The organism is Streptomyces sp. NPDC052036, from assembly GCF_040680495.1.
GTDB lineage: Bacteria > Actinomycetota > Actinomycetes > Streptomycetales > Streptomycetaceae > Streptomyces.
In genome coordinates this window covers 1-114,933 of the sequence record NZ_JBFAWW010000019.1, presented here as the reverse complement: position 1 = coordinate 114,933, position 114,933 = coordinate 1, and the positions used below count along the sequence as shown (strand labels likewise).

Below are 114,933 nucleotides of genomic sequence, written 5' to 3'. Positions count from 1 at the left end.
CAGGCCGAACTCAAGGTCTGGATGGACGCGGTCGTCGCCCGCGCGACCGAGCTCATGCCCTCCTGGGAGAAGCGCCTGGGGGGCACCGACATCTTCCTCGCGGACAACCTCAACGCCACCGCGTGGAGCGTCTTCATCGACTGAGACAACGCCCTACGGATGAGGGGGCGAGCTACGGTCAATCCATTCGGCCGGTCATTCCCTTCGCGCCTGACCAGCACGCGGGCCATGGAAACCCGGCCCGTACCGGCCCGCAGGCCTCGGATCTGTATGTTCGACCCCTCGTAGCCCTGCCGTGAACGGAGACCTCGCCGAGGTTGATCGGGAGCGACCGCTCGACCTCGCCCGGCACTGGGTCCACCGCCAGCTGCATCCTCGCCCATCGCCGGAGCCCGCAGGCCTGGTCCGCCCGGGCGCGCATGACATGAAGCGGACGTCATCACAGTCCCCGCAGCCCCTTGACCAGGACGGAGAGTCCACCGGTCAGGGCCAAGGCGAGGATGAGCCGCCGCACCCACTGGTCCGGAACCCTCGGTGCCAGCGCCCTGCCGACGAGGGCGCCCGCCACCATCGCGGCCGCAGCCACCGACCAGGCTGCCCCGCTCAGCCGCGGCACACCGTTGGAGGCCACCGAGAAAACGTTCACAATGATTCCGTAAAATTGCGCATTCGGTACGAATTCGCTGACCTGCCATCCCGCATTCACCGCGTACAGCGAATAGGGCGGCCCGCCGACACCTGCGGCGGAATTCATGAATCCACCCACGGCACCCGCGGTCACGGCACCCCTGGCGCCGGTCAGAGCGGATATGCGCACGCCGCCCATCACGAAGACCACGGCCACCGTCACCAGAATCCCGACGCCGGCCAGCAGCACGGGCTCCGGAAGTAGGGCGGCTACCCATGAGCCCGCGGGCACGGTGCACGCGGAGGCGACGACCAACGGGACCATGGCGCCGATCCGTACCCGCCTCCAACCCGCGGTGAGCCCGGCGATGCTGACGACTCCGGCCGCGCAGTTCGCCAGCACCACCCCTGGGGCGGGCCCGAGTACCAGAACGAGCGCGGGCACCGCGATGAGCGCGAAGCCCATTCCGGTCAGCCACTGCACCGAAGCACCTAAGGCGACGATGCCGCCCAGCAGCAGCTCGGCCTCCCAAGCACTCGCCACAGCAAGCTCCTTCGTTACCCGGGGTGATTTTTGAGCCCAGTATCCTGCCGGAGTCCGGTCAGGCGACCAGAGTCTGTTCCTGCAGTTCCGTCAGTTTCACGGTGTACAGGCCGCTGCGTTCGGCTTTGACGTCTGTCACCTTCAGCTGGGTGCCCGGCGGGAGGATGAACTCCTCCTCGCCGGTGAACGCGGAGAAGTCGCGGATGCTGACGGCCCGTGCGGGGACGACCTCGAACAGTGTCCGTTTGCCGCGGCTGCCGAGGAACGCCTTGGCCACACTGAGCTCGGACGTGCACGAGGACACACCCCACCAGGTCACGGTCCGTCCGAGCGGGTACTGCGCGCGCAGGTCCAGTGCTACGCCGCGCCACAACGGCTTGGTCCGGGCGGGCAGTTGCGACACCGCCGAGAAGAGCAGTCGCAGATACGGCAGGTAGGGGAGGAGCCTGGTCCGGTCCGGGGAGCGCAGTGTGGCGTTGATCTCCCGGTAGAACGCGGACTCGCAGGTGTAGAGGTAGAGGGCGGCGATCGCGTCGGCGGGCAGGTCGGTCGGGGCTTCGTCCGCCCGCCGTTTGCCGAACTCGTGCGACCGGTCGACGTGCCGGTCCAGCCCGGACAACAGTGCGGCGACCGGGGCGACGGCGTCGCGGAAGTCCATGAGCGGGGTGTCGAACACCCCCGTGATCGCGTCTAGGACGAGACCCTCGTCCTTCACGCTGGAGAGCCGGTCCAGGTACAGCTGGTGCAGCTCCATGGTGGACGCGATGAACGCGCCCATGCGGTCGGCGACGTCTCCGTCGGCGCCGCCGGTCTCGGCCGTGAGCTTGTTCCAGCCGGTGCTCGGCAGCCAGTCGATCTCGTCGGCGCCCAGCGATGCCAGAGCCGCGTTCACCATGGTGAAGTGGTCACCGTCGCAGAAGATGTCGCCCTGCGCTGCGGGATTGGCGTGGTCGATGTGCCGGACCTCGACCTCGGGGTACTTCTTCTGGAGTTCGAGAACAACCTTCTTCAGGCTGCGCGCGTGCGCTCCCCACCATGCGAAGACGACCCCGCGGTCCTCCTCGTCGGCGTTCTGCTTGGCCTTGAGGATCTCCTCGACGATCCGCTCGGCCACCGGCCGCCAGAACCTGGTGTGCCGGTCGGTGCCGATCGCCCCGTCGCTGCTGGCCGTCAGCGCCGCGTTCAGGAGCAGCACGCCCTGTGTGAGCATCGCCTGGAACCACTCCGGCGGCTGGACGGTGTCCTGCTTCTTCAACAGCGCGCGGATGTCGGCTATCGGGGTCTTCTTGGCAATGCCGTACTTCCACATCGCCGCTGCCTTGATGATGCAGCGGACGCTGACGACCCTGCCGAACTGGCTGTCCTTCCAGTCGTGGAAGGTGTTGTCGAACATGGCGATGCCGGTGGCGCTCTCCGGCCGTGGGTACGGGTTCTGACCGAAGACGACGACCTTCCACTTGTGCGGCGCATTGGGTTTGAGTGCCTGGAAGGTCAGTTCGCGGGCGGGGACGACCTCCGGGGCCCGGCCCGGGCCGATGAACATGGCCGCGTCGGGCTGTGCCTCGACGACCGGCTTCAGCAGCGGAAGCCACGGTTCACCGCCGCCCTTGAACAGTTCCGTGAGGGCCAGCGGGTCGTTCGGGTCGGGTGTGGCGGGGATGTGGGCAGCGCTCATGACGGATGGACTCCGATGGTCGAACTGTGCTGGTGGAAAGCCTGATCGGCGAAGTGATCTGAGGATAGGTCAGCCCACTGACAGTCCCCTTGCGGTTCACGGGGGGCGCCGGGCGGGGTGGTCGCAGTGTCAGTGGCGCGCGGTAGCGTCCCGATCAGTTGCGTGACCGCTTCCGATCGGAGTGAACCATGACCGTAGACCGCGTGCCGTCGCCCCTCAGGGTCGTGCTGACCGACATCAACACCGCAGTGGTGCAGGCGTGGTGAGCGGCGTTCGCCGACATGCCCGAGATGGAGATCCGCAAGGGCTCGATCCTCGACGAGGACGTAGACGCCTGGGTCAGCCCCACCAACTCCCAGGGGCGCATGGACGGTGGGGTCGACGCGGCCATCAAGCGGTATCTCGGCGCGGGCATCCAGCTGCGGGTGCAGAGGGCGATCCGCAGCCAGTTCGAGGGAGCCCTGCCGGTGGGCAGCGCGGTGTGTGTTCCGTCGGGTGCGGTCAAGCCGAGGTTCTTGATTTCGACGCCTACGATGGAGACGTCCTCGCAGAACGTCAGCGATACCCTGAACGTGGCCCTGGCGTGCGCCGCCGCGTTCCAGGCGATCCACCAGCAGAACAAGAAGGCGCCAGGCAGCATTCGGTCGGTGGCGCTGGTCGGCATGGGCGCCCGGACCGGCCGGGTGCCGGCACGGGTGTGCGCCAACTTGATGTGGACGGGCTACACGCTCTTCAACGACTACTCCTTCGAGGACTACGACGACCTGCGCAGCACGATCGTCGCGCAGCTCGACGACATCGAGAGCGCGCCTGTGGACAAGCGGGTCCGTATAGCGCCGCCCAAGCGCGCCAACTCGCGCCGCTGACGAGGCTCTCGACCGCCCCGCCCGCGCCCTTTGACATGGGCGACCGCGCCGGAAGGCCGAGGGGTCCGCGCGGCCCGACGAGCAGGGCAGACGCAGCCGTCTCCGCCCGGGGCAGAGCCGAAGGTCATCGGCGGATCGCGAGGCTCTGTCCGCCGGTGCTCGGGCCGAGGCTGCCAGGCGGTGAAAGGCACCGACGATGTCACCCGGCTTCTGGCACGGACCCGCTCACTGGGCCCCAGCCAGGTCGCCTCCTGGCGGCTGCCGGTCGACCCGGCCGTCGTCAGCGGTGCCCGCGCCCTGGCCACCGCCCAACTGGACCAGTGGGGACTGGAGCACCTGGCCGGGTCCACGGAACTGATCGTCAGCGAACCGGTCACCAACGCCATGTGTCACGGCGACGGCACGATCGGCCTGCGCCTCATCCGGCACGAGGCGTTGACCTGCGAGGTCTCCGACGCCGGCCACAGCCACCCACGCCTGCGCCACCCCCGCACCACCGACGAGAACGGCCGCGGCCTGCTCCTCCTCTCGCAACTGTTTCTCCTCGGGCCGCGGCGTGGAAGCGCAGCGGCAACACAGCGGGCCTGGACGGCAGTACAGCGACGGTTCCGTACGCTCCGTGCGAGCAGGGGCGAGCCGTCCTACGCCATGGCGCGAAAAGCCAGATCGCGGCCGTGCTCACATGGCAGCTCATCGCCTTGTGGCTACCGGGACAGCGACAGTTCCTGGGCGTGGCCACCGCGTTGGTCATGGGCAACGCGTCCACGGTGTACAGCTCGGTGACCCATGCTGTGCGCCGGGTGGCGATCCAGGTGTCAGGAGTGTCCCTGGCTGTCGTCGGCGCCTGGCTGCTGGGGGCCACCGCGGGGGCCATCGTGGCTGTTCTGACGGAGGTGCTGCTCACCGGTGGACGCCGGGGCGGCGAGGACCGGCTCCAAGTCGCATCGACCGAGGTGATCACCCTGACAGCTGCCGCAGCGGCTCCGGTCGGACATGTGGTCTTCCCGGCGGTCTCCACTCTTACCGGCGCTGTGGTGGGAGTTGTGGTCAATGCCTTGGTCCTTCCACCGATGTACCTGAGCCAGTCCGACGCCGCCGTGCGCAGTCTGGCCCGCTGCATGGTCACGCTGCTGCAGGACATGGGCCGTGGCTTGAGGGAAGGACGGTCTCCGAGGCACGCCCACATCTGGCTGGAGAGGGGACGAGATCTGGAGCAGCAAGTCGCGGAAGCTCGCGACGAGGTGCAGAAGGCAGCTGAGAGTCTGCGCTGGAACGCCCCGGCAGCCGCGCGCCGACAACGCATGTCCCCGGTCTACGCATGTGCCTTGGAGGTTTTCCGTACGGCGTCGTTTCAAGTGCGAGGCATCGCCAGGACTCTGGCCGACACCATCGACCAGGACGCGAACCAAGGCTTGAGACAGGGCTTCGCGGTCCGATACGGGGAGGCACTCGGGTTGGCAGGACAGGACAGGCCTTCACCACGTATGCCGCTGTAGGGGTAGCGGGCGGATCAGCTCAAGCGGATGCGCGAAGGCAGTTGCGCACAGCGATTAGGCGCCTTACGAAGCAGGACAGGACGGAACGGTAAACGCTCCTGGCGCATTGAGTCGGTGATCCGATGAAGTCGCTGTCGACTCCAGGCCCGGTGCTGCCGTCCGGCGACCAACTTGACCGAATGAGGTACAGTGCGTGACTTGTCCGTGATCAACGAGTCGGATGAATCGACCGGGCTGCGGCAGGAGATGGCCGTCTGGCGCAATCGGTTCCTGCGGCTGCTCGACCGCTCACCGGCGCCCACCGCGATATGCCGGCCCGATGGTCTGCTGGTGATCGCCAATCCGGCATTTTCAGCCCTGTGGGGCCTGACGCCCGTCAGGAACACGCCGGGACGGTCGTGGCGGTTGCCCGCCCAGCGGGTGGGGCGACAAGGTGCCCGTGTAGGTCGGTGCACCGAAGACGATCGTGTCGGACTCCTTCAGCAGCTCCATCGTCGCCGTGCGCCGAGAGAGTCCGGTCGGCGGGCCGGGCATCCGCAGCAGTGGGGCCCGGCGCTCTCCGTGTTCGTCGGTGGCGTCAGCCGTGCGGGTTGGCCGTGTCGCGCAGGGACGCCAGGGCCGAGCCGTACATGCGCGCCTTGATGGTGCCGAGGGTGTCGCCGGCCTTGCTCACCAGTGCCTGGGCGATCTCCACGGCCGTGGCGCGCACGGCGTCCTCATCGACCGCCCGGTCGACGATGCCGACGGCCGCGGCATCCGACCCGCCGTAGCGGCGGGCGGTGACCATGGCCTCGTGCGCGGTCTGCGGCGCCAGCCGGGACTGGATCAGGGCGGACATGCCGGGTGTGAAAGGGATGTTGATGTCGGCCTCGGGCAGACACCAGAAGCCTCGGTCAGCGCGCATGACGCGGAAGTCGTGCGCAAGGGAGAACATCGCTCCGGCGGCGAAGGTGTGCCCCTGGAGTGCGGCCACGGTGATCATCGGGAGCGACAGCACGCGGGCGAAGAGCTGGTGGACGGAGAGGGTGTAGTCGTGGTGCTGGTCGGCGTGAGCGGACAGCCACTCCAGATCCAGGCCGTTGGAGTAGAACTTGCCCGTCGCGGCGGTTACCAGGGCCCGCGGCCCTTCCACATGCTCCACCTCGTCCAAGCCGGCGTTGACCGACGCGATCCAGTCGGGGTGGAAGCGGTTCTCACCGTCTCCGAGATTGAGCACGAAGACGTCGTTCTGGCGGTCAAGGGTGGGCATATGAGCTCCTGTGAAGTGGTGTGTGGTGTGAGGGAACGGTGAGTTGGGCGGTGCCTTGCTCGATCCGGCACATGATCAACGAATCCTTGACCTCTGCGACGACGAAGGCAGCGAGGCTTCGACTCTGCCACTCGGTCGGGCCGTGCTGAGGAAGCAGGGCCGCGAACGCCTCCTGGCTGGCGGGTGAAGTCGGCGGTGGAGCGGGCCGACTGGGGCTGGGGCGCGTCGTTGTCGGCCGCCACGGTGAGGGTGCGCCGCCCCGGCGCTGCTGGAGTGCCACGCTCGGGGGCTTCGGACGCCGTACTCATCAGGCCGCCTCCTCCGCCGCCTCTTCCTCCGGCGCGCCTGGGATCGCTCCCTGGGTGCGCAGCTGGGCGATCTCGGTGGGGCCGAATCCCATCTCGGCAAGGATCTCGTCGGTGTGCTCGCCCAGTTCCGGCGCTCGCTTCGCGGGCACCTTCGTTACGCCTCTCAGGTTGACCGGGCTGTTGACGGTTTCCTCCAGCCCAGCGACCCCTTCCAGCGGTACGACGATGTCGTTCGCGCGCAGCTGAGGGTCCTGCGCGGCCTCCTCCGGCGTCTGAATGAGGCTGTAGGTGATGCGTTCCCGGTGCAGGACGTCCTTCCAGTGGGCGAAGGGCCGTGAGCGGAACTCGGTGTCGAGCAGCTCGCTCACCACGGCGGCGTTCTTGACCAAGGCCTCGATGTCCGCGAAACGGGGATCCTCGAGCAGCTCGGGGTGTCCGATGGCCCGCGTGAGTCTGGGCCAGTGCACGGATGAGGTGGCCAGCATGAACCACCGGCCGTCCGCGGTCCGGTAGGGGTTGGTCAGCGCGTTCACGGGCGCGTTGCGGTCGTGCAGCTCGAACGGCGTGCCGCTGGCGAGCGCGCCGGCCATGAGCGTGCCCGTGGCCCAGACGCCCGTGGCGAGCAACGACGTCCCGACACTTGCCCCCTGTCCCGTCCGCTCACGGTGGTACAGGGCGGTCGCGATCGCGGCGTAGATCGCGATGGCCGATGTGTAGTCGCCGCTGCCCCAGACCGGTACCGTCGGCGGGGCTCCCGCGTCCCGGGTGGAGGCCAGCAGCCCGCTGCGCGACCAGTAGGCGGTCAGGTCGAAGCCGGGCTGCCCGGCGTCGGGACCGGCGTCTCCGAAGCCGGTGATGTCGGCGTAGACGACCCGCGGGTTCCAGCTCGCGACCTCTTCGTAGCCGAGGTGCAGCTTCTCGCGCGTGCCGTGGGGGAAGTTGGTGATCACCACGTCGGCCCACTCGACCAGGCGTTTGAGGATCTCGGTGGTCGCCGGGGACTTCAGGTCGATCACCATGCCGCGCTTGTTGCGGTTGGCGAGGTGCCAGCCGTAGTTGGCCTGTGCCTGGGGACTGGGCGGCACGAAGCTCAGCCGCCGCTGGGGGTCGCCCTGCCCCGGCGGTTCGATCTTGATGACGTCCGCGCCGAAGTCGGAGAGCACGGTGGCCGCGGCCGGTCCCGCGATGTAGGTCGACGCGTCGAGGACCTTCAGGCCGGTGAAGACGGATTCGGTGGTCATTGCGTTCACCCCACGAAGGCGCTGTGGCCGGTGATGGACTTGCCGACGATGAGTGTCTGCATCTGGTGGGTGCCCTCGTAGGAGTAGAGGGCTTCGGCGTCGGAGAAGAACCGGGCGACGTCGTAGTCGAGGAGGATGCCGTTGCCGCCGAAGAGTTCGCGGCACCAGGCGACGACCTCGCGCATGCGGGCCGCGACATACTCCTTGGCCAGTGCGGAGTGTTCATCGCGGAAAATGCCCTGGTCCTGGAGCCGGGCGAGTTGTATCAGCATGCCCCAGGAGGCGGTGATGTTGCCGAGGCTCTTGACCAGCAGGTCCTGCACCATCTGGAACTTGGCGATGGGGCGGCCGAAGGCGATGCGTTCCTTGGCGTAGTCGAGCGCGAGTTCGTAGGCGCCGATCATGACGCCCAGGGCCTGCCAGGCGACCCCGCTGCGCGTCTGGCGCAGGACCTCGGCGACGTCCCGGAAGCCCCTGATGTTCTGCAGCCGGTTGGCCTCCGGCACGCGGACGTCGGCCAGGGTGATCTCGGCGTTCTGCACGATCCGCAGTGCGATCTTGCCTTCGATCTTCTCGGGTTTGAAGCCGGGGGTGCCCTTTTCGACGACGAAGGCCTTCACCTTGTTGTCGTGGACGTCCCGGGCGAAGACCACGACGTAGTCGGCGAAGGTGGCGTTGCCGATCCACTTCTTGGCGCCGTTGATGACCCAGGTATCGCCCTCGCGCTGGGCGGTGGTGCGCATGCCGCCCGATACGTCGGAGCCGCCGAGCGGTTCGGTCAGGGCGAACGCGCCGATCTTCTCCATCGTGGCCATGGCGGGCAGCCACCTGTCGCGCTGCTCCTGGTCGCCGCCGTAGTAGATGGAGTAGAAACCGAGCCCGTTGTGGACGCCGAAGAACGTGGCGACCGAGGCGTCGACGCGGCCCAGCTCCGTGGCGAGCATGCCGCCGAGCAGATGACTGGCGGCCGCCGGGTGCTCGCCGTAGCCCTCGTAGGCCAGGGCGGCCAGCCCGCTGCCGCGGAACTTGTCGATCAGTTCGACGGGGAACTCGGCCTTGCCCCAGTACTCGTTGACCAGCGGCTTGACCTCCTCGCGCAGGAAGGTGCGGGCGTTGAGCAGGATCTTGCGCTCGTCGTCCGAGAGCAGCATCTGATAGCGGTAGAAGTCGGCGGTCAGCAGGTCGTCCAGCGGTGCGGTGGGGGTGGGGATGGTGGTGGTCATCTCAGTTCTCCTTGTGGTGCTGGTTGCGGCGGATGTCTTCCAGGGCGGACAGGACGGCGAGTTGCCTGCGGTCGCGGGCCTCGGCCAGGTCGGCGTAGGGGGTGGAGGCGTACGACTTCTCCACCGCTTGGATGACCCGCTCCTGGTCCTCGGGGGCCTGCGAGGGCTGCCCGAGGTGCATCTGCTGCAGGGACGAGCCGATGTGCTCGCTGATGTGGCGGTACCCGCCGGGCCCGCCGCCCAGGTGCGCGCCCAGGAACGGACCGACCGTCGCCCAGCGGATGCCGAGCGAGTGGGTCACGACGGTGTCCAGGTCCTCGGGAGTCACCACGCCCTGCTGGACGAGGTAGACGCCCTGGCGGCTGAGCGCGTTCTGGAGCCGGTTGCCCACGAACCCGGGAATCTCATGGCGTTCGACCACGGGCGTGCGGCCTACGGCGGTGTAGAAGTCGACGGCCGCCTGTACGGCTTCCTCGGTGGTGCGTTCGCCGGGCACGACCTCGATGAGTGGGAGCAGGTGGGGCGGGTTGAAGGGGTGCCCGATGAGGATGCGGCCCGCGTCTTCGAGCTCCGTCGTGAACGCGGTCGCCGGGATCGCCGACGACGAGCTCAGCAGCAGTGCGTGTCCGGGGGCCTCCCGGACCAGCTGGGCGAACAGCCCCTGCTTGAACGCGACGCGCTCGGGCCCGTTCTCCTGGACGACGTCCGCGTCCCGCACTGCCTCGGTGGTGCCTGCCGTGAGATGTACGCGGTCGGCGAGGCCGTCGGTGTCCAGGCCCTGTGCGGCCAGGTGCGGACCGAACGCAGCAAGCGCCTCGGCGACCGCCTCCGGCAGGTCGGGGCGGGGATCGCTGACATGGACGGTGAGGCCGTGTGCGGCGAACAGTGCCGTCCAGGACAGTCCGATGGTGCCCGCGCCGATCACGGCGGCGGTACGGAATGGGTGCGTCACTGCGCATCTCCCTTCAGGTAGTCGAAGACCGGTTCGACGGGGGCGAGGGTCAGGTCGGTGGAGCGGGGGACCGTCGGCGCATACGCCGGGGTGGTCAGGTGCCGTCGGACGTCTTCGATCCGCATGTCACCGCCCCGTCCACTGCGGGGTCCGGCGCTCGGCGAAGGCGGTCATGCCCTCCCGGACGTCGGCCGAGGCCATCAGCTCGCCTGTCACCGTGCGCTGCGCGGCGAAGGCGTCGGCCTCGGGCGCGCCGTCCGCGGCCCGTACGACCGTCTTCACGGCGGCCAGCGCGAGCGGAGCGTTCGCCGCGAGCTGCTCGGCGAGCAGGAGGGACTTGTTCACCGCCTCATCGGCGGGCACGACCCGGTTGGCCAGGCCCAGTTCACCGGCCCGGCGGCCGCTCACCGGCTCGCCGGTCAGCAGGAACTCCATCGCGAGGTGGTACGGGATGCGCCGGGGCAGCCGGATCGCTCCGCCGCCGGCGGCGATCAGTCCCCGCTTGACCTCCGGCAGGCCGAAGTGCGCGTCTTCCGCGGCCACGATCAGGTCACAGGCCAGGGCCAGCTCGAAACCGCCCCCCATGGCCCAGCCCTCGACGGCGGCGATCAGCGGCTTCGTCCGCTCGGCCTCGGTCACGCCGCCGAATCCGCGGCCCGGGACGTTCGGGGACTCGCCGCGCAGGGCGGCCTTGAGGTCCATGCCGGCGCTGAAGGTGCCGCCGGCGCCGGTCAGCACTCCGGCCCGGAGCCCCGGGTCGGCCTCCAGCTCGTCCAGTGCCCTGGCCAGGAGTGCGGCGACCTCGGCGTTGACGGAGTTGCGTGCCTGCGGGCGATCGATCGTGATCAGCAGGGTTGTGCCCGCCCGGTGGGTGCGCACGTCGGTGGTGCTCATGGGGTGCTTCTCTCAGTGGTGCGGGGAGTGGGGATTCAGTGGTCGGACAGCTCGGCGAGGACGTGGGCGGTGTCCTGGCCCGGTACCGGGGCCAGACGGCGGATCGAACCGGGTGTGGCGGAGAACCGCACCGGGATCCCGATCGTGCGGACCGGTCCCTCGGTCGGGTGGACGACCGTCTCCAGCAGATGGCCGTCGCGGACGTAGGGGTCCTCGTGGGCGTGCTCCGGCTTCAGCAGGGGAGCCATCGGAATGCTGTGCTTGGCGCACACCTCCGCCCACTCCTCAGTGGTCAGCGCCGGGGCACACTCGTCGACCAGCAGGGCCAGGGCGTCAAGGTCGGCCATGTCGATGGCCTGCCCGTTGACCCGGGGGTCCGCGGCGAGGTCCGGTCTCCCGGCGGCGACGAAGAAGTCGCGGAAGTTCTGCGGTGTGTAGGGGACGACGCAGGCCAGGCCGTCCTTGGTGCGCCGCGCCCGGAGCTCCTTCGACATCGACCTTGGATGACCCGTGGGCCCCACGGCCGGCTCGAACTCGTGCCCGGCCAGATGCTCGACCAGGTTGAACGCGAGCAGCGTGTCGGTCATCGGGATCTCGATGTGCTGGCCCTGCCCGGTGCGGCAGCGAGCACGCTGGGGACGATGGTCAGCGCGGAGACCTTGTCCGCGATGATCGTCGGCAGATACACCGGCATGCCCAGCGCGCGGCGGGTGATGTCGACCAGCCCGGAGGCGGCCTGCACGGTCTCGTCGTAGGCGGCGCATCCGGCGCGGTCGGAGTCGCTGCGGAAGCCTTGACCGTGGGCGTAGACCAGGCCCGGATTGCGTGCGGCGACGTCCGCGTAGGTCAGGCCCAGTCGATGCAGCGCGGCCGGTCGCATGTTGGTGATCAGCACGTCCGCCGTGTCGATCAGCTTCAGGGCCTGCTCGTGCTGCCGCGGGATCCTTGAGATCGAGGGTGACACTGCGCTTGTTGCGGTTGACGTTCAGGTTCAGCGCGGTCATGCCCGGCGTGCCGCGATACCGGCCCGCCCGTACGGTGTCGGAAGGCGACTCGATCTTGATCACGTCGGCACCGAGGTCGCCGAGGATCTGGGCCGCGTACGGCCCCATCACCACGGTCGACAGGTCGATCACCCGCACCGTTTCGAGCGGCCCGGCGACGAAGGATTCCGTCATTCTCTCTTCCTTCAGCGTCACGTTTTATTGCTTCTGACACACAACGCTAAATGAGGAGCGGTAGGAGGCGGAATTATCAAAAAGGAAACAGCGGTGTGACCGCAGCGGTCACGCCGCTGATCGAAACGCTTCCGGTGGCGATTTCCGGGGACTCAATCTATGATCACGGGCCCATCGAAAATCTCGCGCGCGGCGGCGACAAGGTCCTTGAGATCGCTGTCGGCGCGGTCGCGGCGCCACACCAGGGCGGTTTCGAGCCGGGGATGGAAGTCCGTGAACGGCAGTACCGTCACGTTCTCCAGCTGATATCCGTGTATCGGATTTTCCGGGGCGAGAATGGAAATGCAAAAGGCCAGGCCGCTGGAAATCACTTCGGATACTCCGTTGTAACCGGTGTCGGTGAGGCACAGTCGATGCCGGACACCGCCCTCTGCCAACGCGCGGTCGAGGACGTCGAAATACGCGACCCTCACCTCCTTGGGCGGGGAGACAAACGCGAGGTCCGCCAGATCGGCGAGGGCGACGGAGTCCCGCCCGGCGAACCGGTCGGCCGGCACCGCCGCCCCCATGCGCTCCGACATCACGCCCACCTGCTCCAGAGCCGGGTCGCTGAACGGCAGCCGGGCCAGCGCGAGCGCGAGTGTGCCTTCGCGGACGCCGGCCACCAGGGCCTGCGTGCTGCCGGGCCAGCGCTGGAGCTCGAAGTGCTCCCGGACGCGTTCGGTGAGCGTGCCGACCCGCGACCGGAGTTCGGGGTGCAGTCCCGGGGGCATGCCGATGAGCACGGTGTCGCGTTGTTCCTGTGTCGCCTCACGCAGCCGCCACGGGATGGAGCTGAACTGGTCGAGTACGTCGCGTGCGATCGGGAGGAGCGCCGAGCCGGTCGGGGTGAGCGTGACACTGCGCGTGTCGCGGTCGAACAGCTGCTGCCCGAGTTCGCGCTCAAGGTCCCTGATGCGCTGACTCAAAGGTGACGTCGCCATGTGGAGCCGCCGGGCTGCAGCCGAGAAGTTCAGCTCCTCGGCAACCGCGACGAAATAGCGCAAATGCAACATTTCCACGTATTCAACGGTAGTCCCGCTCTACCGGCGAAGCCGGGGCCGTTCACGAGAGTGACCAGCGGCCGCAGGGCCGCGCTGAGTGCCTGGCCGGTCGTCGGCGTAGGCGGTTGTCAGCGCCCGCTGGTACTTGACGATCAGCAGGACACAGTCGGCAGGCACCGGCCCCATCACCGAGGCGAGCGACCGCTCAGGGTGTTGCACCGGATCGGGAGAGTGAATGGACCGCCGAGTCCCCGTCCGTGACCGGGTCACAGCCACAGCCGGTGCTCAATCCGCTGACCAGTGCCGCGATTTTCCTGGTGGTCACCATCGCTCCAGTGGGTGAGGAGGAGACGCGGCAGCTGCTGGCCGATCTCGGCTCGTTGGAGCGAGCCTTCGGCTTCGGCGTGCCCGAAGCCGCCTTGAGCCGTGTGGCAGGGATCGGCTCCGATGCCTGGGACCGGCTCTTCGACTCCCCGCGCCCGATGGGACTGCATCCCTTCCGGCCCCTGAGGGGATCCCGGCACAGTGCGGTGTCCACCCCCGGAGACCTGCTCCTCCACCTGCGGGCGACCCGGCTCGACCTGTGCTTCGGGCTCGCCACCGAGATCATGAACCGTCTGCGCGGCGCGGTGACCCTCGAGGACGAGGTACAGGGCTTCAAGTACCTGGACGCGCGCGACCTGCTGGGCTTCGTCGACGGCACCGAGAACCCGGTCGGCACCGTCGCCCGCGAGGCTGTACTGATCGGCGAGGAGGACCCCGGCCACGCCGGCGGCAGCTACGTCATCGTGCAGAAGTACCTGTACGACCTGGACGCGTGGAACGCCCTTCCGGTCGAAGCACAGGAGCGGATCATCGGCCGTACCAAGGCGACCAACCTCGAACTGGACGAGGCCGCCTCTCACGCGAAGTTGAACACCGTCACCGGGCCGGACGGAGAAGAGCAGAAGATCCTGCGTGACAACATGCCCTTCGGCAGCCCCGGCCGTGGCGAGTTCGGCACCTACTTCATCGGCTACGCCCGCACACCTGAAGTGACCGAGCGGATGCTACGCAATATGTTCCTCGGCACACCGGACGCCGCCCACGACCGGAACTCGACTTCTCCACAGCGGTCACCGGCACGCTCTTCTACACACCGTCCGCGGACTTCCTCGACCACCTGCCCGCACCCCCCACGTCCGATGCGAAGCCGGTCGCCCTGGCCGCTGACTGAGAGATGCGCTTCGGTCGCTGCCTACGCAGACGTCAGGCGCGTGTTCGCGCTACCTCCGTCGTCCCGGGGCACTGCCGGCGGATCCTCCCAGAGGGCGTCGCGGATCTGGGCCCTGGCGTGGATGCCGAGCTTGGGGAAGATCTTGTGCAGGTGGTAGCCGACGGTCCGGGGCGAAAGATAGAGCCGGGCCGCGATGTCGCGGTTGGTCAGGCCCTGGGCGGCCAGTTCGGCGATCTGCCGTTCCTGTGCGGTGAGCTCGCTCGCCGCACTCGCGGTCGTCGCTGTTGCCGCCGTGACTCCCGCCGCCCGCAGTTCCGCCGCTGCGCGATCAGTCCAGGGCCGGGCATCGAGACGCTCGAAGCACTCCAGTGCCGCGCTGAGGTGCGGGCGTGCCTCGGCGCTGCGGCGCCGGCGGCGCAGCCACTCACCGAAGTCGAGCTGCGTGAGTGCCTTCTCGAAGGGCCAGCAGTCGACGGCGGAGTCGGCGAGGGCGGCGCGGAAGTGCCCCTCGGCGTCCCCGGCGTCACTCAGCAGGGCGGCGGACCGGTGCAGGACGGCGGCCAGCCGGGGGGACCTGTCGGATTCCAGCCCGTGCTCGACGGCGTCGACCACTGTGCGCGCGTCGTCCGTCCGCCCGGCACGGACCGCCGCGGCGGCCAGGTCGCCCAGGTAGTAGACGGAGGCGTGGTAGTGGACGGGAGCGGGGCGGAAGTCTCGGGTGAAGGTCGCGCGCAGCTGCTCGTAGGCCTCGGCGTGGTCTCCGGCGGCGAACGCGGCCATTCCCATGGCGTGCCGATGCCGGACCTGAAGGCTCAGGGATCTGCGCAGGTCGACGCCGTGTACGGCTTCCATCGCCTGTGTCCGCGCGGCAGCATGCTCACCCTGCAGCGCGCGCAGCGTGGCCTGGAGGATGCAGGCGCCCACGGTCACGTTGTCGGCTCCCGCTTCCGTCGCCATCCAGAACGCCTCGTCAGCCGTGGACTGGGCCGCCGTCCATGAGCCGCTCTCGAACAGGGCGAGGGCGAGCGCCTGCGTGACGGTCGCGTTCGTGCCCGCGCTTCCCGCGCGTCGTATGACGTCCATGGCCCGACGGAGAATGCGAACGGCCTCCTCGGTCTCGTCCAGGATCCAGGCGGCGCCGCCGACCGCAGTGAGATTCCCGAGCGAATCCTGCGACATGGCGGCCAGTCCGCTCTTCAAGAGCCCCATCATCCGGGCCCGCTGGTGAAGCGGGTCGATGACCGCCTGTGCCCAGGCGAGGGCGGCGGGATCGTCGGCTTCGCCGATCAGATCACTGATCCTTTGCAGTTCCGCCCGGTAGAACGGCGCCCCAGAGTTGTAGACGGACGTCGCGGCGGTGCTCAGGGTGCCCAGCGCCAGGTCCGGAGCCGAGGCGGTAGTGGCTTCGGCGACGCCGAGCAGCAGCGTCAGCGCCTCCTCATGGCGGAGCGTGACCCCGAGGGCCCACCCGCCCAGGAGGGAAGCTTCGGCGCGCAGCCGTGGGTTCTCGGTCAGGTCGTCGACGCGCCCGCTGATCTCCCCGACCCACTGGGGGTGGCCGGCGAACATGGCCGCCTGTGCCGCCATCAACAGGCGCCGGGCGCGCAGCTCCGGTGCCGGGGTCAGTTCCGCGGCACGTTCCAGCGCTGCTGCGGCCGTCGCGTACGCGCCCCGGGCACGGGCGCGCTCGGCGCTCTCCGCCAGGGCGTCGGCGACTTCCGCCTCCTGACCCGTCGCCGCGGCGGCCAGATGCCAGGCGCGGCGGTCCGGGTCCCCGGCGAGGGCCGAAGCCAGTGCGAGGTGGGCATGTCGGCGCTCGGAGAAGGAAGCTGCTTGGCAGACGGCCGAGCGGACCAGCGGATGGCGCAACAGCACCTGGCCGTCAGAGACCCGGACCAGCCCGACGCGCTCCGCGGGGGCCAGCGCCTGGACGACGTCCAACGACGGAGCGGCGCGCAGAAGATCGGCCAGTTGCGCCGTTCCCGCGGCGGCGACCAAGAGCAGTGCCTCACGTGTCGGCTCGGGCAGGCCGGGAAGGTCAGCGGCGAACAGGTTCTCCAGGCGCGCCGTGAGCGGGAGGGCGGCGCCGCCGTCCTGACCGGTGGCCGTCCAGCCCCGGGCGAGGGCTCGGGGCAACTCGATCAGGGCCAGCGGGTTGCCGGCAGCCTGCTGGAGGATCTGGGTGCGGGTCCTGCCACGGGGCGGGTTCGGCTGGGCGTCCAGGAGCAGCCCTGCCGCGGCCCGGCTCAGCGGGCCGACGGTCACCTGCGGGAAGTCCCGGTCGAAGCGGGCAGGCACGGCCTCCTCACGTGCGGCGAACAGCATCACCACAGGCTTGCCCTCCAGGCGTCGGGCGAGGAAGGCCAGGACATCCACCGAGCCGAGATCGAGCCACTGAGCGTCGTCCACCAGGAGGAGCAGCGGTTGGCGTGCGGCGGCGTCGCCGAGGAGCGCGAGCGCGCTGACGCACAGCGACAACTGGTCGAGTGTGACCTCACCCTGCGCCGCCGCCGTCCCGAAGGCGCGGTCGAGGGTCTCCCGCTGTTGGGCAGGCAGCCCGTCACCGGGAAGCAGCGGATGCAGGAGCTGGTGGACACCGGAGAGCCCCAGTCCGGCTTCGCCCTCGCTGCCGCGCACACGCAGAGTCCGCAGGCCACGGGCGCGGGCGTGCTCGGCCGTCCAGTCGACGAGGGTGGTCTTGCCGGCGCCCGGCTCCCCGATCAGCACCAGCACCTGCGGGCCGGTGCCGTCCACCGCCCCGAGCAGGGCCTCCAGGCGGGACAGCTCGGCAGCTCTGCCCAGGATGCTCGGGGCGGCGGGGTAGGCGGCGCCAGCGTGCGTCACGGATCTTCTCCTCAGCCGGTGATCATGACGCCGGTCATCCTGCCAGCCGCAACCGAGCGGACGCGCAGCAGTTGCCGCAGAGCCGGCCGCTCGCGGTCCCGAGGGAGGTCAGGACCGGGAGAGGAGGACGACTGGTCATGTGACAGAAGCGTCGCGAGCCCGTCGATCCGAGTATGGCCCTGGCCAGGGAACATGCCCACAGCCGTGGGCGACCGAGCAGGTCCGGAGTACGTGTATGAGGGTCCCCCCGTTCCGGTGGGCGGCCGGTGAGGGAGCCGTCGCCCGGCCCCGCCGTGCGGCGACGGCGCCTCCCCTCGGGCGAGACAGCGAGATCGAGCGGATCCTGCGGTGCGTGACGGGCAAGCCCGGGAGTCCCCAGGCGCTGCTGCTGCTCGGGGAGGAGGGGATCGGACGTACCACGTTGCTCCGCCATGCCCGGGAACTCGCCACCGGCGACGGCGTGCTCGTGCTGTGGGCACAGGGCTGGGCCGCGGACCGGCGGGGCGCTCGGGCCTGCCTGCAACAGCTGCTCGCGCCGGTCCTGGGCGAGCTGCCCACGCTGCCCACCGCGCACGGCGAGGTGCTGAGCGCCGCCGTAGACTCCGCCGCCGCGGACTCCGGGCCGAACGACGCACAGGTGCAGGCCGCCATGGTGGCCTTGCTGGACCGACTCGCCACGTCCCGTCCGGTACTGGTGTGCGTGGACGACGCTCATGTCTGCGACCGCGCCTTCCTCGACGCGCTCTACACCGGGACCCGGCTCCTGACCGGCCGCCCGGTCAGAAGCCTGCTCGCCGCACGCGGCGACACGCTCCTGCCCGGCATGCCTCCTGACATGGAATGCCTGTATCTGGGCCCACTGAGCGACCCGTCGGCCGCGACGCTGCTCGACCGACAGCCCGCAGCGCCCAGAGGCAGGCGCAGACTGGAGCTCCTGGCGGAGGCCGAGGGCAATCCCCTGGCTCTGGTAGAACTGAGCCGCCGTGTGCCGCCGCCCGCCCGAGCGGGACTGCCCCGCGTCGGACCGGCGCGGCGCCCGCCCACAGCGCACGTCTTCAGGACACGACTCGATGCGCTTCCCCCCGAAACAGCGCGGGCCCTGCTGTACGCAGCGGCCGCGGGGCCCCGCGAGACCATCGCCTCCGTCATGGCCGCCCTGGACACCGACGACTTGGCGGTGTGGGCCCCTGCGGAGGCGGCAGGCCTGGTCGTACTGGCCGAGGATCGCCTCGTCTTCCGGCATCCGCTCGCACGGTCGGCCGCGCTCTCACGGCATCCGGTAGGTGAGCGGCACCAGGCGCATCTGGACCTCGCCCGGGCGGCCGGGCACCCGGAAGTCAGGGCCCGTCATTGGGCCGCTGCCACTGTCGGGACCAGCGAATCCGTGGCCGCCGCACTCGAGGACTCCGCCTGGCGGCGCGGGGACGCCGTGGATGCCGCGTGCGCCCTGGAACAGGCGGCCCGACTCAGCCCTCAGCGGCAGGAGAGCACCCGCCGACTCGCCGAGGCCCTGGTGGCAGCGCATGCGGTGGGAGACCCTGGCTGGGTGCGGGATCTGCACCGTAGGTTCGTCGAGGACTCCACAGCTGCAGGACTCGCCTGTGTCGCGGCCGGTGCCCTGGCCTCGGCCCTGTCCCAGGAGGCCTCCCAAAGGGACGCCTTCGACGTCCTGGAGAACATCTCGGAGCAGTTCCCCGAGGTCGGCCGTTCCGCCGCACTCGCGCTCACGTCCCTGGCCGCGGGCATAGCCGCCCAGTCCGGTCTGCCGGAACACATCGCGGCTCTGTCCACGCTGCTCGACCGTGCCCGAGAGGCCGACCGCGCCGACCGGCGCCGCCCCCCGGTGACCAGGCCACTGGACCGCCTGGACACGCCGGACGCACAGAAGGCACTGGAGGCGCTGGTCACCACGGTCATCCGGCCTCAGGCCGCCGCCCATCTCCTGCCGAGTCTGGTCCGCCCGCACAGTGCGCTGCTGGACGCCCCGGACACGCTGGCCTGCCGGATGGCGGTCGCCTCGCTGGCCTACTACGCGGACGAGGCGGACATGTGCCTGGGGCAGCTTCGCAAGGCCGACACCCAGCTCCGGGTCTCTCGTGCTTTCGGTATCCGCGCCTGGTCGGTCCTGCCCCTCCTGGACACCCTCGTGGACACCGGGCGGTTCACCGAGGCCGAACCCTTGATCCGGGAAGCCGGGGCCGAGGCCGCGGTGCTGCGCCTGCCGCGCCTCCAGGCGGACCTGGAAGCGCAGGCCCTCACTCTGCTGGCGCTGCGCGGAACCGTACCGCCGGAGCCCTGGCTCACCCCTTCCGTCTGGTGTGCCGTCAGCCTGGACGAGAACCGGGCCACGCACGCACGCCTGCTGCGGGCCCGAGGATGTGCATCCATCGCGCTCGGGGACTGGGACGGGGCCTGGCGGCACCTGCGCGAGCTGTTCACCGCCGACGGCTCGCCACTGCACCCCTTCCTGTCGCCTCGCAGCATCGCCGAGCTCGCCGCCACAGCCCGACGGACCGGCCGGTCGAAGGAGATCGTGCCGATCCTGGAGAGAATCCGGGCCGAGCAGGGAGAACGCCCGAGCACCAGGATGACGTTGCTGCTGCACCATGCCACCGCCCTGGTCGACCCCGACGACGCCGAGAGGTATTTCCACCTCGCCCTGGTCAACCACGAGGCGGACCGATGGCCGTGGGAGCGTGCGCACGCCCGCCTCAACTACGGTGTGTGGCTACGCCGTTGCCGTCGGACACGTGAGGCGCGTCAGCAGCTGACCACGGCGCTGGAAACCGCCGAACGCCTCGGCGCCGGCGCCCTCGCGGCAGCCGCCGGGCGCGAACTGCGAGCCAGCGGAGCGGCACCCACCCCCGCAGCCGAAAGCCCGTTGGCGCAGTTGACGGCACAGCAGCGACAGATCGTCCGGATGGCCGCACGCGGCCTTTCGAATCGTGAGATCGGTGCACAGCTCTTTCTCTCGCCGCGCACCGTGGGCTCGCACCTGTACAACGTCTATCCCAAGCTCGGCGTCAGCCGCCGCCAACAACTGCGTGACCTGCTTGAAGACAGATGAGGCGGGAACCGGTCGGTTCGGTACGGACCCGCAGCCGAGCGGCGCGGCCCAGCCAGAGGAGAGTGCGCGATGCAGGGAGGCACCGGCGATCGGCCGGACGGTGAATCCCACACGGAGATCGACCTCGACCCCGTGGTGCGGCGTCTCGTCACCGCGTCCGCCACGCCACCGTCGCTCGACGACCTCGGCCCTGAGACGGGACGGCAGGCGCTGAGGGAGACCCAGGTGGACCGCTTTGAGGACTTCGGCGTGGACGCGGTGTTCCGTGTGGCGTCCGTCGGCCCCTCCGGGTTGCTGGGATTCTGGACCGTCCGCCCGGCTGGTGCGACCGGCCCGCTCCCCACCCTCCTGTACCTGCACGGCGGCCGGTGGACGCTCGGCGACGCGCAGACCCACGCCGGCCTCATCAGCGGACTCGTCACCGGCGCAGGCGTGTGCGCCGTGGTCCCCGAGTACAGTCGTACCCCCGAGGCGCGCTATCCGGTCGCGCTGGAGGAGTGCTACGCCCTGCTGGCCTGGGCGGTCTCCCAGGCCGACGAACTCGGACTGGACATACGCCGGCTGGCCGTGGCGGGTGACTGCGCCGGGGCCACCCTGGCCGCCGCCGTGACCATGTTGGCGAAGTCCCGGAGCGGGCCGCGGATCAGCGCACAGTTGCTCTACTACCCGCTCACCGACTCCCGCTGCGGCAGCCCTTCGCAACGGCAGTTCGCCACCGGATACCTGCTCACCCGTCGAGCGCTGCGCACATACTGGGCGCGGTACGTCGCCGACCCGGCCCTGTGGGCCGAGCCCACCGTGTCACCGCAGCGTGCACGGACGGAGGACCTGGTGGGACTGCCGCCGGCTCTGGTCGTCACCGCCGAGGCCGACGTGGCCCGTGACGAGGGAGAGCAGTACGCACGGAACCTGTGTGCGGCCGGTGTCGAGGCCTCCGCCGTACGATTCCTCGGCACGGTCCACGATTTCGTCGCGCTGCACGCGCTGCGGGACAGCGCGCCCACCCGAGCGGCGCTCGTGGCCGGTTGCGCCTTCCTACGTGCCCGTCTGTGCTGACGGGCGCCACATACGGCTGAGGACCAGTCGGCCGACTGATGCGTGCGCCGGCACCCTCACGCCACGCTGGCGGTATGCCAACCGTCATCGGCTCCTTCGAGGAGAGACGCTGGTGCCCGGCCGCCCCCGCGAGTCCGCGAGCCCGGATGCTGAGCACTCGCTCGGTTCCGCCGCGCGAGAGCCTGGACTTCTGGCACGACGCCGTACTCGCCACGCTCGTAGGGATGGACATCACCACCGAAGGCCGGACCTACGACGCGGCCATGCGCACCGACCACCTCGGAGATCTGCAGATCACCACGGTGGAGTGCGACCCGGGCCGCGTGCACCGGGCACCGCGCTTCATCGCTCGCGGCGACGGGCGGGACGTCTTCGTGGCCCTCCAGAGCACCGGTCGGGCACAGGTCGAACAGGACGGCCGCACGACCGAGTTGCGGGCCGGAGACATCGGGTTCTTCGAGACCGTCCGGCCCTTCCGCACCACATTCCCGGAACGCTTCCAACTGAAGATCTTCGCGGTCCCGCGAGTCCTGATCGAGCGGTCGGAGGCCGACCTGCGCCGCCTCACGGCGCGGGCCGTGCGCCCGAGCAGCGGTCTGCCCGCCCTGCTCGCGCCCCTGCTGGAGCGACTGGCGGACACCTCCGAGGTCTACGCGACACCGGTGGCCGAGCGAATGGCCGAGGGCGTCATCGACCTGATCGCTGCCGTCGCGGCGGACCAACTGGACGAGGATCCCGCCGAACTGCCGGGCGCCGACCGTGTCCTGCTGCTGCGGGTCAAGACCTTCATCCGATGGCACCTGTCGGACCCCGGACTGAACCCCCAGGTCATCGCCCGTGCACACAGCATCTCCGTCCGCCATCTGCACCGGATGTTCGAGGCCGAGGACACCACCTTGTGCCAGTGGATCCGCGAGCTGCGCCTGCACGAGTGCCGCAAGGAACTCGCCGCACAGGCACCGGGATCCGTCAGCCTGGGCCAGGTCGCGCGACGCTGGGGGTTCACCAGTCCCGCCCGGTTCAGCAAGGCCTTCCGCAGCTCCTTCGGTCAGTCCCCTACTGAATGGCTCGACCGAGAGCGCACAAGCCGGGCGGCGGGGGACGCGCTGTGCTGACGGGATCGCCGGCCACCCCCGGCCAGGGCATGTCCTTCTCCACCCGGAACCTCGCTCCCGGCGACCGGGTCGCTGCCTGGCAACGCGCGCTCTCGCAGGTTTTCGTGGACGTCGAGGTCACCGTGGAGCGCGGCCGCTCGTGGTCGGGCGAGCTGGCCGCCGAACGACTGGGGGCCCTCCAGATCGCCACCGAGGAGTTCGGCCCGGGAACGATCCTTCGCAGCGCCCGGTCGGTGGCTGCCGACCACCGTGCCCACATCCTGGTGCGTCAGCAACTGGACGGCACCGCAATCGTGTTGCAGGACGGCCGTACCGCGGAAGTCCTGCCGGGTCGCCTGACGTTCCACGATGCGCGGCGGCCGTTCAGGATCGTGCTGCCGCAGCGGCAGCGGGCCCGGATCCTCATGATGCCCCGGGCACTGCTGCGCCTGGAGGAAGGGCAGTTGTCCGCCCTCACCGCCACAGTGGTGGACGAAGCCGGGCAGGGAGCGGCGGCCCTGCTGCTGCCGGTGCTGCGCGGACTGGTCGAAGAGGTCACCAGGGCCACGACGGCCAGACGCGAACAGCTCGCCCGCGTCGCCGCGGAGCTCCTGGCCACCGTGGCAGTGGAACAGGTCGGCAGACGACCCGAGCCGACGCTGTGGGAGCGGATCACGATGTCCGTCCAGGCCCGGTTGGGAGAACCCGGACTCGGCCCGCAGGACATCGCCGACCAGCACGGCGTGTCCCTGCGCTATCTGCACCGGCTCTTCCAGTCGCACGGCACCACCGTCAACGCCTGGGTGCGGACGCGACGGCTGGCGGCGGCACGTGAGGAACTCGCCCGTCCCGGCGCGGCCCACAGCTCGATCGCGACGGTGGCGGCCCGCTGGGGGTTCACCAGTGCCTCCCACTTCAGCCGGGCTTTCCGCGACACGTTCGGCATGTCACCGGCGCAGTGGCGCAGTGCCGCCACGGGGACCGACCCGCTTCCGGCAGTGCGCTGGGGGACCGAACTCCCTGCATCGTCGGGCAATCCGGAACACCTGGGATTCCTAGGCTGAACAGTGAGAGAAACCGTACGGCACGACACAGGGAGACCGGCATGCCCGACGACCCCACGACCACGGGAACGGTGTTCGAGCCGGAGGCCCGGGCCTTCGCCGAGGCCACGGCGCTGCGCACCGCACTGCTGCAGGACCGACTCGTCCACAGCTGACGGGCGCGGTGCGGACATGAAACCTCCGAACGTGAAACCACACCTCAGCGAGTGGAGCTGGCAGAGCCGGGCAGCGTGCCGCGGCATGGACACCTCGGTCTTCTTCTCACCGGTGGGCGAGCGGGGAGCCGGCCGGCGCGACCGAGAACAGCGAGCCCAGTCGATCTGCGGCACCTGTCCGGTGCGCCGCGCCTGCGCCGCCTTCGCCCTGCGGACCGGCCAGACACACGGAGTGTGGGGAGGCCTCACAGAGTCCGAGCGTCAAACCGGCGCGCCGGGCCGGTGACGCCGGTCCCGCTCTGAGGTCAACACCTGGGACGCTGAGCGCAGGATCGCTTCCGGGTACGGCTGCTGAGACGGTCGGGAACTCGGCCCGGACCGTGCGGCCATCCGGTACGCCGTCGGACAAGAAGGCGTGCACTGTCGGCGCACCGGCGACGGTGACGCCCGGATACGTTGGCGTCGTAGCACCGCCCGGCAGAACCGAACGCCGCGCGGCAGGCCGCTGATGCCGGCAGCAGTCTCCTACGGAGGATCACCGCGTGAACACAGAAGAGCCGCCCTCGGACCACGGCCACCCTCACATCCGGCACATCATGGACCGGATGACCGAGCACCACCGCCGCGCTCAGTCCGAGCGTGAGGAGGCCGCGTTGGAGGACGCGATCGACGGAGCGGCATTCGACCTGGCGGCCGACATCGCACATCCCGCGGCCGGCCACGAGGCATCCGGGTACGACGTGGAGACGGACCTCGGCGTCCAGCCGCAGTAGCCTTGTCCTGGGCACGTCCTGGGCACGTCCTGGGACGCACGAGCAAGACGCTGACCACCAGGGGCCCGCGGCAGCGAAAAGCGCCCCCGGAGGACGGGAGCGCTTTTCCAGAGGAGCGACCGGTTCAGAGGGCGTTCGACCACGTCCGGTCCGCCCAGTCGGCGAAGCGAGTCCAGCGGATCTGCGGATGGGCGTCGTGGAGGGCGGGGATGTCGACGCGGTAGCCGGGGCCGTTCAGAAACGTCCACATCGCGTGCATGTCCGGATCGTCGATCGCCGTCAGCGGTACCCGCTCATGGCGGACCTCCCGCCCCAATGCCGCGCCCAGTGCGGCCGCCATCTGCGTGGGCGTGGGTGCGTCGCCGGCCAGCTCGATGCGCTGTCCTACGAAGAGAGCAGGGCTGAGCAGCACTTCCGCCGCGAACGCCCCGAGGTCGGGGCGGGCCAGCTGCTGCAACGGCCGATCGGGTGGCAGCGGCAGATCGAGAACTCCGCCGAGAATGCGCTCCGCTCCACCGATCGCGTTGTCGAAGAAATACGTCGGTCCCAGAATCGTGTACGGGATATCGCCTGCGGCCAGCTCCGCTTCGATGCGCGCTTTGCTGTCGAAATGCGGTACCCCGCTCTCCTGGTCGGCCCCGGCCACCGAGCTGAACACGAGATGCGGAACGCGCTCCTGCGTCGCGGCGGAGAGGATGGCCCGCCCCTGGCTCACCTCCGCCTCCACGCCGGCCTCGAAGGGAGTGGTGAAGGCGAAGACACCCGTCACCCCTCGCATCGCCGCAGCGAGCGACTCACGGTCGCTCAGGGATCCCGCCACCACATCGACACCCTGGTCGGCCAGTTCCCGCGCGGCTCCGCGGTGGGGGTCACGTACCAGCGCCCGGATCCGGGCCCCTCGGCCCAGCAACGTGTCGGTCACGGCCCTGCCCTGCCCGCCGGTCGCGGCAAGCACCAAGATGGGTTCGTCGGCCATCGAAGAACTCCCTTCCTCGCAGACGATCCGTAAGTGATCTTCTGCCGTTTCCACGGTAACCAGCCCTTCTGGACGACACGCCTACGGCGCCCAGAGGAGCGAGAAGAGGGCGCCGGCAGACTCGTCCTGGTGCACGCACAGTCATCACGACCGTGCGACTCCGCTCCCGTCCGCCGGACGGCATACCGCCGTTCGTCCGGCACGGCTCGGGCCGTTCGCCGGAGATCACCGACCAGGCGCCCTGTGACGGTGACAGCGGCGTCCGAGGACGGCCTCACCGCACTCGGACGGCAGCTCCCCGCTCTGCGCTGCGGCTGACGCCGACCCCGAGGAGCCCCGCTGAGGCACCGCCGGGACGGTCCGTGGCCCGGCCGAGGCGGACGACCGCGGTCGGCGCACGGTCAGGCAGGTCGAGGTCCTGCTCCTGCACGGCGATCACCAGCGAGGTCTCGGGCAGCAGCCGGGGCAGCGCGGCCAGCAGCGCCTCGGCGGTGGGGCGGTCCAGCCCGGCGGTGGGTTCGTCGAGCAGCAGCACCGGAGGGCGCCTCAGCACTGCGCGCGCGGTGGCAAGGCGCCTTCGCTGCCCCTGCGACAGCAGACGCCCGCCGGCGCCCACCGGGGCGTCGAGCGGCAGGGCCGCGAGGCCTGCTGCTTCCAGTACAACCCGTAGGGCGGCGACGTCGGCCGAGGGCGCCGCCTGACGCAGATTGGCCACCACCGTGTCATCGGCCAGCCAGTCGTCGGCCTCCACCAGGGTGACCGTCTCGGCGACGGTCCGGGCCGACAGCTCATTGATTGGCGTGCCGTCGAGGAGGACTGTGCCGGCGGGCACCGGTAGACGCCCGGCGAGCTGCCCGAGCAGTGTCGACTTCCCGCTGCCATTGGGGCCGGTGACCAGAACCAAGCCAGGGCCCTGCAAGGTCGTGGTGAGGGGCGCGGACGCCGCGAGGAGCGGGAGGCCGATCGTCTTCACGGAGTGGGTGGCCGGCCGCTGTCGGTCCGCGGGCTGCTCCTGGGCAGCAAACGGCGCAAGGCGTTCGGCTGCGTCGCCTGCCTGGGCCAGGTGTTGCAGCAGCCCGGGGAGTCTCTCCAGCAGTTCCCACCCGGCGGCCATCAGCAGCACCTCGCTCACCACGGCGGCGACAGGCTGGGCCGGAGCTGCGCACAGGCCGATCACCAGCACCGACGCCTGACCCAGCGCGGCGAGAAGACGCAGGCCCAGACGGCCCAGTCGTTCGGCTCGGGCGGCAGCCCACTCGGCGGATTCGACAGCCGTCATGGCAGTTGTCGCCGTCCGTTGTGCCTGTGGCACGGCGTCCAGGCACCGCAGTTCATTGAAGGCGGCCCGGCTGCCGAGCAGCGCAGTACGCAGTGCGGCCCTGGCCTCGGCGGCGGTGGCCAGATGGGCTCGCGCAAGGCGGTGCGCTCGCCGGGCGCACACGAGGCCCGCCCCCCAGACCACCAGTGCGGTCGCGCCCAGCAGCGGCATCGCCCACAGCAGTAGGGTTTCGACCAGGCACGCGGTGGTGACCGCCGCGACCAACGGTGCGAAGACATTCGCGGGCAGTCCCGCGACGGTCTCCACATCGACGGTGAGCCGGGCGAGCAGCGTCCCGTCGCGTTGTCCGCGCAGTTCACGGGGCGTAAGGCGGGCAGCACCACGGGCCAGCCGGGCGCGCAGCGCCACAGAGGAGGTCAGCAGCGTCTGGTGGTTGACCAGGCGTTCGAGGTAGCGCAGCCCGGTGCGGGCCAAGGCCAGTGTCCGGACGGCGCCCGAGGGATACATCCAGGACCAGGTGGTGATGCCCTGCAGGGTGACCACGGCACAGGTCGTCAGGAACCACCCCGACACGCCGAGAAGTGCGACGCCGCTGAGTTCGCCCGCGGTCGCCAGCAGCAGGCCGGTCAGCAGGGCGCGGCGCGGAGCCACCGCGCGCAGCAGGCGCCAGGCGCCGGTCCGGTTCATCGGGCTCTCCCGTGGTCCAGCGTGATGACCTGGTCCGCCAGCGGCAGCAACGCCGGACTGTGGGTGGCGAGCAGGACCGTACGGTTCCGGGCCAGTGTCCGCAGCGCCGACAGGACCCGCTGCTCCGCTTCCGGGTCGAGGTGCGCGGTCGGTTCGTCCAGGCACAGCAGGGGTGCGTCCCGCAGCAACGCCCGGACGAGAGCCAGTTGTTGGGACTGCCCGGAGGACAGGCCGGTGCCGCGTTCGCCGAGTACTGTGTCCAGCCCCTGGGGCAGCGTGGTCAGGAGGTCTTCGAAGCCGAGGGCGGCGGTGGCGCCCAGCAGGTCGTGGTCGTTCGCGGTGGGCCGGGCGAGGAGGAGGTTCTCGCGCAGGGTGCCGGGCAGCAGGTGGGCCGGCTGGCCCACCCAGGAGACTCGGCTCGGTTCGGCGGGGACGGCCTGTCCGTCGAGCAGGTGGAGTGCGTGCCCGCCGTGCGGGGCGGACAGACCCGCCGCGACGGCCAACAGGCTGGACTTGCCCGCTCCGCTGGGTCCGGTGACGGCGAGGCACCGGCTCGGTGCGAGCCACACGCTGACGCGATCCAGGGCAGGTGTCTGACGTCCGGGGTGATGAACGGTGACGGCTTCCAGGCGCACCCCGGGGGACACCGCGGTCCGTCGTGCCGGCCGGGCCGGCTCGGCGGGTGGCAGGACGTTCTCACCGGGTGCGTCCAGGACCGGGGTCAGCAGCTCCGCGGCGGCGGCTGCCTGAGCGCGGGCGTGGTAGCCGGCGGCCAGGTCCCGGGCCGGGGCGAAGTAGGCGGGTACCAGGACGAGGACGAACAGCGCCGCGGACAGGCTCATGTGATCCGGTACGACGGGCAGATGCAGGTAGTCGAGCAGGACCAGACCGCAGTAGGTCGCCACCACGGCGAGGGTACCGGTGATGAGCAGTTCGACCCATGCGGTCGACAGGAAGGCGATCCGCAGCACCTTCTCGGTCCGCCCGGCGACCTCCCGGTCGTCCCGCTCCAGTGCCCGGGCCGCGTCGTCGTGCGCGCCGAGTCCGACCAGGGTGGGCAGTCCGCGCAGATGGTCCAGCAGCCGCGACTCATGGGTGCGGATCGCGGCCAGCTGGGCACGGACGGCGGTCTGCGTGCCCAGGCCGATGACCTTCAGGTTGGCCGGCAACAGTGGGGTGGCGGCCACCACGAGCAGGGCGACGAACCAGCTGCGGCAGGCGACAGCGGCCAGGACGATGCCACTGCCGAGCAGCATGGTGGTCCGCGCGGGCAGGTAACCGGTCAGCCAGTCGGTCAGTTGGTCGACCTCGCCGTCGACGGCCCGGGCCGGCGCCGCGTCGTCCAGATCGGTGCGGGCCGGCCCGCGGGCGGGCAATGCCCTCTCGATGATCCGGCGACGCAGGCCCTCGCGTACGGTGCGGCCACCGCGGGCGGCTGCCGCGTCCCCCGCGGCCAGCAGTCCGGCGCGGAGGGCCACTCCGGCCGCGGTCAGGAGGGCGGGCAGCAATACGGCCGCCGCGGGCAGGTCGCCCCGCAGTGCCGACAGGCCTCGTTGCGCGCCCTCGGAGAGCCCGCCCGCCCACAGGACGGTGCCCAACTGGGCCGCGCCGCGCAGGATTCCCGCGCGACGCAGCTCGGGCCGGCCGACGGCAGCCCAGGCCCTGAGCCTGGCGTGGACCAGGTTCTCGTCTCTCTCCGCGGCCAACTCGTCCAGGAGTACGGCGGTGTTGCTCACGAGGTGGTCTCCGCCTCTGCGTCCGCGTCGAAGTATCCAGCGCGGCGGTCACGGCGGTCGCCGATGACCCAGGCGGCCAGTGCCGTACAACCCAGCAGGGTGACGCCGATCGGGCCGATCAGGTCCGAGGCGCCGCCGAACACATCCTGGGAAAGGGCGGTGGCCAGGATACCGAGCACCACCAGCAGGACGCGCCGTACGATCGTCCACGGCGCGCTGCTGGGCACGGGTGTGGCCGGGAGGGGGCGGGCACGGGTGGACAGCGGCGGGACGGGGTTTTCCACCGGATCGGTGTACTTGCCGCGGAAACTGCGCCACGCGTAGATGTTGTACGCGAGGACGAACGGCATGCACAGGCCGACGCCGAGGACCAGGAAGAGCTGGGAGGAGTGCGGGCTCGCGGCCTGATGAACGGTCAGCCCGGGTGGGACGACGACCGGCATGGAGAGGGCCACCAGCCCCAGCAGCCCGCCGACTGTCATGGTGGCCACGGCCGCGAACGGCCGCCAGTCGGGGCCGCGGCCGAAGCCGTACCAGGCGACGGCGGCGGCCCCGACGACGACGGCGACGGCGAGCCAGAACAGCACGGTCCGCACCGGCTGGCCCAGGTGGAACTGCTGCGGATCGGCGCTCCGCAGCAACAGGCCGAGTACGAGCGCCATGAGCGCGGTGACCGTCAGCAGGGACCGTCCGGTGCGGCGGACTTCCGGCCGGGACCACCCTTCGGTCTTGTCCTGCAGCCAGGCAGCTCCTGCCAGCAGATAGACGACGACCAGACCGAGTGCACACAGCCCGCTGTAGAGGCTGAACCAGTCCAGGGCGCCGCCGTGGAAGGTTCCGTTCCGCTGCTGCGGTCCGGTGAGCAGGGCACCGAGGACAAGTCCTTGGCACACGGTGGCGGCGAGCGACGCCCAGCCGAACAGCAGCGCCCAGCCGCGACGGTAGGCGCCGGCCGCGCTCTGCATCTCAAGGCCCAGTCCGCGCAGAATGACGGAGACCAGCATGACGATCAGCGGCAGGTAGACGCTGGGCAGGACTACGGAGTAGGCGCCGGGCAGGCCTGCCCACAGCACGACGCCGACCAGGATGAGCCAGCTCTCATTGGCGTCCCAGGCTGTGGCGACGATCTCGCCGTACTCCCGTCGGCGCTCGGGCTTGGCCGCCAGACTGAGCATGCCCACCCCGAGGTCGTAACCGTCGAGGACGACGTACATGCCGAGCGAGAAAAGAACCAGGGCATAACCAACATACTCAAGCAACGAGGGCCTCCGATACGTCGGGCGAGGCGGGTCCGCCGGGCAACGCCTCGGGCCCGGCCTTGACCGTGCGGACGATGTAGCGAGCCCAGATGACCAGCAGGGTGGCGTAGAGCAGGATGAAGCCGGCCAGGCTGGCGGCGACTTCGGGTGTGGTGAGGTGGGAGACCGCGTCGGCGGTGCGCAGCCGGCCGTACACCACCCAGGGCTGGCGGCCCGTCTCGGCCACGATCCAGCCGCCTGTGATGGCGATGATCCCGGCCGGGGTCATCCACACCATCCACCGCAGGAATCGCGGCGAGTCGAACAGGCGCCGCCGCATGCGCAGGACCACGCCCGCGAAGGCCGTGCCGAACATGAGCAGCGCGGTGAAGTACATTGCGCGGAACCCGTAGAAGGTGGTCCACATGTTGGGGCGTTCGTCGGGTGGGGTCTGGAGCAGTCCGGGCGTCTTCGTCTTGCCGCTGAGGTCTTGGGCGATGACCGAGCCGAGGTAGGGAACCTCGACGCGCAGCCGGTTCTCGCCCTTGCCCGTGTCGGGGATGACGAGCAGGTTGTAGCCGTTGTTGTCGCTTTTCCAGTTCCCTTCGAACGCCTCCAGCTTGGGTAGTTGGTGCTGTCCCATGAAGGCCGCCGTGCCGTCTCCCACGTACAGCTGTATCGGCATCAGCACCCCGAGCACCCCGAGGGCGATGGACAGGCAGCGCCGGGCCATGGGCTGGGCGTGGACCCGGTTCTTGACCAGGTACCAGGCGGAGATGCCGCCGACGAACCAGGCGGCGCTGATCAGCACGGCCAGCAGCATGTGCGGGAAGCGGTGCGCGAAGGCGGGGTTGAACAGGATGCTGAACCAGTTGCCGGCGTGGAACTGGCCGTCGACCTTCCGGTAGCCGACCGGGTCCTGCATCCAGCTGTTGGCCGAGAGGATCCAGGTGGTGGACAGCAGGGTTCCGAAGGCGACCATCCAGCTGGCCAGGGCCATGGTGCGCGGGCGGATGCGCCCGTCCCCGTAGAGCATCAGACCGATGAAGCCCGCCTCCAGGAAGAAGGCAGTGATCACTTCCATGCCGATGGTGACCCCGATGACAGGGCCGACCGCATGGGCGTACGTACCCCAGTTGAGGCCGAATTCGAAGGTCATCACGGTGCCCGCGACGACGCCCAGTCCGAAGCCGACGGCGAAGATCTTCTTCCAGAACCGGAAGATCTGCAGGTACAGAGGATTCCCCGTGCGTGCGTAGACCGTGTACACCACGGCCAGGAGCACGGAGAGCCCGACGGTGAGCGCGGGGAAGGTCATATGGAAGATCGCGGTGATCGCGAACTGCCATCGGGACAGCTCGACGACGGTGGGCGAAGCCATGGGTACTCCCGGGGAGCAGCAGACTTGACAGGGCATCGGGCGCGGGCCGGGTCTCAGGGCCTCGCCGGAGGCAGGGACATGCACCGCATGGGGGATAGGGGCGGGCTCCTCAGCGGGGTGCAGCCGGGGCGCGCGGCGGTGGGTGCGCAGGCACACCCGGGCGGGATCGTCCGAGGCCGGCGGTCGAGTGCCACCGCACCCCCGGGTCGATCACGCCCCATGCCGACCGCCGCCTGGCCGCTTGGCCCAGCGTTCCGCTGTCGGCGGGTCCCGCCTTGCTCAGGCGCGGACCAGCAGCGTGTCCACCAGGTGCCCGGCCGGGAACCATGCCTGCCGTTCGCCGGTGCGGGCGACCGCGTCATGGGCCTTTGTCAGGATGGTCTCGTGGGCTTCGAGCAGCCGCGACAGCACCTTGTCCAGGCGCCGGAAGGAGTCCCTGCGCGCGTCGTAGGACAGCGCGACGGGAAGCTGCTTGACGATTCCGAATTCCTGGATCACCGAGCCCTCCGGACGCGGCCACGGCTGACTGCTCGTGGGCTGGGAGCTGGTGGTCATGACGTGCCTCCTGCGATGCGGTGCTGGAAATGCACGGTTGACGCTAGGGGCTGAAGCGGGGGACATGTTGCCCTCAAGTGCACGTGCAGCTGCCCGTCAGCGCACCGAGCGTCCCTCGGCTCGCCGGGCGTTCACTCTCGGGCCGACAGCCGTGCGCTGCCCCGCGTCACCTGCTGGTCGAGGACTCCGACCGGGGCGTCCAGGCGAACCGAATCGTCACAGCTCGGGGCCGGTGCGCTGCTGGAACCGATCTCGTGCACGGACAGTCAACTGTGGCTCAGGCCGCTCACTAACGTGATCCAGGCGTGAGGCTGCCCCGCTGTGCCCTCGCAGGGGGGCGTCCATCGTAAGGCCGGAATACGAAGAGTGCCATGGCCAAGCAGACCATCGCGGAACAATACGTCGACCTGATGGCCCGTGCGGGCGTGCGCCGTATCTACGGCGTGGTCGGGGACAGCCTGAACCCGGTGGTCGACGCGGTCAGACGGCACGACACGATGGAATGGGTCCAGGTACGGCACGAGGAGGTCGCGGCGTTCGCCGCCGGCGCGGAGGCCCAGCTCACCGGCCGACTGGCCGCCTGCGCGGGCTCCTGTGGCCCCGGCAACCTCCACCTGATCAACGGGCTCTACGACGCCCACCGCTCGATGGCACCGGTACTCGCGCTGGCCGCCCACATACCCAGCGGCGAGATCGGAACCGGGTACTTCCAGGAGACCCACCCCGACCGGCTGTTCGCCGAGTGCAGTCACTACTCCGAGCTGATCTCCTCGCCCCACCAGATGCCGCGCGTGGTGCAGACGGCGATCCAGCACGCCGTCGGCCGACGCGGTGTCTCGGTCGTGGCCCTGTCCGGCGACACCGCCGGCGAGGACTCCCCGGACACGGCACCCGAACTCGCCATGCCCCTGGACCTGCCCGCCATCCGGCCCAGCGACCAGGAAGTCACCCGGCTCACGGAGTTGGTGGACGGTGCCGAACGCGTCATGGTGTTCTGCGGGCGGGGCGTCGCCGGAGCACATGCCGAGGTGATGGCGTTCGCGGAGAAGATCAAGGCGCCGGTCGGGCACGCGCTGCGCGGCAAGGAGCATATCCAGTACGACAACCCGTTCGACGTCGGCATGTCCGGTCTGCTCGGCTACGGAGCCGCGCACGAGGCCATGCACGAGTGCGATCTGCTGCTGCTTCTCGGCACGGACTTCCCGTACACCGACTTCCTGCCCCGCCATGTGCGGACCGTACAGGTCGACGTGCAGCCCGAGCGGCTGGGGCGGCGCACCCAACTCGACCTCGCGGTCTGGGGTGATGTGCGCGAGACTCTGCGGTGCCTCACGCCCGCGGTGCGGGAGAAGCGGTCGCGCCGGTTCCTCGACCGCATGCTGGAGCGGCACGCCCACGCACTCGAGGGCGCCGTGAACGCCTACACCCGCAACGTCGACAAGCACACCCCGATCCACCCCGAGTTCGTGGCCTCCGTGCTGGACGAAGAGGCTGACGACAATGCCGTGTTCACCGTGGACACCGGCATGTGCTGCGTGTGGGCGGCGCGTTACCTCACGCCGAACGGCCGTCGGCGCATCCTCGGCTCCTTCGTCCATGGCTCGATGGCCAACGCGCTGCCCCAGGCCATCGGTGCGCAGTTCCTCGACCGCGATCGGCAGGTCGTCTCCCTCTCCGGCGATGGGGGCTTCTCCATGCTGATGGGCGACTTCCTCACGCTCGTCCAATACGGCCTCCCCGTGAAGGTGGTCGTCTTCAACAACTCCTCCCTCGGCATGGTCGACCTGGAGATGATGGTCGACGGCCTGCCCCCGCACGCCACGACCTACGCGCACACCGACTACGCCGCCATCGCCACGGCGGCCGGGGCACGCGGCATTCGGGTGGAGAAGCCCGCCGAGGTGCGCGAAGCGCTGCGCGAGGCCTTCGCCCATGACGGGCCCGCACTGGTCGACGTCGTCACCGACCCGGCCGCCCTGGCCGTTCCGCCGAAGATCACCACCGAGCAGATCAGCGGCTTCGCTCTGTCCGCGAGTCGGACGGTCCTGAGCGGAGGCGTCGGGCGAATGGTCCACCTGGCTCGGGCCAACTTGCGGAACATTCCCCGCCCTTGAGGCCGGTGCACGTGTGTGAGGGGCGCGGTTCCGCCCACGCCCTGGAACTCCTGGCGCATGGGGGATCAACGCCATCGGGCCGCTCCCCACACGCCGCCTGCGGACCGGATCACGAAGCGGCGGTGGGCGGCGGACCGTGGTGAGCGCCGTCCGAAACCTGCCCGGAATCCTGAGAGCCCGGCCCGGCGCCTTCGGACCATGGTGCACGAGGGCCGGCCTGATCCGGGACGGCCGGCCCCGACGCCGTGTCGAAGGCATGCGTCACCTCGGGCAGGGTCCCGGGGACGAGCAGCTCACGAGCCCGCTCCTCGTGGCTGCGGTCGGTGGCCGTCAGACGGACGTGGTGCTGGGCGCGGTGTTCCGCCCAGGAGGCGACCAGGTAGGTCTCGACGAAGCGTTGCGGGTCGTTGCCGTCCTGGTAGAGGCCCCAGGTGAGGGCCCCCGTACGACGCCTGGAACGGGCGACACGGTGCATGCGGTCCGTGAACTCGGCGCGCTTGTCCGCAGGGACGCGGTAGACCACGGAGACCAGGACCGGGCCGTCGGTCTCCCCCGGCTCGAACACCAGGGGCGGAGCGGGCCAGTGGTCGGACGGTGAGGGGTTGATGCCCTCGGCGTCGTGCAGCGGCCACCGGCGTACGCTGGCGGCGCTGAGCAGCATCGCGGCGCCGGCGATCAGCAGACAGGCGCTGAGGCCGACCCAGTCGGCCACCGCACCCCACAGGGGTGCGGTCAGCGCCTGACCGCCCTGGAAGACCAGGAGATAGACCGCGAGCCCCCGGGCCCTGACCCAGGCGGGGAGCCGGGACTGCACGGCCGCGTTGAGCGTGGACAGCACCCCGATCCAGGCAAGACCCGCAGGCAGCAGAGCGACCGTCACCAGCCACGGCACCCGGACCGTGGCCAGTACCGCCAGCACCCCGGCGAAGACCACAGCGCCGGCGGCGAGCGTGCCGTTGGCCCCCAGCACCCGGCGTATGCGAGGCAGTGCGAAGGCCCCCGCCACCGCTCCCACGCCCACCGCCGCCAGCAGCAGTCCGTATCCGCCCGAGCCGAGGCCGAGGGAGCGGCTCGCCGTCAGGGGCAGCAGGGCCCACAGGGCGGAGCCGCCCGGTATGAACAGGAGCGTACGCAGGAGGACTCGGCGTACGCCCGGCGCGTTCCATACGTAGCGTCGGCCGGCATACAGGGCCGCCAGCAGCCGTTCGTTCCCCGCGGCGGGGGCGGCCGTCTGGGGGCGCCGCCACACCACGAGAACGGCCGCGATGCCCAGGTAGGAGGCAGCGTTGAAGGCGAAGACCCATCCCGCGCCCGCCGCCGCGACCACCGCCCCGCCGAGGGCCGGGCCGACGGCACGGGCCAGGTTCATGTTCACCGCCCCCAGTGCCGCCGCCTGACCGAGCTGTCGGCGTTCCACCAACTCGGACTGGATCGCCTGCCAGGCCGGGCCCATCAGCGCGGTGCCGCACCCCAGCAGGAAGGTGAGGACGAGCAGTACGGTCGGCGTGAGGCCGCTCGTGAACGCCAGCACAGCCAGCACACTGGACACCGCGAGCATCGCGAACTGCGCGGCCAGCAGCACCGAGCGTCGGTCGAATCGGTCGGCGATCACCCCGGAAGGCAGGGCCAGCAGCACGACGGGAAGGCTGGAGGCGGTCTGGATGAGCGTCACCAGCGCGGCACTGTCTCCGACCAGCAGCCACTGGGCGCCCACCGTCTGCATCCAGCTGCCGATGTTCGAAACCAGCTGGGCGATCCACAGGGCCCGGAAGACGCGGGCCGCGAGCGGTGCCCACGGCGAGTCGGTCGGTGCGGGTGCCGGCTTTGACGGTGGGGTGCTCATGCGCGTCCAGACCGCGTGCGGGGGAGAGGCGACGGTCCGGGCGGGCCGGGGCGCCTGCCCTGTGGGTGTCATCGCTCGTGACCCTACGGGCCGCCGACTCCCGGCTCTTGACCGGGAGCGCACGGGATGTGGTCCGGCAGTGCATCGGCGCGGGTGGCCTCGGCCGCCAGGTCTTGGCCGAAGCTCGTCAGTACGGTCAGCTCGGCGATGATCTCGTCGATCAGCGCCAGAGAGAGCGCGGTGTGTGCGGCCGTGTCGTCGCCCGGCCGGGCGACGGGGTGATGACACGGTCTGCTCGCGTTCGCCCGCCGAATCTCACACGGCCCGGGCCTACGCCGTGTTGCCCGCCCGTCGCGCCCGGCCGGCTGCGCCTGACGTCCCGGCACTCATCACGGAGGCCGAGTGTCCCGTCCCAGATCTCGACCCGCGGCAGGCCGGGCACGCCCGCGCGTGGGGGCCCTGTCGGGAGCGGTCGCGGCTCTCGGCTCGCTGACGCTATTCGGCTTCCCGGCCCAGGCCGATCCGCGACCGTCTCAGCAGGGCGACCCGGAGGTGATCCGCGCTTGCTACAACGAGCGCACGGGTGTCCTGCGCCATTGTGTCGGACGACGAGGAGTGCCGTCGCCATGAACGGCCACTGTCCTGGTCCCGGCAACCACAGCCGGGGCCCCAGGGACCGGCGGGACCGCAGGGCTCGCAAGGACCGGCAGGGCTGGCGGGACCAGCAGGATCGCAGGGACCGGCGGGACCGGTCGGGCCGGCAGGCTTGCAGGGACCGGCGGGGCCGATCGGGCCGGCAGGTTCGCAAGGACCCGCGGGACCGGCTGGATCGCAGGGCTCGCAAGGACCGGCAGGGCTGGCGGGACCAGCAGGATCGCAGGGACCGGCGGGACCGGCAGGGTCCCAGGGAGCGCAAGGACCGCAGGGCCCAGGGGGGTCGGCGGGGCCGCAGGGACCACAAGGATCGGGCGGGCCCGGGGTTCTCGCCGGGGTCGTCAGATTCGTCGACGCCACCGAGACGGACGGTTTCGTCGGCGCCGCCGGGCAGGCCGACCTGGAGCCGACGGCCGACGCCGCGGGCACGCCGCTGGCGGACGACCTCCATGTCGGTCGCCTCCGGGTGAGGGCCGGTCAGGCGGCACCGAACGTCACCGTCACCATCGTGCGCAACGGCACACCCACGGCGCTGAGTTGCGCCACCGACGCCACCGGCACCTGTGTCGCGATCGCGGTCATCCCCGTCGCGTTCGGGGCGGGTGACACTATCGCCGCCGAGATCCAGCACTCCGCCGGCTCGCCCCTGCGTGATGTCCGCTGGTCCACGGACCTGGAGCCCTGACATGACCGTGGCCAGACGCACCTTGGCTCTGCACACGCTCGCCGTCGGCGTGGCCTGCGCGATTCCCTCCGGGGTCGGCCTCGGGCGGGCGGAAGCCGCGGCCCGTACCGGCCAGGCCGCTGCCGGCCCTCTCCCCGGCCCCTCGCGGGCCGAGTGGAAGCGCCTCGTCGGATCAGAACTGCATGTCGTCCATCGCCCGGGCCTGCTTCTGATCGTGGACGGGGTCGAGGACTCGTCGGCCGTCACCCGCAAGAACCGTGTGCCAGACCGAGGTGAGGTATTCACGATCCGCTTCGCCCAGCGGTCGGGCCCGGCCCTGCGCGAGGGCATCCACTCCCTTCACCTCCCCGTCCGCGGCCACTCGCCACTCTTCCTCAGCCCCACGGGGCGCAAGGCGCGCTACCGGGCCGTGGTCAACATGTGGCTGCCGCTGAACGGCAGCGGAAAGGCGCTGAACGGTGTCGGAGCAGTATCTCGGTGAAATTCGGATGGTTGGGCTTCACCTTCGCCCCCAACGGCTGGGCCATGTGCAACGGCCAGCTGCTGCCCATCTCCCAGAACGCCGCCCTCTTCTCCCTCCTCGGCACGACCTACGGAGGCAACGGCACGACGACCTTCGCCCTCCCCGACCTGCGGGGGCGCGTGCCCATGCATTCAGGACAAGGCACCGGGCTCTCCGCGCGTTCCCTCGGCGAGTCCGGCGGCACGGAAAACATCACGCTCACCACCGGTCGGATGCCCTCGCACAGCCACACCCTGAATGGCGTCGCCGGACGTCAGGACACCAACCGAGTTGCGGGAGCCGCCCCCAGCACCGGCGGCTACTACAGCACACAGACACCGGGGACCGCCATGCACCCGGCCGCCATCGACGCGACCGGAGGAGGCCAGTCGCACCCCAACGTGCAGCCTTTCCTCTGCGTCAACTTCATCATCGCCCTCGAAGGAATCTACCCGTCACAAAATTGACCACCACCATCACCTTCCGGGTGCAGGAAGACGCGGACAACGAGTTCCTGCGCCGCCTGTTCGCCGCTGTCCTCGACGCCGCCCTGGGACTCCACGCCTGGCCCGAGCGTGAACGCGAGTGCATGCTGCGCCTGCAGTACGACGCACGCGAACGCGACTGGGGGAAGCGCCATCCGCCCGGGCGGCTCGAGATCATCGAGGCCGACGGTGTGCCGGCCGGCCGGATCCGGCTGTCGCAGCCGGAGGCCGACGCGTCCCGCCGCGTCGTCGACCTTGCCGTCCTGCCCGGGTTCCGGCGCCGGGGCCTCGCGAGTGCGGCGCTCGTACGTCACGGGGAAGAGTTCCGCCTCAACGTCTCGCGCACCAATCTGCCCGCCCAACGCCTCTACGACCGCAACGGGTTCGCGCCGCACGGCGGCGACGCGCTCGATTTGTACCTCCACCGGCCACCCCTGCATATGGCGGTTCCGGCTCGATCGCAGCTGCGCGCCTTCCGTCACGTGGCGGACAGACTCCACGCCCCGGCGGAGCGGATCTGGTAGTAGCCGCGGCCCGGCGCGGCCCTAGGCCACCGTCACCCCGTAGGCGAGGCGGTCGTCCAGCGCCTCCAACTGGATCAGACTCGGGCCCGCGTAGTGCAGGGCGACCGGGCCCGGTTCCCTCGGTAGTGGACGACAGCCGATCCGGTCCCGCTGATCTCGTCCCGGAAGCGCGGCACTTCTCGCAGGCAGGGGTGTTGCAGTCACCGTCCGCGCTTCCCGGTCGCCGGCGGCAAACACTCGGAAGGCGATCACCGAACGCACCGGCGTCGTGCGAGGCCGTACGCGCGGGAGCCCCCACCGACGCACGGCGCGGGGTTCTCGGTTCGGGTGCGGTCGCCACGGCGTCAGGAGCCGCCGGCTTCCGGCTCGTGCCAGGTGATCGCCCCGGAGGGGCAGAGACCGGCGGCCATCTGTGCGGCCGCGCCATGGGTGATGGGCGGCTCGACGTGGAGCAGGAGCACGCGGCCGTCGTCGGGATCCTGGTCGAAGACTTCGGGGGCGGTCAGTGCGCACATCCCGGCGCCGATGCAGCGCTCACGGTCGACGCGCAGGCGTGTCGTTCTCATGACCTCTCCTTGTCCCAGGTGACTGGGAGGCTTGACCCCGTAGATGTCCGCGGCCTCCGGGCGCAGATCGACCTCCTCCGCCGGTACGGCCAGACGCAGCGTGGGGAAGCGGTCGATCAGCGCGGGGAGCGCGACCCGCAGTTCGACGCGGGCCAGCTGCTGGCCCAGGCACTGGTGGAGGCCGTGGCCGAAGGCCAGGTGCCCGACGCTCTGCCTGCGGATGTCGAGCGCGTGGGGATCGGCGAAGCGGTCGGGGTCGCGGTTGGCGGTGTGGTACGACAGGACGACCGTCGTGCCGGCCTCGATGGTCTGGCCGCCCAGCTCGACGTCCTCCAGCGCCGTCCTCATGAACGACTTGGCGACGCTCAGATACCGCAGCAGCTCCTCCACGGCCCGGTCGGCGAGCCCGGGATCGGCGCGCAGAGCGGCCAGTTGCGCAGGGTTCTGCAGCAGCGCGAAGGTGCCGAGGGACAGCATGTTCGCGGTGGTGTCGAGCCCGGCCGCCAGCAGAATGAGGCCGATCCCCTTCAGCTCCTCATCGGCCAGATCGCTGTCGGTGAGTTCGCTGAGCACGTCGTCGGTGGGATTCGCGCGCTTGGCGGCTACCAGTCCCGCGATGTAGTCCTGGGTCGCGGTGTAGGCCGCTATCAGCTCCTCCTCGCTCGTCTCCCCGCCCATGCACGCGTCGATCTGCTCCTGGAAGGAGCCCCGGTCCCCGTACGGCACCCCCAGCAGCTCACAGATGATGATGGCGGGAATGGGCTTGGCGAACGAGGTCACCAGATCCGCCGGCGGTCCGGCCCGCTCCATGGCGTCCAGACATGCGGCGGTGATCTGCTCGACCCGCTCGGTGAGCAGTCGCATCCGCCGCACGGTGAACTTGCCCACCAGCGGCTTCCGGTAGCGCCCGTGCTGCGGCTCGTCCATGAGCAGGAACTCGCCGGGCGGCGCCGCAGGAATCTCGTAGTCGACCACGTTCAGGAGCTCCCTGCGCGAGCTGAACCGTGAGTCGGCCAGGACCGACCTGACCAGGTCGTATTCGGTGATCAGCCAGCCGGGTTTGCCGCCGGGGTGGGTGTAGCGGCTGATGGGGCCGTGTCGGCGGGCGTCGATCAGCTCTGCCGGCGGGTCGAAGGGGCAGCCGGGCTGACGCGTCGTCGGCAGCGTCGTGACGGTGTGGACGGAGTCACCCATGGCCATTCCTCATCTCGCGACAGTACACGTTCGACATTGAATGAAAGCTACGTTGCATTCGGAGTTCCGTCAGTCATCAGAAAGGCATTATCCCAGATGGATGGCAGTAAATTGATGCAATGACGCTGAGATCGAATGCAATGCGGCGTTGCAATGAATGACGGCGAAGGCAATACTGGCGGCATGCCAGGAGGACGGTTGACCCAGCAGGACCGCCAGCGCATCGCGACCGGACTCGCCGACGGGCTCTCCTACGCTGAGATCGCCAGGCGGCTCGACCGGCCGACCTCGACGATCAGCCGGGAGGTCGGACGCAACGGCGGCCCCGGTGGCTACCGTCCCCAGCAGGCGCACCGCGGCCGAGCTGACCCGCAGGCTGGAGGTCAGCCCGGCCTCCGTCTCCGTGGCCGTGAACTTCCTGGTCCAGCATGGTTATGTGCGGCGCGAGCGCGATCCGCAGCGGCGTCGCGACATCTACGTGGTCGACGACGACGCCTGGTACCACTCGGTCATGATCAGCGCGCGGGGGACGCTCGAGGCGGCGCAGGCCGCGACGGCGGGGGCGGAGACGGTCGGGCCCGACAGGCCCGCGGGGCAGCGGCTGGCCAGGGAAGGTGCGTTCCTGGAGCGGGTCACCCTGGACATGATGGAGTCGGCCGACCGCTGGCGCACCCTCCTGGCGTGATGGGTCTTGTGGCCCTCCTCTGGAGCCGGCGCACGAACTCCGCGATGCCCAGGGCGCTATGGAAGATCACCCCAGCCGCGCCGACAAGCACTGGATCAGTGCCGCGACGCGCTACGCAGACTCCGCCCGCCGGCTTCTGGAAACAGCCGCCGAACAGAAAACCCGTGAGGGCCGACAGTGACCTTCTGTCATTCTGCCTGCCATGTCCGCACGAAATCGAAGACTGCCCCGGCACCGAGCCTGGCCACTGACCACCACCGACATCAACGAGTGTCTCGGCCCATACATGACCCGAGTCACGGACCTGCGGTTCCTCACCGGACATGACAGTGGGACCATCGTCCTGGGAGCAGCATGGATCGCTCCCAACCCCCGCAACTACGGCCGCGGCATCCCCCCGGACCTGGTCAGCTTCCGCATAGACGTCTACCGCGTCGATGCCACTGAGCGTGCTGCCACCCGCGCTGTTCTACGAGCGCATGCCCTTCCGCAACTCCACGAATGGATCACGCAGGCGATCGCTGCCGACGAGACCTGGCAACTGACGCCGCACCAGCACTACTGGCGGCTCGCCAACGGCCACCTCACCCACCGCGACGAAGAGTGAACCGAGTCCCCTGCCAAGGGGAAGTCGTCCTCGATCTTCCCGCCACCGCTGTCGCCCTCTTCGCACCAGACGGAAGTGTCGAAGAACTCGGGCCCGATCGCTGCCGACTCACCCTCGGCTCCTGGTCGTGGACCGGCCTGGCGGCCGCCATCGGCCGCTTCGACACCGACATCGAGGTCATCGGTCCACCCGAACTCAACCATGCATTCGCACACCTCGCCACCCGTTACGCCAAAGCCGCCCGCAACACCAGCGAGTCCTGACTCCAAGCACGGATCGAGCGCCGGGCTGAGCCACTTGAGGCCCGGCCGACTGCGGCGCTTGCCGCCTGCGAGCGGGCCGATCGGCCGGAGGAGGACGTGGACCTCGATGGTCGGCCTGTCGCCGCGAGGAGGGTCGGCCGATGACTCCGGCTCAAGCGCGCGGCTGGTACGAGCTGCAGGAACTGCAGGACGGCGTCGTACGCATCACCGAGCCGCACGTCGACACACTGCTGCGAGCCAACCTGTGGTGGCTGCGCGGCACGGACCGGGACCTCGTCGTGGACGCGGGCCTGGGCGTCGCCGGTCTGCGTCGGCACATCCCTCGTATGTTCGAGCCGGATCCGCGGAGCCGCTCACGGTGCACCGGACGCTCCACTCCTGCACCTGCCCGGTCACACCCCCGGCTGCATCGCCCTCCTGGAGGAGCGCGGCGCGCTGTTCACCGGCGACGTGATCTGCAACGGCGACCTCATCGACGACCTCCCCGAAGCCGACACGTCCGACTACCGGCGCACCATGGCGCTCCTGGCGGACCTGGAGGTCTCGGTCGCCCACCCGGCCCCCGCCGAAGACGTCACCGCCTCGGAAGGGACCGGCGCCCGCAGGCGTCAGGTTCGCAGGAGCCGCAGGTCGATCGCGTCGGCCATGGCCTTCATGCCCTCGTCGTCGGGGTGGATGTGGTCGCCCGAGTCGTACGCGGGTTTGAGGGCGGCCGGATTCGAGGGGTCACGCATGGTCTGGTCGAAGTCGATGACGCCGTCGAAGGCGCGGCTGGTGCGGATCCACTTGTTGACGTCTTGCCGGATCGCCTCGGCGGCAGGCGTGTAGTAGCCATTGCCCTGGTCGGGCATCAGAGTCGCGCCGATGACGCGGACGTGGGCGGTATGCGCCTCGTCGATCAGCGTGCGGTAGCCGTTGATGAGATCCTGCGCGGTCAGCGGCCGGCCGTCGGGGCCGGCGTTGTTACCGATGTCGTTGATTCCCTCGAAGAGGATCACGTCCTTGACGCCCGGCTGGCCGAGGGCGTCGTGCCCGAACCGCTTGAGGGCGCTGACACCCTGCCACAGGTTGGGGACGTCCGTGAGGACCCGGTTGCCGCCGATGCCGGAGTCGACGACGCTCAGCTTCTGCGGTCCCGGTACGGCGCCGAGCCGGCGGCCGAGGAAGTCGGGCCACCGGGTGTAGGTGCCGGTCGAGGAGTGGTAGCCGTCCGTGATGGAGTCCCCGAAGGCGACGACGGTGCCCCTTGCCGTCGGCGACACGACGTCCAGTCCTGCCAGGTAGTACCAGGAGGTCGTGGTGGTGCCGAACGCGGCGGCGCTGTCGTCACCGGCGTGGTTGCCGGAGGCGACGTAGGTGGTGTCGAAGGCGTCGGAGTGCCAGGTGGACATTCCCGTCGTGCCGGGCACGTAGAGGCTGACGAGCAGGTTCTCCCCGGCGCTGACCGAGATCGGGACGACGTCGCTGACCGCCTCCGCTCCGGCGGGGATCGTGACGTGACGCGAGCCGCCGAAGGCGACGTTACGAGTGGTGCCGCGTGTCGCCTCTCCACCGCTCGCCTGGACAGCCATGTCCACGGCGCTGACATCGAGCGGGGCGGGGCTGTACCGGTTGGACAGCGTGATGCGTACGCCCGAGCCGGCGACGCTGCTGTGCACCACCATCCGGATGGTCTGGTTGTCGAAGGACGGGCCGCCGGTCGTCATCCCGGGTGACCAGGCACTGACCCGTGTGCCCTTGCCGTGCGACGAGGACACGGCGGCGCTCGCCACGTTCGCGGTGCTCAACGGAACGACCGTCAGGGCCATCCCGGTCAGCACGCCGAGCACGGGCAGCAAGGACCTGCGACGCGGTCGGGGGCCCGCCGCCGTGCTTTCCCTCTTCGGGGACATCGTCGATCTCTCCACTCTTCTCGCTCTCCACTCTTCCCGTCGTCACTCTTCTCGTCGTCCGCGGCAGACTCGTCTCACCGAGCGGCTGCCGAACCGGCTTCAGCCGAGGTTGCGCAGCGTCACGGACTCACCGGGCCTGAGGCTGACCCTGCGCGAGGTGCCGCCCGCGAAGACGGTCGAGTCACGGCCGCCGACGCTCTTCAGCGTCACCTGCGTGACCTTGCCGTTCCTCCACTTGAGGTCGGCGACGAAGCCACCGCGGACGCCGACACCCGAGATCGAGCCGGATGCCGCCCACGCGGCGGGCAGAGCGGGCAGCAGTTCGATGTGACCCGGCCGCGAGTACACCAGCATCTCGACCATCGCGGAGGGGGTGCCGAAGTTCGCGTCGATCTGGAAGATGCCGCGGCCCTGCCCCATGTCCATGATGTCGAAGAGGTTCGACGCGCTGCCGTTGCTGCCGCCCACTGACGGCTTCAGGTTGTTGACGACGAGCTGATAGGCCTTCTCCGCGTTCTTCAGCCGGGCCCAGCACAGGCTGCGCCAGGCGTTGGACCAGCCGTAGCTGTTCATGCCACGGGCGGTGAGAAGGGCCGTCGCGCCCGCGAGGATGTCCTTCGGTGTGGAGTCGTCCGGGCGGATCCGGTCGCCGGGGAAGAGGCCGAAGAGCGGGGACAGGTGACGGTGCGTGGTCTCGCCGAGGTTGTCGGGCGACATCCACTCCTCCAGCCAGCCGGTCGTGGGGCTGACCACGGGCAGGTACAGGCGCTCACGCAGGCCGTCGATGGTCGCGCTGTAGGAGATGTCCTTGCCCAGTACCCGGGTTGCGGTGTGGTAGTTGCCGAAGAGGTTCCACACCAGTTCCTGGGCGTAGGTGATGCCCTTGGCGTCCTGCGGACCCTGCTCCGGGGACCAGTCGCTGTCGTCGACGAGGACCTCACGCGAGGCTCCGGAGGCGTCGGTGACGGTCGTGGTGATGAGGCGGGCCTCCCAGAACTCCACGGCACCCTTGATGAGGGGGTAGATCCTTTCGAGGTAGCCGCGGTCCTGGGTGAACTCGTAGTGCTCGAACAGGCTCTGGCAGAGCCAGGCGTTGGCGCCCGGGTGCCACCACCAACCACTTCCGCCGTAAGGGTTGGTGGAGAAGGCCACGGCCCAACCGGCGACCTTGCCACTGGAGTTGCGGTACCTGTTGGTCGCGCTGTTGAAGAGCCGCTGGGTGACGTCCGTCCATGAGGACAGCTGCGCGAGGCAGTAGTCCGCGAAAGCGTCGAAGCAGCCGGACAGACCCGCCCGGTCGGCCATCCAGTAGTTCATCTGGACGTTGATGTCGGTGTGGTAGTCGCCCATCCAGTCCGGGTCGTTGCCGTCCAGCCAGGGGCCCTGGAGACCCATCGGCAGGGTGCCTCGCGACCCGGAGATCATCAGATACCGGCCGAACTGCAGGTAGGCGGACTCGAGTTCCGGGTCGGCAACGTTGTCCCGGTAGCGGGCCTGGAGCCGCTGCCAGGTGTCCAGCCTGCGCTGAGCGGTGGACGACGCACCCAGGTCGATGTCCAGTTGCTCGAACACCGGGCGGAAGTCGGCGACATGGGTGTGCAGCAGTGTGCTCGCGGAGTGGCCGGCGGCGTCCAGGACCTTCGTCCGGGCGAGGTGCTCCGGGTCCACGGACGGGTCGCGGAACCCGGCGGTCGCGTCGGGCGCGTAGTTGGTGCCGCCGCTGACGACGACCGTGAGGTCCTTGCAGTTGCTGAAGGAGATCGAGGTCCCGTTGACGGCGACCCTGCCGGTGCTGCTGCGTGCCGTGACGGCGGCGCCGTACTTGAGCCCGTTGGCGAAGGAGGCGCCGAACGAGGCGTAGGGTCCCGTGCGGTTGGCGGTGGTGGACTCGCCGTGGGTTCCGGTGAGGGTGACGGTACCGGTGTAGGTGCCGCCGCCCTGCTGGGAGAAGTACAGGACGATGACGTCGTCGGGGCGGCTGGCGAAGATCTGCCGCTGGTAGGTGACGCCGGACAGGTCGTACGAAGTGCTGACGACGCCCTGGGCCAGGTCGAGGGTGCGACGGTAGTTGTCGACGGAGCCCAGGTCGTGCGCGGGGATGCCGACGGTGAGCTCGGCCAGCAGGGTCAGGGAGCCGAAGTCGTCCCGGCCGTAGGCGAACTGGCCGTCGCTCTGCAGGGTGTCGTTGAGGTCACCCGTCCACAGACTGGCGTCGCTGATCGTCAGCAGTTCGCTGGAGGGGTCGTTGCTCGCAAGCGCTCCGAGGCGCCCGTTCCCGACCGGCAGACCCTGCTGGATCATCGAGTTGGCGGAGCCGGGGGCCTGCCACCACAGCTGGTTCTTCGCGGCGGCGGCCGCGGACAGCAGGGGTGAGGCGGTGGGGCGGACGGGGGCCGCCGAGGCGGTGAAGGCGGGCAGACCGCCGAGGGCGGCGGCCGTGCCGGCCGTGGCGGCGAGGGCGAGAAAGCCCCTGCGGCTCGGATGGTTGTCGCGCGATTCGCTGTGCTGGGTGTCCACGTTGTGCACTCCATGTCGGGGGAACGGTGCATGCGGGAACGACGGATGCGGGATCGACGGATGCGGGCCGTCGGGTGTCGTGTGAGACGAATGCGGCGGGTGTGGGCACGCCCGGACGCTGCGGGGTCGTGGTGGGGGGAGGCGGGGAAGGGTCCCGGGGTGAGGGGCCCGGCCGTGCCACGGCCGGGCCCCGCGAAGGGGTCAGGCGGACTTGGGTACGTCGATCCTGTCGATGTCAGGTGAGTAGTCCCAGCCGCTGTCGAACGTGATGCTGTTGGAGCCCGCCTTCAGCGCCAACTGGACGTTGACGGTGTCGACCGTGCCCCAGTCGCCCGTGGAGGGGAACTTGAGGCTGGTGCCGTTGCCACTGTTGGAGTAGACGGTCACCGAGCGGCTGTCGCCGCTGACATAGGCGACGTTGACGGTGTAGATGCCGCCCTTCTTCACCGTGATGTCGTTGAACTGCAGCTTGCTGTCGAGGTAGAGGTTGCCGACCTTCTTGCCGCCGGAGCAGGACTCGCAGGTGGCGACGGAGGCGTTGCCGGTCAGGGTGCTGTTCGCGGACTCGGCCTCGTACCTGGTGGTCGCGAGCCGGGCGCCGCCGGGCTTGACGGTGAACAGCCGGGAGCCGTGTGCGGGCAGCGTCGCGGTGATCTTGTTCCTGTACGTGCCGACGTTCTGGTGGCCCCACAGGTCGCGTACGGAGGCCGCGCCGGTGAAACCGAAGGACGCCCAGTCGGCGGTGACGGAGGCCGGCGCGTTGCCGAGGTTGAACAGGGCGACGGTATAGCTGCCGTCGGAGTTCTTGGTCCCCCAGACCTGCTGGTCGCCCATCGGTGTGACGGGACGCGCGACCGGCGACGTGTTCTGGTCGACCCCTATGACTTCCTGGTTGGTCAGCAGGGAGAGGCCGTAGCTGTCCAGCTTGGTGATGTCGTCACCGGTGAACAGGGGCGACTTGTTGATGGCCCACAGGGTCATATAGCTCTGCCGCTCGGCCTGGGTGAGGCCGTCCATCGCCCCGTTGCCGACGTCGATCGCGTCGAGGTCGTTCCAGCCGCCAGGGCCTGCCTTGCCGCTCCACGCAGGGGCGTCGTTCCACCGGTCGTTGACCGAGTTCTCCCAGGTGACCAGGGTGTCGCAGTAGCACTCGACGTCGGTGTCGATGCGCCAGCCGTTGGCGTACTTCCTCCAGTCGGCGGCGTGACCGATGTCGAGCGACCAGGAGAGCTCCAGGTGGATCGGTCGTCCGGTGTCGGCTATGGCCTTGTTCCAGGCGGCGACGTCCGGGACGTTGTCGTAGTTGTCACCCGACTTGAAGGAGCCGGGGCCCACGCCGTCCAGCTTGAGGAAGTCGTACCCCCAGTCGGCGAACATCTGCGCCTGCGAGTCGACGTACTTCTGTGCGCAGGGGCTGTCGAAGTCCAGTTTGTACGCGCTGTCCCAGCCGTTGGTGGTGCGCAGGTCCGGGTAGACGGCGTCCGCGGTGGTGCAACCAGGGGCGTTCCAGATCGGCACCTTGCCGTCGCCGTAGGCCCCCTTCTCCAGGCCGACGGGCAGGTAGATCCCGGCCTTGAGGCCCTTGGAGTGGATGTGGTCGGCGACCGACTTCATGCCGTGGGGGAACCGGACCGGGTCGGGCGTCTGCCGGCCGTACTGGTCGAACTCGGACGCCCAGTTGTCGTCCATCCACCAACCGGCGTCGATGTTGACGTAGGAGTAGCCGTATTTCTTCAGCGTGGTGGCGAGGGCATCCGTCTGCTTCAGGACGTTCGCCTCGGTGAGGTAGCTGTAGTTGCCCTTCGGGTTCAGGCCCGGGTAGTGGGAGGACTGCATGCTCCAGCTGGACCAGCCCATGTACGGCTTGGCCGCCATGGCGGAGGTGGTGTCCGCCGTGGTCGCGGCCGGGGTGACGGCCGTGGGCGTGGACTGGGAGCCGACGGCCATGGCCTGGGTGGCGGCGGCCGGGATCGCTGTGGCGAGTCCGGCCGTGACAGCCAGGGCTGCCATCGCTCTGGTGAAACGGCGCGGGAAGCCGGGGAGGGCTCCGCGCAGTGCTCTGTAAGGGGATGACCGCATGGGTCGCCTCCTGGGGTGGGGTCAGCGGAATCGAACGGTGGTACCCGGTGGGGGACGGGCGTTGTTCCGGGCAGGGGACGGGCGCGGTGCCGGACGGGACGCCGGAGCGAAGCGGCCGGGTGGCCGGTCGCCGGGGCGTCCGGCCGGCGGCTCAGCCCCTGCCCAAGCCGATGGTGAGCCCGCTGATGAACCGTCGCCGCAGCGTGAGGTACACCAGGGGCGGGAGGGCGAAGTGCACAGGGAGAGTGGGGATCGCGGCCATGAGAGCACGCGGCATGGCTACTCCTCGTACGTGTCTGATCCCATGAAGGACTGGATGGCGGTGGCCGCGGCCCCGCGCGCCCACTCCTCGAACGGCAGGGGACGTGTCATCACGTCGCACTGCGCAGCGGTACCGAAGGCGGATGCGGCGAACGCGTCACGGATGCCTTCGGAGACAAGGTCGTAGGCGGCAAGTCCCTCCCCGGAGATGATCACCAGCTCGGGACCGAGGATGTTCGCCAGGAAGCCGATGGCCTTGCCGATGGCTTCGCCGGCCCGGGCATAGACCTCTCTGACACCGGGGTCTCCGCCGTGCGCCAGTTTCAGCGCTTCTGTCGCGTCGGTCACCGGTCCGCCCGTGGCCGCGCGGACCGCGTGGAGTATCGCGGGGTCCGCCGCGATCGCCTCCACACACCCCCGGTTGCCGCAGTGGCAGAGCGGCCCGAGCGGGTCGAGGGACAGATGCCCGATCTCGCCGGCCACGCCGTGCGCGCCCGACACCACCCGCCCGTGCACCACCAGGCCACAGCCGATGCCGGCACCCACGGTCACCAGGGCGAAGTCCGAGAGACCGACTCCGGCCCCGAACCAGTGCTCGGCCACCGTGAGCGCCCGCACATCGTTGTCGACCGTGACCGGCAGCCCGGTCGCGGTCCCCGCGATCTCGGCGAGCGGTACGTCCCGCCACTCCAGGAAGGGCGAGTAGCGGACCACACCGTCCTCGCGGTCCACGTCCCCCGAGATCGCGATGCCGAGTCCCCGCACCCGCACACCGAATCCGTCGGCCTCCGTGAGCAACTCCTGTACCAGCGCGGTGATGACGGGCAGCACCGCCTCCGGCTCGCGGCCCGTGAGCCGTACGTGCCGGGACACCCGGATACGGCAACAGAGGTCGGCCAGCACGGCGATGATCTCGTCACGCGTGACCTTGATCCCGATGAACAGCGCCCTCCCCCCGTCGACCCACACCAGGTTGGCCGGTCGTCCCACTGCGGGCCGCGCCCCCTCGTCCACGCCCTCGACCAGATAGCCGAGCTCCATCAGCGGACGGACCGCCTTGGTGACGGCGGCCGGAGAGAGCCTGGTACGCCGCGCCACCTCGGTCCGAGTGAGCGGACCGTGGGAGAGCAGCGTGGTGAACACGAGGGAAGCGGCCGGCGTCATCGTCGGAGCCGCCTCGGGGGAGGGGGCCGGGCACATGGCCGGAAACTTAGGGAGATTCTTTTTTGCTGTCAATAAACAAAGCACACTCCTTTTCAACAGCATGAGTTGACCAGGACGAACCTGTGAAACGCAGACCGTGGACAGGCGTTGACACCTGATCAAAGGCAGGGTTGGCTGCGCACTGCTCCTGTGTGGCGCTCTCTCAACGTGAGGATCCATGTCTGCCATCTCCTTCGACCCCGCCTCAGGTGTCTGGCTGCTCTCCACCGCGCGCACGTCGTACGCGCTGTGGATCGACCCCACGGGAGCGCCCTGTCACCTCGGCTGGGGACCTCGGCTGACCCTTGCCGCAGCCGGTCAGCTCGTGCCTCTCCCGGCCGGGGAGGTCAGCAGCTTCGAGGGGCGCTCCCCGGCCGGCGAGGAGTTGCCGGTCGACGGCGGGGCCCGGTACGGAGCGCCGTCCCTGCGGGTGCGGTTCGCCGACGGCACCCGGGCCTTCGAGTGGGCGCACCTGGGCCATCGGATCAGCGAGCCGGCGCCGGGAACGAGGGAACTCGCCCTTGAGTTCCACGACCGCCACTACCCGCTGGCGGTCACGCTCCACTACCGCGTGCACGACGACACGGATGTGATCGAGCGCTGGACCGCGCTGCGCAACACCGGGCGGCAGCCGATGGCGGTGCTGCGCGCGGACTCGGCCGCCTGGACGCTTCCGCTGCGCGACGACTACCGGATCAGCCATGTCACGGGCCAGTGGTCGGCGGAGGGCCTGTTGCACCGGGAGCCGGTGCCGCACGGCGAGACCGTGCTCACCAGCCGGCGCGGCATCACCAGCCACCACGCGAACCCGTGGCTGATGCTGGACGCGGGCGGGGCCACCGAGGACCGAGGCGAGGTGTGGAGCGCGGCTCTGGCCTGGAGCGGAAGCTGGCACCTCATCGTGCAGCGCACGCCCGACGGGCGTACGTCCTTCACGGGCGGAGCAGGGCACGACGGAACGGAACTGCCACTCGGCCCCGGGCAGGAGTACGCGACACCGCGCTTCGCGGCCCTGTACACCGACGGCGGCTTCGGCGCGGCGAGCCGCGGCTGGCACGGATACGTCCGCGGCCATGTGCTCCCGCACCCGGACGAGACGCGCCCCGTGCTGTTCAATTCCTGGGAGGCCACCGGCTTCGAGGTCGACGAGGCCGGTCAGCAGGAGCTCGCGGTGCGGGCCGCGAAGCTCGGGGTGGAACTCTACGTCGTCGACGACGGCTGGTTCCGGGGCCGCCGCGACGACACCGCCGGACTCGGTGACTGGACTCCGGCCGTCGAGCGGTTCCCGCGGGGGCTGGGCCCGCTCGTCGAGGAGGTCCACCGGCTCGGCATGCGGTTCGGCCTGTGGGTGGAGCCCGAGATGGTCAACCCGGACAGCGACCTCTACCGGGCGCACCCCGACTGGGTGTTGCACTTCCCGCATCGCACCCGCACCGAACTGCGCAACCAGCTGGTGCTCAACTTCGCGCGTGACGACGTCGCCGAGTGGGCGTACGGATGGCTGACCCGGTTGGTCGCGGACAACGGGATCGACTTCCTCAAGTGGGACATGAACCGCGCTTTCAGCGAGGCCGGCTGGCCTGCCCGCGAAGACGGGCAGGACCTGCTGTGGACGCGGTACGTGCACAACCTCTACGGCGTCGTCGACCGGCTGCGGGCGGACCACCCCGGGCTGCGCATCGAGACGTGCAGCGGTGGCGGCGGCCGCGTCGACCTGGGCATCCTCTCCCGTACGGACCAGGCGTGGCCGTCCGACAACACCGACGCGGCGGACCGGGTCTCCATCCAGCACGGCTTCAGCCAGATCTACCCGGCCCGGGTGATGGCGGCCTGGGTGACGGATGTGCCCAACCAGCTCACCGGCCGCTCGGTGCCGCTTCGTTACCGCTTCCACGTCGCGATGGCGGGGGTCCTCGCGGTGGGCGGCGACCTCGCGCGCTGGACACCGGAGGAACTCGCCCAGGGCGTGGAGCTGGTGGCGGAGTACAAGAAGGTCCGTCACATCGTGCAGCACGGCACCCAGCACCGGCTGCGCGGTCCCGTCGACGACGGGCCGACCGCCGTGCAGTACACCAGTGCCGACGGCCGGGAGGTCTTCGTGCTGGTGTGGCAGCGGGCACCCCGCCATGGCACACCACGCCCCGCCCTCAGGCTCGCCGGCCTGGACTGCGCCGCGCGCTACCGGGACGCCGCCACCGGCGCCGTGCACCATGCGTCCGTACTCACCGGATACGGGATCACACCCGAGCTGCCGGACGGTGACTGGTCCAGCACGTCCCTGCACCTGATCAGGGTCGACGACGTGGCGGCCGACGACACCGATCCTCTGTGAGGCGCCGATTTCCTATACGATTTCGACCCTGACCCGAACCACTGACGGCCGGGCGGCGGATCGGCGTGGCCCGATTCCGGCGCTCGCCCATGCCCTTGACTGTCCGTTAGAAAGCACCTTGAGCTGCGTTGTTAGAGCGATCGTCATCGATCGTCCGGTCCAGGGGGTTGACGGGGGGCGGTGTCTGGCCGAACATCGCCCTACCGATTTCCTATTTGATTCTGGGGAGTGGTGGAGATGCGTCCCCCGACCCGTTCCGTTCTGTCAGGAGTCGCCGTAGTCGCTGTGCTCATGGCGGGCTCGGCGGCCTGCACCATCAAGTCCTCCGGTGAGCCCGCCGGCACCCGGGCCCAGGCCCCCGCGTCCGGCAACTCCGGCACCGGCACCGCCGAGTTGGCCGACGGGTCGGGCACCAAAGTGGCCCTCGTGCCCGGCGGCGCCCACCCGTACTTCCAGCCGTGGAAGGCGGCGGGGGCCGCAGCGAAGAAGCAGTACGGCCTCGGAGACGTGACCTTCGACGAGACCTCCGAGTGGGACCAGCAGAAGCAGGACAACCTGCTCTCCACGCTGGCGGCCCGCGGGTACAACGCGTTCGGGGTCTTCGGGGTCTCGCCCACCGACATCAACACCACCTTCGCGGACCTCAAGTCACAGGGCTTCGCCGTGGCTTCGCTCGCCTCTTGCCCGGCCGGCGGCACCGACAAGGCCGACTTCTGCTTGTCCACGGACGTGGAGGTCGCCGCCTACAAGGCGGCCCAGGCCGCGATCCACGCCATGGGCGGCAAAGGCACGCTCGTCCACCTCACCGGCAACAACGTGGACGCCAACACGCAGCTGCGCATCAAGGGCGTGACCAGGGCGGTAAAGGAGACCGGCGGCAAGGTGAAGCTGCTCCAGACCATCACCGACGTCGACAAGGATCTGCAGACCGCGCAGAAGGCGGTCTCCGACCTGCTCGCGGCGAAGGGCAACCAGATTCAGGGTATCGTCACCACCGCCTACAACCCCGCCGTCGCCGCAGCCGACGCGGTCAAGAACTCCGGATCCGGGGCCAAGGTCGTCGCCATCGACGACGACGCCAAGATCCTCAGCGCGATCAAGGACGGTTCCGTCGCCGCCACCGTGGTGCAGAACCCCGTGGGGCAGGCCGAGGTGGGGACCTGGGCGCTGGCGCTGCTCCAGACGCGGCAGTGCACCATGCGCCACCCGGGCCAGATCATCGACTCCGGCTCGTTCGTGGTCACCAAGGCGAACGTGGGCACCTACGACTCGGCCAGGAAGGCGAAGACCGAGCAGCTCAAGAAGCAGTTCGCAGACACGTTCCTCGTCTGCACGTGACCGCCGACGGCACTACGGAAAGCGGGCCTCGCACGATGACCATCATCACGACCGCCACGGCACTGCTCGCCGACATCGCGGTGGAGAAGGACCGCACGGACGCCGTGCAGGCCTTCGTCAAGCAGGAGACGATCCTCGTCGAGATCACCACCGGGGACGGCCTCCGGGGAACCGGCTACGCCTACACGATCGGCACCGGCGGGTCGTCCGTCCTGGCCCTGCTCCGGGAGCACCTGCTGCCGCTTCTCGCCGGAGCGGACGCCCGCAACGTCGAAGCACTGTGGCAGCGGCTGTTCGCCACGACGCGGGCCACCGCCACCGGAGCCATCACCTCCCTCGCCCTCGCCGCCGTGGACACCGCGCTGTGGGACCTGCGGTGCAAGCGTGCCGGCGAACCTCTGTGGCGACTGGCCGGGGGCCACCGCCGGGAGGTCCCGCTCTACGACACCGAAGGCGGCTGGCTCCACCTGGGCACCGACGACCTGGTCCGATCCGCACTGGAGGCCCAGAAGGCGGGGTGGGCGGGAGTCAAGGTCAAGGTGGGCAAGCCCCATGTGGCCGAGGACGTCGAGCGGTTGCGCGCCGTCCGCGAGGCCGTCGGTCCGTCGATGCACATCATGACCGACGCCAACCAGTCGGGGACCATCTCCTCGGCGCTCCGCCTCGCGGCCGCCCTCGAACCCTACGGCCCGTACTGGCTCGAAGAGCCCCTCCCGGCCGACGACGTCAGCGGACACGCCCGCCTGGCGGCCGCGACCAGGATTCCCGTCGCCGTCGGCGAGTCCCTGTACTCCGCCATGCAGTTCCGCGCGTACCTGGAGTCGGGCGCCGCCTCCGTCATCCAGGTCGACGCCGCACGTGTCGGCGGCATCACGCCCTGGCTGAAGGTCGCGCACACGGCGGAGAGCCACAACGCCATGGTCTGCCCGCACTTCCTGATGGAGCTGCATGTCAGCCTGGCCGCCGCGGTGCCCAACGGCATGTTCGTCGAGTACATCCCGCAGCTGAGGGCCGTCACCCGCACGGAACTGACGGTCCGTGACGGGCGGGCCGTGGCACCGGACGTGCCGGGTATCGGCATCGACTGGGACATGGACGCCATCGACAACAGGAGGGTGGCATGAAGGCACCCGCCGTGACACCCGAGAACGACAGCCGGGCCGACGGGGCGGAGGCCGCGCCGCCGCCCGCGCAGCGGCTGCCGTTCTGGGTGAACCAGCGGCTCGGTCTCCTGGTGCTCACCGTCGCTCTCGCCGCACTGTTCGGTGTGCTGCGGCCGGCGTTCCTCGATGAGCGGCTCGTACTGTTCCCGCTGTTGCGGGACATCTCGACGCTGACCGTGGTGGCGCTCGCCCAGATGGTGGTCCTCTCCGTGGGACACATGAACCTCGCCGTCGGCCGGATGGCGGCCTTCGGCGCCCTCTTCGCGGGCCTGGGCTACGACCGCCTCGGCCTGCCGCTCCAACCAGGCCTGCTCCTCTGCCTGTTCGCGGGCGTCGTCATCGGGGCCCTGACCGGCTGGATCATCGCCCGTACCGGCGTGAGCTCCTTCGTCGTCACCCTGGCCATGGACTTCGCCCTGCTGGGGCTGGTCTCCCTGCTCTACTCGGCGCTGACCGAGAACGCCGCCTTCACCACCCAGCCGAACGGGCTCATGGACCTGCGCGCGACCTCCCTCGCCGACATCTGCGTCGGCCGCGTCTGCGGATCCCCGGCCGTTCCGCAACTGGCCCAGTTCACGGTCCTGGCCCTGGGCGGCCTCGGATTCCTGTACAGCCGCACCCGGATGGGCCGGGAGCTGCTGCTGACCGGCGCCAACCCGGTGGCGGCGGAGCTGTCGGGCATCCCCACGGGCCGGCGTGTGATCCTCGCGCACACCCTCTCCGGACTGCTCGCCGCGCTCGCCGGCTTCATGGCCGCCGTCGGCACCGGCACGTTTCGCGCCTCCATCGGCGAGGACTTCATGCTGCCCTCCTTCCTCGGCGCTGTCCTCGGCGGCACCCTCCTCACCGGTGGCGTCGTCTCCGTACTCGGCGTTCTGCTGGGCACATCGCTGGTCGGCGTGATCCGCAAGGGCCTGGATCTGCTCGGCGTCGGCCTGGAGAGCCTGAACATCTACCTCGGCTGCGTCCTGCTGCTGGCCCTGTCGGCGGACCGGGTTCGTACCGTCGTGTCCTATCGCAAGGTGGTGCGCCCCACGTGATCACCGTCAGCAACCGTGGAGCCCGTACCGGCGCGACCCTGCGCCGCTTCTCCCGCTCCACGACCATGACACTGCTGTGCGTGACACTGGCCGGATACCTCGCCCTGGGCGTGGCGTCGTCGGGCGAGTTCTTCCAGGGCCCGTCGGTACGGACCTTCCTGCAGTACCTGGCCACGCCCATCCTCATCGGACTGGCCCAGATGACCGCTCTGTGCGTCGGACAACTCAACCTCGCCGTCGGTGCCCTGGGCGGCTTCACGGCCTGTCTGATGGGTGTCCTGATGGCCGACGACGGCATCCCGGCACCGATCGCCGTAGCGGCCGGAGTCCTCGCGGCGACACTGGTCGGTCTGGTGACCGGTGTGTTCATCGTGGCGACGCGGATCAACGGATTCATCGTCACGCTCGGAACGATGACCATCCTGCTGGGAGCCCAGTACCGGCTGGCCGGGACGCGCACCATTGACGGCTACTCAGCGACGCTCAAGCACCTCGGCCGAGCCGCCCCCCTGAACCTCCCGCTGGTGTTTCTCACGGCGCTCGCCGCGGCGGCGCTGCTGGCCGCGTTCCTGTACCGCGCGACCGCCGGCCGCAGGCTCCTCGCGGCAGGCGGCAACCCGCTGGCGGCGAGGCTGTCGGGCATCTCCACCGACCGGCAGATCGTGCTCGCTCACACGCTGTCCGGCCTCCTGGTCGGCGTCGCCGCCGTGACCGCGACAGCGTCGCTGCCCGGCGTCAACCGCAGCGTCGGCGGAGACTGGCTGCTGCCGAGCTTCGCCGCTCCGATCATCGGAGGTGTCGCGCTGAGCGGCGGATCCGTCGCGGTGTTCGGCACGGTGCTGGCGGCGTTCGTCATGCGGCTCATCGACGCCGCGCGTGCCCAGTTCTCGCTCGACCCCAGCTGGGTGAACTTCCTCATCGGCCTGGTCGTGCTCGGCACGGTGGTCGGCGGCCGCATCCACCAATCACATGTGGAGAAGAAAGGCAAGGGGCGCACGGTACGGGGGAGCACCCCGTCGGCACCGATCGGCCCGGGACCGACGGCCGACGCCGCCCTGCCGACCACGGGAGGTGCTCGATGAGCGACATCCTTCCGAACGCGAAAGGTGCGCGATGAGCGACGTGCTTCTCGAAGGCCGGAAGATCGTCAAGGTCTTCCCCGGAGTACGGGCCCTGGACGGCGTCGGCCTGCGTCTGACGGCCGGATCCGTGCACGCGCTGCTGGGCGAGAACGGTGCGGGGAAATCCACCCTCATCAAGGTGCTGACCGGCGTCCACGCCCCTGACGGCGGCCGGCTCACCTGGCGCGGCGAGGAGGCCCATCTGCGCTCGCCGCTGGAGGCCGCCCGGACCGGCATCGGCGTCGTCCACCAGGAACGCAACCTCATACCCGACTTCTCGGTGGCGGAGAACATCACGCTGCAGAGCCCTCCCTCGCGCCGTGGGCTCGTCGACCGGGAGGCCATGAACGCGCCCGCCCTGCGCTGCCTGGCGGAGTTGGGTCTGGACCTCGACCCGCTCCGGCCGGTCCGCGAACTGTCGGTGGCCCAGCAGCAGTTGGTGGAGATCGCGAAGGCTCTTCACACCGAGAGCGAGGTGCTGCTGCTCGACGAGCCGACCGCCTCGCTGTCCCCGCAGGAGGCCGAGCGCCTCTTCGACGTCGTCCGGCGCCTGACAGCCCGAGACACATGCGTCGTCTTCGTGAGTCACAAGCTGGAAGAAGTCTTCGCCATCTGTGACACCGTCACCGTGCTGCGCGACGGCAGGTCCGTGCTGGAGTCCTCACCGCTCGCCGACCACACGCACGACGACATCGTGAACCTGATGGTGGGCCGCGCACACACGGCGACCGAGATGCGGCCGCGCACCTCGGACCGTACGGCCGCCCCGGTGCTCGCACTCGACCGGATCTCCACGGCCGACGGCCACCAGGACATCTCCCTGAAGGTGGGTCCCGGTGAGATCGTCGGTCTCTACGGCCTCGTCGGCGCCGGGCGCAGTGAACTGGTCAAGGCCGTTCTGGGCCTCGACCGGGTCACCGGCGGCGAGATCAGGGTGCACGGCAAGCCGGCCCGGATCGCTTCGCCCCGCCAGGCGCTGCACGAGTTCGGCATCGGCTACCTGACCGAGAACCGTAAGGAAGAGGGCGTCTTCCTCGAACAGCCCATCCACCGGAACATCACGGTCACCGTATGGCAGAAGCTGGCCAAGGCCCTCGGGTACATCTCCGCCGCCGAGGAACGCCACGTTGCGCAGGACCTGGTCGAACGTCTCGGCATCCGTGTCTCGGGCCTCGATCAGACTGCCGAGGAACTGTCCGGAGGCAACCAGCAGAAAGTGAGTCTGGCGAAAGGGCTCGCGGCCGACACCCGGCTGCTGATCGTCGACGAGCCGACCGTAGGTGTCGACGTACGTACCAAACACGCCTTCCACGAACTCCTCTGGGAGCTCGCCCGCGGCGGACTCCCGATTCTGCTGATCAGCAGCGACCTCACCGAGATGATCACGTTGGCGGACCGTGTCCTCGTCATGGCCGACCACCGCATCCGCGGCGAGGTCGACAACGACCGGGACTACGACCGGATGAGCGGCCGGATCATACGGATCATCCACGACCGCGCGCTCTCGGCAGCGACCGCGGAGGAGAATGCGCAGAGCACGAAGAACCCAGAGGACGCTGAGCACGAGGAGGACGCGGAATGAGGCGCGTGGCGCAGGTGATCCGGATTCGCCCGGAGCAGTTGGAGAAGTACCGTGACCTGCACCGCGACGTACCCCAGCCGGTGCTGGACACACTGCGGGACTGCCACATCGGGAACTACTCGATCCACCTGCTCGGCGACCTGCTGTTCGGCTACTTCGAGTACCACGGTGACGATCTGGCCGCGGACATGGCCCGCATGGCCGCCGACGAGGCGACGCAGGACTGGTGGAGGCTCACCGCGCCCTGTCAGGAGCCGGTGGAGCAGGCGGCACCGGGGGAGTGGTGGACCTCGATGGAGCAGGTGTTCCTCATGCCATGACGTCCTCATCATCGAGGACGGATCGCAGAAGGAGAAGGAAAGGGAGAAGGAGAGAGCCGTATGAGCCACACGCTGCTCGTCGATGCCCACCACCATGTGTGGGACCTGGCCGTACGCGACCAGGAATGGATCACCGGCCCCGAACTCGCGCCGCTGCGCAGGACCTTCTCGCTGTCCGATCTGCGTCCGCTGACCGAGCGGGCCGGAGTCGGCGCGACCGTGATGGTACAGACCGTGACGGTCCCGGAAGAGACTCCCGAGATGCTGGCACAGGCGGCCTCCGACCCGCTGGTCGCCGGTGTGGTCGGATGGACCGACCTGACAGCTCCCGATGTCGCGGACACGCTGGCCCGGCTGCGTGAACTGCCGGACGGGAGACGGCTGGTGGGCATCCGGCACCAGGTGCAGTCGGAACCCGACCCGCGGTGGCTGGTACGCGAGGATGTCCTGCGGGGGCTGTCGGCGGTGGCCGATGCGGGCCTGGCGTACGACCTTGTGGTCCTCCCGCACCAGTTGCCCGCGGCCACCGCCGCGGCCCGCCGTCTGCCGGGCCTCAGGTTCGTCCTGGATCACATCGGCAAACCCGCCATCGCGACGGGCGCGCTCGAACCGTGGGCTTCGGAACTGCGTGCACTGGCGGCCGAACCCAACACCTTCTGCAAGCTGTCCGGCCTCGTCACGGAGGCCGACTGGCACGGATGGACATTCGACGACCTGCGTCCCTTTGCCGAGACGGCTCTCGGCGCCTTCGGACCGCACCGGGTCATGTACGGCTCCGACTGGCCCGTGTGCACGGTGGCCGCCGACTACGCGGAGGTGCTCGATGCGGCCCGTGCTCTGACGGTCGGGCTCAGCGTGGACGAACGGGCCGGCGTTTTCGGCGGCACGGCCGCGAACGCCTACCGGCTGCGTGTGCCCTGACGCCGCCGCGCGACCGAGACGCCGCGGGGCAGGCCTCTCACGTCGGTAGACTGCTCTCGTCCCGCGACCTCCGGAGCAACAGGAGCAGGAGAACGGATGCCGCCGCATGACAGTTCCTCTGCCAGGGCCCCGGAGTCCGAAGGAAGAAGCCAATCCGCCGGTCCTGGCCGCCAGGTCCTTTCGGACAGCGTCTACGAGCAGATCAAGGCCATGGTCATGGACCATGAGATCGCCCCTGGTGCACGCGTGGGGATCGAGGCGCTGTCGCGTGCTCTGGGCGTCTCGCCCACGCCCGTCCGCGAGGCACTGGCCCGGCTCGAGTCCGACGGACTTGTGGTGAAAAGGTCGCTCTCCGGGTACCGGGCCACCGAGTTGCTGACCCGCGAGGGCCTTGAGGAGCTCTTTGAGATGCGACTCCTCCTGGAACCGCGAGCGGCGGCGCTCGCCGCCATCAACGCCGGCGAGGAGCAACTCGACTCCCTCGAACGGCTCGTGGAGCAGATGCAGACTCATCCAGGGCCGACGGGACGGTACGCGGACTATCGCGACTTCGCCGCCCTCGACCAGCGCTTTCACGACGCGATCGCGGTGGCCTCGCAACGTCCGCTGCTCGCCGATGCGGTGGAGCGGCTCCACTCCCATCTGCATGTCTTTCGCCTCAGAAGCGTCGGGAGCGCCGACGACCCCACGCTGGCGGAACACGAACGTGTCGTACGCGCGATACTCCGCCGCAAGCCCGACCGCGCTGCCGAAGCCATGGCGGAGCACCTCACCCGCAGCCTCCAGCGGCAGCTCAGCGAGGAGTGACGCTGCGCCTACGGCGACCACAGCGGCCGTAAGCGCGGCACCTCGTCGAAGCCGACGATCGTCCGCTACGAACCCGCGAGCTGGGTGACCAGGATCAGCGTCGACGACAGCCACCACGCGGTCTCGATCGAACGCCTCCCGGAACGAGCCAGTCGGCGCGACCGAGGTCGTCCGGAGCTCACGTGTCGGCGGCCCGACTGACGCGCGGAGCTTCCCGCCCCCGCGACGAAGAGCCGTTTCATGTCCGGGGGCCGGGCCCCGCCGATGGCCGAGAACGCCGACCGGGCGGCGTACGAAGACGCCGTGTCGGAGTACGCCACCCCTGGGCCGGAAGCCGGTGGCCACGGCGGCGGCGCCCACGAAGACCATGCTCGTGATTCGATTGCAGCATGCTGCCGATGGCGCGTCCGACGAGTACCCGGGGGCGGTGGATCGTCATTGTGCGCAAGCGGGCGAGGACGCCCGGGGTCATGTCGTTGCTCAGGCGAACAGCTCGCCGAGCAGCTCGGGGCCGATGACGATGGGAGCGGGGCGGTAGGCGGGTGGCTGTGTGCCCGTCAGCTCGCGCACCAGGAAGTCCCAGCAGTGCTTGCGGACGTAGGAAAGACAGTCGATGAACATGTGCTCGGCCCCCGGCACGATCAGCACCTCGAAGTCCTTGTCGGCGGCGAGGAGCCGGTCGGCCAGCCGCAGGGTGTGGTCCGGGTGGACCTGGTCGTCCAGTTCGCCGTGGATGAGCAGAAGCTTGCCCGCCGGCCGGTCTGTGATGTCCACGTTGGAGGTGCGGGCCCAGGCCCCGGGGTTGTCCGCGCCGTCGTAGGCCTCCACGAACGCCTGGTTGAAGAAGCGGGCGTCGTGGTATCCGGAGAGGGCGACTCCGGTCTTGTACACCTCGGGGAAGTCCAGCATCGCCCGCGCCGCGGCGAACCCGCCTCCGGAGTGGCCGAACGCGCCCACCCGGTCCAGGTCCATCCACGGCCGGGTCTCGGCCAGCTGCCGCAGCGCCGCGACATGGTCGGCCAGGCAGCCCGCGTCGGCCAAGTGGCCGTAGGAGGCGTCGTGGAAGGACTTGCTCCGCCCTGGGGTGCCTCGCCCGTCCACCGCCACCACTACGAAGCCCAGCGCCGCGATAGGTTCCGCGTCGAGGCCCATCCCGCCGGGGTCGAAGGACGGGGCGACCCGGTTGACCTGCGGGCCGGGGTAGATGGTGTCCACCACCTGGTAGCGCTGGGCAGGGTCGAACCCCCGCGGCCGGTACAGCACCCCGTAGATGTCCGTCATCCCGTCGGCCGCCTTGACGCGGAACCGTTCCGGCGGGGTCCAGCCGGTGGCGCTGAGCTTGGTGATGTCGGCGCGCTCCAGCTCGACCAGCACCCGCCCGGCCCAGTCACGGACTCGGGTCACTGGCGGGGTGTCGACGGCGGACGCGAAGTCGATGAAGTACTCCGGGTTGTCCGGCATGGTGACGATGTGGTCCAGCTCGTCGTCGGTGACCTTGGCGAAGCCGGAGCCGTCCAGGCCGACCCGGCACACCGTGCGCCGGTACGGGTCCTCTTCGACCAGCCCGGAGGCGGTGAAGTACACCACCTGCTCGGCCTCGTCGACGTGAAGGATCTGCCGTACTGCCCACTGACCCGAGGTGACCTGTCCGAGCAGCACGCCGGTGCGCAGGTCGTACCGGTACAGGTGGCCCCAGCCGTCCCGCTGCGAATACCACAGCACCTCGTCGGCCAGCGTCCGCACGATCGGAGGCTCGTACAACCACTGGTTGGGCTCCACCCGGGTGGTTCCGGTCTCGCTGAGCACAGTGGTGACCTCGCCGGTGGCCGGGTCCAGCCGGTGCAGGGCGAGCGTGCGCAGGTCGCGGGGCTGGCTGAGGTAGTACACCGCCGAGCTGTCCGGGGCCCACCACGCCCACTTGCTCGTGATCGGCGACAACTGCGGCATGAGCAGCGGCTCGGTCTGCGCGCGAACCACCGAGCCCTCGGCGACGTCCAGCACGACCAGCTGGGCCTGCGGCAGATTCTCGTCCCCGGGGTAGGCGTACCGCTGGGTGCGCAGGAGGGGCGCGCCGCCGTCGGCGGGCCGGGCCTCCACCAGGTGGGTCTGCCGGACGCCGCGCTCGTCGGTCCGATGCGCCAGCACCTTCGTCGAGTCGGGAGACCAGGCCACCGCGGGCGGCAGGTGGGGCAGGCCGAACTTGCGCAGCAGGGTGCCGTTGCTCATGCAGTCCGGGCCGGAGCCGTACCGGTGGTCGGGCTCACCGTCGGTGGTCAGCGCCCACTCGCGGCCGTCGGACAGCGAGTGCGCCCACAGGTCGTACCCCCGCTGGGACACCGCGACCTTCCTGTCGGGTGATGGCACCTCCAGCGGGTTGCCCGCCGGTGTGAACTCGGCCCGCTCGCAGGCGTAGCTGTCCAGGCGGCAGCGCCAGTGCTCGCCGAACGCATCGAACTCCACGGCGTTCTCGGTCAGTTCGATGGCCATGAACGGCAACGCCCCGGGGTCGACCTGTTGCCCGGAGGCGGCGGCGAGCGCCGCGGCGAGCAGGGCGTGGTCGAAGGCCGGCTCGCGGGTACCCGCCGCCGGCTCGACCAGCATGAACCGCCTGCCGACGCCATCGCTCACCGCGTACCAGAAGCGGGCGCCTCCGTCGATCCACTGCGGCCTGACCTGGTCGCCTATGACGAGCTCGCCAGGGCGGACGGGCCGGCGCAGGAGCTGCTCCGCGACCTGATAGTCCTGAGTGGTGCTCATTCCTTTTGTCCTTCCTCGGTGTTGGTTCCGGGCCTGCCGTGATGCTTCGGTGGCGCCATCGCGGCGGGGGTGATGACGGCATCGGAGGGCTGAAGCGAGCGCGTCGGCCGGGCTCCTTCAGAGGCTGCGGGCGGTGATGTCGCCGTGGGCGGTGGTCGCGTGGATGTTCAGGGCGGCGGCGCCGTCGGTGTTCTTGAGCGCGTTGTGGATCCGGCCGTGGGCGGTGCCGGCGTCCAGGGAGGCCGAAACTCCGGCGGCGGCGCCGACCGACACGTCGCCGGACTGGGTGCGCAGCACGACCGTGCCACGCAGGGCCTCGGCGATCCGGATGTCGCCCTTTGCGGTGCTGATCTCCGCGGGGCCGCCCAGGCGGCCGACCGAGACGTCGCCGGCGAGAGCGGTGAGGCGGACGCTCGCGGCCTCGTCGAGCTTGATCGAGCCGTGCGCGCCGTCGAAGGCGACGTCGCCGAACCGTCCGACGGCCCGGAACTCGGCGCTGGCCGCCTTCGCCTCGATACGGGAGTCGGCGGGCAGTTGGACCGTCACCTCGACGGATCCGGAAGCGCCGAGGATCTGGCTCTTCGCCGCCGGGGCCTCGATCCGCAGGACACCGTCGCCGTACGACACCTCGATCTGCTCCGCCGCCTTCACGTCGCGGCCCTTCGAGGCGTCCGCGGGCAGGACCTCGACCGCGGTGTCGGCCCGGTCGGCGGCGATGAAGTGGATGCGTCCCGCCGGGATGTCGAGAACGGCGGCGATCGGAGTGGGGGTGTCGAACTTCTGCATCGTGCTCTCCTCCTGCGCTTGGTGTTTCTGATGCCGGAAACGCTACGTTGCGTTCATAGATCGCACAACAAGTTTATTGCGTACAATCAACATTAGTGCAGGTGACATCACAAATATCGTTGCAACGGCCTTAGTTTTAATGCAACAGTGCGTCATTCCGGTCGTTGCATTGGATTGACGGTGAACGCTATGGTGGAGGCGTCAAAGAAGCACGAAGGGAGATCGCGATGCCGGGAGGCAGGCTCACCCAGCAGGAACGCCAGCAGATCGCGCTGGGGGTGGCCGACGGGCTCGCCTACGCGGAGATCGCCAGACGTCTCGACCGCCCCACCTCGACGATCACGCGTGAGGTGATGCGGAACGGCGGTCCCACCGCCTACCGTGCCGACCTGGCCCACCGCGCCACCGAACGCCGCGCCCACCGGCGCAGGCAGGCCGCTCCCCGAGGCGTGCAGGCGCCCCCGCAGCCCCACGGACGCGACACCGAGGCCGTGCGCGAGTACGAGGAGATGTTCACCACCCTCCTCATGCAGCAGGGCCTGCCCAAGATGATGTCCCGGGTACTGACCTGCCTCTACACCACCGACGCGGGCAGCCTCACCGCGTCCGAACTCGTCCAGCGCCTCCAGGTCAGCCCGGCGTCGGTTTCCAAAGCCATCACGTTCCTCGAAAGCCAGGGCCTCGTCCGCCGGGAACGCGACGAACGCCGCCGCGAGCGCTACGTCGTCGACAACGACGTCTGGTACCAGGGGATGATCGCCGCCGCCCGATCCAACGCCCAACTCGCCGAGACCGCACGGCAGGGCGTCACCATCCTCGGTCCCGGCACCCCGGCCGCCGCCCGCCTCGAGAACATCGCCCGCTTCGTCGACTTCGTCGGCGAGAGCATCGCCCGCGCCGCGGAGCAGGCCCGCGAGGTCCTCTACACGAAGACCGAAGCGCCCTCAGGCGGCCCAGCCGAGCCGAGTTCCGATCGCGGATAGACAGCCGCCTCGATGGTCACAGCCAGTCGTGCCCGCGCCGGGTCACCGGGCCGCGTCGGCGGCGTCTGGGGCGGCGAGCTGCCGACGGTCAGGGCCTAGATGATCAATTCCAAGGGGTTGGTGATCGTTAGGAGGTGAGCGAGCGGAGGGTGGCTTGTCCGGTGTGGTCGTTGTGCCAGATGGCGGCAGTCAGCGCGAGCATGCGTTGCGTGACACGGGCGATGACGCCGCGGGGTGTGCGTCCTCGGTAGTCTTCGAGGTTGAGCTGTCCCTTGAAGGTCTCGTTGACCGACTCGATGACCTGCCGGAGCGGCTTGAACAGGGATCCGCCGGGCCGCTGCCGTGCGCCCTTGCGGGTTGGCCGTAGCAACTGGATTCCCCGCTGGGCGAGTTCGTGTTCGAAGTCGCGGCCGAAATAGTTCTTGTCGCCGATCAGAGTCTGGCCGGGCCGGGCGGCAACGAGGTGCGGTTCGGCTGCGAGCAGGTCCAGCAGGGTCTCGCGCTCGTCAGCCTTGGCCCCGATCAGGGCGAAGGCGACAGGTAGGCCCTGGAGGGTGCAAACCAGGTGCAGCCGCAGGCCCCAAAAGAACCGGCTGTGACTGGCGCAGTACCCGTACTCGGCCCATCCGGCCAGGTCGGAGCGTTTCACGGTCTCACGTGAGCGGCCGCACTCCACGGGTGTGGAGTCCACGTTCCACACAGCGTCGGTCCACGCCGAGGTGCTGGTGGCCAGGATCCGGGTGGCCTGGCGGAGCAACTCGGCGGCCTTCCGTAGCCGCTTGTTGTAGCCGGGTTGCTGCGGCCGGTACTGGAAGAGGTGCCGCAGGCGGGCCCGGGAACGCCGGAGCCACCTGGCTTCGGAGGTGAACCCCAGCATGGCCTGCATCATCGCAAGGGGGACCAGCTCGGCGTCGGTGAGCTGCGGCGCGATCCCCACGGTCGGCCGCCATGGCGCCAAGTCCGGACGCTCCTTCAGCAGATCGTCAGTTGTCACATAGAGTGCTGTCGCGAGGTTGTCCAGGTTGTTCGTCACACAACGATCTTGGGCGCCCTCGTGCTCACCCTCACAAACAGCCCTTGGAAGATCTTTTACAACGTCATGCGGGGGTTGTCCACTCCTCGCGAAGCATCCCGAAGAGCACGCGGTCGTAGCGCTCCCCCTCCACCAGCACCGCCGACCGGCGGCGACCTTCCTCACGGAAGCCCAGCCTGGCGAAGGCGCGCATGGCGCGCTCGTTGCCACTCCAGGTGTCCAGCTCCAGCCGGCTCAGGAAGTACGCGCCGAACAGGTGGTCCACGAGCAGCCGCAACGCGTCACTGCCATGGCCGCGACCCCAGAACTCTCGCTCGCCGATGGTGACTCCGAGCGTGGCCACTCCGGCGTACGGGTCCAGGTCCCGATAGTCGGCCATGCCTATCACCCTTCCGCCTGCGAGATCCTCGACCGTGAACACGGCCGACTCTCTCGGAATCAGGCGCAGCATGGTGTCGAAGCCGAGCCCGATCGCCTCTGCTGAGACCGGTCCGAAACACGGATCGCCGGCCGCGGCCCAGCGCACCACTTCCGGGTCGTTGCGCCACCGAAGATGATGCTCCGCGTCCTCGGAGCGCAGCGCACGCAGCCTTACCAAATTTCCTTCGAACATTGCGCAACCCTAATCGATCGCAGAACCGCTCAAGGCTGGCGATCCACGCTCGGATGTCCTCGGCGCGTCTGCATCAACCAGGCCAGGCGGTCGCACCGCCCCCTTGGAATTGATCATCTAGCGCAGGGCGGCGGCGACGAGGCGTTCGAGGGCCTCGCGAGGTACTTCACCTCCGCACACAAGTCGGTCGAATACCAGTCCGTCGATGCAGGTCAGCGGCGTGCGCGTGCGTGTCTCGACGTCCGTCACGCCGCGCCCCGCGAGGAACAACCGAACGGCCTCGCGGCCGGCGTTCTCGCGGGGCACGAGAATCTCGCGCAACTCCGGGGCGCGCACGCTTTCCACGGTGCAGGCATAGCGGTCTGCGCCGCATCGGCTGGGACGCGACGGTCGTCGAGCGTGCTCGACGACGCGGGGGCGGGTATCTCCCTGGCCGCGAACGGCCTTCGGGCACTGGACGAACTCGGCATAGACCAGGCGGTGAGGGAGGCGTCGCGAGGCCAGTACAGCGGCGGGACCCGCACGCCGGAGGGCGGTCGGCTGGCCCGGATGGACGGCGCGGAGCTGGAGAAGGCAGTGGGTGCGCCCATCACGGGCATTCCCCGCTCCACCTTGCACCGGCTACTACGCGAGCCCCTGCCCGCCCGGACACTGCTGATCGGCTGTGAGGCTCGATCGGTCCAGCAGCTCGACTCCGGGACGGTTCGAGTCGACGGCGGCGACACGGTCCTGGACGCCGATCTGGTGGTGGCGGCCGACGGCATCGGCAGCCAGGTCCGGGACCTGCTCTTCCCGACCCACCCTGGCCCTGTCCACAGCGGCTCGACGGTACTGCGCGCCATCACCGAGCAAGCAGTGGAACTGCGCACCGACTTCGAGCTGACCTGGGGGCGCGGCGCAGAGTTCGGGCACATCGCCTTCCCAGACGGGCGCGCCGAATGGCACGCGGTCCTCAATCTCCCCGCCGGGACGCGGTTCGCCGACCCCCTGGCCGAACTGGGCCGAAGATTCCATGACTGGCACGACCCGATCCCCACCCTGTTCAACGCGACCCGACCGACGCCGTGCTGCACCACGACATCAACGAACGCCGCACGCCGCTCCCCTCGTACAGGTTCGGCCGGATCGCGCTGCTCGGTGACGCGGCGCATGCGATGACCCCGAACCTTGGACAGGGCGCCTGTCAGGCTCTGGAGGACGCGGTCACCCTGGCCGCCGCGCTTGCCACCGAGTCCACCGTCGAAGCCGCGCTTGCCTGGTACGACGCTGAGCGCCGACCGCGCAGTCACGCCGTCGCCCGGGCGGCCCGCCAGGCCGGGCGGATGGGCCAGCAGCTCTCCCACCCGTTGGCCGTGGCCTTGCGGAACACGGCGATGCGGATGACGCCCTCCCACGCCGCAACGCGCATGATCCTTCGGCACCACGCCTGGGTCCCACCACAGTTGAACTGACCCCCTTCACGCCGCACCGGGTCTTGCCGCCGGAGCGCTCGGTGGCCAGGACGTGCTGATCTTGTTCCGTGCGGCCTGTGGGAACGGGTGGCGCCGCGGTTGCCGCCCGTGCCCGAGCGGCGCCACCGTTGACCCGAGCGACTGCGGACGATGGCCATGCACGGCCGTATTCCGACGGCCCGTCGGACACTTCGCTCAGTCTGTGACCCGAGGTGCAGTGGTAGCGACGCGGACTGGTAGTCACTGCTGGTTGCTCGGGGCCGGTTTCCCCTACACTCGTTGTCTGCCTTGGGGGAGGCCATAAGGTCAGGACGCAACAGAACGTATGCAGCAACCGGACTACTGGTGGTCGCTTTCCTGGCCGGCGGATGTGCCTCGCCCAAGCCTCAGCATCAAGTGCCCTCTTCGCCGGCTGTTCCCGGCGTGGCCTCCAGGCACTCCTCAGGGCCTGGGAGGCAGGAGGACGAGAGCAGTGGATCGTCTGCCACGTCCGGGACGAGCGGACCGGGCCGCGTGAGCACCGGTGATCCAGGAGTCCTGCCGGTGTCCCCGCCTTCGTCCGACACCGGACACGACGATCCGTACGATCCCCGTCTCGTGCCCTCCGGAGAACCCACTGATCCGTGCTACAGCGCCGACTGCCCGGGGGAGCCTCCTATTGAGGAGCCCTCGGCCACCTGCGAAAGCGGCCTGTACTGCTCCACGACTCCAACCGTTCCCAAATGACTGAGCGGGAGTGGGTCCTGTTGCCAGGGCCCGTGCTCAGCTGCGTGCCCCGAACGGTGCTGGGCACACTGGTCCTCCGCTTTCGCTCCGCTTCCAGCACGCACGGATCGTGTTCGTGGTCCGGGGATACGGGGGCGGGTTTCCTCACGCCCCGGGTGATCCGATGTGGCCTGGACGGTCCGATGCCCCACAGCATCGCTCCGGTGCTGTGGGGGCGGTGCCGTCCGTCGCCGGATCGGGTATCCCAGGGCGCGTCGCGCATCGAGCTGTACCCCGGCGCGCAACCGGCCTGCTGATGCCTCTGATCAGTGGGGTTCACGCTCGAGGACGGAGCTCCACCAGCGCGGGTGGCGGCGCGACGGTCGACGGAGGTGAGTTCGTGAACCGGACTAGCGCCCGCGCCTCTTCCGCACCCAACTCGCTCCGAGGACAACTGCTGCCACCACAGACAGAAACGCTGCTCCTAGGACCCCTGTCGCCCCGGCAGCAATCACGAGCGGCCCCAGTCCGTGGGCTCCTGCAAGTGCGGCCGTTCGCCGCACCGATCGTCACCGAGTCTCCGAACGGTTCCGGGCCCTGTCTGGGACCATGACCATGTGGACGGTCATCCGGTTCTCGGCGGGGCCGGGCCGGTGGGTGCGCTGGAGGTGGCGCCGACGGCCCGGACGGCGGTGGCGTGGCTTCCGCCGCGGGAGCTCTGGCCGGTGATTCAGGACATCCGATGGGAGCACGATCCGCAGGTACGGCGCTGGCCGCCGCATGTGAATCTACTGTTCGGTTTCGTACCGGAGGAGGAGTTCGCCTGGGCTGTGCCGCTGCTCTCCGCAGGAGCGGCCGAGACCATGGCGTTCACGGCGCACCTGGCCGGAGTGCGGTACTTCCGGCATCGGCACCACGCGACAGTGTGGCTCGATCCAGCCGCGGCGGGCCCGGCACCCTGGGCCCGGCTCCACCAGGAGCTGGGGCTGCGGTTCCCGCTCTGCCGCGGGCGTGGCGGCCGCTTCACCCCGCACTTGTCCCTCGGCCGCACCCGGGATCCCAAGCACCTGGCCGACGAGTGTGCCGTCCGGCTCGGCGCGCTGTCGGCGGTGGTCGAGGAGGTGGTCCTGCTCTCCCGGCGAGGCGAGGAGCCCATGCGGCCCCGAGCTGTGATCACCCTGGGCACGGGCGAGGTCCGCCGGCCGGAGTGCTAGGTGAGGGCGCCGAGGCGGTCTTTGCGGCGGGCGACGGAGCGCCCAGGCCGGTGCCGGCGCCGAAGACGGCGACCTAGTCGAGTGCGATGTCTCCTGAGCGGGACGGGACGGCGTCCAGGACGGAGAGCGTTGCCTTGTCGAGCGTGACCGCTCCGGCTTTCACGTTCGCTTCCAAGTGATCGGGGTCGGCCGTGCCGGGGATCAGCAACACGTTCGGCGCGTGGTGGAGCAGCCAGGCCAGTCCGACCTGGGCAGGTGTGGCGCTCAGCGCACCCGCGGCGGTGATGACGGCGGGTTCGTCGGTCACCTTCGGCATTCCGTCGAAGGCGCTGCCGAGGGGGAAGTACGGCACCCAGGCGATGCCTTCCTCCAGGCACAGCCGGAACATGTCCTCGTCGTCGCGGGCCAAGAGGCTGTAGGCGTTCTGCACACACGCGATGCCCGCGGGCAGGGCGCTGCGCAGGACGTCGAGGGAGACGCTGCTGAGGCCGATCGCGCCGATCTTGCCTTCGTCGCGCAAGGCGGTCATCACGGCGAGCTGGTCGTCGAGGGCGACGATCTGATCCCCTTCGGCGCGCAGACCAGGGCCGGTGTCCGTACGGCGGAGGTTGACCAGGGGGATCTGCTCCATCCCGAGGGTCGCCAGGTTGTCCTCGACGCCGGCCCGCAGCTGTTCGGGGCGCTGCGCGAGGCGGAGGGGAAGCGGACCGTCGGGGTCGGGCTCGGCGCCGACCTTGCTGACCACCAGGACATCGTCCTCGGGGCGGACGGCTTCGCGGATCACCTCGTTCACGAAGCCGTGGCCGTAGAACTGGGCGGTGTCGATGTGGTCGATGCCCAGCTCGATGCAGCGGCGCAGCATCGCGATCGCGGCCTTGCGGTCGCTCCGCAGGCGCTCCAGCTGCATCGCACCGAAGCCGATCCGGGAGACGGTGCGGCCCGCGAGCCGCCCGGAGCCACCGGCGCGCTGCGCGCCGGACGCGGTGACCTGAGGAGATCGGGCAGGGGAAGCCATCGGCTCTCTTTCGCGTGGGACCATGGACGAAGCGGAGTCTCTCCGCTTCACCGTACCACTAACCGGAGGTCCTCCGTTTTGCCTGAGACCGAGCCCACGGCCACCGGCCGCAGCGGAGCAGCGCCCGGTCGGCCGGCACGCGCCGACGCACGGCGCAACCGCGACAGACTCCTCGCCGCCGCCCGGGACGCCTTCGCGGCGACGGCGGATGCCGTCCCGCTGGACGCGATCGCCCGCGTGGCCGGCGTCGGGATCGGCACGCTGTACCGGCACTTCCCGACCCGAGAGGCGCTCGTGGAGGCCGTCTACGCCGCAGAGCTCGACGAGGTCGTGTCCAGCGCACCGGCGCTCCTCGACGAACGTGAGCCCGCAGCCGCACTGCGCGCATGGATGACGCGGTACGCCGCGTTCTTCAAGATCAAGCGCGGCATGTCCGACACACTGCGCGCGGGCTGGGCGTCGGGCAGCATTGCCACGCCCGCAACGCGGGAACGCATCACGGCCGCCATCGCCATGATGCTGCGCCGTGGCGCAGAGGCCGGTTCGCTGCGGTCGGACGTCGATCCTGAAGACGTCACGATGATGCTCCTCGGCGTGTTCCTCTCGACCACGGCGATCGACTCGCCGGAGAGGGTCGACCAGCTCCTCGACTTGATTGTCGACGCACTGCGCCCGGCCCCCGGGCCGAAGGTCCGGTGACGCTGTCCGGCTGTGCGGTTTCGCCGGCGGTGCCGTGCTCCGCAGATGGCACACCGCTGCTGGATACCAGGAGCGATGTGTTCGCCTGCGGAGGGCCGGTTGATGTCCTGGGCGTGGATACCGAGGCCGCGCCGATGGGGGTGGCGCAGCCTCCGGGCGGTGGGGTCCTTCCGCCGCACGGAGGCTTGCCGTCCTGCCAGGATTCCAGTGGGGCGTCCAGCGGTCAGTCGGAGGCGGGGTTGTCGACTTCGAAGCCGTCGAAGGTGGCGTAGGTGCCCGACAGCTTGGTCACCACGACGGTGTGGACGCCGGCGGCGAGTGCCGGGCTGGTGTAGACGGCGGCATCGGCGTGGCGCGTACCGTCCGCAGGCACGGTGTCGACGACGGTGGCGGGCTTGCCGTCGATCGACACGCCGATGTCGCCCTGATCGGTGAACTCCTCACCGAACACCTTGATCCCGGCGCCGATGAACGTGTACGTGATGCTGCTGCCGTCGGTCGTCGCGTAGTGGACGTCATCGTCGTGGTCGCCGTAGCCCCGGTTTCCCAGGTAGTCCCAGGTGCTGTAGACGATCGACGGATCGGTGTCGTTGAGGCGTGCCGTGGCCGGCGGGGTGCCCACGTAGACCAGGACAGCCGCCGACGGCTTGGATGTGGCTCCGCCCTTGCCGGACTGCGTGGCGGACAGGGTCTGCTGGCCGGGGAAGGATCCCGTGAGCGTGCATGACCAGCTGCCGTCGGCGGCTGCGGTTGCGGTGCAGCCTGCCCGGTTCGTGCTGTCGGTGACCGCGATGGCGTTGCCTGCCACCGCTGTACCGCGCACCGTGATGGTGTCCGCCAGGCCGGTGGTGCCGCCCGTGGGGGCGGTGATGACCGGACGGGGTACGTAGGTGCCGACGGTGACGTCCGTGCCGTCGGCTCCGGTCGGCACCGTGGCGATCAGGAAGCCGGAGGAGACCCACTGGACGTCGCTCGCGCGCCGGTTGCCGAAGTACACCGGGGTTCCGCGCGAGAAGCCGGCACCGGCGATGAGGACCCGTTCGGTCGAGGATCCGGCGGTGACGGGCGTGGGTGCGGAGATGTAGCTCGCTTCGAGGGGGAGGTGGCCCACCAGTGCTCGGTGTCCGTCGGTGACGCCCGCGTGGGCCAGGAGAGAGACAGGGATGTCACCCGGGCCCGGGGACGCGGGGATGGCGGTGTTGTCGTTGACGTGGGAGTCGATCGGCAGCGTGCAGAAGTAGCTGCCCGCGGGGTCGGAGAAGTAGTTGCCGGTGACCCAGAAGTGGCCGGTGGCCGAACAGCCGCCCTGGGCGCCGAGTGCGGCCAGCGGGTGGAACTCGACGTTGCCGCTGAAGCTGATCCACTCTGAACCGGCGTCGTCGTAGAAGGCGTTGAAGCGTGAGCCGTCGTTGTAGACGACATTGCCGGTGACGTGCAGGCCGTGGGCGAGGGTGGCCGTCGCGTCGATGGTGCCGTCGGCCTGGTGGACGTACTGTGCCTGGTGGCCTTCCATGTAGATCGCGCCGCCGTCGTCGAGGACCTGCATGACGTTGAAGATCAGGTTGTCGCTGATCGTGTTGTCGGCGTTGATGTTGGTCGAGTTCTGCGGATGGTCGGCTTCGTCGACGTGGCCCTGGATGACGCCCGCGGTGATCCCGGTGTACGGCAGGGCGTAGAGCTCGTTGTGCGTGATCGTGGTGTGGCGGCTGAACAGCAGCGTGATGCCGCAGGCCGAGCGGTAGTCGGTGCCGACGCCGTGGATCACGTTGTTCGAGACCGCGGTGTGGTCCAGGATCTCGTTCGTCCCGACCTGGTCCGCCTGCACGGTCTTCGGGTCAGGGGTGCAATTGTCCTTGATCACCGAGGCCGGCGTGGCGGTGGGAGTCGGGTCGTACGTGCAGCCGAGCGACAGCGCGGTGGAGGCGATCCCGGTGAACTCGTTGCCGTCGATGACGTTGTGCGTTCCCCCGTACATGAAACTCAGGCCGGCGCCCCCGAGGTTGACGAATCGGTCACCGGTGATCGTCACTTGACTGGCCCCGGTGAAAGCGACATTGGCGAGGGGCTGGGTGAGTGCGCCCCACGGGCAACTCCCGGCGGGGGCGGAGAAGGTGCACAGCCCCTGGTTGTTGGCGCCGGTTCTGTGGAGGTTGCTCTGCACGTCGGCGAAGCCCGCCGGCGACGAGGGGGCGTTCCAGGTGGCGTACGAGAACTGGAGGCCCGCGAAAGTGATGTCGTGCAGGGGCTCGGCCAGGCTTCCGGCACCTTGTACCAGCTTCTCCAGCCGGGGCAGTTCGACGTCCAGGCCGGCCATCCGCTGACCGCTCTTGGGCGTGTAGTAGAGCGTGTCGGCGGAGCCGTCCAGGAACCACTGACCGCCCGTCAGAAGGCTGCGCGCGCCCTGGATCGTGGCCGGCAGCTGTGAGGTGGACATCGACGGCAGGCCGCCGCTGCCCTGGCTGAACGGGGCGATGTCGGTGACGTTGGTCCAGCAAGGCTGGTCCATGACCAGTGTGCTGCCGGACATCCGTGCGACCCCGCACTTCGAGTCGGTCCACGCGCCGTTGCCCGCGGGATAGTCGAACTCGACCTGTGCCAGTTGCGCGGGCGTGAGGTGTGCGAACCAGGCCCGGGCCGTGGCATCGTGCGACAGGTCGTACCCCGTGGCCGACCCGGCCCAGTCGCCCGTGAAGTGCAGGGCCGCCGGGGTGGCCTGGGCGACGGGGGCTTCCCTGCCGTCCACGTAGAGCTGACGGGTGACGCTGCCGTGGGGCACGTGTGCGGCCCACACACCGGTACTCCCCACCTCGTGCCAGTCGGTGACCCGGGAGGCGCCGGAGACGACCGGGTGGGCGCCGGGCGCGGCCTCCCACACCACCGGGTGCCCGGGCCTGCCGGAGTCCTCCGCGCCGAACTTCCACGTCCTGCTCAACCGGTAGGTGCCGCCGAGCAGTTCGACCCTGAGGCTCGCCGGGTTCCGGTCGTGCTCAACAGCGCGAACTTCGGCCTGCGCGGTGGTCAGGGAACAGGGATTCCTCGACGTGCACGCCGCGCCGTGGCCGTCAGGCGCTGCCCACAGCACCGATGCGGTGGCGGCCCGCGCCGGACTTGCCGACACGCCCAGCGCTCCCGCGCCCACCAGTCCGAATGCGAGTGCGGAACCGAGGATCCTGCACGTCGACGCAATCCATTTCATGACCGCTCCGGGATCCGTCAAGCCGCGAGCATGCCCGCAGGGAGACCGAGACATCCGATGAATGGCCTCAACCTGACAGTCGACGCTCGACGCTGTCAACGGGTTGTACGCGGCTGGATTGCAAGGAGGTGGCCTCCGTGGGGGCGAATCCGGTGCAATGGATCGGATGTATGGGCGGTTTTGTGTGCCTGAGACGACAGGCGTCCCGCCCGCGAGCCACCCGGCCGGGGCCAACGACAGTTCCTCGGTCGCGGGATCCTGTGGCGGCACCGCAAGGATGAGTGGTCCTGGCATCCTGACCTGCGCATTGCTCGGCCCGGAGCGCGGGATACACCGGAGGCGGCTGCCGGGCGATGCCGGCGCTGGGGTGCGCGTGCCTCCTGTCGTCCTCGCGTCGTGCGGTCGATCCGGACACCGCGAGACGGTTCACCCGGGCTGATCCACGAGAGTCGAAGAAATTCTGGCCGGCGATGTCGAGAACGGGTGCTTGGCTCCGTCTCTGAGGTGAAGGCGGCCACAATGGGTCGCACGAGCACCGAGGAGCATCACGATGGCCAAGTACCTGCTGCTCAAGCACTACCGCGGCGCTCCGGCTGCGGTCAACGATGTGCCGATGGACCAGTGGACGCCGGAGGAGATCTCGGCGCACGTGCAGTACATGCATGACTTCGCGGCCCGGCTCGAGAAGACGGGCGAGTTCGTCTACGGTCAGGCGCTCGCCCCCGAGGGCATGTTCGTGCGGTACGACGGCGAGGGACGCCCGCCGGTCACCGACGGTCCGTTCGCCGAGACCAAGGACCTCATCGCCGGCTGGATGGTGATCGACGTCGACAGCTACGAGCGCGCCATCGAGCTGGCCGGGGAGTTGTCGGCGGCCCCTGGGGCGGGCGGGAAGCCGATCCACGAGTGGCTCGAGGTGCGTCCGTGCCTGGCCGCGCCGCCCACCATCACGGAGTGACCTCCTCGATGAACGAGGCCCTGCTCAGGAGCCTCACGCCGAGCGTGCTCGCCATCCTCGTCCGCCGCGGAGCCGACTTCGCGGCGGCCGAGGACGCCGTGCAGGACGCCCTGGTCGAGGCGGTCCGCGTCTGGTCGGCCGACCCCTCCCCAAGCTCTTCGAGCAGGGGATATCCCCTGCGGGATCCGAAGGGCTGGCTGGTCACCGTGGCCTGGCGCAGGTTCCTCGACGCGTCGCGGGCGGACACCGCCCGCCGCCGGCGTGAGGACCTCGTCGAGCAGGAGCCGCCGCCCGGACCCTCGCCCGCTGTGGACGACACGCTCCAGCTGTACTTCCTGTGCGCCCACCCGTCGCTGACGCCGTCGTCCGCGGTGGCGCTCACTCTGCGCGCCGTCGGCGGGCTGACCACTCGCCAGATCGCCCAGGCCTATCTGGTGCCCGAGGCGACCATGGCGCAGCGCATCAGCCGGGCCAAGCGCACCGTCTCGGGCGTGCGGTTGGACCGGCCCGGCGATGTCGCCACCGTGCTGCGCGTCCTCTATCTGGTCTTCAACGAGGGCTACTCCGGCGACGTCGACCTCGCCGCCGAGGCCATCCAGCTCACCCGGCAGCTCGCGGCCCAAGTCGACCACCCCGAGGTGGCGGGGCTGCTCGCCCTCATGCTGCTCCACCACGCCCGGCGCGCCGCCCGGACCGCGTCCGACGGCAGCCTGGTGCCGCTCGCCGAGCAGGACCGAGGCCGGTGGGACACCGCCTCGATCGCCGAGGGCGTCGAGATCCTGCAGGCGGCCCTCGCCCGCGACCGACTGGGGGAGTTCCAGGTCCAGGCCGCCATCGCGGCACTCCACGCGGATGCGCCCACCGCCGAGGAGACCGACTGGGTACAGATCGTCGAGTGGTACGACGAGCTCACGCGGCTGACCGACAGCCCGGTCGTCCGACTCAACCGCGCGGTCGCCGTCGGTGAGGCCGACGGACCGCGCGCCGGGCTTTCCGCGCTCGCGGCGCTGGACGCCTCACTGCCCCGCCATCCAGCGGTGGCGGCGTACCTCCACGAGCGCGACGGCGACCTGGTGACGGCAGCACGGCTGTACGCCGAGGCGGCCCGAAAGGCACCCAACCTCGCCGAGCGCGACCACCTGACGCGCCAGGCCGCCCGCCTCAACTCCCGCCCGCGTCACTGACAGTTCGCGCTCGGCATTTCCCGCGGTGCTCGGCGCGGTGCCGGGGCCAGAGCGGTCCCTCCGCTGGGCCGGCCCGCTGACCAGCGCTGACGGCTGCTCCTGGCTTGTGTGCAAGGGGACAGTGAGTGACGCGGCACATGCTGTACAGGCAAAACTGTACAGCTAGGGCTGCATACTTTAGCGTGGAGGGCATGAGTGAGAACCCGAGCCTGTCGCCGTCGGCGGTTCAGGCGTCGCGCGAGATCCGTGCGGTCATCAGCCGTCTGCGGCGCCGCATCCTGAAGGCTTCCGAGGCCGAGGACATCACCTTGGGCCAGGCGTCCGTCCTGGCCCGTCTGTCCGGCAAGGGGGGCGTCACGGCGAGTGAGCTCGCCTCGACCGAAGGGGTGCGGCACCAGTCGATGACGGCGATGGTCGCATCGCTTGCCGCGATGGGGCTGGTGGAGCGGAGCCCTGACCCGGACGACGGGCGCCGCCTGCTGATCGCACTGACCGCGGAGGGGCACCGTCGGGTGGAGGAGGGACGGCAGGCCCGGACGGAATGGCTCGCCGGCCAGTTGCAGGACAAATGCACGGAAGAAGAACGTCAGGCTGTGATCGCCGCCATGGCCGTACTGGAGCGGCTGACACGTGACTGAGGCGACGACGGACGCCATACGGGAGACCGGCGAGCCGGGTTTCGACCGACGGCTGCTGCCGGCCATGATGCTGGGCTCGGTCCTCAACCCGATCAACTCGACGATCATCTCCGTCGCGCTCGTGCCCATCGGCAGGGCCCTGGGCGCGCCGGCCTCGCAGACCGCGTGGCTCGTCTCCGCCCTCTACCTGGCCACCTCGCTCGGGCAGCCGGTCGTGGGCCGGCTCATCGACATCTTCGGGCCGCGCAGGCTCTTCCTCCTCAGCACCGGTCTCGTCGGTGTCGCCGGCGTCGTCGGCACCCTGGCACCGAACGTGGGGGTGTTGATCGCCGCGCGCGTGCTGCTCGGGTTCGGTACCTGCGCGGGCTATCCCGCCGCGATGGCACTGCTGCGCAGCGAGGCCAAGCGCACCGGGCGGGACAGTCCCGGCGGGGTACTGACCGCCCTGGCGGTCGCCAACCAGACCATCGCCGTCGTCGGCCCGCTGCTGGGCGGTCTGCTGATCGCGGCGGGCGGCTGGCGCGCCACCTTCGCCCTCAATGTGCCGCTGTCCGTCGCGGCCGTGCTGCTGGGGCTGTGGCGGCTGCCGAAGTCGGCCGGAACGGGCGAGGCTCCGCAGCGTGGCCGCCTGGCCGCCCAGCTCGATCTCCTCGGCATGGGCCTGTTCGCCGCGATGCTCATCTCGCTGTTGCTGTTCTTGATGAACCTGCATCTGCGCGACTGTTACCCGCTGGCGATCGCCGCCGCCGCGGGAACCGCGTTCGCGGCGCGGGAGCTACGGGCCGCCACCCCGTTCATCGACCTGCGGGTACTCGGCGGCAACACGCCGCTCCTGGCCACCTACGGACGCGCGCTGGTCGCCTACGTCGTCGCCTACGCCTTCCTCTACGGCTTCAGCCAGTGGACCGAGGAAGGCTACGGGCTGACGCCTTTCCGCGCCGGGCTGGCGCAGATCCCCATGTTCCTGGTGGCGATCGGTGTCTCGCTCGTTTCCGGGCGGCGCAAGAGCCTGCGCGGGAAGCTGCTTCTCGGCGCGGCCGGGCAGATCGTCGCCTGCCTGGTGATCCTGACGCTCACCGGGAAGAGCCCCCTGTGGATGCTGCTCCTCGTCGCCCTGATCTTCGGCGTCCCGCAGGGGCTGAACAACCTGGCCCTGCAGAACTCCGTCTACTTCCAGGCCGATCCCGAGCGCACCGCTTCCTCGGCCGGGCTGCTGCGCACCTTCGCCTACATCGGCTCAATGATCGCCTCCTCCGCGACCGCCGCGTCCTTCGGGCAACGCGCGGACACCGGCGGCATGCACCGGCTCGCCTGGGTCATGCTCGGCGCCGGTGTCTTCTACCTCCTGCTGACGGTCTTCGACCGCACGCTCGGCCGCGCGGCGACAACGGACGCCCAGGCAGCGAAGTAGACCTCCCGGGCGGCCTGGCCCTGTCCCCGCGTCGTCCATCTGCCGTCGACCGGCGACACCTACACCGCCGCCGGTGGCGGTGCCCGCCTCAACGACCGGCCCCTGAAGGTGTCCGCCAAGACCGACCTTCGCGCCGCGCTCATCGGCACCGAGCAGGCCAAGCCCGGCGAGGACGAGCGCACCTTCCGCCGGATCGGCGAGTCGGTCACCGCGATGCTCGTCAACGGACTCGTCGTGCGCGTTTCCGTTCCCGCCACGATGCAGCTCATCCACGTCGCTGCCGGACGCATGGACGCGTTCTGGCAGCTCCGACGTCCGCTCCGGCCTGGTCGCCGGTGCCCTGCTGGTCTCCGAGGCCGGAGGCGCCGTCACCGACCTGGCGGGCGAACCCTGGAGCACAGGCAGCCGCGACTTGCTGGCCGCCGCCCCCGCATCCACACAGCCGCCCTCAAAGTCCTGTCGCCGATGGCCTGACCGCGAAGCGGCCTGCGCTCGCGTTCGTCCCACCTGACACCGTAAGGAGCATCACCTCGTGACCACCATCGGCATCCTGGGCGCCGGCCGCGTCGGCGCCGGTCTCGCCGCCCAGCTCGCCGCGACCGGATACCCCGTCATCCTCGGCCGCCGGAGCCCGAAGGAGGAGACCGCGGCGCCCACCGAGGGCATCGACCCGCGCCTCTCCTTCTCCGACCAGCGCACCACCGCCCGCACCGCGGACATCTTGATCAACGCGACGCTCGGCGACAGCGCCCTGCACCGCCTCACCGACCTGCGCACCGAGCTCGCCGGAAAGACCCTCGTCGACGTCTCCAACGCCACCCGCGACGCCGATGACGGCCTGCCCGGCGACCTGTGCTATCCCGGCAGCAGCCTCGCCGAGCAACTCCAGGCCGCCCTGCCCGACACCCGTGTGGTCAAGATCCTCAACACCATGCTGTTCATGGTCATGACCGCCCCCGAAACCCTGGCCACCCACCCCGCCGACCGTCTACGTCTCGGGCAACGACGAACACGCGAAGAGGACCGTCAACGGCCTGCTGGGCGACCTGGGCTGGCAGCCCGCATGGATCGAGGACCTCGGCGACATCACCACAGCCCGCGCCACCGAGACCATGATCCTGGTGGTTCCCCATATCCTGCGCCGACACGGCTTCCAGCCCTTCGCCGTCTCCCTCGTCCGCTGACCCCACCAGGGTCGGCACCACGGAACAGGAGTCGGCCCCCCGCATGAGCAAGCCACCCGCGACCTCGCCCGGTCCGCCCAGAGCCTGTTGCGAAAGTGCCGGCCATACCTGGGCTCACCGGCGGGTCCACCCTGTCAGTGGCGCGGTGCATGATCGGCGCGTCGGTTCTCGAAGGGGATGGGGAGGCGCCATGCCGATCACAAACCAGCAGGTAGCAGGGCACGCGTTTCTGCGGCACCTGTACGCGGACGAGTACTTCCCCGATGACGTCGTCGACAAGGGCAGAGCGATCCTGCTGCGGCTGTGCGAGCGGATTGAGACTGAGCAGCCGTCGGACCTGACGGCCCTGTACCTACTCAGCCAGGCCGCGACGGAAGAGTTCAACCTGCTGGAGGCGGAGTTCGAGGCAGCCGGGAGTGAGATTGAGACGGTTGCGCGGGAGGAGATCGCCGAGGACTTCTGGTTCGTCGCGACTGCCTACGGGTTCGCGGACGCGGACGTAGAGGAACTGATCGCCGTCCGGGATTGGTGAGCGACGGGCCGAAGGCCGACCGACGGTCGGAGCCGTTCGTTGATGGCTGCGATCAGCACGGTCGCTGCGCAGCGGACAGCGCGGGCTCACCGTCCCGTGTCCGCCCCGCGGCGGCCGTCACGCACTGACCGGACCACGGCGTGGATCGAGAGAGTGGTCCGCCGCGCGGCGGAAGACGGGCCGCCTGCCCACCCCGCGACGGATGCCCGGGCTGGGAGAACCGGTACGCGGCCGACGAATACCCCCGTAAGACACCGGCCGCGAGCCGTGTGAGACGACGAGCAGGGCGGGGCAGCCCCCCGGCTGCCCCGCCCCCACTGCCATCTGCGGCTCACCGCTCGTTGGGACCGCACGCTGCGCCTCACACACGTTCCAGGGCGACTTGGTGCAGCCGAAAGGGCGCGCCACGGAGTGTCAGGCGCGTCGGGGCTTGAAGTTCTGATCCGTTGCACCGTTGCACCGCCACTGGATCAACGGCGCCCGATTGGCCGTGCTGCCCCCCTTGATGGCCAGACAGAGCCTGCTGTTCTGGGGGATGAGCGTGTCGCGCACGCCGATGAAAGTCTGGTCCAGGGCACCGTTGCAGGTCCACTGGATCACGGGTGCTCCCTTCTTCTTGCTACCGCCCTTCACGCTCATGCACCGGCCGCTGTGTCGCGCCTGCAACTGAAAGCCGGTGTTCTGCGTGGAAGCGCGCCACTGCTGGTTCTGCTGACCCACACAGGTGTACTGGTTGATCGGAGCGCCGTTGCTGCTCCTGTAGCCATCGACCGTCAGGCATTTTCCGCTATGGCGGTTGACGATGTAGTTGTAGCCGGCGCGCGCCGGAACGAGCGCGAGATCGTTGGTGAGTTCGACCGTGGGCGAGGACGCCGCGGCAGCCTGCGTGGCAAGGGACGGCTGCTCCGCCTGAGCCGGAGCGGTCCCGGCCAGCCCGGCACCGAGTGCTGCAGCCGCTGTTGTGAGCGCGAGGCGCTTGTGTACGTTCATGATCCGATTCCCTTCTGCTGTGACCGGCCCGGCGTGCCCGAGGTGGCGTCCGTGCCGTCTGCCCTCGACTTTTGCGGGTGGGGAATTGAATGGGCAGCCGGTTCTGCCAGCCTGATCAATGGCCGCACCGCAGGTCATGAAGGGCCACCGGGGAGATGACCGGTGCTGGGCCGGTTGCGCGTTTCGCGGCCGAGCTACGCAAACTCCGGCCGGAAGCCGGAAGCCGGAAGCCGGAAGCCGGAAGCCGGAAGCCGGAAGCCGGAAGCCGGAAGCCGGAAGCCGGAAGCCGGAAGCCGGAAGCCGGAGGCCGGAAGCCGGAAGCCGGACGTCCCCCCGCCCCATGTGCTGAGTGCTCATCGGATCAGCCCTAACTGACCGACCTGACCGACCAGGGATGGGGTCGCAGGCAGCGGTCCGCCCGACGAACGGCGTCGGTCACGGCGGCCATTCGATGCAGGGGGGTGATCCCACTCGCGTGATGCATCGCATCGCGGCTGTCCCGGCGTTCCGCGTCAGCCGGCGCAGGGGCCGCCGTGAAACGCGTCCGCGCCCAACAAGCCGGACGCAGCGAGGATTTGTGAATCTGTGGATCGAATGAGAGGGAGACGGCCGGCCATACGCACGGCCGACGGGGGCCGACTGGTCGGCCAACTGGCGGTCGTATCGGTGGTCTCCACCCTGGTGGTCGGAGCACTGGCCTCCTCCCATGCCTCGGCCGCGCCGCCGTCGGGCGGCGTGACCGCCCAGTCGGCTGCCGTCGCTGACAGCGGCGAGCCGGTCGCCCGGCTGCGCCAGGAGGTGCTGTTCGGGTCATTGCTGGCCAAGCACGGCGTGCGCACCGTCTGCCCAAAGTGCGGGGCTCGGGTCGTCACCGAGAAGACCGGCAGCACCACGCCGCTGCGCGCGTCCACGCCCGCGGGTTACGGTCCGCCCGACCTGGCCAAGGCGTACGACCTGCCCGCAACGTCGAAGAGTACGGCGACGATCGCGATCATCGACGCGGGCGTGGACGCCACCCTCGCCTCAACCTGGCCACCTACCGCTCCACCTAAAGCCTGCCGGCCTGCGACACGGCGTCCGGCTGCATCACCCTGGAGAACGACACCGGCGGCAAACAGCCGGCGCCGCAGAAGAAGGGCGCCGGAGCGGCCCTTGAGGAAGAACTCGCCCTCGAGACCTCCCTCGACCTCGATGCGGCCTCCGCAGCGTGCCTCACCTGCCATTTGGTGGAAATCTCCGTGCCCTGGCAGGACGGCGAGGACGACAACGATGTCTCCACCGGCGACTTCGCCAAGGCAGTGAACACTGCGGTCGCCTCCAACGCCTCGGCCGTCAGCGTCAGTTACGGCTACACCGCGGACGTGACCAACACGAGCGGCGCCGACCTGACGGCGCTGAAGCACAAGGGGGTCGCGATCACCGCCTCCACCGGGGACGAGGGCTTCAACGGCGGTATTCACCAGATGTGGCCGTCCAACCTGCCCTCGGTGATCGCCGTGGGCGGTGTCACCCTCCCTGCCACCGGCCCGTCGACTGGCTGGTGGGCCGCCGGCAGCGGCTGCGAGACCGACTTCGCCGCCGCCACCGGTCAGCCCATCACCAGCGGGAACTACGAGGACTTCCATCAGTGCGCCGAGTACCCCGGGATCAGCCCCGAGCTGTGCAACGCCGGCGCGGGCTGGGACGGACTGACCGGAATCGGCATGCCCCACGGCCTCGGCGCGTCCTGATCCGCTTCATCCACCGACGAGAAAAGAGAGGACCCGTCTCCATGCGTCGAAGGACTCGGGCAACGGCAGTCGCGGCGGCGCTGTCGGCCACGCTCCTGGTCGGCTCCGGCATGGCGAGCGCCAACGCCACCGCCACCAAGGCGGCGGTCCGGCCCTGCACGACCAACAACGTCCGGCTCGATTCCCTCGGCCGACGCGAGGGCGAAGGCATGCACGATGCCGTTGACCGACGTGGCGAAGTTGTCCAGGAGCGCGACCTCGTAGGCGGATGCCTGGCCGGGATCGTCGCTGAGGTGCACCGCGGTGCCGCCCACGGCGGCCATTGTCTCCTGAACAGCCTCATAGACATCGCGGGCGCCACTGAAGAGAACGGCGGCGGATGAAGTGCCGATCGCCGAGCTCGGGGTCAGGATGGCGCCGTCCAGGTAGTGGAATCCCCGCGCAGCAGTCCACTGTGACATCTGGCGGGCCTGGGCCGGTTCTCCGCTGGTGAGGTTGACCAGCCACCGGTTCTCCCAGTCCGCCTGCGATGGTTCGAGCGTGGCCCGCACTGCGTCGTAGTCGATCAGACAGGCAATGATCACCTGTCCAGCCCGCACTGCGTCCTGGACTGAGTTGGCGGCCATCGCGCCGCGGGCGATAAGGTCTCCGGCCTTTCCAGGCGTGCGGTTCCACACCGTCACCGGATGGCGGACTTCGAGGAATGCGGGGGCCAGGGCGCGGCCCATCGGGCCGAGACCGAGGACGGTCACGGGTATGAGTCGAGTCTGCTCGTCAGAGGCTTCGATCATGTCCCGAACGCTAAACCTTCACATTGGCGTCAAGGTCAAGCGCTGCTGGACTCTCCTTCATGAGGATCAGTGAACTGTCACGACACACCAGCGCGAGCCAGCGCTCCCTGCGCCACTACGAAGAACAAGGACTCAGATCCTGCTGTCCGCGGGACTCGGCACCTCCGCCGTCGCAGAGATCCTTCCCTGCGCCGTCGACGACACCATCGTCCTGTTCCGGGAAATGCCCGGAACTCATCGACGGCCTGGCGAAAGAGCGTCGCCGGATCAACGCGGCGATCGACGACCTGATCGCCGCTCGCGACATCCTCGACTCCCTCATCGGACGCCCGCTGCACACCAACGCCCGTGCCTTCGGCGCGGAGTGGCGTGGGACAGCGCGGGGAACCACGGGATCTGAAGGAGCAGCTGGCTTCGCGCTTTCACGAGGAGGACGTTCGAACGAGATAAAGTGTGTAGTCTCGCTTTGCCCCGTCAACAAGAACATAGCCGCGAGCATTTTCGTACGCACCCGTGCCGCCGGTGATAGCCGTCTTCCATGGCGGTGGCGTTCCTTGGCGCGTGACCGAGAGCGTATTTTGCCAGGTGACCTGCCCTTTCCCGAGGCTGTAGACGCCTGAGCACAACTGAGTGGTCGGATTCTCCGGGGTGGGATTCAACGACCCTCCGACCTGGGTGCATCGTGTTGCGGAAAAGCCGTCCTTGCTCCCGTTGCGGACGAGTTTTTCGGTGATGAGAACCTGATTGCCTACTCCGGTTGCATGATCTCCGTTGTCGAGCCTCTTGTTCTGTGTCGTCTCCCCATGCAGATGGATTACTTCGTAGCTTCCCGCTCCCTCATTGCCCTGAGGCTGGGAGCTCGAGGACGCCGAGGCATGGCATCCGGCATTTGACAGTGCGAGCACCGGAGCAGCGGCCATCAGACACCACCGTGAAATGGGCATAACTGTTTCCTTTCTGACAGCGATTACTTACTGCGATGCGGGCAGCTATCACGGTATACGGCCTGGTCAACACGCAAACGCAATTAGTGGGGTTGAACTCTTCGTGTCGTATCGGGTTGACGGCTCGACATCCGGTGCGGTTTCACGCCAGAGGCGTCGTTGCCGGCGAAAGTTGGGAATAAGTGAGTTCGTGCCGTCGGCCCCTGCCTGACGTGAGAGAGACCGGGATCGGTGTGAGACTGGGCGCGGAAGGGGTGATCCGCGTGTCGGACCCACAGCACGCGTCCGCCGGTCCCGATGTCACCGTCGACGAGAGTCAGCTGGAAGAGTTGATCATCGAGGCACAGACGGCCCTCCCGTTCGAACTGTCAGCCCTGGCGAACCGGTGCGCTTCGGCTCTCGACCGGGACGCCGCGCTGATCTACCTCGTCGACCTGCAACAACAACTGCTCATCCCACTCGACGAGGCTTTGGAGTCACTGCCGGTGGATTGCTCGTTGGCCGGCTGGGCGTACCGCACCATCTCCCCGCGGGTGCTCGATGCCGACGGCGGCGTGAGCGTCTGGATTCCTCTGGTCGACGGTGCGGAGCGGCTGGGTGTGCTGGCGGTGCGGACAGCGTCGCTCGACGGTGTGCGGATGCGCCGCAGTCGGATGCTGGGCCATCTGTTCGCCATGCTGATCACCTCCAAGCGCGCCTAAAGCGACTGGCTCGCCGCCCGCATCCGCACCACGACCATGCGGTTGCCCGCCGAGATGCTGCGGGTTTTCGTGCCACCCCACACCGTCGGCAGCCGCAGGTGTGTCTCGACCGCGGTCCTGGAACCGGCATACGACATTGCCGGCGACGCCTTCGACCACTCGGTGGTCAAGAACGTGCTGCACACCATGATCCTCGACTCCATGGGGCACGATCTGGCCTCTGGCCTGGTCACGTCGGTGGCCATGGCAACGGCAACGGACCTCCCGCCGCGGCGGTGGCGACCTGGCTGACATCGTCGGCTCCGTCGACAAGGCGCTCGCCCGGTGGCTGCCCGACCACTTCTGCACCGGCGTGCTGTACCGGCTCGATGCGGAAACGGGGGTGCTGTATTGCGGTCACCAGCCGCCGCTGCTGATCCGTGCTGAGCAGGTGGTCGACGGGGGACTGGAGAGTCCCCCACAGCCCCCGATCGGCCTGGCCGGCCCACTCGCTCCGGCAGCCCGGCAGGTCCACGAGACGACACTGCAACCGGGCGATCAGGTCCTGCTCTACACCGACGGCGTCGTGGAGGCACGCGACCCGAACGGAATGGAGTTCGGCCTGGAGTGGTTCACTGACTTCATCATCCGCTCCTCCGCGGCCGGTCAGCGCCCAGCTGAGGTGGTGCGGCTGCTCATCGACGCCATCCTCGAGCGCCAGAGCAACCGACTGCGGGACGACGCGACCATCCTGCTCTTCGAATGGCGCCCGCAGAACCGGTGAAGCGGGCAGAACCGGTGAAGCGGGGTGATCGATATGTGGCTCGGTAGGAACCCGTGAGGTGCGCTGGATCTTCTCTTCCAGAGTGAGCGGCTCGGGGAGCCGTGTGCCGACGCCCGCGTCGTTTTTGCCTCGCGCGTACAGCGGGCAGGCGAGGTCGCTGCATATACAGACGCCCACGGAGTTGCCCTGCTGCCCGGCCGTGCCGGCCTTCGCGGCGACCATGAGTGAGACGCCTCCGGTGTGGGTGGTCCCCGGCCGGGGGCCTGGGGGTCTCTCCAGCCGAGGAAGTCCAGGTCGTCCCAGGGCCGTTCGCCCAGGTCGTGGGGGATGGACAGGCGCTTGGCCTCGCCCTTGGTGCAGTTCACGAAGGCGGTGCGGATCTCCCGCTCGGTCGGTGCTTCCATGAGCGGCATGCTAATTTACCTAAAGGTATTAGGTAAATGCATGATGGATGTCGTTGGACGGGAGGAAGGTTATGGTTAGAGTGGGGTTGATCCAGCGGCTGACCCTAGCGGAGGCGGAACTGGCCGACGAGGCGGGTTCCGACCAGGTGACCGTCTCGGCGCTCGCCCGGCGGTGGCTACGTCAGCCTGGAGCCGGCCGGAGGCTTCGAGCGCAGCGTCCCGGACGCGCAGGAGTCCTGGGCCTGGACCGTGGATTCCCTCGACGCTCTGCTGCGTAACCGGGCCACACCCTGACCAGATGAGGGCCGTACGTCGGAGGCAGTCCGCCGTGCCGGGCGCCGGGGCATCTGTACATTCCGAAATCTTGATCAACAGGCTGAGGCAATGAACAACGCTGAGCACGACATGATCACCACGCCCGTCACAGTGGACATGCTGCGCGGTCACCTCGATGTGGAAGCGACCGCGCAGGGCCTGCTGCCGCACCGGCTGCCCGCCCGGGCTCGCCGGCAGATCCCTGACAATCAACTGGCGGTGGCCGAGGCCCAGCCCTCTGGCGTGCGGCTGGTCTTCCGCACCAGGGCCACCACGATCGAACTGGACACGCTGCCCACCAAGCGGGTCCACCGAGGTTTCCCGGCCCCGGCGGACGGCGTGTACGACCTGCTGGTCGATGGCCGTCTCGCGGCCCAGGCCACGGTGGCCGGCGGTAACGTGCGCACGATCACCGACATGGTCACCCAGTCCTCCGAGCTGACGGAGGGGCCTGCCGGCGCCGCCCGGTTCACCGATCTGCCGACGGGCGCCAAGGACATCGAGATCTGGCTCCCGCATACGGAGATCACCGAGCTGATCGCCCTGCGCACCGACGCCCCCGTCGAGCAGACGCCGGACAGCGGACGCAGGGTGTGGCTGCACCACGGCAGTTCCATCAGCCACGGCTCGAACGCCACGCATCCGACCGCCACCTGGCCGGCCCTCGCAGCCGCTGAGGGCGGAGTGGAACTCGTCAACATGGGGTTCGGCGGCAGCGCGCTGCTGGACCCGTTCACCGCCCGAGCGATGCGGGACGCTCCCGCGGACCTGATCAGCGTCAAGGTCGGCATCAATGTCGTCAACACCGACGTCATGCGCCTGCGCGCCTTCACCCCTGCGGTCCACGGCTTCCTGGACACCATCCGCGAGGGGCATCGGACCACGCCGCTGCTGGTCGTGTCCTCCATCCTGTGTCCGGTCCAGGAGGACACTCCTGGACCTCTCGCACCCGACTTCGACGCCGGCACCTTGCGGTTCAAGGCGACGGGGGATCCGGCCGAACGTGCGGCCGGGCGGCTGACACTCAACGTCATCCGTGACGAACTCGCCCGGATCGTCGAACAGCGGGCGGCTGATGACCCGTATCTGCACTACCTCGACGGCCGTGACCTCTACGGCAAGGGCGACTATGCCGAATTCCCGCTGCCCGACGAGGTCCACCCTGATCCCGCAGGACACCGCCGCATCGGTGAGAACTTCGGGCGGCTCGTGTTCGGCGACGGCGGCCCTTTCGCGACCAAGGCGGGCTGATCAGGATCACGGTCACGCAGGCCGCGATCAGCGCACGGCCGCGGTGCCGGCGGAGTTCACGCCCGCGATGCCCCCGCCCGCAGGGGCTCGCGCTTGCATGGCCGTCATGATTCCGACCCGTCCGCAGCCGGGTCGGGCGGCCGGGGTTGCTCGCCCAGCGGGGTCCGGCACGGGAGCGGTGGGCGAACGGGGCTGGGCCGACGCGGGCGGGCATCACCACCGCTCACCCCGCCTGGGCGGCCGTCCGGAGCACCGCACCTCGGCTGCCGCCTGCTTCGGCTGCGGGCCTGGCTGCCGCGGCGGGAGCCCTGAGGGGTCCGCCCGTGGCTCTGCTCTCCAGGCGCCCGGTTGCCTGGCAGGTTGTTCTGGAGCACCGCCCGTACGGGCGGGGAAGGATGCCGGAGGGTCGTCGGCCAAGCGCCGCTGGACGGCCGGGCGGCTGGAACTCGCGTCGAGCTGGCACAACAACTGCTGTCGGAGACCACCCTCACCATCGAGCAGATCGCCCAGCGGTGCGGTTTCGCCGGGCCCGGCCCCTCGTCGACGGCGTTCCTGCGCCACGTCGGTGTCCGGCCATCGGTCTACCCCAAGATCTGATCGCCATGCAGGCAATCTGAGACATGTCCTCGCACTGTGTCCTCGCCCTACGTTCGAGGGATGACGTACACCGATTCCGTGACGGCGCGCTCACAAGCGACCCTGATGCCGTCTACTCAGCCCTGGTCCGCGCAGGTACGTGGCCTCTGTGGTCGCCGATCGACGCTGTCGAGGTCGAAGTCGGCGATCCGGGCGATGCGCAGCAGGCCGGAGAGACCAGAGTCTTCCGTACCGGCCGAGCCGTCTCGCACGAGAGGATCGTCGAGCTGGTCACCAACAGGCGGTTCGTGTACGAGAATGCGAACGCACCGTTCCGCTTTTACCGAGGCACCGTCGATCTGGCACAGCGGCGTGAAGGCGGCACCGACATAGTCTGGTCGGCACAGTTCGCCCCCAAGTTGCCTCTGTCTGGGCTCTTTTGGCGTTGGTACCTGACCCGATTCATGCGCCGCACGGTTGAAGGGCTCGCCAGTTATGCCGAACACAGCAGATCCTGAGCGCCGGCCGGTGTTCTGGCACGCCCCCGGGCCCCGACGGCTTGAGGCAGCGGCGGACGTTCTCCGGCTTCTTGCGCCGGGACTTCGTCATCACCATGAGCAGCGACGCGCCCTGCTCACCGGGGTGGGTCAGGGGCAGTGGCCGTACTCGTACAGATCCCAGCCGGTCCCGGGCCCGCGCACGCCGGTGTGTTCGTCCGGCAGGTCGCGGGCCTGGCTGTGGGAGAGGCGGGCCGGCCCGGTATCCGGGCAGACATCGCGCGGGCTTCCGACCTTGCCGGGCCGGCGATCACGTCACAGGCCCGAAGCCCTCAACTACACGGCCTTGGCCTTGAGGGGAGTGGCTCTGTGGCATCCGGCCACGGAGCCTCCGCAAAAACCCGTTGGCGGACCACGACGACCACTGCTACTTTTCCGGAGGCCGTGCGAGGAACGAGGAGGTGGTACCCGTGAACGCAGTATTGACATGGGTGCTCCCCTCCGGGGTCGCGGTCGGACGATAGGTCGTCCGGGAGCGCCGTTCACGAGCACTCCCGAAAGGCACGACCATGCGATTCACTTCCGAACAGCGCCTCGACGACGGCGTCCTCGAACGCGAATTCACCCTCGGCGAGATCCCCGGCATCCTGTGGACGCCTGGATCCGCACCGGCCCCGCTGATCCTGAGCGGCCACAACGGCGGCTTGCACAAGCGGGAGTCCCGGCTGGTGGCCCGGGCCCGGCACTCCGCGGCACGATACGGCTACGCGGTGGCCGCCATCGACCACCCCGGGCACGGCGACCGGCCCCGTTCCGCCGTCGACGAGCAGGCCCGCGCCGACCTCCGCCGGGCGATGCAGGCCGGCGAGCCGGTCGACGAGATCTTCGAGTCCTTCATCGTCCCGCTGGTCGAAAAGGCGGTCCCGGAATGGCAGACCACCCTGGACGCCCTCCTTTCGCTGCCCGAGATCGGCGGCCCGGTCGGGTACGCGGGGATGACCGCCATCGGCATTCGGCTGGCGGTGGTCGAACCGCGCATCTCGGCCGCCGGTTTCTTTGCCGGGGGTTACGTGCCCCGCGCCCAGCGCGAGGAGGCCCGGCAGGTCACCATCCCGCTGCAGTTCCTGCTGCAGTGGGACGACGAAGGGAACGACCGGCAGATGGCCCTGGACCTGTTCGACGCCTTCGGCACCAGGGAGAAGACGCTGCACGCCAATCTGGGCGGGCACGCCGGTACCCCGTGGTTCGAGGTGGACGACGGGGCCCGGTTCTTCGCCCGGCACCTGAAGTGAGGCCGGGCCGTCAGGCCAGCAGCAGACGGTAAGCGGTGTCGGCCAGGATGCCGCTCATCGAGGACAGGTCCCAGCCCTCCTCGATGACGGTGGCCGGCGGACGCACAACCGCCCCGATCGCGGCGGTACCGGCCATCGGCGGTACCGCCGCGATCGGGGCAGCGCTCGGCCACCAGCGCCCTGGCCCGGCCGGGGGTGGCGGCCGGCAGGGGCCGCCTGCGAACCACGGAAGCGTGCATCTTCACGCGCTCCGGCAGCGTAAGGCGCTGGCCGTGCTCCGCCTGCGGTTGCGGGGGCGGACGGGGCCGCGGGCACCACCTGGTGCCACGTGCCGTTCTCAGCCGTCGGCGGGCTGCGTGGTGAGCTGTTCGGCGATGCCGGCCTCCAGTGAAGGATCGACGAGAAGGTACACATACGGCCGGTCCGAGCCCTGAAAGGCGTAGTCGGCCAGGTACTTATCCGCTCCGATATGCACCCCGCACTGAGTCGGAGATCGTGTACGCCTCACGGCCATCGCCGTACCGCACCCGCTGGACCCTCGGCTGTCCAACCGACAGCATCAGCGCCACAGTTCCTCCGCACCGACCCGTACGCCAACATGGCGAACATCACGACCGCCGTCGGAAAACGAGTTCGCGATGCTCGCGGTCACTGGCTCGGCAAACAGCGCGAACGGGCACGGGCCCAGCGGGAGAACGGATTCCTGGACTGCCACTTGGCATTGCTCAACGCCGCGCGGATTCCACGGACCCGGGGATGTCTGGCGCTACTCGAAGTCCCCGAGTCGACGATTCCCATCGGGCCGACGACGCTGCCGACCCGTACGGACATCGTCCGCGTAGGCGGCGGATGCGCGGCTCTGCCGCAAGGCGAGGACTACGCCTGTCTCGTCGGTGTCACCAGCGCTCCTCGTGCGGCCCTGTTGCCGACGATGGGTGCGCGACCGCTGCGTGACGCCGCCGCGCTGGTCTGAGGCCGGGGAGTCAATGCCGGCTGAGATACACGGCGCTTTGACCAGGGGCAATCGGGCGGCGGAGCGTGCTGTCGGTCATATATCGGGAGCTGTCGGTCCGTTGTCGGCGAGGTTTGGCACCTTTCCAGAGAACCTGCCGGATGCCCGTCCGGCTGTAGGTGTGGGAAGGGGATCTCTCGTGCATGACGTAGTGATCGTGGGCGCCGGCCCGGTTGGTCTGTTCCTTGCCTGCGAGCTTGGCGTCGCGGGCTGCACTGTCCTGGTGCTCGAGCGGGAGCCGGAGCTCCGCTCCCCGTTCAAAGGGGAGCCGCTCGGGATGCGGGGCCTGTCCTCCGCGTCGGTCGAGGCGTTCTACCGCCGCGGGATGCTGCACCAACTGCTGACGGCGCCGGGCGTCCACGACTATTCCGGCGCGAACCCCGACGCGGACGAGCCGTCACCCCCTCGTCACGGTGGTCACTTCGCCGGAATGATGCTCGATCCGGCCAAGGTCGACGTCGCCGCCCTGCCGTTCCGGCTCCCCAGCCCGGCACCGGAGGGCGTGCTGGCATACCTCGAAGCGGTTGAGACGGTGCTGACCGAGCAGGCATCCAAGCTCGGCGTGGAAGTCAGGCGCGGCGTGACGGTCTCAGCCATCGTCCAGGACGACGAGAGCGTGGTCGCGCAAGCCGGCGCGGACGCGTACCCGGCGCGCTGGCTCGTCGGCTGCGACGGCGGACGCAGTACGGTGCGTGGGCTCGCGGGCTTCGAATTCGTCGGCACCGAGCCGCAGTTCACCGGCTACGCCATGCAGGCCACCATTGCCGATCCCGAGAAACTGCGCCCTGGGTTCAACCTCACGCCGACGGGCATGTACCTCCAGCCCTCGACCACGGAAGGGCACATCGGCATGATGGACTTCGACGGCGGCGCGTTCGATCGGTCGCAGCAGCCGACCCGCGACCATCTCCAGGCGGTTCTGCGCCGTGTGTCCGGCACCGACGTGACGCTGAGCGACATCCATCTCGCCTCGACTTTCACCGATCGGGCCATGCAGACGACGACCTACCGGCAGGGACGCGTCCTGCTCGCGGGCGACGCCGCCCACATCCATTCCCCCCTTGGCGGGCAGGGTCTCAACACCGGCATCGGCGACGCCATGAACTTGGGGTGGAAGCTCGCGGCGACCGTGCAGGGGTACGCGCCCGACGGGCTTCTCGACACCTACACCCGCGAGCGCCATCCGGTCGGCGCAGCCGTGCTCGACTGGTCGCGCGCCCAGGTGACGGTCATGAGGCCGGACCGGCATGCCCAGGCGATCCAAGGAGTGATCCGCGACCTGATCGGGACCCGTGACGGAACGACCTACGTGTTCGAGAGGGTGTCGGGGCAGTCGATCCGTTACGACCTCGGCAGCGGGCGGCCGCTGGTCGGCCGCAACGCCCCGGACCTTCGTCTCGAGGACGGTACTCGCCTCGGCGACCTGATGCAGGACGGACGAGGCGTCGCGCTCGATTTCAGCATCGATCGACGTCTGCACGCTTCAGCGATGCGCTGGGAGAGCCGGATGCGGTACGCGGCCGGGCCGGCGAGGAACGACCTCGGATTGGGTGCCGTGCTTGTCCGGCCGGACGGCATAGTCGCCTGGGCAGGCGATCGCCGCCCCGATCGTGAAGCGTTCGAGCGGGCCGCCGGCCATTGGTTCGGCAGTCCAGCAATCTGAGTTGTCACCGTTGCGGTCGGTCAACCTTCCCGGCACGTCACCGACGGCCGGGGGTGGTCGCCACGGGACAGCGTGGTGAGGACCGAGGTGCGCAGGCCCTCGCGCAGCGCGAGTGAGACGCGAGGGGGGGACGGCGAGGTCGAGGGTCGGATCGGCGAGCGCGGCGTTGACGGACTCGCGGGTCGCCTGCACCGTCATCAGCGACTGTCGCCCAGGCACGGGACCAGTATGAGGCTCGGCCGAGGCGAGCGGCAGGTGTTCCGTTCGCTCGGCCGAACGGTGCCTCACTCGGCGGGCGGGTCGGTGAGCTGCTCGGCGATGTGTGCTTCGAACAGCTCTCACCTCAGCCGGAAAACCGTCTCACATCCCGTCCAGGGAGACCGGGGCGGCCCGTCGGCGAACAGGCCGACGCCACCCTCAGGGCACGGCGCCTTTGCGTAAACCCTGTTGCGGCACTGCCCGCATCACCGGCATCGTCAAGGCTGTCCTGGCCTTGCAACTCGCCGTCTCAGCATGACTCCGGCGAAGCCTCCAGCATGGACAAGGGCGCTGCCGACACCAACGACACCAAGGGAGCCGACCCACCGTGGCAGACGTCAGAGTCACCTACGACAAGACTGCGAACGCAGCGTACGTGTACTTCACCGATCCGCAGGTCCGCGTGAAGGCCGCTCACATGTACCCCTGCGATCCCGTGGACGTCGACGGCATGATCAACCTCGACTTCGACGAGCAGGGCCGCGTCATCGGCGTCGAGGTGTTGGCGGCCAGTTCAAAACTGCCCGAGTACCTGCTTCAGTCTGCGGAGCGCCTGGACACCGAGGGAGCATGAAGCATGCGGGGCACGGCGCCACCCCGCCGCGCACTGCAGCACGGCGGAAACGGCTCACTCACGGAGCTTGCGGTGCGGAGCGCGCGGGTCGCATCACTTGGTGGTGTGCAGGAGGCACCGCCGGCGACGAAGCCGTCCGGCAGGCGCTCGCGCAGCTCCTGACCCCGCGATCTGCGTTCCGTCATCTCACACGCCGCATCTCGTCGGTAGCCTCCGTGTGCCCGGGGATGTCCGTTTCCTTCAAGACCCAACGCCCGTCCCCTCTCTACGCTGCCAGCCATGAACACTGAGCTGTCGCCCCGATTCGATGTGATCGGCATCGTCGTCTCCGATCTGGCCGCGTCGCTCGCCTTTTACCGGCGGCTTGGGATCGCGTTCCCCGAAGGCTCCGAGGACCAGCCGCACGTCGAAGCCGCACTGCCGGGCGGGCTACGCCTTGCTCTCGACACCGAGAACACCGTCCGCTCGTTCCACCCGTCGTGGCGTCCGCCGACTGGCGGCGGCCGGGTGGGGCTGGCGTTCCGGTGCGCGAGCCCCGCACACGTTGACGCCGTGTACGAGGACCTGGTCGGCGCCGGGTACCGCGGCGAGCTGAAGCCGTGGGACGCCGTATGGGGCCAGCGGTACGCCGTGGTGAACGACCCGGACGGCAACGGCATCGACTTGTTCGCGCCGCTGGTGGACGACAGCGCTTGAGCTACCGTCCCACCAGCTCGGTCAGCGGCGCTCCCGCCAGCTCCCGCACCTCGCGCGACAGATGAGCCTGGTCCGCGAAGCCCGCCAGGGCCGCTGTCTCCACGAAGGGGACGCCGGCGCGTGCCAGGGCAAGGGCGCGTTGCAGACGGAGCACCCGGGCCAGGGTCTTGGGGCCGTAGCCGAAAGCGGTCAGGGAACGGCGGTGCAGCTGACGCGAGCCCAGGCCCACCGATTCGGCGGTCGCCGGGACGGAGCGTCCGGCCGTCAGCGACGCCACGACCGCCCGCAGGAGCGGGTCGAAGGGTTCCGCGTCGGCCGCGAGACGCAGCGCCAGATCTTCGAGGGCAGCGGCCGGGTCCGGTGCCTCGTCGATGCGTTCCGTAAGGCGGCGCGTCTGGGCACCGGGCCAGAGGTCTACGAGCTCCACGCGTCGGTTCCGCAGCTCGTGCGCGGGCACACCGAGCAGGGCGGGGGCGGTGCCGGGGAAGAAGCGGACGCCCGCCCACGGACCTTGCCTGCCGGGGCCGGGGCGGTACGCGCGGGTGTCGGGCCCGGCGACAAGGAGCCTGCCCTCGGTCCACAACAGATCCATGCAGCCGTCGGGCAGCACAGCCGCGCCCTCACCGGCTCTCGGACGTCTGGTGGCTCCCCGGGTCCACACGACCGCCCCCGACAGCCGGGACGCACGCTCTGCATACTCGGCAGACATGCCACGAAGGCTACGCCACGCGACTGCGATGCCTCTGGGAGCCGATCTCCGACATCGGCCCGCAGGCGGTGGTATCGCTTCCCACCATGAGAGCCAGACCACGTTGTGAGGGGGTTGTTGTGCTGCCGTTGTGAGGTGTTCGGCCGGGCGTGTGGTGAGAGCGTCGCGGCCTTGGGCGCTTGCCCGAGCTTCGCCGCCCAGGGAGTAGCAAAGCCAGTGGCTCGATGGAGGCCACTTCATCCTGGATGGTGGTGGCGTCCTGGGGAAAAGGGGGGTTCGGCCAGTTGATCGCCTGGTCGGGCGCCGTGTTTCGGGCACCCGACCAGGTCCTCCCTCGGCTACAGATACGGGCGGGTGATCAGCTCAATCGCGTGACCAGCAGGATCCTTGAAGTACACCCCTCGACCGCCGTGCTCGTTGTTGATCTCGCCTGAGCGCCGCATCTGAGGATCGGCCCAGTGCTCGATGCCGCGATCGCACAGCCGCCGATACGCGCGATCGAACAGCTCGTCGTCGAGCAGGAACGCGTAATGCTGCATCTGGATCTCCACCGGCGGCTCGGCGAACTGAAGCAACACGCCGTCGGAGAGCTGGATGTTGGTGAACGGGCCCCAGGACGGTGCCTCTGAAAGCTCCAACAACTCTCGGAAGAACCGAGCCGACTCGTTGCGGTCCTTGGCAGCGATAATGGTGTGGTTGAACGTGGCTGTCATTCGGTTGACCTCGTTGTTGTTCGACACGGAATACGGACTCGCGGTGCGCGAGTGCCGGGAGGTCCGCGTGCCGAACTGAGGGGGTGCGTTCTTTGCCCCCGCCGTGCGATCAGCCTTCCACCGGGTGGCCAATCTGTGTGTGGCGTAGCGCCGGTCCGGTGTTCACGTTGGGTGACCTTACTTGATCGGGCTGGCTGCCACAACAGCAAAGCGATCGGCTGCGAGTGGCTCGTCAGACAGCCCTGGCCGGGTAGTCAGTCCGTGATCGGATCGGTGAGTTGGCGGCGTTGGCCTTCGGCTCTGCACGAGCGGTCCGCCAGCGGACGTGGGCGGCGATGGCAGTGTTCTGCTCGTCGTGGCTGGGGTGGTCGGTGCCGTTGAGCGCGAAGTAGCGCAGGGCCGCGAACTCGGCCTCGATCAGTTCAGCCAGGATCCGTAGGTCGGCAGGAAGACCAGGTCGACCTGGTCGTCGGCCGCCCAGACATGGACCTTGAGGTGCTTGTGCGGGAGGAGTCGTCCAGCACCACGCACAGCTTCTCCCCGGGCCGGCGGGTGCGCAGGGCTTTGAAGAGTCCGAGAAACTCCGATCGAGGGCGGCGAGCATGTGCCTCACGCCGCCGTAGCGGACGTAGTCCTCGCCGACCTGCATCGGCCTGGTGACGTCCCTGCCCGTCTGACCCTGGGCGAACATCAGCACCACGATCGCCCTGCGGAGTTTCCCCCGGGTCCTTCGCGGTCCGGCTGACCCGCTGCAACTTTCGGCGCTCCTCCATGCTCACCGGCCGGACGAACACATTCGGCCGACCCGGCAAAGGCTGCGTGACAAGCCACTGATCGCGCCGACCGCCCGGCAGAGGCGGAAGAAGGCAAGGCGGACACAGGCGGTGCTGCACCGGCTCGATGACGCCGGCCTCATCGACGTCTCGCGCGTGGTCCTCGACTCCGCTCACGTGCGGGCTAAAAAAGGGGCGAACTCACAGGTCCGAGCCCCGTGGACCGGGGTAAGCCGGGTTCCAAGATGCACGTCCTGTCGGACGCGAACGGACTGCCCCTACTCGTCGGCGTCTCGGCTGCCAACACCCACGACAGCGAAGCACTGAAGCCCATGGTCGAGGGTCACCAAACGAGACACGACCCTCACCACCGCCGCCGCTTCAAGCCTCAGCGCCTGCACGCCGACAAGGCGTATGAGATCCCCCATCTGCGCACACGGTTACGAGGCAAGCGCATCGGCGTACGCATCGCCCGCAAAGGCATCGACTCCAGCGAGCGACTCGGCCGACGCAGGTGGGTCATCGAACGCACCCTGTCCTGGCTGACCGGCTACCGCAGACTCAACCACCGCTACGAGCGCCACCCCCGCAACTACCTGGCCTTTCTCGGGATGGCATCCGCCCTCTGCTGCTACAAGCGGTTCCTCAAACTGACCATGTAGGACACGGTCTTAGCCGGTGGCCTGTGAAGTACGCAAAGAACGGGCGAAGTCGGCAAGAGTTCGGAAGTGGCGACGTCTTGTGTCCGCTTCATGGTCGAGGGGTGCGCGGTGGCGTCGGTGCTGGGAATACTGGAGGAGCGAGAGGCGGCTGCTCGTGTGCGGGTGGAGGGCTTGCGGGAGGAAGTCGCGCGGTTGGCTCAGGTGTTGGAGGCCGCGGAGATCGAGCTGGACCGGCGGGTGATCGCGCGGGAGGAACTGGTTGAGGCCCTGGCAGTTGCTGCGGCCGAGTCCACTGCCGTGACCACGACCGAGGCGGAGGAGGAAGCGGCGCCGTCGCTCGCGCCGGTGCCGGGCTCGACGGGTCCGCCCTGGCGGGAAGGACTGCCGGTGACGGTTCTGGCACCGGACTATCAGCGGATTCTGGGCGTGCTGGAACAGCAGCGGTCCACGGGGCAGGGGCCGCTTCGAGCCAAGGAGATCGCGGTGGAGCTGGGCCTTGACGCGACGCCGGCGAAGGTCGAGGGGCTGCGGTCGAAAGCCCGGCGCCTGGCGGAGCGCGGGTGGCTTCTCCTGGAGACGTCGGGGGCATTCAGTGCCGGCCGCCGGTCCGTGGCCGTGCCAGACGCCGGCTCACCCGCGTGACCATCGACCACCGGATCGTCGCCTCGCTGGTGGCGGGCAGGGTCTCGTAGTCCCGGGCCAGACGGCGGGAGTTCATCAACCACGCGAACGTGCGCTCTGCCACCCACCGCCTCGGCAGCACCACGAACCCTGTCATGTCGTCGGTGCGCTTGACGATCTCCAAGGTCAGAGCGAGTTTGTGCCTGCACCAGCCGACGAGGCCGCCGGTGTAGCCGCCGTCGGCCCAGACGAGGGTGATGTCGCGGTGCAGGCGGCGCAGCCGGGTCAGCAGGCCCGTCGCGGCGTCGCGGTCGCCGATGTTCGCGGCGGTGACCGCGACGACCAGGAGCAGACCGAGGGTGTCGGTCACGATGTGCCGTTTGCGGCCCGGCACCTTCTTCCCGCCGTCGTAGCCCCGTGAGGCAGCCGGCACCGTCGCGGCGGCCCGCACCGACTGCGCGTCGATGATCCCCGCCGTGGGCTCGGCCTCGCGGCCCTCGCCTTCACGGACCTTCCCGCGCAGCCGGTCGTGGAACTCGGCGATCAGCCCGTGCTCGCGCCAGCGGCGGAAGAAGGCGTAAACCCGGCCCCAATCGGGAAGTCCGCGGGCAGCGCCGCCACGAGATCCCGCCCGCGACCAGATAGCGGACCGCATCCAGCAGCTGCCGGTGGCAGTAGCCCTCGGGCCGTCCGCCCCGCCCCAAAAGCCAGGCCGGCACCGGCAACAACGGCCGCACGGCCGCCCACTCCGCGTCCGTCATATCCGACGGATACCGGCGCACCCGATCGGGATGATCGGCCGCGTTGCCGTACACGTGCGCGAGGCAATCGCACGACACAGCGGGCGAGTTGAAGTCAACGGGCTCGGGCGCGTACAACAACGACAACAGGGCCTCCGGGAACCGCTCGGAATGGGGTCGCACCCCCGAGCTACCAGGAGGCCCTGCCTTCATACGCGTACCGCCGGAAGATCACCCGACCAGGAACTCTGTTCGATCCACACGTTCCAAGATCGGTTGAGATACGGCTTCTGAGGACGGTGAGTTCCGTACGACGTTTGAGGGCCCCTCGTCGCGTGATGGCAGCAGCCCCGATGAACTGGTTCCTTTGTTGCGGGAAGTCGGCTTCCCCCTGACTTCAGAGGGAGAGCACGACGAGAACGCCCCGGCCGTCGACGGGAAGGCGGCGGTCCTCGCTCTGGCCGAGAGACTCACAGGCATACGCGTCACCGAATCCCTCCTTCAGGACGCCACGTACGAACTGGGGCTCGTCCCCGAACGGCCCGCTGAGGAGTGGACCGGCCTGGTCATCGACATCACCGATGCCCACGGAGAGCGTCTGTACAGGGAATAGACCTACGAGGAGATCGCGGCGGCTTCCGACCGCGCACGGGCGGAGGCGAACGCGCCGGTCGTGGTCACCTACAACGAGCCTCTCGCCACGGACCGTCCGGAACACGAGACGGGTGAGTAGCGAACGAGCGCGTGGAGGGTGCCCCCGGCCACCCGCTGCCCTTAAGGGTGGGTCGGTCTGCGAGTGCTGAGGCGAGAGCGGCCGATGCGGCCAGAGCGACAGGAAGACCGCCACTTCCTGCGAAGCGGCGGTCTCCTTTGCGTCGTTCCTGCTCAAAACGAGACCCGTGTGAAGACGGATCCTAACGCGGTGAAGAGGCGACGGAGCTGGTGCCCTGTGTGCCGCACCATTCGGTCAGTGCTCGGCGGGCCGCGGTGATGCGATGTTCTGGTGACTCGTCTGAGATGGCCCATGCGATGTAGGCGTCTGGTCTGACCAGAACGCATTTCTTGGTGGCGCCCTTCGGGGACACGATCTCGACCTCGTCGGTCCACTCTGTGATGAGTGAGGGGAGGCGGTCGGTGTCGGACGGTGTGACGAGGACGAACCGTCGCTTGCGGAGGGCTTCGTAGAGTCTGCGTCCGTCGGTGAGGGGGATGTCAGGTGCCCGCTTGCCGACGAGGGGGTGTGCGCCGGCCGGTGCGGTGTAGGAGATGTCGATTCCCGAGATCGCCTTGGCCAGTCGTCGGGCCACTGGCGGGGTTTGCAGTACCGTACGCGCTGAGAGGTCACGGAGGCCGCACAGTGCCCGTGGTGTGGTGAGGACGCCGCGGAGCAGTGCGCCGCTCATCCGCAGGACCCGGTGTCCCGCCGGGTGGCGTTCGTTCTGGTAGCTGTCGAGCAGAGTGTCTGGTGCGCGGCCGCGCTGAACGGCCGCGAGTTTCCAGCTCAGGTTTGCGGAGTCCTGGATGCTGGTGTTCAGGCCCATGCCGCCGGCGGGGGAGTGGACGTGGGCGGCGTCGCCGACGAGGAACACCCGGCCTACCCGGTAGCGGGGGGACTGGCGTTCGTCACTGTGGAATCGGGAGAGCCAGCGGGGGTCGTGCATGCCGAAGTCGCTGCCGAGCGCCTGGCGGGCGACGTCTTTGATTTCTTCCAGGTCGACCGATGCGTTGTCGGGCATGGGGTGGTGGCGATTCCATGCCATGACCCTGAACCAGCCGTCGCCGAACGGGACGACGATGGCGAAGGCGTCTCCGATTGCTGCCACGGCGGGCGGCTTCTTCGGCGGGTCGGCCATGCGCACGTCTGCGAGCATCATGGAGCGAACGGCGGAGCGGCCGGGGAACGGGAGGCCGAGGGACTGGCGTACGCAGCTGTTCCGTCCGTCTGCGCCGACGACGTAGTCCGCGCGCAGGCTCTGTTCAGTGCCGGCTGGTGTTTTCACGGTGACGTCGACGCCGGTGGGGTCTTGCTGGACGCCGGTGACTTCGTGGGCCCGCATGATGTTCACGCCGTGTTTCAGGGCGCGGGCCAGGAGCAGACGCTCGGTGTTGTACTGGGGCGTCACGAGTACGTGAGGGTATCGCGTCGGCAGGTGCGAGAGATCGATCCCCAGGAATTGCAGGATCGGGTTGCGCAGGCCGGTCGTCAGCAGGTCGTCGGCAAGGCCCCGGGCGTCCAGTTGCTCCATCGTTCGGGCGTGAACGGCGAATGCGCGGGTCAGCTGGGACTCCCCTTCCCGCCGTTCCACGACGGTGCAGCGCACTCCGGCCTCGGCCAGGTCACCTGCCAGCAGCAACCCCGCTGGACCAGCACCGACGACCAGCACGTCAACGTCGGACCCCATACTCTGTCCTCCGCGTGGCACAGAACGAGCAGTACGACGGGTGATTATCAGACTGCCGCCCGCCGCCAGCGGTGATACTCGGGGCGGACGGGTGACCCTACCCGGGAGTTCACTGGGGTGGCGTAACCGGTGGCGTGGCTACTCCTGACCGTGCGAGCGCCCGCAGCATCGTATGGACCACCGTACAAGACAGGCCTGTTCCTCGCCTGTCAGGCATCGGCCACCCACTTGTACCAGGGCGGTGATTCCAGGCGCGCTGGATCGGTGCCCCGCGGTTGTAGACCACATGCGGTGCCGCTTCCGTCACGTCCCCGGAGCAGGACCTGCTCGAGTTCGCGCCCAGTTGGCGGCGGCCCGCGCCCCGGGGGACGGGAGATCCGGCAGCACCGCTGCCGACCGAGGGCACCGCAGGGAAGCTGTACTGTGAATCGGCCGCCCGGGAGGGCCGGCCCGTCGTTTGACGGACCGGGGCCTTGGGCGGCACGCGCAGGGATCCGCCGGCCGGCCGCCGTGTAGCTGGCGGTCGGCGGCGTTCTCGAACCGCGCCCCGGGCAACTACATTCCGAGCGGCTGAACCTGGCTCGGCGGCCAAGGCGATCGCGCGCCGTCTCCACAGTGAGCGTCCGGTCCTGTGCCGGCCGGCTGGACGGAGCGCGATCGGTTCGCCGTGTCAGCCGATCGGGCTTGCGCCCTGCTGGAAGACGTTGATGAGATTTCCGTCGTTGTCACGGATCGCAGTCGAGATGCTGCCGTCGCCGAGGTCCATCTGCTCCCAGACGGTCGTCACGCCCAGATCACGGAAGGCGCGGGTCACGCTGGCGAGGTCCTCGACACGGAAGACCAGGGCCTTGTTGCCGATCGGGCGGGTGTGGGCAGGGGGCTCCGCCGTCAGTTCAGGGATCCGCACACCGTCCGCGGGCTGAAGGAGCTCGAGCCGGAACCCGGGGCCCTCCAGGAAGGCGACGTCCGCTCCGATGGCGTCGAAGCGGGACTTCGCCAGCAGGGCGAGGCCGAACACCCGGTTCCACCACTGGATGGACGCGTCGAGGTCACTGACGGAAATCGTCACGTTGTGAAGGCTGTAGGCGAAGGGCGGCTGGGCAGCGGTGGTCATGGCGATCACTTTTCGTTGGTGTGTGCAGTCGTTTGCGGTGGGGCACGCGAGACTCTCGCGCTGTCCCGCCCGGCGTCTCTCTGCCGTGCAGCGGAACAGTCTGTGCCCGCCTACCGCTGACCCGACGTCCACTTGCAGTAGTGAATCCGCAGGTCGCAGCTCAAGGTAAACCTTATGGACCGCACAGTCAAGAACTTATGTCCTCTTCGGGTGCATTGCGAAGTCGGCGGTTCGATGCACCAGTTGACGGCCCGTCGCCGGCATGCGGAAGAGAAGATCGAACGAGGTCCTGCGCAGGCTTGGGACAGCTGGAGACTTTGCCCCAGTGGTCGGGGGAGACGGCACGGCACCGTCGGCTGCCAGAGAGTCGTCCGGCCCGCGGTGGCGCGCGGTTGATGGTGCAGCCGGACGGGCGCAGGCGGCCCGCTCGTGAGCGTACGGAAAGGGGCGGGCGGTCAACCGTGCAGGAACGGGCGGTCAGGCCAGTCGTGGGGACGTTCGGAGGGCACGTGTGCTGGACGCTCGCCCGTCGGCTCAGGTGGGCCCACCCGAATCCCCGCCTGTCGGCACATCACCCGTGAAGGGCGCCGGCGCGTCGGATGGTCAGTGCCGGGACAACTGCTTGAGGGCGGACTGGCTTATCTGCAGCAGAGCCGAGCCGTCCATGTCGGTCTTGGTGAGAAACTCGATGCCCTGCATGACGGCAAGGAGTAGTCGCCCCAGCTCCTGGGCGTCCGCGCTCGGTTCGACCGTCCCCTCGTCCTGGGCTTCCTTCACGCAGGCGATCAGAAGATCTTCGACCGCTTGATAGCTGGTGCGGGCCCGGGAGACGACATCCGGATCACTGCTGTGCAGCTCGGACGTGCTGTTGACCAGAAGGCAGCCGCGCCGCTGCGGGTCCTCCGTGAATCCCTTGGCCACGCCCTCAACGAGCAGGGTCAGGCGTTCGAAGGCCGTACCGGGCCCGGTGAGGACCGCCCGGACGCCGTTGAGCTGTTCGTCGCGGTAGCCGTCCAGCACGTGCAGGAACAGCTGCCGCTTGTCGCCGAAGGCCCCGTACAGGCTCCCCTTGCCCAGCCCGGTGGCGTCCGTCAGGTCCTGCAGTGACGTACCCGCGTACCCCTGATTCCAGAACTGCTCGCGCGCAGACTCCAGAACCTGGTTCTCGTCGAAATTCCGCGGTCGTCCCATGTTCGACAGCATACGTCCTTCTTGACCTATCGGTCCAGATCGTGAGCGCCCGGCTGCATGCGGCATGCAGGGGGACAGGCTGGGTGGTGGCGGGGTGTGTGGCGCACGGCTCCCCCCGGCGCCCCGGCGCCCCGGCGTCCTAGCGCCCCGGCGGGCGGACCGGCGTCGGACGGCTCGTCGTCGCTCGGCGGTGTGGATGCAGTCACGTTTTTGCCCGAGCGGTCCATAACGTGGTTCTTTACCGTACAGTCCATAAGTGGCCCGGGGCCGTCCGCTCCGGGCTGTAACACTGCAGCGACACATGGTGCACGACTTTTGGCGTTCGCACCGGACAGGGATAAGCGATCATGGGACAGCTTGACGGGAAGACCGCAGTCGTCACCGGAGGCAACAGCGGAATCGGACTGGCCACAGCCAAGCGATTCGCGCGTGAGGGCGCGCACGTGTTCATCACCGGCCGTCGGCAGGAGGCTCTCGACGCCGCGCTGGCCGAGATCGGTGGGGAAGCCACCGCCGTCCGGGGCGACGTCGCGAACCTCGCGGACATCGACCGCCTCTACGCGGCTGTCGCCGAGCGGGGCCGGTCCATCGACGTACTGTTCGCCAACGCGGGCGGCGGTGAGTTCGCCTCGCTTGAGCAGGTTACCGAGGAGCACTTCGACGCCACCTTCAACATCAACGTGCGAGGCATGCTCTTCACCGTTCAGAAGGCCATTCCGCTGCTCAACGACGGCGCCTCGGTGATTCTGACCGGATCGACTGCCGCCACCTCAGGTGGCGCCGCCTTCGGCGTGTACGCCGCGTCCAAGGCTGCGGTCCGCTCCTTCTCCCGCACCTGGGCCAACGAACTCAGCGGCCGCGCAATCCGAGTGAACACCCTGGTGCCCGGCCCGATCGTCACCCCGGGCATCACCGGCCTGGCCGCGGACGCCGACCAGGCCGCGAAGATGAGGGACGCCTTCGCCAGCCAGATACCGCTGGGCCGGATGGGGCACCCCGACGAGGCCGCAGCCGCCGCACTGTTCCTCGCCAGCAATGAGAGCAGCTTCGTCACCGGATCCGAGCTGTTCGTCGATGGCGGACTCAACCAGATCTGAGCGCCGCAAGACGATGCGCTTGCCCGTCCCAGCGAAGACAAGAGTGTGACCGCGTCGCGGTCACACCGGTAGTCACACCGAACCTTCGGGCGAGCGCAGCCCCGCCGGTGTGCGGGCACACGGCGGCCCCCGGAATCGACTGAGGGCGTGGAGTCGGACGCCGTACACACAGATGATCAGCAGAGCACCGTCGCCCGGCGGTTTTGGCCAGCGGTGACGCCGACGACCGTGCGTGCCGCCGCAGCCACCGAGTTCGTACAGCCGTCGGAAGCGCCAGAAGACACGGGGCCTCTCCGGCAGGGCATCTCAGGGCACGAAATACCTCGAGTCCCTCCGTCGCTGCGGCCATAGGAAAGACGTGTCCTTCTGGGCGCCGGCACCGGCGTAAGCGACATGAGTGGGGCCCGGCCGTGAACGGCCGGGCCCCACTCCTATGGTCCGTGCGAGTCAGATCACCACCGCTGACCTCGTCCGCGGCCGCCACCCGCGCGCGAGCAGAGTGTGACGAACCCGAGCAGTCACAGCACTAGCACGGACACCAGGCAGTTGCTGGACTGGGAGCCGGTCCACTCTGGGTTGATCGCCGACCTAGAGGACGGCCACTACTTCACCACGGGCTGACGCCGAACCGCGGGCGTGCTTCCAGGGCGTCGCCGACTCTGCGCCGCGTCGCCTTGGTCTGCTTTGCCGCCGCCGAACAGGCGCTGCAGCGCGTGGATGTTGCCTCGGACATCAGTCGGGCGCTGAGCCGGTTCGCCGACCGTTATCCCGCCGTCGGCCGGACTCCCGCCGGCGACCAGCTCGACGCGGTGACCGGGTACCACGCCCCGACCGTCCTGCGCCAGGAGACCCTGTGATGCCCCCAAAGGGGAGCGGCCTCGGCCTGGGTCCCTGCTTCCTTGAGGCGTGCCGGTGCACACGGCCTACGGCTCGGCACGGGGCCGGCAGTCTCCGGGGCCGGCCCCCAGGGGACGATTCTGTGCCGCCGGTAAGAACCGCTGAGTCGGACGGCGCACATGCGTACAGACCGAGAGGGTCCAGGCTGCGCGGCGTGAACGGGCAGCCCACCCTGATGGGGGAGACCCCCCGATGTGGTGCCGTACCCGGCCGAAGGTGTGCGGCGCGGCGATCGGGAAGCCGCGTTGCGGGCGAGACGAGTGAATCGAGGAGAACATCATGTCGGCACAGCGAGCGAACTACCCGGGTCTTATCGTTCCGGTCGGTCACGTGGAGCCGGTCCCGCGCCGCATCCGGGGGCTGGTCGACGGTCGGCTTGCCTTCGATACCCGGCAGGCTCTTTACGTATGGGAGTGGCCCGGCTACCCGCAGTACAGCATCCCGGTGCGGGATCTGGTGGGAGGTGCCCTCGTGGACGAGGGCCGCAGGGGCAAGCTGAGCCCCGGGCCCGCACGACGGCACGCCCTGCGGATCGGACCTGAGGTCCGTGAGGGCGCCGCATGGGTTTGGGAGGAGGGGGCTCCGGCCGCACTCCTGGGCACGGCCCGTTTTCGCTGGGAGGCGATCGATGCCTGGTACGAGGAGGACGAGCGGATATTCGTGCACCCGAGGAGCCCCTACACCCGTGTCGACGCCCTCCGATCCTCCAGCAGCGTCCGTGTAGCAGTGGACGGCGCCGTCCTCGCGGATGCTCCCGCCACGGTGATGCTGTTCGAGACCGGACTTCCCACTCGGTACTACGTGGACCGCATGCACGTCGACTGGCCCAGGCTGCGTCCGTCGGACACCGTGACGGCATGCCCCTACAAGGGAACGACCAGTGGGTATTGGTCGTTCGTCAGTGACACCCACGTCCATACCGACCTGGCGTGGGCCTACGACTTCCCGACGGTGCAGGTAGCCGCGATCGCGGGCATGGTCGCCTTCTACAACGAGAACGTCGACCTGTACGTCGACGGGTCTCTCCTGCCGCGGCCGGCCCCCGTCTCGCGCGCACTCTGGCAGGAGAACCGCGGCCTCTCGGTCTGACCACGCCATACGTATGCGCGGGCGATGTGCCCGCCTGATGAGGAGCAGCCTGCTTCGGCGTTTCCAGAACCGCTGAATCCAGCCTTTCAGATCTCCAAGCCGGCCGACGGAGCCTCACGCGGGATCGAGGTCAGGGCCGCTCGAACAGGGCTGATGCGTTCTCAGGTGGCGAGATGAAGGGTCACCGGGTTCGGTGGGACGGGTCTCAACCTGGGCCCCCGTTCGAGACGAACTGGGCTCGTCGTGCTTCACCGGGGTCGCGCCCGCCCCGGGGCCGACAGAGAAGTAACCGTGTGCAGCTCGGCATCGAAGAATGGCTGGACCCCCACGCGTCACCCGCGGTGAGACGGTCCCCTTGTCTTCAGCTGTTGCTCGGCGCGCAGCCGCTGGCCCTCCGCCGCCGTACCGTGAGCGCTGGTACTGCCGCCGACCTCCTCGTTCATTCGCCGGTCACGGCTGCGCTTCCGTCGGGCAGTTCGCTGCTGTCGAAGTAGACGACCAGCGTCTGCTGCGGCTGTTCGGCCAGGTGAAAAGCGGTGTACGCATAATCGATCGCTCCCCGTTGCGGGTGTCGTAGCCGTTTGTGACCGCTGTGCCGGGCCTGCACCTCGTACTGCGGCCACCAGTCCCGCACCTCCGGGCTGCCCTCGTTCAGCTCCTCGATCAGTCGGGTGTACCGCGGGTCGCCGGAATGGCGTGCCGCTAGCGTCCGAAGTCGGCCGAGCAGGCCGCGTGCTTCGGGTTCCCAGTCGACCAGAATGTCCCGGGCCACCGGTTCGAGGAACACCCAGCGGACGAAGTTGGCGGGCCGGTCCGCCTCGGTGATGAGCCTCGGAAACAGCTCGTGGGCTGCCTGGTTGTGACTGAGGACGTCATAGTTGCCGCCGATGATGTACGCCGGGTTCGGCTGGAGCAGCAAGGGGACGGCCGCTACCTCGGCCGTTAGCGGTTCGCGTTCCTCGGCTTCGGCCGCGGGCGTGTGGCCGGCAAGCTGGAGGAGATGATCGCGCTCGTGCCGGTCGAGCCGCAGCGCCGCGGCGAGGGCGTTGAGCACCTGTTCGGAGGCGCGGATCTCCCGCCCCTGCTCCAGGTACGTGTACCAGGTGGCGCTGATCCCGGCCAGCAGTGCCAGTTCCTCTCGGCGAAGTCCCGGAGTCCGACGGCGGCCGGTCTGGGGCAGGCCCACCTCGTCAGGGGTCAGGCGCTCTCTCCGGCTGCGCAGGAATTCACTCAGCTGACGGCGTTGGTCCGGCTGCGTGGGCATGACGGATGGCACCTTCGGTTCCAGAATAAGTACGGTCTGGATACCAGGCTAAGCCCACCCGGAGACTGGTGTGCGAGCACGGGCCGCGGCACTACCGACGGCCTCACACGGTCACACCGGCACCCGGCCGTCCAGTGCGCAACGGCTTTCGGACGCTCCTCCAGGCCCGCTGCCGCTCCGCGCCCCTGCCCCGGTGCCGAAGATGGAGAGGGCAACTCATGTCCGGAATCAGGGGCAAAGTGGTGGCGATCACTGGAGCCAGCAGTGGCATCGGCGAGGCGACCGCGCTGCTGCTCGCCGAACGCGGCGCACGACTCGTCCTCGGCGCACGCCGGTCCGAACGCCTGGCGGAACTGGTGGCCCGGATCGAGAAGGCAGGCGGTACGGCCGTGCAGATCCGCACCGACGTGACCCGGCGGGACGACCTGCAGGCCCTGGTCGCGCTGGCCAGTGAGTGCTTCGGCCGACTCGATGTACTCATCAGCAATGCCGGAGTCGGCACCATCTCGCCTCTCGACGATCTGCGCGTCGACGAGTGGAACCACATGGTCGACGTCAACGTGAAGGGCGTGCTGCACGGGATCGGCGCCGCGCTGCCGGTCTTCCGGGCACAGGGATCCGGCCACTTCATCACCATCGCCTCCACGGCCGCGTTTCGCATCGTGCCGACCATGGCCGTCTACGCCGGCACCAAGTTCGCGGTCCGGGCCATCTGCGAAGGACTGCGCCAGGAAGCCGGCGACTCCCTGCGGGTGACCACCGTCTCACCTGGTGCGACTGCGACCGACTTCGCCGAGGCGTCAACCAACAGCCAGGTCAGAGCAGAGATCACGAAGATGCGGGACGACATCGCGATCCCACCCGACGCGATCGCCCGGGTCATCGCTTTCGCGATCGAACAGCCTGCCGCGGTCGACGTGAACGATATCGTCGTCCGGCCCACCGCCCAGAGCTGACCTCCCCCGCCCTTCCGGTGCGGGCGCCCGCACCCGCGGGACGGTTCCACGGGTCACATGGCAACACAGGCCCGCTGGCCCGTGGGGTGGGTGGCATGCCCGAGTGGAAACGACGGACGCAACGCCAGATGATCAAGGTAGCTGAGACCGAAGATCGACCTGGAGCCGCGTCCGCGTGCAATCTTCCCTGATCAGCGTCCTCACGCGCTACTTCGAGGACGCAGCCGCGCCATGTCCAGCCACGGACCCCCCTGAACTGGCCACACTGGCCGAGGTGTTCGACCGTCTCCCCGATCCACGCCGGGTACGAGGACGCCGCTACCGGCTCGGCTCACTGCTGGGGCTGTGCCTGGTCGCGGTGCTCGGTGGCGCGCGGTCGCTTGCGCAGATCGCCCGCTTCGCGGCCGACGCGGCGCCTGAGGTGCACGACCAGCTGGGGCTCAACCGGGCCACCCCGAACGCCTCCACCCTCGGACGCCTGCCGGCGCGGCTGGACGGGAACGCGGTCGACAATGCGGTGGGCGCCTGGCTGGCCCGCCGCGCCACCGACCCGGTCGACGAACCCCACCGGCTGACCGGGCTGGCTGTCGACGGCAAGACAGTCCGCGGATCGCGCACCGACGGCCACGCCGTGCACCTGCTGGCCGCGGCCCTCCACGACAGCCAGACCGTCATCGCCCAGCGCCAGGTCGCAGCCAAGAGCAACGAAATTCCCGCCCTCGCCCCGCTGCTGGAGAATCTGGACCTGCGCGGCGTCGTCGTCACCACAGACGCCATGCACACCCAGCGCGAGCACGCCCACCACATCGTCGCGGCCAGCGGCCACTGTCTGCTGGTGGTCAAGGGCAACCAGCAAAAGCTCCGCAAACAGATCAAACGCCTGCCCTGGAGCGAGATCCCGCTGCAGGGCCGCACCACGACAACCGGCCACGGACGGCGTGAGATCCGCCGGCTCAAGGCATGCACCGTCGCGCCCCGCCTGCACTTCCCGCACGCCGTCCAGGCCATACAGATCAAACGCCGCCGCGTGAACCACCAAACCGGCAGGGTCCAGACGAAAACCGTCTACGCCGTCACCAGCCTCACCCCGAGCAGGCAGGCCCCGCACGTTTGGCCGAACTCGTCCAGGACCATTGGTCAGTGGAAGCCCTGCACCACGTGGGAGACGTCACCTACGGCGAAGACGCCTCCCGGATCCGCACCAGCACAGCACCTCGCCTCATGGCCACCCTGCGCAACCTCGCTATCGGCCTGATACGCCAGGCCGGCTGGCACAACATCGCCGCCGCAACCGATCACTACCGGTCACGCCCCGAGCACGCCCTCACACTCCTCGAGATCACTTCCTGAGAACGCATCGGCCCTGGCCGCTCGAAGGTGCCGTACATGATTGCCCGCGCAATCGCGTGGCTGAACAGGGGGAATTCCAAGTAGGCAGGGGTGGAACTCTCAGACACCTCCCATTCGTCCCTGTCGGCCGCGTGCACGACGAGGAAGTAACGGACCGGGCCGTTGCCTGGAGATGTCGCCGGACTCAGGTACCTTCGGTAGCCGACGTCGTTGGCCAGCGTCAGCGCGGCACCCGGCAGATCCCTACCGTCTCCCGCCCCGGCCGGAAGATCGGTCACGGAAGCGGGAAGGTTGGCCACAGCCCAATGCCAGAAGCCTGAAGCGGTAGGAACGTCGGGATCGAACATCGATACCGTGAAACTCCGCGTCTCCTTGGGGAAACCAGACCAGCTCAGCTGCGGTGATATGTCCAGTCCGCCCGCTCCCAGGACACCACTCACCTGTTCGTTGGCGAGTTGCGCACCGTTGGTCACGGACTCCGAGGTCAACGAGAAAGTTTCGATCGGCGGCATAAAATCGTAAGGGCCATACGGTTTGATCATGGCAATCCTTCTGGAAGAAATGCGATCGCAGCGATCGCTGTTTCCCTTCAGCCGGGCGCCGCTGGGAGACATTCCAAACCTGCGACTGCTGGAACGGAGTCACTCGTGTGACACTTCTCCCGTTGCTTCACCAGTCTACTGCCCAGTCAGATTGCTGCACCCCGGGCGACAACCGATAATCGCAGGTCCGTGTCGCTGACCTTTTATCAGGTGTCACGCAAATTCTATGCACGCAACTCACAGCTGACTCACCCGTTCTGGGCACGATGAGCCTGGAACTCCGCATGGCGGGAGAGCGAAGAGACAGCCTCCATGCGGAGGCCTCACGAGAGCGCGGCCCGGTCCAGGAGCTCGCGGTCGGCCCAGACCCCGGGGCGCTGGTGCGTAAAGCACTCGCCTCCAGTCACGCGCAGGCAAAGCGAGGTATCTCCATGTAGATGGGAGCAGCTCGGAGGGAGGGGGCCTTCGCCAAGCACCTGCCCGGACTCCGAGAACCCCACCATGAGGGCACTTTGCCTCACCGGACACACCTGTATCGCCGCTGGCCTACGTCACACGCGCGCAAGGGCATTCGGCCGCCGGCCCCCTCGGCATCACGTGAGCAAACCACGCTGGCGCAGTGGAAGACGCCGCTCTGTTGCCCGACGTCCATCGGGAGTTGCTGGAACGCTACAAAACCGACCATGCGGGACACAGTGTCACTCAAATGGCGCCCAAGATCGACATCCCGGTGCTGGTCCTGCACGGCACCGAAGGCCGGGCCCTGCCGATCGAGGCCTGCGGCCCTCGCTCTGCCGAGCTCATCCCGACGAGCGAGTACAAGACCATCGAGGGTGCCGGCCACGGCCTGTGCTGGACGCACGCCGACGAAGTCAACGCCGAGCTTCTCAGGTTCTTCGCCGCATAACCAACCCGACGTCAGAACACACGTCCCCGTATGACTCACGAGCCGTGGGGCTGCGCCAACCACCTATTTCCGGTCCTCACGGAAAACGATTGGAGCAAAGCCATGACCGCTGGAACTGGGCCATCGATCACGGGCATTCACCTTCTGTCCTTCACTGTCAGCAACCTGGAAGACAGTCTGGTCTGGTACAAGCGGGATTTCCGCGCCGAGGAAGTGGATTACAAGTTCAATCACCTCTACCGTGAGAGCACAGCTACGGCATCCTGTTGGTGGTTCCGGATTCGGGACTTGTGATTGGGGTGCACACCAATACAGGCAACCAGCACGAGGGCTTCCTTGAGACCGGAACAGGTCTGGATCACGTGTCATTTCAGGGGTGAGCGTTCTGACCTCGAAGCCTGGATGGCGTGGCTGGACGAGTTGGGGATCGAGCACAGTCCGACCCGGGACGAAAAGTCGCCGTTCGTGTACTCGACGGTCGTATTCCGTGACCCGGACAACATCCAACTGGAGTTCGGCGCCCTCGGCTGGAGGACGGAATGCGCACGTACCTGCCCTCAACCCGACAGCCGGCCGTACAGCAAGATCCTCGCATGCGCATACGGCGGCGGACGAAACTCTTCTGGACTATGACCTCGATGGACGTCGAATGTGGGCCACCGCCGTGGCGCGCGGCGGTGGCCCAGGATGCCGTAGTACCTTTAAGCCGGCCGTCCGGCCCGGAGCCTTTGAGGGAAGACGTGTTCACGAGCGACGGACAGTGTGCCTGAATGCCTCAGTTCGAGTCCACGTGGAGCCCATTCTACGGCCAGGACGTCGATGACCCGCTGGAGCCAACCACACAAGAGGAGCACGCTGACATGGCCAATGCAGCACTCAAGAAGGTTCTCATCACGGGAGCGGGTACCGGCTTTGGATTTGAATCCGCCATGCGCTTGGCGGAAAAGGGTTTCGACGTAATCGCCGCGGTCGAGATCTATGCCCAGGTGCAGACGCTGAAGCGGCAGGCGGCCGAGCGAGAGGTGAGCCTGCAGGTTGAGAAGCTCGATGTCACCAACCACGGTGATCGTCGCAAGGCTCTCGACTGGGGTGTGGAGATCCTCGTGAACAACGCAGGAGTCGGCGAAGGTGGTTCAACACTGGACATCCCTGGACCGAACATCCGGCACCAGTTCGAGGTCAACGTCACCGGACCGCTGCTCCTCACTCAGGGGATCGCCAAGCAGATGGTCAAACGTCGCGCCGGCAGAATCGTGTGGGTCTCATCCCGGGAGGGCCTGAACGTCAACCCCTTCACGGGCATCTACTCCGCTTCTAAGCACGCGGTCGAGGCGATCGCCGAAACCATGGCCTATGAGTTGCAGGAGTACAACATCGAAGTTGCCACGGTCAACCCGGGGCCGTTCCTGACCGGCTTCAACGACCGTATGTTCCAGACCTGGGAAAGCTGGGAGGACGACCCGTCTCAGCGGCTCTTCGACTATTCCAAGCTGGCCTTCCCTCGAGCGCAGTTCGATCCTGAGGCGGTATATGCGACGCTGACGTCCGTCGCTGCCGGAGAGGTCGACCGTTTCCGCAATCTGGAGCCCGCGTCGATGCTCGAAGAGACCAAGCACCTCCAGCGGGTTCCCTGGGATCGCAAGGTCACGGATGGCCTCGGGACCCGCCATCAGGCCATCCAGCACTCCTACGAGATGGAGCCCGAGACCCCTGTCACAGACTGACCGGGTCTCAACTACTGAGGTTTTCAGGGTGGGGTCGGTGGGTCGATAGCCAGGCCGGTGGCGGTGAGGCAGCCGTCGGTCAGGTGGGGTCGGAGTTGGATCCTGCGTAACTCGCGGCGGAGTTTGCGGTCGAGGTCGTGGGGTGTGTCGAAGGCAGTGTTGGCCATGGCCCTGCGCACGAGTGACCAGACGGCCTCGACGGGGTTCAGGTCGGGTGCGTATGAAGGGAGACGGACGGTGGTGAGCCAGTC

General features: G+C 69.2%; 92 protein-coding genes and 19 pseudogenes (1 of these 111 only partly in view). 61 read left to right on the top strand and 50 right to left on the bottom strand.

Going from position 1 to position 114,933, the window contains the following annotated elements; genetic code table 11:
- Positions 1-144: the end of an MBL fold metallo-hydrolase gene (locus AB0L95_RS25275; protein ID WP_365164771.1), read on the top strand. 765 nt of this gene lie to the left of the window's left edge; the window shows 144 of its 909 coding nt (coding positions 766-909); the start codon falls outside the window, past its left edge; the stop codon is at positions 142-144.
- Between the two features lie 295 nt (positions 145-439).
- Here AB0L95_RS25275 and AB0L95_RS25270 read toward each other — a convergent pair whose 3' ends face one another.
- Both AB0L95_RS25270 and AB0L95_RS25265 read right to left on the bottom strand, forming a co-directional pair.
- Positions 440-1,171: a sulfite exporter TauE/SafE family protein gene (locus tag AB0L95_RS25270; RefSeq protein ID WP_365164769.1), complete on the bottom strand. Its 732-nt coding sequence runs from the start codon at positions 1,169-1,171 to the stop codon at positions 440-442.
- A 58-nt stretch (positions 1,172-1,229) separates the two neighbouring features.
- Positions 1,230-2,846 carry an ADP-ribosyltransferase domain-containing protein gene (locus tag AB0L95_RS25265; RefSeq protein WP_365164767.1) on the bottom strand — a complete coding sequence of 539 codons (1,617 nt, stop codon included), beginning with the start codon at positions 2,844-2,846 and terminating at the stop codon, positions 1,230-1,232.
- Positions 2,847-3,127: 281 nt separating this feature from the next.
- Here AB0L95_RS25265 and AB0L95_RS25260 point away from each other — a divergent pair, with 281 nt between their 5' ends.
- From AB0L95_RS25260 to AB0L95_RS25250, 3 genes are all read left to right on the top strand, one after another.
- Positions 3,128-3,712: a macro domain-containing protein gene (locus AB0L95_RS25260; RefSeq protein ID WP_365164765.1), complete on the top strand. Its 585-nt coding sequence runs from the start codon at positions 3,128-3,130 to the stop codon at positions 3,710-3,712.
- Positions 3,713-3,892: 180 nt separating this feature from the next.
- Positions 3,893-4,495 (top strand): ATP-binding protein, encoded by a 603-nt coding sequence (locus AB0L95_RS25255; protein ID WP_365164763.1) that lies wholly within the window; start codon positions 3,893-3,895, stop codon positions 4,493-4,495.
- The gene (locus AB0L95_RS25250; protein ID WP_365164760.1) at positions 4,444-5,208 is read left to right on the top strand and encodes a hypothetical protein; all 765 of its coding nucleotides are present in this window, start codon (positions 4,444-4,446) and stop codon (positions 5,206-5,208) included. The genes AB0L95_RS25255 and AB0L95_RS25250 overlap by 52 nt, the downstream gene beginning before the upstream one ends.
- Positions 5,209-5,785: 577 nt before the next feature.
- Here the strand turns inward: AB0L95_RS25250 and AB0L95_RS25245 are convergent.
- The 8 genes and pseudogenes from AB0L95_RS25245 to AB0L95_RS25210 form a co-directional block, all read right to left on the bottom strand.
- Positions 5,786-6,457, bottom strand: coding sequence for an enoyl-CoA hydratase-related protein (locus AB0L95_RS25245; RefSeq protein WP_365164757.1), 672 nt, complete (start codon positions 6,455-6,457; stop codon positions 5,786-5,788).
- Between the two features lie 307 nt (positions 6,458-6,764).
- Entirely contained in the window at positions 6,765-8,006 is a 1,242-nt protein-coding gene (locus tag AB0L95_RS25240; RefSeq protein WP_365164754.1) for a CoA transferase, read from the bottom strand.
- A 5-nt stretch (positions 8,007-8,011) separates the two neighbouring features.
- Positions 8,012-9,229: an acyl-CoA dehydrogenase family protein gene (locus tag AB0L95_RS25235; RefSeq protein ID WP_365164752.1), complete on the bottom strand. Its 1,218-nt coding sequence runs from the start codon at positions 9,227-9,229 to the stop codon at positions 8,012-8,014.
- A 1-nt stretch (position 9,230) separates the two neighbouring features.
- On the bottom strand, positions 9,231-10,181 hold the full coding sequence (locus AB0L95_RS25230) for a 3-hydroxyacyl-CoA dehydrogenase NAD-binding domain-containing protein (protein ID WP_365164749.1): 951 nt from the start codon (positions 10,179-10,181) through the stop codon (positions 9,231-9,233).
- Complete coding sequence (locus AB0L95_RS25225) at positions 10,178-10,306, bottom strand: hypothetical protein (RefSeq protein WP_365164746.1); 129 nt, start codon at positions 10,304-10,306, stop codon at positions 10,178-10,180. The genes AB0L95_RS25230 and AB0L95_RS25225 overlap by 4 nt, the downstream gene beginning before the upstream one ends.
- Position 10,307: 1 nt before the next feature.
- Complete coding sequence (locus AB0L95_RS25220) at positions 10,308-11,075, bottom strand: crotonase/enoyl-CoA hydratase family protein (RefSeq protein WP_365164744.1); 768 nt, start codon at positions 11,073-11,075, stop codon at positions 10,308-10,310.
- Between the two features lie 35 nt (positions 11,076-11,110).
- A pseudogene (locus AB0L95_RS25215) lies at positions 11,111-12,253 on the bottom strand (CoA transferase).
- A gap of 152 nt (positions 12,254-12,405) precedes the next feature.
- The gene (locus AB0L95_RS25210; RefSeq protein ID WP_365164886.1) at positions 12,406-13,308 is read right to left on the bottom strand and encodes a LysR family transcriptional regulator; all 903 of its coding nucleotides are present in this window, start codon (positions 13,306-13,308) and stop codon (positions 12,406-12,408) included.
- 245 nt (positions 13,309-13,553) lie between these two features.
- On the opposite strand from AB0L95_RS25210, the pseudogene AB0L95_RS25205 reads away from it, so the two are divergent.
- A pseudogene (locus AB0L95_RS25205) lies at positions 13,554-14,512 on the top strand (Dyp-type peroxidase).
- Positions 14,513-14,533: 21 nt separating this feature from the next.
- Here the strand turns inward: AB0L95_RS25205 and AB0L95_RS25200 are convergent.
- On the bottom strand, positions 14,534-17,356 hold the full coding sequence (locus AB0L95_RS25200) for a LuxR family transcriptional regulator (RefSeq protein WP_365164742.1): 2,823 nt from the start codon (positions 17,354-17,356) through the stop codon (positions 14,534-14,536).
- 235 nt (positions 17,357-17,591) lie between these two features.
- On the opposite strand from AB0L95_RS25200, the gene AB0L95_RS25195 reads away from it, so the two are divergent.
- The 6 genes from AB0L95_RS25195 (at position 17,592) to AB0L95_RS25170 (ending at position 24,565) form a co-directional block, all read left to right on the top strand.
- Positions 17,592-20,423, top strand: coding sequence for a LuxR family transcriptional regulator (locus tag AB0L95_RS25195; RefSeq protein ID WP_365164740.1), 2,832 nt, complete (start codon positions 17,592-17,594; stop codon positions 20,421-20,423).
- A gap of 69 nt (positions 20,424-20,492) precedes the next feature.
- Entirely contained in the window at positions 20,493-21,479 is a 987-nt protein-coding gene (locus tag AB0L95_RS25190) for an alpha/beta hydrolase (RefSeq protein ID WP_365164738.1), read from the top strand.
- 74 nt (positions 21,480-21,553) lie between these two features.
- The gene (locus AB0L95_RS25185; RefSeq protein ID WP_365164736.1) at positions 21,554-22,594 is read left to right on the top strand and encodes a helix-turn-helix domain-containing protein; all 1,041 of its coding nucleotides are present in this window, start codon (positions 21,554-21,556) and stop codon (positions 22,592-22,594) included.
- Positions 22,588-23,637: a helix-turn-helix domain-containing protein gene (locus tag AB0L95_RS25180; RefSeq protein ID WP_365164734.1), complete on the top strand. Its 1,050-nt coding sequence runs from the start codon at positions 22,588-22,590 to the stop codon at positions 23,635-23,637. The genes AB0L95_RS25185 and AB0L95_RS25180 overlap by 7 nt, the downstream gene beginning before the upstream one ends.
- 171 nt (positions 23,638-23,808) lie before the next feature.
- Complete coding sequence (locus AB0L95_RS25175; RefSeq protein ID WP_365164732.1) at positions 23,809-24,078, top strand: WhiB family transcriptional regulator; 270 nt, start codon at positions 23,809-23,811, stop codon at positions 24,076-24,078.
- Positions 24,079-24,334: 256 nt separating this feature from the next.
- Positions 24,335-24,565, top strand: coding sequence for a hypothetical protein (locus AB0L95_RS25170; protein WP_365164730.1), 231 nt, complete (start codon positions 24,335-24,337; stop codon positions 24,563-24,565).
- 124 nt (positions 24,566-24,689) lie between these two features.
- On the opposite strand, the gene AB0L95_RS25165 is transcribed toward AB0L95_RS25170, so the two are convergent.
- The 6 genes from AB0L95_RS25165 to AB0L95_RS25140 form a co-directional block, all read right to left on the bottom strand.
- Positions 24,690-25,541, bottom strand: coding sequence for an NmrA/HSCARG family protein (locus AB0L95_RS25165; protein WP_365164728.1), 852 nt, complete (start codon positions 25,539-25,541; stop codon positions 24,690-24,692).
- A 274-nt stretch (positions 25,542-25,815) separates the two neighbouring features.
- Positions 25,816-27,507 carry an ATP-binding cassette domain-containing protein gene (locus AB0L95_RS25160; protein WP_365164726.1) on the bottom strand — a complete coding sequence of 564 codons (1,692 nt, stop codon included), beginning with the start codon at positions 27,505-27,507 and terminating at the stop codon, positions 25,816-25,818.
- Positions 27,504-29,243, bottom strand: a complete 1,740-nt coding sequence (locus AB0L95_RS25155) for an ATP-binding cassette domain-containing protein (protein ID WP_365164724.1) — start codon at positions 29,241-29,243, stop codon at positions 27,504-27,506. The genes AB0L95_RS25160 and AB0L95_RS25155 overlap by 4 nt, the downstream gene beginning before the upstream one ends.
- The gene (locus AB0L95_RS25150; RefSeq protein ID WP_365164722.1) at positions 29,240-30,502 is read right to left on the bottom strand and encodes a cytochrome d ubiquinol oxidase subunit II; all 1,263 of its coding nucleotides are present in this window, start codon (positions 30,500-30,502) and stop codon (positions 29,240-29,242) included. Before AB0L95_RS25150 ends, AB0L95_RS25155 begins: the two co-directional genes overlap by 4 nt.
- Positions 30,495-31,862, bottom strand: coding sequence for a cytochrome ubiquinol oxidase subunit I (locus AB0L95_RS25145; RefSeq protein WP_365164719.1), 1,368 nt, complete (start codon positions 31,860-31,862; stop codon positions 30,495-30,497). The genes AB0L95_RS25150 and AB0L95_RS25145 overlap by 8 nt, the downstream gene beginning before the upstream one ends.
- A gap of 279 nt (positions 31,863-32,141) precedes the next feature.
- Complete coding sequence (locus AB0L95_RS25140) at positions 32,142-32,417, bottom strand: hypothetical protein (protein WP_365164717.1); 276 nt, start codon at positions 32,415-32,417, stop codon at positions 32,142-32,144.
- A gap of 371 nt (positions 32,418-32,788) precedes the next feature.
- Between AB0L95_RS25140 and AB0L95_RS25135 the strand changes: the two genes are divergently transcribed.
- Positions 32,789-34,531: a pyruvate dehydrogenase gene (locus tag AB0L95_RS25135; RefSeq protein WP_365164715.1), complete on the top strand. Its 1,743-nt coding sequence runs from the start codon at positions 32,789-32,791 to the stop codon at positions 34,529-34,531.
- A 109-nt stretch (positions 34,532-34,640) separates the two neighbouring features.
- Here the strand turns inward: AB0L95_RS25135 and AB0L95_RS25130 are convergent, their stop codons facing one another.
- Positions 34,641-36,374, bottom strand: coding sequence for an MFS transporter (locus AB0L95_RS25130; RefSeq protein WP_365164713.1), 1,734 nt, complete (start codon positions 36,372-36,374; stop codon positions 34,641-34,643).
- 1,162 nt (positions 36,375-37,536) lie between these two features.
- Between AB0L95_RS25130 and AB0L95_RS25125 the strand changes: the two genes are divergently transcribed.
- Genes AB0L95_RS25125 through AB0L95_RS25110 form a run of 4 tightly spaced genes read left to right on the top strand, consistent with a single transcriptional unit; the run spans position 37,537 to position 39,224 of the window.
- Entirely contained in the window at positions 37,537-37,713 is a 177-nt protein-coding gene (locus tag AB0L95_RS25125) for a hypothetical protein (protein ID WP_365164711.1), read from the top strand.
- A gap of 1 nt (position 37,714) precedes the next feature.
- A complete protein-coding gene (locus AB0L95_RS25120) occupies positions 37,715-38,194 on the top strand; it encodes a hypothetical protein (protein WP_365164709.1) in 480 nt (159 codons plus the stop codon).
- The gene (locus AB0L95_RS25115) at positions 38,191-38,682 is read left to right on the top strand and encodes a tail fiber protein (protein WP_365164707.1); all 492 of its coding nucleotides are present in this window, start codon (positions 38,191-38,193) and stop codon (positions 38,680-38,682) included. The genes AB0L95_RS25120 and AB0L95_RS25115 overlap by 4 nt, the downstream gene beginning before the upstream one ends.
- Positions 38,679-39,224: a GNAT family N-acetyltransferase gene (locus AB0L95_RS25110; RefSeq protein ID WP_365164705.1), complete on the top strand. Its 546-nt coding sequence runs from the start codon at positions 38,679-38,681 to the stop codon at positions 39,222-39,224. The genes AB0L95_RS25115 and AB0L95_RS25110 overlap by 4 nt, the downstream gene beginning before the upstream one ends.
- A 344-nt stretch (positions 39,225-39,568) precedes the next feature.
- Here the strand turns inward: AB0L95_RS25110 and AB0L95_RS25105 are convergent, their stop codons facing one another.
- The gene (locus tag AB0L95_RS25105) at positions 39,569-39,790 is read right to left on the bottom strand and encodes a ferredoxin (RefSeq protein ID WP_365164702.1); all 222 of its coding nucleotides are present in this window, start codon (positions 39,788-39,790) and stop codon (positions 39,569-39,571) included.
- Positions 39,787-40,984: pseudogene (locus tag AB0L95_RS25100) on the bottom strand (cytochrome P450). The gene AB0L95_RS25105 and the pseudogene AB0L95_RS25100 overlap by 4 nt, the downstream one beginning before the upstream one ends.
- 183 nt (positions 40,985-41,167) lie before the next feature.
- Here AB0L95_RS25100 and AB0L95_RS25095 point away from each other — a divergent pair.
- The 3 genes and pseudogenes from AB0L95_RS25095 to AB0L95_RS25085 form a co-directional block, all read left to right on the top strand.
- Positions 41,168-41,669: pseudogene (locus tag AB0L95_RS25095) on the top strand (helix-turn-helix domain-containing protein).
- Between the two features lie 202 nt (positions 41,670-41,871).
- Complete coding sequence (locus AB0L95_RS25090) at positions 41,872-42,276, top strand: hypothetical protein (protein ID WP_365164700.1); 405 nt, start codon at positions 41,872-41,874, stop codon at positions 42,274-42,276.
- An 8-nt stretch (positions 42,277-42,284) separates the two neighbouring features.
- Positions 42,285-42,539, top strand: a pseudogene (locus tag AB0L95_RS25085) (WYL domain-containing protein); the annotation flags it as partial.
- A 608-nt stretch (positions 42,540-43,147) separates the two neighbouring features.
- Here the strand turns inward: AB0L95_RS25085 and AB0L95_RS25080 are convergent.
- From AB0L95_RS25080 to AB0L95_RS25060, 5 genes are all read right to left on the bottom strand, one after another.
- A complete protein-coding gene (locus AB0L95_RS25080; RefSeq protein ID WP_365164697.1) occupies positions 43,148-44,326 on the bottom strand; it encodes an SGNH/GDSL hydrolase family protein in 1,179 nt (392 codons plus the stop codon).
- Between the two features lie 204 nt (positions 44,327-44,530).
- A complete protein-coding gene (locus tag AB0L95_RS25075) occupies positions 44,531-46,948 on the bottom strand; it encodes a glycoside hydrolase N-terminal domain-containing protein (protein WP_365164695.1) in 2,418 nt (805 codons plus the stop codon).
- A 201-nt stretch (positions 46,949-47,149) separates the two neighbouring features.
- Positions 47,150-49,027 (bottom strand): CBM35 domain-containing protein, encoded by a 1,878-nt coding sequence (locus AB0L95_RS25070; protein WP_365164692.1) that lies wholly within the window; start codon positions 49,025-49,027, stop codon positions 47,150-47,152.
- A gap of 151 nt (positions 49,028-49,178) precedes the next feature.
- The gene (locus AB0L95_RS25065) at positions 49,179-49,304 is read right to left on the bottom strand and encodes a hypothetical protein (protein WP_365164690.1); all 126 of its coding nucleotides are present in this window, start codon (positions 49,302-49,304) and stop codon (positions 49,179-49,181) included.
- A 2-nt stretch (positions 49,305-49,306) separates the two neighbouring features.
- On the bottom strand, positions 49,307-50,452 hold the full coding sequence (locus tag AB0L95_RS25060; RefSeq protein WP_365164687.1) for an ROK family transcriptional regulator: 1,146 nt from the start codon (positions 50,450-50,452) through the stop codon (positions 49,307-49,309).
- A 217-nt stretch (positions 50,453-50,669) separates the two neighbouring features.
- On the opposite strand from AB0L95_RS25060, the gene AB0L95_RS25055 reads away from it, so the two are divergent.
- The 9 genes from AB0L95_RS25055 to AB0L95_RS25015 all read left to right on the top strand — a co-directional run bounded on the left by AB0L95_RS25055 (position 50,670) and on the right by AB0L95_RS25015 (position 61,115).
- Positions 50,670-52,823 carry an alpha-galactosidase gene (locus AB0L95_RS25055; RefSeq protein WP_365164685.1) on the top strand — a complete coding sequence of 718 codons (2,154 nt, stop codon included), beginning with the start codon at positions 50,670-50,672 and terminating at the stop codon, positions 52,821-52,823.
- Positions 52,824-53,060: 237 nt separating this feature from the next.
- On the top strand, positions 53,061-54,161 hold the full coding sequence (locus AB0L95_RS25050) for a substrate-binding domain-containing protein (RefSeq protein ID WP_365164683.1): 1,101 nt from the start codon (positions 53,061-53,063) through the stop codon (positions 54,159-54,161).
- Positions 54,162-54,196: 35 nt separating this feature from the next.
- Positions 54,197-55,285, top strand: a complete 1,089-nt coding sequence (locus AB0L95_RS25045) for a mandelate racemase/muconate lactonizing enzyme family protein (RefSeq protein ID WP_365164681.1) — start codon at positions 54,197-54,199, stop codon at positions 55,283-55,285.
- Positions 55,282-56,364 carry an ABC transporter permease gene (locus tag AB0L95_RS25040; protein ID WP_365164678.1) on the top strand — a complete coding sequence of 361 codons (1,083 nt, stop codon included), beginning with the start codon at positions 55,282-55,284 and terminating at the stop codon, positions 56,362-56,364. Before AB0L95_RS25045 ends, AB0L95_RS25040 begins: the two co-directional genes overlap by 4 nt.
- A complete protein-coding gene (locus tag AB0L95_RS25035) occupies positions 56,361-57,446 on the top strand; it encodes an ABC transporter permease (RefSeq protein WP_365164676.1) in 1,086 nt (361 codons plus the stop codon). Before AB0L95_RS25040 ends, AB0L95_RS25035 begins: the two co-directional genes overlap by 4 nt.
- Before the next feature lie 31 nt (positions 57,447-57,477).
- Complete coding sequence (locus AB0L95_RS25030) at positions 57,478-59,067, top strand: sugar ABC transporter ATP-binding protein (RefSeq protein ID WP_365164674.1); 1,590 nt, start codon at positions 57,478-57,480, stop codon at positions 59,065-59,067.
- On the top strand, positions 59,064-59,387 hold the full coding sequence (locus AB0L95_RS25025) for an L-rhamnose mutarotase (protein ID WP_365164671.1): 324 nt from the start codon (positions 59,064-59,066) through the stop codon (positions 59,385-59,387). Before AB0L95_RS25030 ends, AB0L95_RS25025 begins: the two co-directional genes overlap by 4 nt.
- 60 nt (positions 59,388-59,447) lie before the next feature.
- Positions 59,448-60,308 carry an amidohydrolase family protein gene (locus AB0L95_RS25020; RefSeq protein WP_365164668.1) on the top strand — a complete coding sequence of 287 codons (861 nt, stop codon included), beginning with the start codon at positions 59,448-59,450 and terminating at the stop codon, positions 60,306-60,308.
- Positions 60,309-60,404: 96 nt separating this feature from the next.
- Positions 60,405-61,115: a GntR family transcriptional regulator gene (locus tag AB0L95_RS25015; RefSeq protein ID WP_365164666.1), complete on the top strand. Its 711-nt coding sequence runs from the start codon at positions 60,405-60,407 to the stop codon at positions 61,113-61,115.
- A gap of 480 nt (positions 61,116-61,595) precedes the next feature.
- Here AB0L95_RS25015 and AB0L95_RS25010 read toward each other — a convergent pair whose 3' ends face one another.
- A complete protein-coding gene (locus tag AB0L95_RS25010; protein WP_365164664.1) occupies positions 61,596-63,872 on the bottom strand; it encodes a DPP IV N-terminal domain-containing protein in 2,277 nt (758 codons plus the stop codon).
- 117 nt (positions 63,873-63,989) lie between these two features.
- The gene (locus tag AB0L95_RS25005) at positions 63,990-64,658 is read right to left on the bottom strand and encodes a DUF4097 family beta strand repeat-containing protein (RefSeq protein ID WP_365164661.1); all 669 of its coding nucleotides are present in this window, start codon (positions 64,656-64,658) and stop codon (positions 63,990-63,992) included.
- A 227-nt stretch (positions 64,659-64,885) separates the two neighbouring features.
- Here AB0L95_RS25005 and AB0L95_RS25000 point away from each other — a divergent pair, with 227 nt between their 5' ends.
- On the top strand, positions 64,886-65,641 hold the full coding sequence (locus AB0L95_RS25000; protein WP_365164658.1) for a helix-turn-helix domain-containing protein: 756 nt from the start codon (positions 64,886-64,888) through the stop codon (positions 65,639-65,641).
- Positions 65,642-65,768: 127 nt separating this feature from the next.
- Here the strand turns inward: AB0L95_RS25000 and AB0L95_RS24995 are convergent, their stop codons facing one another.
- The 3 genes and pseudogenes from AB0L95_RS24995 to AB0L95_RS24985 form a co-directional block, all read right to left on the bottom strand.
- Positions 65,769-66,674: an IS982 family transposase gene (locus AB0L95_RS24995; protein WP_365164655.1), complete on the bottom strand. Its 906-nt coding sequence runs from the start codon at positions 66,672-66,674 to the stop codon at positions 65,769-65,771.
- A gap of 64 nt (positions 66,675-66,738) precedes the next feature.
- Positions 66,739-67,287 (bottom strand): GNAT family protein, encoded by a 549-nt coding sequence (locus tag AB0L95_RS24990; protein ID WP_365164652.1) that lies wholly within the window; start codon positions 67,285-67,287, stop codon positions 66,739-66,741.
- Between the two features lie 117 nt (positions 67,288-67,404).
- Positions 67,405-67,647: pseudogene (locus AB0L95_RS24985) on the bottom strand (TetR family transcriptional regulator); the annotation flags it as partial.
- A gap of 2 nt (positions 67,648-67,649) precedes the next feature.
- On the opposite strand from AB0L95_RS24985, the pseudogene AB0L95_RS24980 reads away from it, so the two are divergent.
- Positions 67,650-68,738: pseudogene (locus AB0L95_RS24980) on the top strand (FAD-dependent monooxygenase).
- A 725-nt stretch (positions 68,739-69,463) separates the two neighbouring features.
- On the opposite strand, the pseudogene AB0L95_RS24975 reads toward AB0L95_RS24980, so the two are convergent.
- Positions 69,464-69,721 (bottom strand): annotated as a pseudogene (locus AB0L95_RS24975) (IS200/IS605 family accessory protein TnpB-related protein); the annotation flags it as partial.
- Positions 69,722-70,060: 339 nt separating this feature from the next.
- Here AB0L95_RS24975 and AB0L95_RS24970 point away from each other — a divergent pair.
- Positions 70,061-70,657, top strand: a complete 597-nt coding sequence (locus AB0L95_RS24970) for a 2'-5' RNA ligase family protein (RefSeq protein WP_365164650.1) — start codon at positions 70,061-70,063, stop codon at positions 70,655-70,657.
- A gap of 73 nt (positions 70,658-70,730) precedes the next feature.
- Here AB0L95_RS24970 and AB0L95_RS24965 read toward each other — a convergent pair whose 3' ends face one another.
- Positions 70,731-71,672, bottom strand: coding sequence for an aldo/keto reductase (locus AB0L95_RS24965; protein ID WP_365164648.1), 942 nt, complete (start codon positions 71,670-71,672; stop codon positions 70,731-70,733).
- A 78-nt stretch (positions 71,673-71,750) separates the two neighbouring features.
- Here AB0L95_RS24965 and AB0L95_RS24960 point away from each other — a divergent pair, with 78 nt between their 5' ends.
- Positions 71,751-72,371, top strand: a complete 621-nt coding sequence (locus tag AB0L95_RS24960) for a TetR/AcrR family transcriptional regulator (protein ID WP_365164646.1) — start codon at positions 71,751-71,753, stop codon at positions 72,369-72,371.
- Between the two features lie 223 nt (positions 72,372-72,594).
- On the opposite strand, the gene AB0L95_RS24955 is transcribed toward AB0L95_RS24960, so the two are convergent.
- Complete coding sequence (locus AB0L95_RS24955) at positions 72,595-75,567, bottom strand: hypothetical protein (protein ID WP_365164644.1); 2,973 nt, start codon at positions 75,565-75,567, stop codon at positions 72,595-72,597.
- A 550-nt stretch (positions 75,568-76,117) separates the two neighbouring features.
- On the opposite strand from AB0L95_RS24955, the gene AB0L95_RS24950 reads away from it, so the two are divergent.
- From AB0L95_RS24950 to AB0L95_RS24920, 7 genes and pseudogenes are all read left to right on the top strand, one after another.
- Positions 76,118-76,525, top strand: coding sequence for a YciI family protein (locus tag AB0L95_RS24950; RefSeq protein WP_365164642.1), 408 nt, complete (start codon positions 76,118-76,120; stop codon positions 76,523-76,525).
- Positions 76,526-76,533: 8 nt separating this feature from the next.
- Positions 76,534-77,709: a DUF6596 domain-containing protein gene (locus AB0L95_RS24945; RefSeq protein WP_365164884.1), complete on the top strand. Its 1,176-nt coding sequence runs from the start codon at positions 76,534-76,536 to the stop codon at positions 77,707-77,709.
- A 191-nt stretch (positions 77,710-77,900) separates the two neighbouring features.
- The gene (locus AB0L95_RS24940) at positions 77,901-78,347 is read left to right on the top strand and encodes a MarR family transcriptional regulator (protein WP_365164640.1); all 447 of its coding nucleotides are present in this window, start codon (positions 77,901-77,903) and stop codon (positions 78,345-78,347) included.
- 64 nt (positions 78,348-78,411) lie between these two features.
- On the top strand, positions 78,412-79,758 hold the full coding sequence (locus AB0L95_RS24935; protein ID WP_365164882.1) for an MFS transporter: 1,347 nt from the start codon (positions 78,412-78,414) through the stop codon (positions 79,756-79,758).
- Positions 79,759-79,788: 30 nt separating this feature from the next.
- Positions 79,789-80,232, top strand: a pseudogene (locus AB0L95_RS24930) (inositol monophosphatase family protein); the annotation flags it as partial.
- A gap of 58 nt (positions 80,233-80,290) precedes the next feature.
- Positions 80,291-80,942 (top strand): annotated as a pseudogene (locus AB0L95_RS24925) (NAD(P)-binding domain-containing protein).
- Positions 80,943-81,132: 190 nt separating this feature from the next.
- Positions 81,133-81,474 (top strand): DUF5713 family protein, encoded by a 342-nt coding sequence (locus tag AB0L95_RS24920; RefSeq protein ID WP_365164638.1) that lies wholly within the window; start codon positions 81,133-81,135, stop codon positions 81,472-81,474.
- A gap of 414 nt (positions 81,475-81,888) precedes the next feature.
- On the opposite strand, the gene AB0L95_RS24915 is transcribed toward AB0L95_RS24920, so the two are convergent.
- Positions 81,889-82,464, bottom strand: coding sequence for an RICIN domain-containing protein (locus AB0L95_RS24915; RefSeq protein WP_365164636.1), 576 nt, complete (start codon positions 82,462-82,464; stop codon positions 81,889-81,891).
- A gap of 1,238 nt (positions 82,465-83,702) precedes the next feature.
- Here AB0L95_RS24915 and AB0L95_RS24910 point away from each other — a divergent pair.
- Positions 83,703-84,194, top strand: coding sequence for a hypothetical protein (locus AB0L95_RS24910; RefSeq protein WP_365164634.1), 492 nt, complete (start codon positions 83,703-83,705; stop codon positions 84,192-84,194).
- Here the strand turns inward: AB0L95_RS24910 and AB0L95_RS24905 are convergent.
- Positions 84,089-84,985, bottom strand: a complete 897-nt coding sequence (locus AB0L95_RS24905; RefSeq protein ID WP_365164631.1) for an NAD(P)-binding domain-containing protein — start codon at positions 84,983-84,985, stop codon at positions 84,089-84,091. The two genes, AB0L95_RS24910 and AB0L95_RS24905, sit on opposite strands and share 106 nt — an antisense overlap.
- A gap of 59 nt (positions 84,986-85,044) precedes the next feature.
- On the opposite strand from AB0L95_RS24905, the pseudogene AB0L95_RS24900 reads away from it, so the two are divergent.
- Positions 85,045-85,125: pseudogene (locus AB0L95_RS24900) on the top strand (MerR family DNA-binding transcriptional regulator); the annotation flags it as partial.
- Between the two features lie 282 nt (positions 85,126-85,407).
- Here AB0L95_RS24900 and AB0L95_RS24895 read toward each other — a convergent pair.
- A complete protein-coding gene (locus AB0L95_RS24895; protein WP_365164895.1) occupies positions 85,408-85,905 on the bottom strand; it encodes a hypothetical protein in 498 nt (165 codons plus the stop codon).
- A 287-nt stretch (positions 85,906-86,192) separates the two neighbouring features.
- Between AB0L95_RS24895 and AB0L95_RS24890 the strand changes: the two are divergent.
- Positions 86,193-87,393 (top strand): annotated as a pseudogene (locus AB0L95_RS24890) (PP2C family protein-serine/threonine phosphatase).
- A 57-nt stretch (positions 87,394-87,450) separates the two neighbouring features.
- Here the strand turns inward: AB0L95_RS24890 and AB0L95_RS24885 are convergent.
- Positions 87,451-87,797, bottom strand: a pseudogene (locus tag AB0L95_RS24885) (FBP domain-containing protein); the annotation flags it as partial.
- Between the two features lie 174 nt (positions 87,798-87,971).
- Between AB0L95_RS24885 and AB0L95_RS24880 the strand changes: the two are divergent.
- From AB0L95_RS24880 to AB0L95_RS24865, 4 genes and pseudogenes are all read left to right on the top strand, one after another.
- Positions 87,972-88,091: pseudogene (locus AB0L95_RS24880) on the top strand (TetR family transcriptional regulator); the annotation flags it as partial.
- 90 nt (positions 88,092-88,181) lie between these two features.
- Positions 88,182-89,363: a GDSL-type esterase/lipase family protein gene (locus AB0L95_RS24875; protein WP_365164628.1), complete on the top strand. Its 1,182-nt coding sequence runs from the start codon at positions 88,182-88,184 to the stop codon at positions 89,361-89,363.
- 360 nt (positions 89,364-89,723) lie between these two features.
- Entirely contained in the window at positions 89,724-89,960 is a 237-nt protein-coding gene (locus AB0L95_RS24870; protein WP_365164625.1) for a helix-turn-helix domain-containing protein, read from the top strand.
- Positions 89,961-89,983: 23 nt separating this feature from the next.
- Positions 89,984-90,457, top strand: coding sequence for an SRPBCC family protein (locus AB0L95_RS24865; protein ID WP_365164622.1), 474 nt, complete (start codon positions 89,984-89,986; stop codon positions 90,455-90,457).
- Here AB0L95_RS24865 and AB0L95_RS24860 read toward each other — a convergent pair.
- Positions 90,402-90,745, bottom strand: a pseudogene (locus AB0L95_RS24860) (hypothetical protein); the annotation flags it as partial. The gene AB0L95_RS24865 and the pseudogene AB0L95_RS24860 sit on opposite strands and share 56 nt — an antisense overlap.
- 260 nt (positions 90,746-91,005) lie before the next feature.
- On the opposite strand from AB0L95_RS24860, the gene AB0L95_RS24855 reads away from it, so the two are divergent.
- Positions 91,006-91,728, top strand: a complete 723-nt coding sequence (locus AB0L95_RS24855) for an alpha/beta hydrolase (protein ID WP_365164620.1) — start codon at positions 91,006-91,008, stop codon at positions 91,726-91,728.
- Positions 91,729-91,738: 10 nt separating this feature from the next.
- Here the strand turns inward: AB0L95_RS24855 and AB0L95_RS24850 are convergent, their stop codons facing one another.
- Complete coding sequence (locus tag AB0L95_RS24850; protein ID WP_365164618.1) at positions 91,739-91,864, bottom strand: hypothetical protein; 126 nt, start codon at positions 91,862-91,864, stop codon at positions 91,739-91,741.
- Between the two features lie 201 nt (positions 91,865-92,065).
- Positions 92,066-92,203, bottom strand: a complete 138-nt coding sequence (locus AB0L95_RS24845) for a hypothetical protein (RefSeq protein WP_365164616.1) — start codon at positions 92,201-92,203, stop codon at positions 92,066-92,068.
- 123 nt (positions 92,204-92,326) lie between these two features.
- Here AB0L95_RS24845 and AB0L95_RS24840 point away from each other — a divergent pair, with 123 nt between their 5' ends.
- The 4 genes from AB0L95_RS24840 to AB0L95_RS24825 all read left to right on the top strand — a co-directional run bounded on the left by AB0L95_RS24840 (position 92,327) and on the right by AB0L95_RS24825 (position 95,931).
- On the top strand, positions 92,327-92,701 hold the full coding sequence (locus AB0L95_RS24840; RefSeq protein ID WP_365164614.1) for a hypothetical protein: 375 nt from the start codon (positions 92,327-92,329) through the stop codon (positions 92,699-92,701).
- A gap of 178 nt (positions 92,702-92,879) precedes the next feature.
- Entirely contained in the window at positions 92,880-94,403 is a 1,524-nt protein-coding gene (locus AB0L95_RS24835; RefSeq protein WP_365164612.1) for an FAD-dependent monooxygenase, read from the top strand.
- Positions 94,404-94,989: 586 nt separating this feature from the next.
- Positions 94,990-95,235: a DUF2283 domain-containing protein gene (locus AB0L95_RS24830; RefSeq protein ID WP_365164610.1), complete on the top strand. Its 246-nt coding sequence runs from the start codon at positions 94,990-94,992 to the stop codon at positions 95,233-95,235.
- A gap of 291 nt (positions 95,236-95,526) precedes the next feature.
- Positions 95,527-95,931, top strand: coding sequence for a VOC family protein (locus AB0L95_RS24825; protein ID WP_365164879.1), 405 nt, complete (start codon positions 95,527-95,529; stop codon positions 95,929-95,931).
- 1 nt (position 95,932) lies between these two features.
- Here AB0L95_RS24825 and AB0L95_RS24820 read toward each other — a convergent pair whose 3' ends face one another.
- Both AB0L95_RS24820 and AB0L95_RS24815 read right to left on the bottom strand, forming a co-directional pair.
- A complete protein-coding gene (locus AB0L95_RS24820; RefSeq protein ID WP_365164608.1) occupies positions 95,933-96,640 on the bottom strand; it encodes a helix-turn-helix domain-containing protein in 708 nt (235 codons plus the stop codon).
- A 338-nt stretch (positions 96,641-96,978) separates the two neighbouring features.
- Complete coding sequence (locus AB0L95_RS24815; RefSeq protein ID WP_365164876.1) at positions 96,979-97,353, bottom strand: VOC family protein; 375 nt, start codon at positions 97,351-97,353, stop codon at positions 96,979-96,981.
- Positions 97,354-98,231: 878 nt separating this feature from the next.
- Between AB0L95_RS24815 and AB0L95_RS24810 the strand changes: the two are divergent.
- Both AB0L95_RS24810 and AB0L95_RS24805 read left to right on the top strand, forming a co-directional pair.
- Positions 98,232-98,788 (top strand): annotated as a pseudogene (locus AB0L95_RS24810) (IS5 family transposase); the annotation flags it as partial.
- Between the two features lie 90 nt (positions 98,789-98,878).
- Entirely contained in the window at positions 98,879-99,430 is a 552-nt protein-coding gene (locus tag AB0L95_RS24805) for a hypothetical protein (RefSeq protein WP_365164605.1), read from the top strand.
- Here the strand turns inward: AB0L95_RS24805 and AB0L95_RS24800 are convergent.
- Positions 99,378-100,170: pseudogene (locus AB0L95_RS24800) on the bottom strand (IS5 family transposase). The gene AB0L95_RS24805 and the pseudogene AB0L95_RS24800 sit on opposite strands and share 53 nt — an antisense overlap.
- 271 nt (positions 100,171-100,441) lie before the next feature.
- On the opposite strand from AB0L95_RS24800, the pseudogene AB0L95_RS24795 reads away from it, so the two are divergent.
- Positions 100,442-100,882 (top strand): annotated as a pseudogene (locus AB0L95_RS24795) (DUF6461 domain-containing protein); the annotation flags it as partial.
- A 181-nt stretch (positions 100,883-101,063) separates the two neighbouring features.
- Here AB0L95_RS24795 and AB0L95_RS24790 read toward each other — a convergent pair.
- From AB0L95_RS24790 to AB0L95_RS24780, 3 genes are all read right to left on the bottom strand, one after another.
- Positions 101,064-102,551, bottom strand: a complete 1,488-nt coding sequence (locus tag AB0L95_RS24790; RefSeq protein ID WP_365164603.1) for an FAD-dependent monooxygenase — start codon at positions 102,549-102,551, stop codon at positions 101,064-101,066.
- A 670-nt stretch (positions 102,552-103,221) separates the two neighbouring features.
- Entirely contained in the window at positions 103,222-103,665 is a 444-nt protein-coding gene (locus AB0L95_RS24785; protein ID WP_365164600.1) for a VOC family protein, read from the bottom strand.
- Between the two features lie 603 nt (positions 103,666-104,268).
- Positions 104,269-104,856, bottom strand: a complete 588-nt coding sequence (locus AB0L95_RS24780) for a TetR/AcrR family transcriptional regulator (protein WP_365164597.1) — start codon at positions 104,854-104,856, stop codon at positions 104,269-104,271.
- Between the two features lie 347 nt (positions 104,857-105,203).
- Between AB0L95_RS24780 and AB0L95_RS24775 the strand changes: the two genes are divergently transcribed.
- The 3 genes from AB0L95_RS24775 to AB0L95_RS24765 all read left to right on the top strand — a co-directional run bounded on the left by AB0L95_RS24775 (position 105,204) and on the right by AB0L95_RS24765 (position 107,939).
- Entirely contained in the window at positions 105,204-105,953 is a 750-nt protein-coding gene (locus AB0L95_RS24775; RefSeq protein WP_365164595.1) for a glucose 1-dehydrogenase, read from the top strand.
- A gap of 713 nt (positions 105,954-106,666) precedes the next feature.
- The gene (locus AB0L95_RS24770; RefSeq protein ID WP_365164592.1) at positions 106,667-106,810 is read left to right on the top strand and encodes a hypothetical protein; all 144 of its coding nucleotides are present in this window, start codon (positions 106,667-106,669) and stop codon (positions 106,808-106,810) included.
- A gap of 319 nt (positions 106,811-107,129) precedes the next feature.
- Positions 107,130-107,939 (top strand): DUF427 domain-containing protein, encoded by an 810-nt coding sequence (locus tag AB0L95_RS24765; RefSeq protein WP_365164589.1) that lies wholly within the window; start codon positions 107,130-107,132, stop codon positions 107,937-107,939.
- A gap of 439 nt (positions 107,940-108,378) precedes the next feature.
- Here AB0L95_RS24765 and AB0L95_RS24760 read toward each other — a convergent pair whose 3' ends face one another.
- Positions 108,379-109,203, bottom strand: a complete 825-nt coding sequence (locus AB0L95_RS24760; protein ID WP_365164587.1) for a helix-turn-helix transcriptional regulator — start codon at positions 109,201-109,203, stop codon at positions 108,379-108,381.
- A 218-nt stretch (positions 109,204-109,421) separates the two neighbouring features.
- Between AB0L95_RS24760 and AB0L95_RS24755 the strand changes: the two genes are divergently transcribed.
- The gene (locus tag AB0L95_RS24755) at positions 109,422-110,159 is read left to right on the top strand and encodes an SDR family oxidoreductase (protein ID WP_365164584.1); all 738 of its coding nucleotides are present in this window, start codon (positions 109,422-109,424) and stop codon (positions 110,157-110,159) included.
- 175 nt (positions 110,160-110,334) lie between these two features.
- A pseudogene (locus tag AB0L95_RS24750) lies at positions 110,335-111,246 on the top strand (ISAs1 family transposase); the annotation flags it as partial.
- Between the two features lie 81 nt (positions 111,247-111,327).
- Here the strand turns inward: AB0L95_RS24750 and AB0L95_RS24745 are convergent.
- Positions 111,328-111,372: an SEC-C metal-binding domain-containing protein gene (locus AB0L95_RS24745; RefSeq protein WP_365164874.1), complete on the bottom strand. Its 45-nt coding sequence runs from the start codon at positions 111,370-111,372 to the stop codon at positions 111,328-111,330.
- Between the two features lie 85 nt (positions 111,373-111,457).
- The gene (locus AB0L95_RS24740; RefSeq protein WP_365164582.1) at positions 111,458-112,051 is read right to left on the bottom strand and encodes a YbhB/YbcL family Raf kinase inhibitor-like protein; all 594 of its coding nucleotides are present in this window, start codon (positions 112,049-112,051) and stop codon (positions 111,458-111,460) included.
- Positions 112,052-112,670: 619 nt separating this feature from the next.
- On the opposite strand from AB0L95_RS24740, the gene AB0L95_RS24735 reads away from it, so the two are divergent.
- Entirely contained in the window at positions 112,671-112,958 is a 288-nt protein-coding gene (locus tag AB0L95_RS24735; protein WP_365164580.1) for an alpha/beta hydrolase, read from the top strand.
- An 860-nt stretch (positions 112,959-113,818) separates the two neighbouring features.
- Entirely contained in the window at positions 113,819-114,682 is an 864-nt protein-coding gene (locus AB0L95_RS24730; protein WP_365164578.1) for an SDR family oxidoreductase, read from the top strand.
- Between the two features lie 23 nt (positions 114,683-114,705).
- Here AB0L95_RS24730 and AB0L95_RS24725 read toward each other — a convergent pair.
- A partial coding sequence (locus tag AB0L95_RS24725; RefSeq protein WP_365164576.1) for a transposase occupies positions 114,706-114,933 on the bottom strand: 228 nt, incomplete at its 5' end.

Bases quoted from the DNA above. Each gene is read 5' to 3' on its own strand.
- AB0L95_RS25265 (WP_365164767.1), bottom strand. From the start codon at position 2,846: ATGAGCGCTGCCCACATCCCCGCCACACCCGACCCGAACGACCCGCTG.
- AB0L95_RS25260 (WP_365164765.1), top strand. From the start codon at position 3,128: ATGCCCGAGATGGAGATCCGCAAGGGCTCGATCCTCGACGAGGACGTA.
- AB0L95_RS25245 (WP_365164757.1), bottom strand. From the start codon at position 6,457: ATGCCCACCCTTGACCGCCAGAACGACGTCTTCGTGCTCAATCTCGGA.
- AB0L95_RS25240 (WP_365164754.1), bottom strand. From the start codon at position 8,006: ATGACCACCGAATCCGTCTTCACCGGCCTGAAGGTCCTCGACGCGTCG.
- AB0L95_RS25235 (WP_365164752.1), bottom strand. From the start codon at position 9,229: ATGACCACCACCATCCCCACCCCCACCGCACCGCTGGACGACCTGCTG.
- AB0L95_RS25225 (WP_365164746.1), bottom strand. From the start codon at position 10,306: ATGCGGATCGAAGACGTCCGACGGCACCTGACCACCCCGGCGTATGCG.
- AB0L95_RS25220 (WP_365164744.1), bottom strand. From the start codon at position 11,075: ATGAGCACCACCGACGTGCGCACCCACCGGGCGGGCACAACCCTGCTG.
- AB0L95_RS25210 (WP_365164886.1), bottom strand. From the start codon at position 13,308: ATGTTGCATTTGCGCTATTTCGTCGCGGTTGCCGAGGAGCTGAACTTC.
- AB0L95_RS25195 (WP_365164740.1), top strand. From the start codon at position 17,592: ATGAGGGTCCCCCCGTTCCGGTGGGCGGCCGGTGAGGGAGCCGTCGCC.
- AB0L95_RS25190 (WP_365164738.1), top strand. From the start codon at position 20,493: ATGCAGGGAGGCACCGGCGATCGGCCGGACGGTGAATCCCACACGGAG.
- AB0L95_RS25185 (WP_365164736.1), top strand. From the start codon at position 21,554: ATGCCAACCGTCATCGGCTCCTTCGAGGAGAGACGCTGGTGCCCGGCC.
- AB0L95_RS25175 (WP_365164732.1), top strand. From the start codon at position 23,809: ATGAAACCTCCGAACGTGAAACCACACCTCAGCGAGTGGAGCTGGCAG.
- AB0L95_RS25165 (WP_365164728.1), bottom strand. From the start codon at position 25,541: ATGGCCGACGAACCCATCTTGGTGCTTGCCGCGACCGGCGGGCAGGGC.
- AB0L95_RS25160 (WP_365164726.1), bottom strand. From the start codon at position 27,507: ATGAACCGGACCGGCGCCTGGCGCCTGCTGCGCGCGGTGGCTCCGCGC.
- AB0L95_RS25145 (WP_365164719.1), bottom strand. From the start codon at position 31,862: ATGGCTTCGCCCACCGTCGTCGAGCTGTCCCGATGGCAGTTCGCGATC.
- AB0L95_RS25140 (WP_365164717.1), bottom strand. From the start codon at position 32,417: ATGACCACCAGCTCCCAGCCCACGAGCAGTCAGCCGTGGCCGCGTCCG.
- AB0L95_RS25135 (WP_365164715.1), top strand. From the start codon at position 32,789: ATGGCCAAGCAGACCATCGCGGAACAATACGTCGACCTGATGGCCCGT.
- AB0L95_RS25130 (WP_365164713.1), bottom strand. From the start codon at position 36,374: ATGAGCACCCCACCGTCAAAGCCGGCACCCGCACCGACCGACTCGCCG.
- AB0L95_RS25120 (WP_365164709.1), top strand. From the start codon at position 37,715: ATGACCGTGGCCAGACGCACCTTGGCTCTGCACACGCTCGCCGTCGGC.
- AB0L95_RS25105 (WP_365164702.1), bottom strand. From the start codon at position 39,790: ATGAGAACGACACGCCTGCGCGTCGACCGTGAGCGCTGCATCGGCGCC.
- AB0L95_RS25090 (WP_365164700.1), top strand. From the start codon at position 41,872: ATGTCCGCACGAAATCGAAGACTGCCCCGGCACCGAGCCTGGCCACTG.
- AB0L95_RS25070 (WP_365164692.1), bottom strand. From the start codon at position 49,027: ATGCGGTCATCCCCTTACAGAGCACTGCGCGGAGCCCTCCCCGGCTTC.
- AB0L95_RS25065 (WP_365164690.1), bottom strand. From the start codon at position 49,304: ATGCCGCGTGCTCTCATGGCCGCGATCCCCACTCTCCCTGTGCACTTC.
- AB0L95_RS25060 (WP_365164687.1), bottom strand. From the start codon at position 50,452: ATGACGCCGGCCGCTTCCCTCGTGTTCACCACGCTGCTCTCCCACGGT.
- AB0L95_RS25055 (WP_365164685.1), top strand. From the start codon at position 50,670: ATGTCTGCCATCTCCTTCGACCCCGCCTCAGGTGTCTGGCTGCTCTCC.
- AB0L95_RS25050 (WP_365164683.1), top strand. From the start codon at position 53,061: ATGCGTCCCCCGACCCGTTCCGTTCTGTCAGGAGTCGCCGTAGTCGCT.
- AB0L95_RS25045 (WP_365164681.1), top strand. From the start codon at position 54,197: ATGACCATCATCACGACCGCCACGGCACTGCTCGCCGACATCGCGGTG.
- AB0L95_RS25040 (WP_365164678.1), top strand. From the start codon at position 55,282: ATGAAGGCACCCGCCGTGACACCCGAGAACGACAGCCGGGCCGACGGG.
- AB0L95_RS25030 (WP_365164674.1), top strand. From the start codon at position 57,478: ATGAGCGACGTGCTTCTCGAAGGCCGGAAGATCGTCAAGGTCTTCCCC.
- AB0L95_RS25025 (WP_365164671.1), top strand. From the start codon at position 59,064: ATGAGGCGCGTGGCGCAGGTGATCCGGATTCGCCCGGAGCAGTTGGAG.
- AB0L95_RS25020 (WP_365164668.1), top strand. From the start codon at position 59,448: ATGAGCCACACGCTGCTCGTCGATGCCCACCACCATGTGTGGGACCTG.
- AB0L95_RS25015 (WP_365164666.1), top strand. From the start codon at position 60,405: ATGCCGCCGCATGACAGTTCCTCTGCCAGGGCCCCGGAGTCCGAAGGA.
- AB0L95_RS25010 (WP_365164664.1), bottom strand. From the start codon at position 63,872: ATGAGCACCACTCAGGACTATCAGGTCGCGGAGCAGCTCCTGCGCCGG.
- AB0L95_RS25005 (WP_365164661.1), bottom strand. From the start codon at position 64,658: ATGCAGAAGTTCGACACCCCCACTCCGATCGCCGCCGTTCTCGACATC.
- AB0L95_RS25000 (WP_365164658.1), top strand. From the start codon at position 64,886: ATGCCGGGAGGCAGGCTCACCCAGCAGGAACGCCAGCAGATCGCGCTG.
- AB0L95_RS24990 (WP_365164652.1), bottom strand. From the start codon at position 67,287: ATGTTCGAAGGAAATTTGGTAAGGCTGCGTGCGCTGCGCTCCGAGGAC.
- AB0L95_RS24965 (WP_365164648.1), bottom strand. From the start codon at position 71,672: ATGGCTTCCCCTGCCCGATCTCCTCAGGTCACCGCGTCCGGCGCGCAG.
- AB0L95_RS24955 (WP_365164644.1), bottom strand. From the start codon at position 75,567: ATGAAATGGATTGCGTCGACGTGCAGGATCCTCGGTTCCGCACTCGCA.
- AB0L95_RS24950 (WP_365164642.1), top strand. From the start codon at position 76,118: ATGGCCAAGTACCTGCTGCTCAAGCACTACCGCGGCGCTCCGGCTGCG.
- AB0L95_RS24945 (WP_365164884.1), top strand. From the start codon at position 76,534: ATGAACGAGGCCCTGCTCAGGAGCCTCACGCCGAGCGTGCTCGCCATC.
- AB0L95_RS24940 (WP_365164640.1), top strand. From the start codon at position 77,901: ATGAGTGAGAACCCGAGCCTGTCGCCGTCGGCGGTTCAGGCGTCGCGC.
- AB0L95_RS24935 (WP_365164882.1), top strand. From the start codon at position 78,412: ATGATGCTGGGCTCGGTCCTCAACCCGATCAACTCGACGATCATCTCC.
- AB0L95_RS24920 (WP_365164638.1), top strand. From the start codon at position 81,133: ATGCCGATCACAAACCAGCAGGTAGCAGGGCACGCGTTTCTGCGGCAC.
- AB0L95_RS24915 (WP_365164636.1), bottom strand. From the start codon at position 82,464: ATGAACGTACACAAGCGCCTCGCGCTCACAACAGCGGCTGCAGCACTC.
- AB0L95_RS24905 (WP_365164631.1), bottom strand. From the start codon at position 84,985: ATGATCGAAGCCTCTGACGAGCAGACTCGACTCATACCCGTGACCGTC.
- AB0L95_RS24895 (WP_365164895.1), bottom strand. From the start codon at position 85,905: ATGGCCGCTGCTCCGGTGCTCGCACTGTCAAATGCCGGATGCCATGCC.
- AB0L95_RS24875 (WP_365164628.1), top strand. From the start codon at position 88,182: ATGAACAACGCTGAGCACGACATGATCACCACGCCCGTCACAGTGGAC.
- AB0L95_RS24865 (WP_365164622.1), top strand. From the start codon at position 89,984: ATGTCCTCGCACTGTGTCCTCGCCCTACGTTCGAGGGATGACGTACAC.
- AB0L95_RS24855 (WP_365164620.1), top strand. From the start codon at position 91,006: ATGCGATTCACTTCCGAACAGCGCCTCGACGACGGCGTCCTCGAACGC.
- AB0L95_RS24850 (WP_365164618.1), bottom strand. From the start codon at position 91,864: ATGGCCGGTACCGCCGCGATCGGGGCGGTTGTGCGTCCGCCGGCCACC.
- AB0L95_RS24840 (WP_365164614.1), top strand. From the start codon at position 92,327: ATGGCGAACATCACGACCGCCGTCGGAAAACGAGTTCGCGATGCTCGC.
- AB0L95_RS24820 (WP_365164608.1), bottom strand. From the start codon at position 96,640: ATGTCTGCCGAGTATGCAGAGCGTGCGTCCCGGCTGTCGGGGGCGGTC.
- AB0L95_RS24815 (WP_365164876.1), bottom strand. From the start codon at position 97,353: ATGACAGCCACGTTCAACCACACCATTATCGCTGCCAAGGACCGCAAC.
- AB0L95_RS24805 (WP_365164605.1), top strand. From the start codon at position 98,879: ATGGTCGAGGGGTGCGCGGTGGCGTCGGTGCTGGGAATACTGGAGGAG.
- AB0L95_RS24790 (WP_365164603.1), bottom strand. From the start codon at position 102,551: ATGGGGTCCGACGTTGACGTGCTGGTCGTCGGTGCTGGTCCAGCGGGG.
- AB0L95_RS24785 (WP_365164600.1), bottom strand. From the start codon at position 103,665: ATGACCACCGCTGCCCAGCCGCCCTTCGCCTACAGCCTTCACAACGTG.
- AB0L95_RS24780 (WP_365164597.1), bottom strand. From the start codon at position 104,856: ATGGGACGACCGCGGAATTTCGACGAGAACCAGGTTCTGGAGTCTGCG.
- AB0L95_RS24775 (WP_365164595.1), top strand. From the start codon at position 105,204: ATGGGACAGCTTGACGGGAAGACCGCAGTCGTCACCGGAGGCAACAGC.
- AB0L95_RS24765 (WP_365164589.1), top strand. From the start codon at position 107,130: ATGTCGGCACAGCGAGCGAACTACCCGGGTCTTATCGTTCCGGTCGGT.
- AB0L95_RS24760 (WP_365164587.1), bottom strand. From the start codon at position 109,203: ATGCCCACGCAGCCGGACCAACGCCGTCAGCTGAGTGAATTCCTGCGC.
- AB0L95_RS24755 (WP_365164584.1), top strand. From the start codon at position 109,422: ATGTCCGGAATCAGGGGCAAAGTGGTGGCGATCACTGGAGCCAGCAGT.
- AB0L95_RS24740 (WP_365164582.1), bottom strand. From the start codon at position 112,051: ATGATCAAACCGTATGGCCCTTACGATTTTATGCCGCCGATCGAAACT.
- AB0L95_RS24730 (WP_365164578.1), top strand. From the start codon at position 113,819: ATGGCCAATGCAGCACTCAAGAAGGTTCTCATCACGGGAGCGGGTACC.